A 96,822-nucleotide genomic window follows, 5' to 3' on the forward strand; every position below is an offset into this window, starting at 1 on the left:
ATCGCCGCCGTCAGCGTCGTCTTGCCGTGGTCAACGTGACCAATGGTGCCGATGTTGCAGTGCGGCTTCGAACGGTTGAATTTTTCCTTGGCCATTTTTCACTTCCGCCGTCTTCGAGCGGACCTTCATTCGGTTAGGGGTTGAAACTAAAGAATATCTTTTGGGTTGGCGGCGCGTACCACAGTCTGTGTTACGCGCCAAGGTCCTTTTTTGAGGCGCGCACCTTATCCGAAAGCCTGGGACAGAAATCCCAATGTTTTCAGGGGTGCGCTGCCCTCTTAGGCGTACTTCTTGATCACTTCGTCGGCGACGTGCTGCGGCACGGGCTCATAGTGGTCGTACACCATGGTGAACTGCGCGCGGCCCTGCGACATACCGCGCAGGGTGTTGACGTAGCCGAACATGTTGGCCAGCGGCACGAAGGCGTCCACGACGATGGCGTTACCGCGCATGTCTTGGCCCTGGATCATGCCACGACGGCCGTTGAGGTCGCCGATGACCGAGCCCAGGTATTCTTCCGGCGTGACGACTTCGACCTTCATGATCGGTTCGAGCAGCTTCGGCCCGCCCTTTTCACGCAGTTCCTTGAAGGCGGCGCGAGAGGCGATTTCGAAGGCCAGGACCGACGAGTCGACGTCGTGGAAGGCGCCGTCGATCAGGGTTGCCTTGAAGTCGATCAGCGGGAAGCCGGCCAGCAGACCGTTTTCCTTGGCCGATTCCAGGCCCTTGGTGACGCCCGGGATGTATTCCTTCGGGACGGCGCCGCCGACGATGGCCGACTCGAACACGAAGCCCGTGCCGGGCTCGCCCGGTTCGAACACCAGCTTGACGCGGGCGAACTGGCCGGTACCGCCGGTCTGCTTCTTGTGGGTGTAGTCGATTTCCGCCTTGCGGGTGATCGATTCACGATAGGCAACCTGCGGCGCGCCGATGTTGGCTTCGACCTTGTAGGTGCGCTTCAGGATGTCGATCTTGATGTCGAGGTGCAGTTCGCCCATGCCCTTCAGGATCGTCTGGCCCGACTCGTGGTCGGTCGAAACGGTGAAGGACGGATCTTCGGACGCCAGCTTGGCCAGGGCGACGCCCAGCTTTTCCTGGTCGGCCTTCGACTTGGGCTCGACGGCGATTTCGATAACCGGGGCCGGGAACTCCATGCGCTCCAGGATGACCGGCGACTTGATCGGGTCGCACAGGGTGTCGCCGGTGCGGGTGTCCTTCAGGCCGGCCAGGGCGACGATGTCACCGGCGTAGGCTTCCTTGATGTCTTCGCGGTTGTTGGAGTGCATCAGCAGCATGCGGCCGACGCGCTCTTTCTTGTCGCGGGTCGAGTTCAGCAGGCCCATGCCGGCTTCCATCTTGCCCGAGTACAGGCGGCAGAAGGTCAGCGAACCAACGAAGGGGTCGTCCATGATCTTGAACGCCAGAACCGACAGGGGCTCTTCGTCCGAAGCCTTGCGGGTGACTTCTTCTTCGGTCTTGTAGTCGATGCCCTTGGTCGCCGGGATGTCGGTCGGGGCCGGCAGGTAGTCAACGACGGCGTCGAGCAGCGTCTGGACGCCCTTGTTCTTGAACGCCGAACCGCAGAGGATCGGGTAGAAGGCGCCGGTCAGAACGGCCTTGCGGATGCACTTCTTGATGGTCGCTTCGTCGGGCTCGTTGCCTTCCAGGTAAGCTTCCATGGCTTCGTCGTCGAGTTCGACGGCGTTGTCGATCAGGTACTGACGGGCTTCGTTGGCCTTTTCGACCAGGTCGGCCGGGATCGGCACGTCCTTGTACGACGCGCCCAGGCCGTCATTGTCCCAGACCACGCCGGTCATGCGGACGATGTCGACCAGGCCGGTCAGCAGGTTTTCCGAACCGATCGGGAACTGGATCGGCACAGCCTTGGCGCCCAGGCGGTCGCGGATCGACTGGACCGACTTGTCGAAATCGGCGCCGATCTTGTCCATCTTGTTGACGAACACGATGCGCGGCACCTTGTACTTGTCGGCCTGACGCCAGACGGTTTCGGTCTGCGGCTCAACGCCGGCGTTGCCGTCGAGAACGGTGACGGCGCCGTCGAGAACGCGCAAGCTGCGCTCGACCTCGATGGTGAAGTCAACGTGGCCCGGGGTGTCGATGATGTTCAGGCGCTTGCCCTGCCAGAAGGCGGTCGTGGCGGCCGAGGTGATTGTGATGCCGCGTTCCTGCTCCTGCTCCATCCAGTCCATGGTAGCAGCGCCGTCGTGGACTTCGCCGATCTTGTGGCTCTTGCCCGTATAATACAGGATGCGCTCGGTGGTCGTGGTCTTGCCGGCGTCGATGTGCGCCATGATACCGAAATTCCGGTAATCTTCGATCTTGTGTGTGCGGGGCATAGGGAAGCCTCAAAACGTACGGATAATGGATTTAGTCCTAGAGCCTTGCAGCCTCAGGACGCTTGTCTCAGATGCAAAGTCGCGGGCGGTTTAGCTCAAACCGCCCGCGCCTCAAAGCAAAATTTTTCGCGACTGCAAACCGCAGGCTGTTACCAGCGGTAGTGCGAGAACGCGCGGTTGGCTTCGGCCATCTTGTGCGTGTCTTCACGCTTCTTGACGGCGGTGCCGCGGTTGTTGGCCGCGTCCAGCAGTTCGCCGGCCAGCTTTTCCGTCATGGTGTTCTCACCACGCTTGCGCGCGGCGTTGACCAGCCAGCGGATCGCCAGGGCGCGACGACGGTCCGGACGGACTTCGACGGGGACCTGATAGGTCGCACCACCGACGCGGCGCGAACGGACTTCGATCGACGGCGAGACATTGTCCAGGGCCGAGTGGAAGGTTTCGATCGCGGTCGCATCCTTCTTCTTGGCTTCCAGGATGTCGAAGGCGCCGTAGATGATGTTTTCAGCGACGGCCTTCTTACCTTCGTACATGACGTAGTTCATGAACTTGGTGACGACCAGATCACCAAACTTGGGATCGGGCAGAACTTCGCGCTTCTCTGCGCGGTGACGACGTGACATTCGATCTGCTCCTTACTTCGGACGCTTCGCACCGTAGTGCGAACGGCGCTGCTTGCGGTTCTTGACGCCTTGCGTGTCGAGCACGCCGCGCAGGATGTGGTAACGGACGCCCGGAAGGTCCTTCACGCGGCCGCCGCGGATCAGGACCACCGAGTGTTCCTGAAGGTTGTGACCTTCGCCGGGGATGTAGCACACGGCTTCGATCTGCGAGGTCAGGCGAACCTTGGCGACCTTACGAAGGGCCGAGTTCGGCTTCTTCGGCGTGGTGGTGTAGACGCGGGTGCAGACGCCGCGGCGCTGCGGGCAGCCCTTCAGGGCCGGAACCTTGTTGCGCTTGGCCGGAACCTGGCGCGGCTTGCGGAGAAGCTGGTTGATTGTGGGCATCGAAACGATGACTTTCTATTGTTGTCCTACCGCTCCGCTGTTTGAGGACCGATAGGGAGACCTGTGCCGTTTGGCCGGAGGATCTCGGTTTCGTTTGGCAGTTCAGAGGCTCTGAGTCAGACAAACACAAAAGCCGCAACCTGCGCTATGGAGGTTACGGCGGGGACACAGCCCCTGCGAATATCCGGCTCAGGGCGGGCTTTTGAGGCCCACCTCGAAATTGATCGGCGGGCTATAGAGGACGCGGTGGGCTGCGTCAAGCCGGACATTTACAAATCCGCAGCATAGATAATGCTATGACTGCCATCGTGAGCCATCCTGCGCAACCGATCATCATCCGGAACCTGACGCCCCTGGTGGGGTGGATATTCATGAGCATCTGGATGTCAGGGATCGCGGTGTTCACCTGGCTGTTCTTCCGCAACGGCGGCTTCCATCAGTTCGATCCGTGGCTGGAACGCGGTGTGATGGCGCTGTTCTGGGTGTTCGGCGTGGTCTGCTCAGGGGCCATGTTCGGCCAGCCACTGACGCACGTCGTCTTCACCACCGGCACGGTCCATGTGCGCCAGCGCTGGCCTTTAAAGCGCCAAGTGGAAAGCTTCGCCATCAACCGCCTTCCCGCGCCGGAAATCCGGCAGCGGAAAGACAGCGATGGCGACGCCTATTACACACTTATCCTGACTGCCGGTGGCCACGATATCGTCCTCAAGGAGGGCAGCGACAGGCCGGCGCTCGAGCTTCTGCGTTCCCGGCTTATTTCCGAGGCGCGCTTCCAGCCGTAAGAACCACAGTCGCCTTCGGCGCCACAGTCACCGACAGCTTGCCGGCCGAAGGCGTCACCGCCCCCTGCCCGCCCAGCGCATATTGATAAGCGCCCTTGGCGTCGATCGTGACCGTCTGCGGCTCGGTCGAGACATTGGCGATGACGACCGCCTGGTCCTTCTTGTCGGTGCGGCTGAAGGCGAGGTAAGGATCACCGGCCTTCGACAGCAGCTTGAATGCGCCGGTCGCGATCACCGGATGGGCCTGCCGGACCTTGTACAGTGAGGTATAGTAGGCCAGCAGCGAATCTGGATCGTTTTCCTGGGCCGCCACGTTTACGCCAGCGACATTGATCGCCACGTCGCGATAGGGCTTGCCGGTCGTAAAGCCGGCGGTTTTCGTGTCGCCGGTCCAACTCATCGGCGAGCGCAGGCCTGGATCGTTGTGGATACCGCCATTGCTCATGCCGATTTCTTCGCCGTAGTAGGCAAACGGCGTCGCCGAGACAAGGATCGATATGGCCGCGGCCACGCGGTAATTGGCGCCGCCATTGACGCCGAACTGGTTGATCAGCCGATCGCCGACATAGGAGTCATGGCTTTGCAGGGCCAGGGGCGCGATATCCAGCTTTGGGTCCTGCAGCAGTGTGATGACTTCAGGCGCCACAACGCCATTCTTGATGCCGGCGATCAGGTGCTGCTGCACGCCATAGGCAAAGGCCGAACAGGCGTCGAGATACATCTCGCGGCCTTCCGACGCCTCGCAGATCAGGTAGCGGTTGTCGTACTCGTCCATGGCCTTGCGCAGGTCCATGACCAAGGCGGCATTGCCCGGATTGTTGAAATAGGACGCCTTGCCGTCTTCCAGCAACATGGTCACGGCATCGAGGCGGAAGCCGTCCACGCCCTTGTTCAGCCAGAAGCGCATACTGTCTTTTAAGTACGCCAGCACCTTGGGGTTACGTAGGTTCCAGTCGGGCATTGTCGTATCAAAGACGCCGTAATAAAGCCCCTCACCGTCCTTCACCGGCTTCCACGGATCGGTCCAGTAGGCGCCGGAAACGCCGCGCATCTTTTCGTCGTACCAGCCGGGATTGCTGTCAGCGAAGATATACCAGTCGCGATAGGCGCTCGACTTCGATTTGGCCGCGTCGAGGAAAATCGCGTTACCGCTGCCCGAATGGTTGATGACATAGTCGATGATGACACCGATGCCGCGTTTGTGCGCCTCGGCCAGGAACTCATCAAAGTCGGCCATGGTGCCGTATTGTGGATCGATGGCGCGGTAATCGTTCTGGGCATAGCCATGGTCATGGTCCTGGCTGGGCCCGATCGGCATCAACCAGATGCCGGTGACGCCCATCTTTTGCAGATAATCGAGCCGCGAAGTCAGCCCCTTGAAGTCGCCGATGCCGTCGCCGTTGCTGTCCTGATAGGAGCGTACGAATATCTCGGTGAAGGCGGCGTTTTTGTTCCAGCCTTTCGGCAGGGCGCTGGCTTTATTGGTCACAGGCACCGGCGACACGTCGATCGCCGCGTGCGCTGACGCGACCATTGCCAAACCTGCGACCGAAGCCATCAGGCACGCACGCACACGCCTACTAATCGATGAGAAGTTCATGTCCGCAATCCCTGTATTTATGTGTTGGGACGACCCTGCCACGCTAAAGCCGGCTCCGCCATTGGAATACGTATTCCCGACCCGAGGTGATTTCGTCCGACAAATAGGTAGCGTTACCCGCCAAGCTGGTGTTATTTGTTATTTCAAATATAAAAATTACGGGAAGACCAGCCAATGACGACGCGCCGCAGCTTTCTCCAATATGGTTCCGCCCTGCTGTGCGCCTGTGCCACGCCGGTGTCAGCCGCCGCCCGACAAAGCCGCTTTCCGCGCTTCAAAGCTGAACTTGCACCGCCGAGCTACGCCCAGGTCGCACTAGGCCCCGGCCGGTTACAAACCCAGCTTTCGCATCAGCACAGCCTGTTCATGGGTATCGACAATGACCGCCTGCTGAAACCCTTCCGGGTCCGCGCAGGCCAGCCGGCGCCGGGTGCGGACATGGGTGGATGGTACGATGCATCGGACGACTTCCACATCGATCCGAACGACTGGAGCACCGCTAATTGGCATGGCTACATTCCCGGCCACAGCTTTGGCCAGTACATGTCAGGCCTGGCGCGCGCCTATGCCATCACGGGTGATGCCGCCACCAAGGCCAAGGTGGCGTCCATGGTCGCCGACTACATCCCGACCATTTCGCCGAAGTTTTACGACGGCTATCCCCTACCCGCCTATACCTACGACAAGGTCGTCATCGGCCTGATCGACGCCTGGCATCATTGCGGCGTGACTGAAGCCAAGACCGCGCTCGATCTCACCACCGACGCTGTCCTGCCCTACCTGCCCGAAAAGGCCCTGACGCGCGAGGAGCGCCGCGCCCGCCCCTATACCCAGGAAGCCGAGATCTGGGATGAGCCCTACACCCTGCCCGAGCACCTGTTCCAGGCGTGGAAGCTGGGCATGGGCGAGCGCTATAAGGACCTGGCCGTCCGCTACCTCCAGGACGAGGCCCTGTTCGATCCACTTGCAAAGGGCATCAGCCCGCTGAAGGGCAAACACGCCTACAGCCACGTCAACGCGCTGAATTCGGCGGTCGAGGCCTGGTACGTCACAGGCGACAAGAAGTATCTGAAAGCCGCCATCAACGGCTTCGACTTTGTCCTGCAACAGTCCTACGCCACCGGCGGCTGGGGGCCCAACGAGGAATTGGTCGCCGCGGACGACAGCGACACGCTCTACAATATGCTGACCGAGACGCATCGCACGTTCGAGACGCCGTGCGGCGCCTATGGCCACTTCAAGATCACCCGTTCGCTGCTGGGGATCACCAAGGACAGCCGCTACGGCGACAGCATGGAGCGCATGCTCTACAACACCGTGCTTGGCGCCAAGCCGACGACACAAGACGGCGACACCTTCTACTATTCGGACTATAGCGACACCGCGACCAAGTTCTTCCGCGGCGAAAAGTGGCCGTGCTGCTCAGGCACCTTTATCCAAGTCGCTGCCGACTATGGCATCAGCGCCTACCAGTTCGATGAGGACGACCTTTATATCAACCTCTACCTGGCCTCCGAACTGAAGGGACAGGCCGGTGGCAAGCCCTTCCGCCTCGTCCAGACGACCGAATATCCGCTGACCAATACCAGCCGGATCGTCATCACCGAGGCGGCTGGCACGGGCTTCAACGTCTTCCTGCGCATCCCCGCCTGGAGCGGCCCCGCGACGGCGGTCAGCATGAATGGCCAGCCGGTGTCGGGCAAGATCACGGCTGGCAAGTTCCTGAAGCTGGAGCGCACCTGGCAAACGGGCGATGTCGTCGAAATCAGCTTCGATATGGGCCTGCGCCTGGAGCCGCTCAATGCCGCCCATCCGGACATGGTCGCCCTCATGACCGGGCCGCTGGCCCTCTTCCCGACACGCGCCACCGGCATCCCATCGGAAGCCCCAATGCCGGCGGCGGCCTGGCTGAAGGCGACCCGCAAAAGCCTGGAGGCCTGGAGCGTCTCAAGCCCCGACGGCGAGATCGTGCTGAAGCCCTTCATGGCCATTTCAGACGAGACCTATCGGCTCTACAGCCGGATCACGGTTTAGCCGTCGATAACGCGATAGGTGACGTGGACGCCATCCCACGACGGCTGAAACGCCCACATCTGGCCACCGTGCCTGCGAATAAACGCCTCCTCATCCGACAGCCAGCGCAGGCGCAGCCTGGCTTCGCCGTCAAAGCTGCCGATCATGCGCTCGCTGCCGAAACCACCGCTCACGTCGCGCAGGAGGACCAGTTGCCGGTCGTCGGCCGCCATGCACGAGACGCGCACGATCTGCAGTTCGTGCGCGCCGCCGGGCGACGTCACAGCCGCGCCATTCCGGCTTTCGCACAAAGGTCCGGCGCCGTGGTCGTACTGCCAGTAGACCCACGAGATCAGGCCCAGAACCAGTCCGGCCAGGGCAAAGCCGCCATACCAGTACCAGTGATGGCGCTCCTTGGGGTGGGTATAGCCATGCGGAACATGGTGCGGCTCTGCGCCGGACATAACGGACCTCATTCGCCCGCATATACGGACAGAAATTGACGTTAAGGTCAGCTTATACTTCCAATATTTCCGAAACGTTAAAAGTTAGAGCATGATGCGTTTAGATCAAATCCATCATGCTCTAGATTTTTGTTTGTCGCGATATTTGCCAAAAACCGCTGCACACTTTTTGGCATATCGCTCTAGTGGTGCAGCGCGACCTTGCGCGGGGGCGCGGCTTCGCGGACCTCTTCGCCGGCCGCGACCTCCTTCAGTTCTTCGCGCGCCTCGGCCGCGACCTGGCTGAACTTTTCCTGCACTTCCTTGAGCTCTTCCTCGCTCATCTCGTCCATGTCGATCAGTGCCGTTTCGGCCGTATCAACGGCCCGGATCAGTTCGTCGAGCTTGAGCTGGATCAGCTTGGAATCGCGGTTTTGCGAGCTCTGGATCAGGAAAACCATCAGGAAGGTAACGATGGTCGTGCCGGTATTGATGACCAGTTGCCAGGTATCCGAGAACTTGAAGATCGGTCCCGTCACTATCCAGGCGACAATAACCATGACGGCCAGGAAGAAGGCCACGGGGCTGCCTGTCCAGCACGATGTCGTCTGCGAAAAGCGGGTGAACCAGCCTTTACTGTTGCTGGACGTCTCAGCAACCTCGGCTTCAGGCGCCTTGGTATGCCTGCGCTTGGCGCCGTTGCCGGCCGTTTTCGCCTTCTGGCGGGGAGGTGTCTTGCCGTTGGTCGTCATGACGCGACAATGCCAGTCGCGCCCGTAAGGAAAAAATCACGGCGCGACGGTAGTCATATAAATTTCGCGCCGCTCCGACCCTTATGCAAAACTTACAGCCCACGGCACAGTTGCCATTTCGATCGCATTCCCGCGCGCGCATCATGACCGGATAAATATACTGGGAGCCCGTCATGGACATCTATAACTATATCCGCCAGGACCATCGCAATGTCGCGGCCCTGATGGACGAACTGCTTTCCATCAACCTTTCCGCCGTTCAGGAGCGTATCTTCCGCAAGATTCGCCTGGAGCTGAGCCTCCACGCCGAGGCCGAGGAGCAGACCTTCTACAAGGCGCTGCGCGAGGCGTCGGAACGCGCCGATATTGAAGACCGCATCGTCCAGGCGCGTGAGGACCATGACGAAATCCGCGACCTGATGACCTTCCTGATCAACGAGTCGGTCGGCGGTCCGCGCTGGATGGAAAAGTTCGGCGAGCTTAAACACGCGGTCACCCACCACGTGAAGGAAGAAGAGGTCGAGATGTTCGCCAAGGCGCGCCGCCTCCTCAGTGATGAGCAGGCCAAACAGCTGGCGCGCGACATGGCCAAGGTCAAGCAAACCATCCGGGTGCCGGAACACGAACCGACCGAATAGGTTTCAATTCGTCCACAGATTACGCCGCCCCGGTCATCGCCGGGGCGGTTTTGTTGTGCCTGGCCCCTTGCCTGGACACCGGCTTCGCGGTTAAATTTATCAGTGATAAGTTACTTATCAGCGATAAATTCTGTAAGACCATTTGTAAAACCGCCGCCGGTTCATGAAAATCGATAAAACCGCCATAATCAGCGCCGCGCTCGACCTGCTGAACGAAGCCGGCATCGACGCCCTGTCGACGCGCGGCCTGGCCCAGCGGCTGAACGTCCAGCAACCGGCGCTTTACTGGCATTTCAAGAACAAGCAGGCCCTGCTGACCGCCATGAACGCCGTCATGCTGAGACTGGGGCATACCCATCGCGAGCCCGCCCCGGGTCAGTCGTGGCAAACCTTCATCCGCGACCACGCCACAAGCTTCAGAAAGGCGCTGCTCAGCTTTCGCGACGGCGCGCGGGTCCACGCCGGCGCGCACACCGAACACGAAGACATCGAACAGACGGACCGCACGCTCCGTTTCATGATCGGACATGGCTTTTCCGCCGCTGATGTCATGAACCTGAACATCGCCGTCCAGCGCTATGTCGTGGGCTGCGTCCTGGAGGAACAGGCCGAATCGCCCTCGCCTGAAGCCGCCGCCGCGCTCGATGCAAAGGTCCGCCCCTACCCGGTCGCCGCCTCGGCGCTCGGCCACTATCGCCGCCGCTCTCCTGAGCAGCATTTTCTCGATGGGCTGGACTTGCTGATCTGCGGTTTCGAAGCCAGATATCACAGATGATACAGATTCAGGACATCGACCACGTGGTCTTCCGGGTGCGCGACCTCGACGCAATGGTGGCGTTTTACAAAGACGTGCTGGGCGCCACCTTCGAAAAATACCAGGAAGGTCCCGGCCTCTATCAGCTGCGGGTTGGCAGTTCGCTGATCGACCTGGTGCCGGTCGATGGCAAGCTCGGGCGCATGGGCGGCGCGGCCCCGGGCGCAGAAGGCCACAATGTCGACCACGTCTGTTTCCGCGTCCGACCATGGGACGAATCAGCCATTCTCGACCACCTCAAACGCCACGACATCGCTGGCGAAGTCGTCTCGCGCTACGGCGCCGATGGCGACGGCCCCTCCATCTATCTCAGCGATCCCGAAGGCAATATGCTCGAACTGAAGGGGCCACCAGCCCTTTAGTTGTTGCCGCCGATCAGGTCGCCGAACTGACCCAGGATCGAGCCCTCACCACGCGACGGCCCCGCGCCACCGGCGGCCGCCATCATCCGGCCCGCCAGGCGCGCGAACGGCAGCGACTGGATCCACACCTTGCCCGGGCCACGCAGGCGCGCAAAGAACACGCCTTCGCCGGCGAACAGCATCGACTTGATGCCGCCCGCCTGGATCAGGTCGAAATCAACCGTATCGGTAAAGGCCGCGACACAGCCCGTATCGACATGCAGTTCTTCGCCGGGCTGGAGCGTCCGCTCGACGACCATGCCGCCGAACTGGACGAAGACCCAGCCATCACCCTCCAGCTTCTGCATGATAAAGCCCTCGCCGCCGAACAGGCCGGTCATGATCTTCTGCTGGAAGGCGATGCCGAGCGACACGCCTTTGGCGGCGGCCAGGAACGAGTCCTTCTGGCAAATCAGACGTCCGCCGACATCCGATAGTTTAAGCGGCAGAATGGCGCCCGGCACCGGCGCGGAAAAAGCGACACGCGCCTTGCCGTGACCGTTATGCGTAAAGACCGTGGTGAACAGGCTTTCGCCAGTGACCAGACGCTTGCCGGCGCCCAAAAGCGCGCCCATGAAACCCTGCTTCTGGCCCGAACCGTCGCCAAAGACGGTGGTCATGCCGACAGACGCATCCTTCCACACCATGGCGCCGGCTTCGGCGATGGCGCTCTCACCTGGATCGAGCTCGATCTCGACGAATTGAAGCTCCTGGCCCTTGATCTCGAAATCGATGTCGTCGGCAACGCCAGACTGGCGGTGATGGGTGCTGGGAACGGCGGTGAGCATGGGAATCCTCCTGATAAGGTCGCCACAGATGTAGCGCCTCAAGGCAAGATAGGAAGGGACTTTGTGCAAGAAAGTGGATGAACAAATTCCGTATTGAACCGTCTTCCCTATGTCTCTATGATTCTGCCCAGTTCACCGGGGTGTCCGCGCGTTCGAGGCGGGCTGAGACGGAGCGAAAGTGCTCTAAACCCGCCGAACCTGATCCGGGTCATGCCGGCGAAGGGAGTTGGATACGCTTTATCTCAAAAGCGCCCGCAATCTACGCGCATGATCCCTCACATTTTACTGCCCTTTGTGGCATGAGGGATTACACAATGAACAAGCCCATCAAGGACTTACAGCCGATCAAGGTCGAAGCCTCGCCGTTTCCCGGCTCGAAGAAGGTCTATGAACCCGGCGTCCTTTTCCCCGACCTGCGCGTGCCATTCCGCGAAGTCGCGCTGCAAAAGGAAGCCAACGAGCCGCCCGTAAGCCTCTACGATTCGACCGGCCCCTACACTGAAGAAAACTTCGCGCCGCAGATCGACAAGGGCCTGCCGCGAGTCCGCGAAAAGTTCGTACTCGACCGCGGTGACGTCGAATTCATCGAAGGCCGCAAGGTCAAGCCGGAAGACAACGGCAATGTCTCGCCCGAGCGCCTGGCGCCGGAATTCCCGAACCTGCCGCGCGTCATGCGCGGCAAGCCCGGCAAGATGGTGACACAACTCGAATACGCCCGCGCCGGCATCATTACGTCCGAGATGGAATATATCGCTATCCGCGAAGACATCCGCCGCAAGCAAGACGCTGAAGTCATCCGCGATGGCGAGGACTTCGGCGCCTCGATCCCCGACTTCATCACCCCGGAATTCGTCCGCGACGAAGTGGCCCGCGGCCGCGCCGTCATCCCGGCCAATATCAACCACGCTGAAGTCGAACCGATGATCATCGGCCGCAACTTCCTGGTCAAGATCAACGCCAATATCGGCAATTCGGCCGTCACCTCGTCGATGGAAGAAGAGGTCGACAAGATGGTGTGGGCCATCCGCTGGGGCGCCGACAACGTCATGGACCTGTCGACGGGCCGCAACATCCACAATATCCGCGAATGGATCCTGCGCAATTCGCCGAACCCGATCGGGACCGTGCCGATCTATCAGGCGCTGGAAAAGGTCAATGGCGTCGCTGAAGACCTGACCTGGGAAGTCTATCGCGATACCCTGATCGAACAGGCCCAGCAGGGCGTCGACTATTTCACCATCCATGCCGGCGTCCGCCTGGCCTATGTCCACCTGACCGCCAAGCGCGTCACCGGCATCGTCTCGCGCGGCGGCTCGATCATGGCCAAGTGGTGCTTGGCCCACCACAAGGAAAACTTCCTCTACACGCACTTCGAGGAAATCTGCGACATCATGCGTGAGTATGATGTGACCTTTAGCTTGGGCGATGGCCTGCGCCCCGGCTCGATCGCCGACGCCAATGACCGCGCCCAGTTCGCCGAACTGGAGACGCTGGGCGAACTGACCCAGATCGCCTGGAAGAAGGGCTGCCAGGTCATGATTGAAGGCCCGGGTCACGTGCCGATGCACAAGATCAAGGCCAATATGGACAAGCAACTGGCGACGTGCGGCGAAGCCCCCTTCTATACGCTTGGGCCACTGACGACCGATATCGCGCCGGGCTATGACCACATTACCTCGGGCATCGGCGCGGCGATGATCGGCTGGTTCGGCACAGCCATGCTGTGCTACGTCACGCCCAAGGAACACCTGGGCCTGCCCGACCGCAACGACGTCAAGACGGGCGTGATCACCTATAAGATCGCCGCTCATGCCGCCGACCTGGCCAAGGGCCATCCGGCCGCACGGGCCTGGGACGATGCCCTGTCGCGCGCGCGTTTCGACTTCCGCTGGGAGGACCAATTCAATCTCGGCCTCGATCCGGACACGGCGCGCGCCTTCCACGACGAAACCTTGCCGAAGGAGGCGCACAAGACGGCGCACTTCTGTTCGATGTGCGGGCCGAAGTTCTGCTCGATGAAGATCACGCAGGAGGTGCGCGACTACGCCGCCAACATGACCGACAACGAAAAGGCCGACCTGGAAGCCGCCACCGGCATGGCGCAGATGTCGCAGAAGTTCAAGGATATGGGCAGCGAAGTCTATATCCCGGCCGAGCCTGCAGAGTAACGCTGTCACTCCTCCCGCTCCTCCCTGTGCCGAAGGCATGGGGAGGGGGACCGCACAACTGAGCGATAGCGAAGGCGATGCGGTGGTGGGGCCTACCTCGGTGGGCCTCTTGCCTTTCCGCCACCCTAGGCTGTAGCCTTCCAAATATGGACGCCAAACCGAAAGTCAAACTGGCGCGCAATCTGCGACGCCAGATGTCTCCGCCTGAGGTTCGTCTCTGGCTCCGGCTACGCACGCGATCTGAAACCGGCTTCTCAATTAGGCGCCAGCATCCGATTGGGTCATTCGTGCTCGACTTCTATTGTCCGGAGGCTCTCCTCGCCATCGAAGTGGATGGCGCTCAACATACTGAGGACGAAGCAATAGCTTATGATGAAAAACGCGATGCCTGGCTGCTTACGAAAGGCATAGCGACGCTACGCATTCCTGCCGTCTACATCATGCAGGATGCCGACAGCGAAGCAGAAGGTGTGGTGGAGTTTATCAAAGAACGCATCGCGGCGTTGTCTCTACCGAGATAGGCCCCACCACCGCATCTCATTCGCTTCGCTCAATCGTGCGGTCCCCCTCCCCATCGCTGCGCGACAGGGAGGAGCGGGAGGAGCTTTAACCCGGCATCTTCGCGAACTTCGGCACGTTTGGATCGAGATGATCCCACGCCCAGCCCCGCGAGGCATAGGTCACCATCTGCGGTCGGTAGCGCTCCGGTTCGTCGAGGCTGGCGGCGCGGACCGTCAGGATATCCGGCGTCGCGGCAAAGGTCATGAAAACCGGCGAGCCGCAGGTCCGGCAGAAATGGCGCGTCTTCTTTTTGCCGCTATCGGCGGTCATCTCCCAGCCTGTTGCCACTTCGGGGATCGTGACGTCCTTGCTTGGAAAGACCAGGTGCGAGGCATGGCCCGTGCCGCTTTCGCTTTGGCAATCGAGGCACTGGCAGTCGGTCATGACGATAGGTTCGCCGGTAATTTCATAACGTAATGCACCGCAAGCGCAGCCGCCGCTCCACACCCGACTCATGCGGCACCTCCGACCACGACTTCGCCAAGACGCGGAACGATCTTGCGCCAGCCTTCGCCCATATTCTGCAGCGCCAGTTCGTTGCGCGGCACGACAAAGCCGGCGTGGATCATCTTGACGCGCGTGCCTGCGCCTGCGGGTTCCAGTGTCCAGCTCACGACCGTATCCAGGGTCGCGCCGTAGCCGACATTGTCGGGGTGGCCCGAGGTCCAGCTATAGACCAGACGCGACTGAGGTTCGATCTCCAGGATTTCGCACTGGATCGTCCCGTCCCAGGCCCCCGCTGGCCGGGTCGTGAAAGTGAAGCGGTTGCCCTTGACCGCTTCGAACCCAGACGCCGGCATCAGCCAGCGCCCCATCAACTCGCCCGTCGTCAGCGCCGTCCAGATGACGCCAGGTGCGTGCGGCAGGACCTCCTCGACGACGATATTCTGCGTGTCAGTCATGGTCGATTTCCTTCAAAAGTTCGCGGAGATTGCTGAAGCGGTCTTTCCAGAAGACGCTGTAGTGGTTCATCCAGTCGGCCAGGGGCGCCAGGCCTTCGGGTTCGGCGCGGTAGTAAACCTTGCGCCCCTCCGGCCGCTCGGCGACCAGCCCGGCCAGTTTCAGCGTTTTCAGATGCTGCGAGATGGCGCCCTGCGTGACGCCGCTGCCGTGCGTCAGGTCGGCGACGGTGATTTCATCGGTCGAGACGACACGCTGGAACACCGCCCGGCGAGTGGGGTCGGCCAGGGCGCGCATAACGGCATCAATGGGAGCGGCTTGGATCATGACATCAAATTAGCATATACTAATGCATTAGCCAATACTAATTGAACACGCCATAATTCCGGCGCGGTCGCATGTATCCATCACGATATGCCACCCCGCTTCGCCCCGTTGCTTCTGCTCTGGCTTTTCCTCGCCGGGCCAGTCCTGGCCGAAGTCCCTGCCCGTTTCTCCGAAGGTGCGTTTGCCGCGTGGCGCGATGCCCGGCCGGACCGGCAAACCCAGTTCACGGCCTTTCAATCCTTCCTGACACACAACGGCGTGGCGGATGTCCTCCCGGCCTATCAGCTATGGCGAACCTCTTCGTCGTCGGAAAAATGCCAGAGCGACGCCTTCATCATACCCGAACGCGCGGACTGGCCGCACATCGTCACGACGCTGCGCTTTGTCCGCGACCAGGTGCGTCCCGCGATCGGCCCCGTCGAAGCCGTTTCGGGCTATCGCGATGACGTGCTCAACACCTGTTCCGGCGGCGCGAAACGGAGCGCCCACCGCAACTATTACGCCCTCGATCTTGTGCCGCTAACGGCCGGCCTCGACCGCGCCACGCTGATCAAGCGGATGTGCGCCGTCCATGCCGCCCATGGCGCGCAGTATAGTGTCGGCCTCGGTTTTTATTCAGCCCGGCGCTTCCACGTCGATTCCAAAAGCTTTCGGCGCTGGGGACCCGATGGTACCGGCAAGACATCACCGTGCAACGCGTCCGTCGATGGCCTGTAAAATCTTGCCCTGACGCAAATGACACCGGTTTCCCTTTTTCGGGAACATGCTATTGACGGGCAGCGCCTTATCGCCTTCCCTGCCGGAAACAGACCGCACAGACGGCAATGAAACGGGGACCACTTGGCAGGTCGAGCCGGCGGAAAGTAGGATTCCGTTGCTCCCGCCCTTCCCTAGATCGGAATGATGTCAGGGGGTGTCATTCCGATCTAGGGTTTACTTCAGGCCGGTCTTTTACGTCTGCCTCGCCCGCAATCGCATCGCTTCCTGATCCGCCGGGCCCTAGCCTGCCCTGGCAGGAGAAGATCAATGACCAAAACATTTGCAAAGGGTGACAAGGTCGCCTGGAACACGTCGCAAGGCGAAACCGACGGCGTGGTCGAACGCAAGCTGACAAAGCCCACCGACATCAAGGGCCATCACGTCGCGGCGTCGAAGGACAATCCGGAATATCTGGTCAAAAGCAGCAAGAGCGGCGACACGGCCGCCCACAAGCCCGGGGCGCTCAAGAAGCAATAGCGATCGCCTGGCCCTGACCGTGGCTCAAGCTAACATCCGGCGCGGCGAAATGGTCGTATTATAGATCACCAGCACACGCGGTGCGTCTGGGTGGGTTGGCATGGCGCGGCCCCGTTCGTCGTAAAGCCCGGGACCGATGGCGAAGACCGGCGGCTTCATGCGCATCTGCACCACCAGCTGCGGTCGCTGGAAGCCGTCCAGCTCCACCCAGCAGCAATCAAATAATTTGTCGGCAAAAAGCTTATCGGCAAATACCTTGCCGGTGCGCCCACGCGTCACGTCAGAACTCCGGGGAAACAGGTTTGCGGCGTTCTGCGCGAGTATTGTTTTGCATTTGTTCCGGAGCGCCCGTCCCGGTCAATTCACAAATTTGTTTCAGCGGCATGCTTCTTGTAGGCTGTGATCGGTTTCAACCCATGACCGGTGGCGCCGATGGCTTTTGACACAGATTCGCACAGCCTGATCCAGAAATGGCAAAAGGACGCCCGCCGCGTGCGCAACGAAGTCACGCGTTTCAATCACCGCCTGGCCGAGACCGGTCTGTTCGAGGACGAGGCCCTGGCCAAGCTGCTCGACAGCCACCCGTACGAAGAACTGACCATCTGCACCATGCGGCCCAATCCGCCGGCCTATGAACGCTGGATCGCCGGCGAAGCGCGCGGCCTGGACGGCGGACAGTTGCTCGATGCCGTCAAGAAGGGCCGTTTCTGGATCAGTCCGCGCCACGTCATGACCGTCAACCCGGTCTATGCGGAACTGTTCCGCCGGCTGATGAGCGAATATCGCGAAGCCACCGGCCTGACCATTGCCTCGTCCGACGGCGCGCTGATTCTGTCGAGCCCGCACATGGGCGTCTTTTACCACGTCGACCTGGCCGAAACCATGCTGTGGCACATCCGCGGCCACAAGACGATCCACCTCTATCCGCCGCATGAGCCCTTTGTCTCGGAAGCCTCGCTTGAGGCTATCCTGCTCAAAGAAAACCTGACCGACCTGCCCTATTCGCCCGAACTGGAAGCTGGCGTCATGCAGGTCGATCTCGGTCCGGGCGACGCCGTATCGTGGCCGGTCCACTCGCCGCACCGGGTCTGCAACGGCGAAGACCTGAATGTGTCGATTTCGATCGAATATACGACGCCGAAGACGGTGATGCTGAACGGCGTCTACTATTTCAATGGCCGCGTCCGCCGCATGACCGGTGTCAACATGTCGGCCCAGCGTACACCCGCCCTGCTTAAGCCCGCCTGGGCCATTGGCGCCAAGGCGCTTAAGATCCTGGCGCCGCGCAAAGTCACCGCGGAAACGACGCATGAGCGCCGCTTCGACATCGACTTTTCAGCGAAACACTGCATCGCCTGGCGCGGTCAGGCGCCGGACTGGGCTGCCTGACCAAGCTAAGCCTCAAACATTCTGGCGTACAATGGCCTTCAATGCCGCCATCTGCTGCGGGCTCGGATTGTCCTCGAAAAAGCCGTGATGCGGCTTCGGCAAATGCTGCATCGGATCGCCCGCCGCTTCAAAGATGTAGTAGTCCATCAGGTGTTTCCAGGACGTGCGCAGGGGCTCAGGCAACTGACGAATGCTGAGGGCGGATACGAGCAATCCGGCCAAGGGCGGATAGGCCTGCACGGGCACAAGGTCACGCCAATAGTTGATCAGCAGGTTGAGGGGGCCATCGGTTCGCACATGGTGCCACCACATCGCCGGAATATAGATGGCGTCGCCGGGGTCCAGTCTTGCTTCCACGGCGTGGTCGAGCGCCTCGGCGAAACGCGGATAGGCGTCGAAGTCCGGATTGTCGAGGTCGACCATGCTAACTGGAACGCCGCCCGGCCCGCCTAGCAGTGGCCCGGGATAGAGATTGGCGATCTGGTCCGGGGGAAACAGCGTGAACATCTTCTCACCCGCAATATGACACGCTATATTTTCCGAGCCGTCATAGTGGGTGGGCGTCGTCAGCGAATTGCCGATCCAGAACCGGGGCCTGACCGCGGCGGGAAACAGCGGCATATTGAGTTCGGCAGCTAGGCCGGGCAGGAAATCATCCAAGGGCTGGCCCTGCATATACAGGGATTGCCTGCTTCCCTCTTCCGCCATCCGCAGCAGTTGGCGCATGAGGTGCGTTACCGAGCGCTCGACGTTTTGGAAATTATGGCCTTTCAGGTCCGGCTGATAGAAGTACCGTGTTTCCGTTTCCGGCAGGACAGACACGCGGCCACGCCGGTCGCCGTCAAACTGAGCAAGATAGCGATACAGGGCTTCCGGCCCTTGACGTGCGATGGCCACACATGGCCAATCGGCCGCAAGCCCCTTCAGGATGACTGGACGGTTGCCGGGCCGGATTTCATTTTCAAACAGCGCCGGAGTGACTGCCTCAATAACGGGTACGGATGGAAAACGCGACATATGCCTTACTGCAGCAAGCGCCTATGACGTCCCGGCAGCAACCCATGCTGCTTCGTCAAGCGCATGGCTTGAACGCGTGAACCCTCTCCATCCGTCTCTATATTACCGCATAACACGGTAATATTTTCCATCATGCGCCGAGATTGAACCGCCGCACGGTCGCGGCGTCATCCTTCGACACGGTCGCCGGAAGCATCCATTCAGTGCTCTCCCCCCGTCAGAGACTTCTTGCGATGATGAATGAACAGCCAGGCCAGCGCAAGGATCAGCGCGACCAGCCCGCCATAAAGCTTGTGCGCCAGCTCCGAATGGCCGGTCCACGGATCGATGACGTATTTGAGCAGGCTGAAGATGTAGTAGCTGACGGCAAAGACCGACAGGCCCTCGACCAGGTGGGACAGCTTCATTTGCAGCTTGGCTCGCACATCCATGCTGCGCAAAAGGTCCTGGTTCTGCATTTCCAGCGTGATCGAGATACGCGCCCGCAAGAGGTCGCTGACCCGGCCGATGCGCACGGAAATGTCGTCGAGCCGCTTTGATGCCGCCTCGCACGTCCGCATCGCTGGCTGCAGCCGGCGCTCGATGAATTCGGCCATGGTCGAGAAACCCTCGACCCGGCTTTCGCGCAAAGAGTCGAGCCGGTCCTCGGCCAGGCGGGCATAGGCTTCGGTTGCGCCCTGGCGGAAGCGCACGGCGTTGACGCGCTGCTCGACCTCGGCCGACAAGCTCATCAGCCGTTCGAGAATATCAGCCTGCGCGGCCGGCCGATCGGCCATGTCGCGCGTGATCCCGGCCAACCGGGCCTCGGCGTCCTTCAGCCAGGCCATCAGTTCACGCGCCACCGGAAAGCCCAGCAGGGCCAGCTTGCGGTAATGACCGATCTCGATCAGGCTTTGCAACAGGCGCGACAACTCGTCGTTGCGCAAGCCCTTGTCGTGGATATAGATGCGCCCTGCCCCGCCTTCGTGGCCGCGGAAATCGCTCCAGATCCGCGCCTTGCCATCGAAGACTTCACAGCAGACGGCGCCGGTCAGGTCGATGGCTTCGGCCAGGGCGTCGGGCGCCGGCGCATGTGGCAGGACCGAGATTTCGACGCTGCGGAAGACGGTGCCTGGCGCACGCTTAAGCCAGTCGAAATCGGCGCTGCGGATGGTGCAGAAGCCCAGGCCCTTATGTGCTTCGGTTTCGGCGTCGAGCGCGGTCGTAAAGCTTAGCCAGGTTGAAAATTCGCCATGGCGCTCCCAGATCCGCCCGCCTTTGGGGGTAAGCACCGCCAGCCGGCCATGCGCTGAGGCACCGCCTTCGGCATCGAGACTGTCGATCCAGGCGGTTTCGGCGTCGCGATCATTATCGTCGACCAGATAGACCCAGGAACGCACCACCACCGGGCCTGAGAAGATCGGCAAGGCGCGTTCGTGCATCAGTTCCGTCAGCGCCAGGCGCAGCGGATGGTCGGGCGGGCGTGTCATGGTCTCTGGAACCCAATGTGGCTTTTTTTGCCACCGTAACAGAGGTCGCTTCCCTTAGGGCATCACGTTGCGCATCAAAGCGTTACCAATTCCCCAGGCCTTACCAGTTCCACAGCGTGCCATCCTCCAGACGCGCCACCGGCAACTGCTTCGGGCTATAGGGATATTTCGCCGCCAGGGCCTCGTCGATATCGACGCCATGGCCCGGTGTTTCGCCGCACAGCAGGAAGCCGTCGTCGAAGCGGTAATCGTGCGGGAAGACGGCGTCGGTTTCCGGTGTATGGCGCATATATTCCTGGATGCCGAAATTGGGCACCCAGGTGTCGAAATGCAGGGCCGTGCCCATGGTCACGGGCGACAGGTCGGTGGCACCGTGGCTGCCGGTGCGGACCTGCCAGACCGAGGCGAAGTCGGCGATGCGGCGCAGGTGCGTCAGGCCGCCGGCCGAAACGATGGTCGTGCGGATATAGTCGATCAACTGGTTCTGGATCAGGTCCTTGCAGTCCCACAGCGTATTGAATATCTCGCCGACAGCCAAAGGCGTCGTCGTGTGCTGGCGAATCAGGCGGAAAGCCTCCTGGTTTTCGGCCGGCGTCGAATCCTCCATCCAGAACAAGCTGTAGGGCTCAAGGCGCTTGCCGAGCTGCGCGGCTTCCAGCGGCGTCAGGCGATGGTGGACGTCGTGCAGCAGGTGATGGTCAAAGCCATAGGTGTCGCGCAGTTTATCGAACAGCTGAGGGACATAGTTGAGGTACTTGCGCGTATCCCAGACGGTTTCCAGCGGCAGTTCGCCTTCGGCCGGCTCGTAGAACTTCTTGTCCTTGGAAATGCCGTAGGCCTTGTCGAGACCGGGAATACCGGTCTGGGCGCGGATGGCCTTATAGCCTTCCGAGATATAGCGCCCGACCTCATCGACCGTATGGGCGATGTCGGAGCCGTTGGCGTGGCCGTAGACCATGACACGATCGCGCGACCGGCCGCCCAGAAGGTCGTAGAGCGGCATGCCGGCCATCTTGGCCTTGATATCCCACAGCGCCACGTCGACCGCCGCGATGGCGCGCATGGTCACCGGACCACGGCGCCAATAGGCTCCGCGGTAGAGGTACTGCCAGATATCTTCGATGCGGCGCGGATCACGGCCGATCAAAAGCGGGATGATGTGCTCTTCGAGGTAGGCGACCACGGCCTTTTCCCGGCCGTTCATCGTGCCGTCGCCAATGCCGTAGACGCCCTGGTCGGTTTCGATCTTCAGCGTAACGAAGTTGCGCCCCGGGCAGGTGACGATGACGCGCGCGCCGGTGATTTTCATCGAACCCGTGCCGCGGTCAAGATCAGGTTGCGAAGGGGGATTTACGGGGTAGTTCATTTGGCAACAGCGCTTTCCGGCGGACCTAGGTATGTGGGCTTGAGGCCGCCGGTATCCAGGACGAGGCGCTGGAGCACGACATTGCCGTCAATGCGGTAGAATTTGAGGATGTGTGGGCCAGCCTTCAGGCCTTTGAATGGCACCTTGATGACATGGATGTTGTCAGAGACCGCCGCGTTCCAGTCGGGCTTGTCCGGGATCAGGTTGAAGCTGAGGGTCTGCGGCGCCTGGTCGTCGATGGCCACGGCGAACTGGAGTCCGCCCTTGCCGGCCGTATCGAGCGTCGGCGTCAGATAGACGTGCAGGGTCGCATCGGCGTCCTTCGACGTCTGGATGTCGTATTCCAGCCGAACCTTGTCCTTGACCGGGTCGCTGGGCGGCGCGGCCTGCGGCAGGGTCAGGACTGCGCCCAGGGTGCGGCCGAGATTGGGGATGGTCGTCCACTTGGCCTTGCCGTCGAACTTGCGGGCATAATGCAGGGCCTCGATGGCAACAAAGCCATTCTGTTCGACATAGTGCCCGGTCTTGCCAACCACGGGCAGGTGTGCGGGCAATGACACATTGATGCTGGCCGGCGGCTTTGCATCCGCCGCAACCTCTTTCAGCTCAGGCATCACGTCGGTGTCCGGCTGCTGCCAGTAGGTATAGCCGATGTGCGTCTGCGACATCATGTGGTTCCACTTGCCGCCGTTCAGCGTGTGGTACTGTTCGGCGATCTGGCCGTCACGGGCAAAGGCCCAGCGCGCCGCCGTGGCCTCATCATTGGCCGCCGAATCGTTCCTGCCGGCCAGCCTGCGGTTGCGTGCCACGCGGTCATAAAGCTCATAGAGATTGGCATTGGCCTCGATCGGATGCTGGACCAGTTGGAACCAGGCGTCCTGGGCATCGTCCGGCAGTTTGGCGCCGATCTCATTGGCGCCCTGTTTCAGGTTGGCGTAGCTACGTGTCATCCGGCTGAAGTCCGGATCGTTCAGGAACAGATCGGGATTGAGCAATTCCGGCTTGCGGCGCGCGGCATACTGGCTGGAACGCGTCAGCAACTGGCCGATTCCCCATGCCTGCTCAGCACCAAACTGCTGCTTCGCCCAATTTTGCGGATAGGCCTTGAGCGCGTCAGGTGTCATGGCGTCCGGGTTCCAGGCCATGTCCATGAAGAAGCTCAATGGAAATTCCATCGGCTTGATATCGCCGACATTGACGATCCACAGGCGGTCGGCGCCGGCTTCGCGCGCCAGGGCCATCTGCTGCCAGGTCTTTTCGATCTGGTTGGTGTTCAGCCACTTGTAGTTCCGCGGCCCGCCGACATAGTCGAAGTGGTAGTAGACGCCGTAGCCACCTTTGCGCGGCGGGGCCTTCGGGTCGGGCAGACGGCGGATCTGGCCCCAGTTGTCATCGGCAAACAGCAACGTCACATCGTCCGGCACGCGCATGCCGTGGTCGTAGTAGTCCTGGACTTCCTTGTAGAGCGCCCAGACCTGCGGCGTCTGGTCGGCCGGCCTGCCGGTGACATCCTCGATGATCTTACGCTGGTCGGCGACGATCTGCTCCAGAAGCGCGGTCGCCGTGCCCTCGCTCATCGGCTCGTCGCCATCGCCGCGCATGCCAAGCGTTATAATGTTCTCGTGCGCCTTGCCGCGCTCAATACCGCCACGCCAGAAGGTACGCAGGTTCTCAGAGTTGGTGCGATAGTCCCACTTGCCGCCGGTGACGCCGCCTTCCTTGTGACGGTGCCATTCATCGTGCGCCCGCGTCATCGGCTCGTGGTGCGAGGTGCCGAGGATCACGCCATATTCGCTTGCGACATTCAGGCTTTCCGGATCGTCATCGGCGATCGCCTTGCCCCACATGGCCGGCCACAGGTAATTGCCCTTCAGGCGCAGGTTCAGCTCGAAGACCTTGGCATAGAGTTTCGAATTGATGCCGCCGAACTTTTCACGCGCCCAGTTGCCGAAGGCCGGCTCCTCGTCATTGATGAAGAAGCCGCGATATTTGACCACAGGCTTGTCCGACCGCGCACCCGCCGTTATCGAGACTTCCGCCTGGCGCTTCACCGGCACATCGGCCCACCAATACCAGGGCGACACGCCCATCTTGGCCGACACGTCGTAGACGCCAAAGACCACGCCGCGCGGGTCTGAGCCGGCGATGACCAGCGCGCGGTCGATGCCCTCGGCAGGGCTTTTGACGACGCTCTGGCTGTAAGCCTCCCACTGGCTGGTCAGGCTACCAGCTTTGACGAGTCGATCGATCAGGGCGGATTTGCCCGCCTCACCGACGATCACCACGTCGCCGCTTAAGCCCTCAAGCGTGTTTACAACCTTGGCCGGCTGGCCCGATACGCGCTCGAGGTCGGCGGCAAAATCGGCGGCGACGCGCAGGACTGGCGCTGCCGCATCGGCATCGACATAGACGGTGGCGGGCTTGCCGGCCGTCACCAGCCGGAATGCCCCCGGCACGGCTTCGGGGCAGACGGTGACGATCCCTGTGCAAGCCGCAAACGCTGTTCCCGCCGCGCCCGCAAAGGTCACAACAGCGGCAACAGCCAGGCCACGCAGCATCAGAAACAGGGATCGCGACATCATCTCGTCTTTCAGGTTTTGAGCGCCGCTTCGATCGCAGCCAAAGCAATCGGCGACATCACGGCATAACCGGCAGCGTTCGGATGGACGTTGTCATTGCCAAGTTGCGGTTTCAGGGCGCCGTCCGGCATGGCCAGCACCGGCCAATAGTCGGCATAGACAAAGCCGTGGGCCTGGCAGTGCTTGTGAATCCAGGTATTCAGCGCCTTGATTTCCGCGACGCGGTTGCCGCGCTGCGGCTTCCAGGCAAAGCTGGTCGCCGGCGGCACAGAGCCCATGACGACGCGGATGCCGTTCGCTTTGGCAATGCTCCCCATGGCCGCCAGATTGCGCGTCGTCTGATCGAAGTCATACGGATCGCGATTTTCGGCGATGTCGTTGGTGCCGGCCAGGATATGGACCACGCGCGGTTTCAGATCGACGACCTCAGGCCCGAACCGCACCACCATCTGCGCCGAGACTTGGCCGCTGATCCCACGCCCGACAAAGCCATTGCCGTCGAAGAAGGCCTTCGCCTGCCCTGGCCAGTTGTCGGTGATGGAATCGCCCATGAACACGGCCCGACGTGCGGATGGAGGCAAGGCCTTTACCCGCGCGTTGTCCTGGCGGTAGCGGAGCAGGTTGGGCCAGTCCTCGCCGATCGGTTCGAAGCCCAGCGATTTGTCGCTGGCGCGACGCAAGGCCGCCTTGATGGTCTCGATGCCGACGTCTTCGCCCTTGATGGCCGGAAGCGGCGGCACCGGCGGCAGGTTTTGCGCTACCGCTCCTTTTGCCGCCATCAGTCCTGCCGCGCCTGCCACAACGCCTGCAAGCAGGCCCCGCCGTTTCGTATCCATAATACCCCTCCGGTCAGGCGACCGTCAGGGTCGCCGTCTTCAGGTCCACGCTATTCGGTCCGACCGAGATGGTAAAGGTGCCCGGCTCGACGACGCGCTGCATGTCCGTATTGTAGAACTGCAGCTCGGCCGGCGTGATGGTGAAGGACACGGTCTGCTTTTGACCGGGGTCCAGCGTGATGCGCTTGAACCCCTTCAGTTCCTTGACCGGGCGAGTGACCGAAGACACGTCGTCGCGGATATAGAGCTGCACGACTTCGTCGCCCTTGACCTTACCCGTATTGGTGACTTCGACCGAGACATTGACGGTGCCGTTCGGGGCGATGGTCGCCGCCGAAAGAACGGGCGCGGAGATATCAAAGGTCGTGTAGCTGAGGCCGTAGCCGAACGGATAGAGCGGCTTGGTTTCACCGGCCAGGTAACCGCGGCGCGCCGTCGGCTTGTGGTTATAATAGACCGGCAACTGGCCGACGCTGCGCGCGACGGTGACCGGCAGCTTGCCGCCGGGATTGGCGCGTCCGAACAGAATATCGGCAACGGCCCAGCCGGTTTCCTGGCCGAGATACCAGCCTTCGACCAGGGCGTCGGCGCGCTGATCCAGCAGGTTGACCGACAGCGGCCGGCCATTCAGCAGGAAGACGACGGTCGGCTTCTTGAGGTCAAAGATCGCCTTGGCCAGGTCGTTCTGCTGACCCATCAGGTCCAGAGAGTCCCGGTCGCCCAGGTGGTTGTCGGCCCAAGCTTCGCGCGAGGTCATTTCGTTGTCGCCCAGCACCATGATGATGGTATCGGCCGACTTCGCCGCTTCGACGGCTTCGCTGATGAGTTTGCGATTGACCTCTTCCGGCGTGAAATTGACCTGGTCCTGCCCCCAGATGCGCTGTTCGGTGATGCGCACGGCTTCGGAATAGGCAACGGAGAAGCCCTGCTTCTTGCCCTCGGCCTCGACGCCTTCGAGGATGGAAACCACCTTGCGCGGAATATCCGAATACCCGCCGATCGGCGTGTCCTTGGCATGCGTCCCAAGCACCAGGACCTTGCCGACCTTCTTGCCGTCGAGCGGCAAGAGACCGTTGTTCTTGAGCAGGACGACCGACTTCTGCGCGGCTTCACGGGCGAGCGCAACGGCGTCCGGTGTGGCGGTCAGGCCCGCCGCCTTCTTGGCGTCGACATAAGGCGCTTCGAACAGGCCGCCCTGCACCTTGAGGGTCAGGATGCGGTGGACGACGGCGTCGATCTCGGCCTCGCTGACGCGGCCGGCCTTCACAAGGTCGACCAGCTTCGGGTAGCCGGCGCCATCCGGGGTCTCGATGTCGACACCGGCCTTGATAGCGCGGTAGCCGGCTTCGGTGACGTCCGCGACCAGCTTGTGGCGCGTGATCATTTCGTTGATGGCGAAATAGTCGGACACCGTCACGCCCTTGAAGCCCCACTCACCACGCAGGATGGTGGTCAAAAGCCACTTGTTGGCGTGCGACGGAACGCCGTCGATTTCGTTATAGGACGGCATGACCGCCCCGATCTTGGTTTCCTTGACGATCTTTTCGAACGGCGGGAAGAAGTCTTCGCGCAGCACGCGCTCGGAGACCTGCGCCGGGCCGATATTGGTGCCGTTCTGCGGCTCGCCGTGACCGGTCATGTGCTTGAGCGTCGCGAACACCTTGTCCTTGGCCAGTGGCAGGCTGTCGCCCTGGAAGCCCAGCACGGCCGCCTTGCCCATCACGCCGCAGACGTGCGGATCTTCGCCATAGGTTTCTTCGATACGGCCCCAGCGCGGATCGCGGGCGACGTCGACAACCGGCGCCAGGGCCAGGTTAGTGCCGCGTGCGCGCATTTCCTTGGCGCAGACGCTGAAGATGCGCTGGGCCATGTCGGGGTCGAACGACGATGCCAGGGCAATCGCCTGCGGGAACGAGGTCGATTCGCGCGCGACATAGCCGTGCAGGCTCTCTTCGTGCATGAACATCGGGATGCCGAGGCGGGTCTTTTCGACCGCCCACTTCTGCGCGGCATTGACGTAGACGGCGGTTTCTTCCGGGCCACGGTTGGCCACGGCGCCGTTGTCGCCGGCACCGGTCGCCACGTTGACGCCGACGCGGTCGGACGGCCGCGCGATCATGCCCAGGCCGTTCGGGAAGGCCGTCGAGGCCTTGGCCGGATCGAAGTCACCCTTGGCGTTCTGGATATCGCCCTTCTTCTGCCAGATGCACAGCATCTGCGCGACCTTCTCCTCCAGCGTCATGCGCTTCAGCAGGTCATCAACGCGGGCCTCGACCGAAGCTGAGGCATCCTTGTAAAGCGGCGCGTCGCCCTTGGCCGCCTTCTTCTTCGATGCGGCGCCCGCGGCCGTAGCGGCGCTGACGGCCAGTGCGAAGGCGCTGACGCCTGCAGCAAAGGCGCGGCGCGACGGGTTGAAGGAATCGGTCATGATATCTCCCCTGATTGGTTATTTTCGGTGATCCTCGCACGGGATCTTGCCGGGATGTAAAACAGATTTGCGTGATATTGGTCTGACGTCTGTGCCCGGTGTGTTGACGTCAAGCCGCGATGATGCAAGTGTTAGCGGTAACAGAAAAAAACGCAACAGGGAAATGACAATGCGCCACACCTCTCCCACCTTCAATCGCCGCACTGCCTTGGGTCTTCTTGGCGCAGCCGCCGTCGCCGCGCCTGCGATTGGTCAGGCACGGGCCACCGAGGGCTCACTGGGCGCCTTGGCCCGCGCCAAGGGTATTCGATTCGGCACCGCTGTCGGTTTCGGCGCGCTGAACGATCCGAAAATTCAGGAACTGATCGCACGGGAATGCGATATCATGGTCCCTGAAAACGAACTGAAGATGTACGTCACCCACAATAACAATGCGACCGACTACAACTTCGCGCCGGCGGATCGCATCCACGACTTCGCCAAGGCCAACAACATCGCCATGCGTGGCCACACCATCTTCTGGGCGCGCGACGAATATACGCCGCAGTGGCTGAAGGCGTACGATTTCGGCGCCAAGCCCAAGGTCGCCGCCGAAAAGATGCTGCGCGAATACGTGGCCAAGATCGCCGACCACTATGGCGACCAACTGGTGTCCTGGGACGTCGTCAACGAGACCATCGATCCGGCGACGGGCGAAGTCCGGAGCAATGTCTTCTCGCGCATCTTAGGCATGGATGCCCTGCGCATTTCCTTTGAAGTCGCGCGCGAACGCCTGCCCAAGACACAACTGGTCTACAATGACTACATGGGCTGGGAAAAGGGCGGCGAAAAGCACCGCCAGGGCGTGCTGACCCTGATGCGCTGGTTCCGCGAAAACAAGATCGAGGTCGATGCGCTGGGCGTTCAGGGCCATATCGGCACCGACCACGACCTGACCCTGGGCCAGGCGGCGGAATGGCGCGCCTTCCTGGATGGCGTCACCAGCCTCGGGTATGACCTGCTGGTCACCGAATTTGACGTCAATGACCGCTACCTGCCGGCCGATATCGCCACACGCGACTCCATGGCGGCCAAGGTCGCACGCGAATATCTCGATACGACTTTGAGCTACAAGCAGGTCAAGGATTTCCTGATCTGGACCATCACGGACAAATATTCCTGGCTGCAGGGCTTCTCACCGCGCACCGACAAGCTGCCGCTGCGGCCTACGCCGTTCGATGCCGACGGCAATCCCAAGCCCATCTATGACGCCATCGCGGCAGCCTTCAAAGCCGCGCCCGCGAGGTAATCATGAAGTACGCCCTTGCCTTCGCCGCCTTGGTCGCTGCCGCCCCTGCCCTCGCCGCGCCTCCGGGACAGGCGGTATTCAGCGATATCCGCTATGAGAGCCAGAGCCGGATCGACGGCAAGGCGTTCGAGCCATCGAAGTCGTATGAGAACCCGATCCTGGCCGGCTATTATCCCGACCCGTCGATCGAGCGCGTCGGTAACGACTATTACATGGTCAATTCGACCTTCGCCTATTATCCGGGCATTCCGGTGTGGCATTCGACCGACCTCGTCAACTGGACGCAAATCGGCAATGCCATCGACCGGCCAGGCCAGCTCGATTTTTCGGGCCTGGCGACGTCGCGGGGTGTCTTTGCACCCGCGATCAGCCATCACGACGGCACCTTCTACATCGTCAACACCTGCGTCGACTGCAAAGGCCAGTTTGTTATCACTGCCAAGGACCCGAAGGGCCCGTGGTCCGATCCGGTCTGGCTGCCGTTCGGCGGCATCGATCCATCGATCTTCTGGGATGACGACGGCAAGGCCTATGTTGTCTGGAACGACGCGCCCGAAGGCGAAACGCTGTACGAAGGCCACCGCGCCATCTGGATGCAGGAGTTCGATGCCAAGGCCCTGACCACCAAAGGCCCGAAAAAGCAGGTCATCAACGGCGGCGTCGACATCTCGAAAAAGCCGGTGTGGATCGAAGGCCCGCACGTCTACAAGGTCGACGGCCGCTACTACCTGATGGCGGCCGAGGGCGGCACGTCGGTCAACCACTCGCAGGTCATCCTCAGTTCCAAGTCGGTCTGGGGCCCCTATGAGCCCTGGCGCGGCAATCCGATCCTGACCCAGCGCGATCTCGATCCGAACCGTCCGGCGCCAATCACCTCCGCCGGTCACGCCGACCTGGTACAAACGCCGGCCGGCGACTGGTACTCGGTGTTTCTCGCCACCCAGCCTTATGAGGGCGATCTCTACAACACCGGCCGCGAAACCTTCCTTTTGCCGGTCAAGTGGGTTCAGGATGGCGGCACCAAATGGCCGGTCATCCTTGACCATGGCAAGGCGATCCCGACAGTCGTCGACCTGCCGAAAGGCGCCGCCAAGGGCCACCGCAACTCTGTGGCGACCACAGGTTACAATCCACTGACCTGGCTGCAGGTGCGGTCTCCGAAGACACCGTTCCTAAGTCAAGGCAATGGCGGAAAGACGGTTACGCTCAAGGCGCTTCCCGAGGCGTTTGGCGATGTGAAATCGGCGCCGGCCTTCACGGGCCAGCGCCAGCAGCACATGAACGCCGAGTTTTCGGCCAAGGTCGATTTCAAACCGGTCAAGGATGGCGACCGTGCCGGAATTCTGGCCCTGCAGAACGACGACTATTACCTCTTCTTCGGCGTCACGAAACGCGGCGGCAAAGAGGTTCTGGAAGTCACACGCCGGGCGGGATCAGCCGATCCGCGCGACGGCGTTGTGGTCGCATCGGTCCCTTCGCCGGGCAATGCGATCAATCTGACGGTGAAGTTTACGGGCGGCAAGGCCAGCTTCGGCTACGGCAAGGACAGAACCCTTGTCGTGGTAGCCGATACCACGCATTTGTCGACGAACAGGGCAGGTGGTTTTGTCGGGACGGTCATAGGCCTTTATGCCTATAGTCAAAATCCATAACCGGGTGTAGCCTTCCCTCCTTAACGAAAAAAGTTTGCGTAAAAACCTGGAGGGAATAATGAAGATTTTCAGTGTCATGGCGGCTGCCGCCATGCTCATACTGGCGCCTGTCGCGGCCCATGCCGACGACGATATCACCAAGCATCTGGTCAGCAATCCGAACGTCGGATCGTATCAGATCTATGGTTCGGGCCAGACCAACAAGAAGGTCAGGGACGCGGCCGTTCAAGGCGGCCAGGCCATCGAGATCAAGGCGAGCGGCAACGGCAATCCGTGGGATGGCGCCGCCCAGGTCGAGGTCAACCAGAAGGTTACCAAGGGCGACAAGCTGGTCTGCGCGATCTGGCTCAAGGCCAGGTCGGACAGCGGCACGGTCCGTATTCCGGGCCGGTTGCAGGTCAATGAGGCCCCGTACCGCGCCATCGGCGAAACCAGCTTCGATGCGGAGACCGAATGGAAGATGTACACGCTGGAGACGACGGCGGATGCCGATTACGAAAAAGGCAAGCTGGTGTTTGTGGTCCACCTCAACACCGGCAAGCAGGTGATCCACCTGGGCCCAGCGTTTGTGTTGAATATGACGCGCACCTATTAACAGGGGTCTGGGGTCTGGGGCCCGAGGCCCCAGGTCTTTAACTCAAGAAAATAGCCTGCCCTTTTTGAGGGCAGGCTATTTTCTTGATCGCAGAAGGCTCGTGAGGTCGCGGCCCCACTCCTCATCACTTGGCAGGCCGTCCAACCATGGTCCCGCGGCCATCCGGCGAGATATAGAGTACGCCAAAGGTCCTCGGGTCACCCGCAATCGCGCGCATCTGACCAAAACGTGTGGCGTCGGTATTGATCCGCGTCCACGCCAGACCGCCGTCGATGGAGCGCCACAGCCCTTCCTCGCCCTTCACCTTGCCCCACAGGAAGACGGTCGGATATTTCACGCCCGGCGCCGCCTTGCCGAAGGTCACCTGCCAAGCAGAGGTGACGTCTTCAAGCTTAATCTTGATGCGCCCGTCCATGATGCTGAACAGCCCGGCATCGCCGGCCGCCAGGAACAAGTCATTCTTCTTCCCCGGCACGGCGCGCAGTTGCGCATTGCCGTCCACCTTTGGCAGGTCCGTCGCGTAGGGCGCAAAGGTCGCGCCGTGGTCCCTGCTGATCAAGATCGTCCCTGTCTTCTTGTCATAGGCATAGTAGACGCCATCCAGCACCTTGTCGGCGATCGCTTCCTGGCCACGCTCCGCCGCCATCCAGCCAGTCGACTGCGCCCAGGTCTTGCCCAGGTCCTTCGAATACCAGGCCGGTTCATTCTCCGGCACCCAGACCAGCGACGTCGCCTCGGCCGAGATGACGATCTTGCCGGCGCGATGTGCGTGCCAGTCGGTCGTATCGAGCGGCTTTGGAACTGAGGCCAGGGGCTGCCAGGTTTCGGAGCCGTCGAACGAGATATAGCCGCGCGCGGTTTCATTATCGACGCTGCGCACGATCGTCTTAGGCTTCAATGCCGCAAAGGCCACCGACTGGTTGGTCTTGTTCATCGGCGTGAACAGGCCATGCGCCGGTGTTTTTGAGAAATCGTCGAAGGCTGTCCCGCCGACATCGCCGGCCGCCATCAGGACGCGCGGGCCTTCCGGCGGGCTTTCGAGGCCCAGCACGACGGTTTCTTCGAGATTGTCATTGGTGAAGTCGAAGCGGACTTCGCCCGCCTTCCCGGCTTTGGCGAGGTCCTTCGTCATCCAGACGCCGTAGCCCGTGCCATAGACCAGTTCACCGGGATTGTGCGGATTGATCTTCACTGCATCCAGCCAGTGGCCCATATGGTTGCGGGCGCCGGCGTCCTCATCGTCACCGCTCATATAGTTGATCAGCCACGGGAACTGGCTGTACTCATGCTTGGCCTGCGCCCCCACGCCCGACCAACTCTTGCCGCCGTCACGGCTAACATAAAGGTCGTCCGACGTTGCGTAGCGGTTGGACGTCGAAACCACCAGCGTACCGCCTTGCAGGTCCAGCCCCGAATAGCCAAAGGCCACATCCTTGGTCGGCGTCGCCGGCGAAATGTCGGTCCACGCGCCCGACGGCGACAGCTTATAAACCGCGCCGTCCTTGACGCCGTGCGGCCCCAATCCATCGGCGAAGGTGACATAGAGTGTACCATCCTTATCGACCGCCGCTTGATGCGGGATTAGTTTTGGCGATCCGGGGATCAGGCTGAAGGTCTTGCCGCCGTCCTTAGACCACAAGACGCCACCACCGCCCGAGCCCTGGCCATCCGGCGTATTAGTGCCCGATCCGGCATAGATGACGCCGTCGCCGAACAGCACGAAAGTCACCCCGGCCTCAGTGTAACCCTCAACCTTCTGGAACGACTTGGCGCGGTCCTCACTCACCCACAAACCGTCGCGATTGGTGCCGAGGAAGATGCGGTCGCCGTTCCTGGGGTCAACCATCAGCCGCTCGCCCGTGCCGCGCCCCAGCGCATTGCCGCCAAGCTTGAAGGGCAGAGCCGTCTTCTGCCAGGTCGCGCCGCGATCCTCCGAGCGAATGACGCCGGCATTTGGCACGCGCGGGCTCAGGTAAAGTCCGCAGGTCGCATAGAACCGGTCGGCGTTTTGCGGATCAACGGCCAGGGTCAGGGTGCCGAAGCAGTCCCAGTCGTCCTTGCCGAAGCCGTCCATGAGCGGCACCCAGCGTTTGTTGGTGTAATCGAAGCGATAAGATCCGCCGACATCGGTGCGGACATAGAGGATGTCTTTGGCGGCAGGATGGTAGAGGAAGCCATCGACAAAGCCCCCGCCGCCCAGGGGAATGGTTTTCCAGTCATAGGTTTCAGCCATGGCAGATCCCGCCATGACAAGCAGGGACGCAGCGGCCACAAGGGCTTTCAGTTTCAGCATGTTTTCCTCACGAGGCGCGTCGGGTCGCGCATCTTCAACGTAAGTGTTAGCGCTATCCGGCTGCGAAAACAGCAGGAAAGTTCGGTTGACATCCGTCTTCGCGCGCCGGAAAACGCAAGACCGCAACTTGCCCACAGGAGGCCCATATGGCCGGTGTTGTCGATCTGAGCCCTGAAACCGTCCACGCCGCACTCGAAGCCGGTGAGATCCTGCTGGTCGATGTGCGCGAACCGCATGAGTTCGATCAAGTCCGCATTCCAGGCGCGGTCAACCTGCCGCTGTCGACCTTCGATCCTGCCGCCCTCCCATCGGAACCGGGTAAGCGCGTGGTCCTTCAGTGTGCCGGCGGCGTGCGTTCGGTCACCGCCGCCCATCAGGCCCAGGCGGCCGGCGTCGACATCCACGAACACCTGGCCGGCGGCATCAAGGCATGGATGACGGCGGGACTGCCGGTACAATCCTAATCCCTTGGCAGGCACACCCGCTTGCGCCATGATGGCAAAAAACATCATGGGAGAGACGGCGTGCGTTCATTGCTCAAGATCATGTGCGCCGCAGCTTTGCTGCTCGCCACCCCGGTCGCGGCCGCCGACATCGCGTTCTGGGACACGCCGCGGCACGGCAGCAACTGCTTCAACGAATCCCCGCCCGACGAAGCCTATTTCCGCGCGCTGAAAGCCACAGGCGCGACCTGGGTCCGGCTGACCTTTTCAAAGTGGAAGGGCGAAGGCCGCGACTTCCTGATCGGCAATGCCGACGAATATAAGGGCATTCCGGCCTCGGACCTGGCGACGCTCAAAAAGACCATGGACGCGGCCCATGCCGCCGGCCTCAAGGTCGTCGTCGTGCCTTTGTCCCTGCCCGGCGATCGCTGGGTCCAGCAGAACGACAACAAACAGGATGACCGCCTGTGGAAGGAGCGCAAGTACTGGGACCAGTCGGCAGCCTTCTGGCGCGACCTCGCCACGGCGCTCAAGGACCATCCGGCGCTGGCCGGCTATAACCTGCTCAACGAGCCGACGCCGGAAAAGGGCTTCGGGCTGGACGAACACGCTGCCCCCGAGGTCCGCCAGGCCTGGTACGCCACGCACAAGGGCACGACCCAGGACCTGCCCGCCTTCTATGAGCAGGTAATCAAGGCCGTGCGCGAGGTCGATGGCGCGACGCCGATCATGCTCGACGGCGGCTGGTACGCCAATGCCTGGAGCTTCAGCTACTGGACGCCGCTCAAGGACGACAAGATCCTCTACGCCTTCCACATGTACGAGCCGTGGAACATCACCAGCTCGCCGCAGATCAAGCGCAAGCCGCAACTGCCCTATCCGGGCTCGACCGTCGAATGGGGCGGAAAGACCCTGACCTTCGACAAGGCGGCGATGCAGGACTTCATGGCCAAGCCGTTCGACTGGGCGAAGGCGAACGGCGTGCCGGTGACGCGGATGGTGGCGGCCGAGTTCGGCTGCGTGCGGGTCTGGACCGATTGCGGCGCCTATCTGGGCGATGTGATGGACACGCTGAATGGCCACGGCGCGCATTGGGCCTTCTACAGCTTCCGCGAACAGTGGGACGCCATGGACTATGAAATCCCGCCAGCATTCCCGGCCGGCCAGGTCTACCACCTGCGCGAACAGGGCAAGGAAGACAAAATCCCGCGCAATGGGCCTTTGATGGACATCATCAAGAGCAAGATGGCGAAATAGCCTAATCCAACGTCGACCGGTACCGAATCATCGCGATCGTCGTCGCCCCGGCGATAAAGATCAGGATCGGCCAGATGCTCGGCCACATGGCCGCCCAGTCGGCGCCCTTCAGCATGACACCACGCACGATCCTCAGGAAATGCGTCAGGGGAAAGACCTGGCCGATCGCCTGCGCCCATTCCGGCATGCCACGGAAGGGAAACATGAAGCCCGACAACATGATCGACGGCAGAAAGAAGAAGAAGGTCATCTGCATGGCCTGCATCTGGGTGCGCGCCACGGTCGAAAACGTAAAGCCGACCGCCAGGTTGGCGATGATGAACAGGCCGACGCCCAGGCTCAACAGCCACAACGAACCGATAAACGGCACGTGGAAGACGTAGTGCGCCGCCAGAAGCACGATCAGGGTCTGAACGACGCCGACGACGACATAGGGCGAGATCTTTCCGGCCATGACCTCCCACGGCCGCGCCGGCATGGCCAAAAGATTCTCCATATTCCCGCGCTCGGTCTCGCGCGTCATGGCGATAGAGGTGATCATTACCATGGTCATGGTGAGGATCACGCCTAGAAGCCCGGGGACGATATTGTACTGCGAAATGCCTTCGGGATTGTACTTGCGGTGAACGACGATCTCGACCGGCATCGGCCCTTGCGCCAGAGACGCCCATTGCCCGGTCAGGTCGCGCTTCAAAGACGACTGGACGATCATCTGGATCATGCCTACCGCATTCGACGCCGCCGACGGATCCGAGGCATCGGCCTCGATCAGCAGTTGCGGCCGGTTGCCGCGCAGCACGTCGCGCGTAAAGCCGGCCGGCACGGTGATGACGAAGGCCGCCTCACCGCTTTGCAGCTTCTTCGTGGCGGCATCGGCGCTGGTCACGCGCTCGCGAATATCGAAATAACTCGAATTCTGCAGGCCAGAAGCCAGTGAACGGACGATCGCGGAATCGTCTTCCAGATAGAGCACGGTCGGCAGGTGGCGCGGATCGGAATTGATGGCGAAGCCGAACAGCACCAGTTGCAGGATCGGCAGGACCAGCATGATGGCGAAGGTCAGCCGGTCGCGGAGAATCTGGATGAACTCCTTGTTGAGGATGGCGCCGATGCGCCGTAACGGTGCGAACATCAGCGGCCTCCCGCATTGTCGGTGGATTGCCCCATCAGGTGAATGAAAACATCTTCCAGGCTGGGCCGCATCTGGTGCCACTGGACGCCAGGCATGCCGGAATGGCCCGCAACCAGCTTGCGCAAGGCGCCGAGGTCGCCGCCGGAAACGTGCAGGGCGTTACCGAAGTAGGCAACGTGGTCCGCGCCCGGCTGACCGCGCAGCCTTTCCATCAGGTCGCGCACGCTGCTGCCTTCGGCCACGAATGTATAAAGACCGCTGCCGGCGATTATGTCCTCGACACGTCCCTGGGTCATCAGTTTGCCGTAAGCGATATAGACGATCTGGTCGCAGCGCTCGGCTTCGTCCATGTAGTGGGTCGACACCAGCACGGTCAGGCCCTGCGCCGACAGGCGGTGAATCTGGTCCCAGAAGTCGCGCCGCGCCTGCGGATCGACGCCGGCGGTCGGCTCATCCAGCATCAGCATCTTCGGATCGTGGAGCGTGCAGGCGGCCAGGGCCAGCCTTTGCTTCCAGCCGCCCGACAGCGTGCCGGCCAGCTGCTTCTGCCGCGTGGTCAGGCCCAGGTCCTCCAGCGCCCGGTCGATGACCTGGCGGCGGTTCTTGATGCCGTAGAGATTGGCGACGAATTCCAGGTTCTCGCGGATCGACAGGTCTTCCCAGTAGGAAAACTTCTGCGTCATGTAGCCGATCTCGCGCTTGATCTCTCGTGACTGTTTCAGGATGTCGTAGCCCAGGCATGTCCCCTGCCCTGCGTCGGGTTTGAGCAGGCCGCACAACATGCGGATGGTCGTCGTCTTGCCCGAGCCGTTGGGGCCCAGAAAGCCCCAGACCTGCCCGCGCGGCATGGTGATGTCGACATGATCGACCGCCGTGCGCTTGCCAAAGGTCTTGGTCAGCCCGCGCACATCGATGGCGAGGTCAGATTGAGAGAGCGACGCATCAAGCATCTTCGCCCTCCCCATTCATGGGCAGGGGGGACCATGAGCAGAGCGAATGGTGGGCGGGGCTTTTCCTATTCTCAACCTGTCCAAACAGAAGATTTTTTCTCCCGGGTATGTTCAACGCAAGAAATCGGACGCTTACGGCGGTTGTGTCATCCGACTGCTGGCCCCGCCCACCGCCTTCGGCGGTCCCCCCTCCCCATGAATGGGGAGGGCGAAAATCGCTTGGAATTTCCAGCCTCTTCTTTTCCATCTCACAGCGCCACATCGACCGGTTGCCCCGGATGCAGCGCCTCAGGTTTGGCCGGCGTTGCCTCAACCAGGAACATCAGCTTCTGGCGCTCGCGGACACTGTAGATGACCGGCGGCGTGAACTCGGCCTCGCGCGACACATAGCGCACCTTGGCCGACAGCCCGGCGGCGCAACCATCGCAGGTCACCCTCACCACCTTGCCCACGCTAAACTTCGGCAGGTCGGCCTGCGGCACATAGAACCGCACGAACTGACGCCCTTTCGGCAACACGGTCAGAACCGGCGCGCCCTGGGCTACGAACTCCCCCGGCTCACGCAGGCGCTCCTCGACGCGCCCTTCCAGCCGCGCCTTGACATCGCGATCGCCGACCATCCACTGGGCTTGCGCGACATCGGCCTCACTCGCCCGCGCCTGGGCCTCCGCCGCCCGTTGCTGGTCGTCGCGCGCGGCCAGCCGCAGGTCGGCGATCTGCTTGTCGAGCGAACCCACGACGGCTTGGGCCGAGCGCGTCGTGGCGCGCAAGGTGTCCATCTGCGCCGCCGACACGAAGCCCTTGGGCTCCAGTTGCGCGTAACGCGCCTGGTTCGACCGCGCCAACTCCAGTTGCGCCATCGCCTGCTTGCGCTGCTCGACCAAGGGCGCGATCTCCGCCTCGCGCGCACCCTTGGTCAGGTCCTGCGCCGTCGCGGCGGCGGCCTCGGCGCGAAGCTCGGCGCCTTCCAGCACATGCCCGGCCTGGGCGGCATCAAGCCGGAACAGGGGCTGATCCAGCCGCACGGTGTCGCCGCGATCAACCTCTACGGCGGCCAGCCATCCGGACTGCGGCGCCGCCACGGTCACGCCTTGCGCCTCGACATAGCCGCTATAGGTGTCGGCGGGTGTCTCCGTACAGGCCGCCAGGGCCAGCAGGCTGATCAGGGCCAGCTTACGCATTGCCAGTCTACGCATTGCCAGTCTACGCATTGGATGACTCCTTGTAATTCAGGCCGCGCAGGAAGACCTGAATGTGCGCTTTCAGATAAGGTTCGGGCGGGAACGGCTCATCGTCTATCTTGCCGAAGACCAGCTCCCACAGCATGGCTTTCAGCACCGGCGCGATCGCCAGGTGCGCCGCCATTTCGGCCGTGACGCCGGAGATTTCTCCGCGCAGCAACGCCCGTTCGAATAGGCCCGTCAGCGCGCCCAGCATCTGGCCCACGACTTCGCGCCGGTAAAAGACGGCAAGATCCGGAAAACGCCCCGCTTCGGCGATCAAAAGCTTGGGATATATCGGCAATCGCCCATCGCGGATCGCCGCCGACGCCATCTGCGCCACACCCATCAGCACCGGCTCGATCGGCCCGTTATAGTCCTTTAATATGCCCACGGCGGCGGCGACGCGCGGCGCGATATCCCGCCGGACAAGCGCTTCGAACAGGGCCTGCTTGGTCGGATAATAGAGATAGACCGTCCCCTTCGACACCTGGGCATGACGGGCGATGTCCTCCACACGCGCGCCTTCGAACCCGTGGCTGGCGAATTCGGCAAGGGCAGCATCGAGAATATCGGCCTGGCGAATCTCAGGCGCGGCCCTGCGGGCACGTGACGTTTTCGGCGGTTGCGACATTTTCCATTCCGTACTGACCAGTCAGTACTATATATCAATATCGGTGTTCGCGCAACGCATTCCCTCGGCAATTGTTTCCATCTTGTTAGAAACCGGCCGGTGAGTTAGATTGTCATGGCATGGGGCGGTAAAAACGTAGCGTCCGTAATCAGTTACGGGCGAATGGGGGTTCATTACACATCATTGTTGCAGGCGCATTTCGCGCTTGGACCACGCTTGTAGCCGTCGCGCTTTCAGGGTCCAAGGCCCGCGCGCGACCGGCGGTAAGCCTTTCCACGCACACTGACAGGTCCGGACGGCAACCGTCTGGCCATCCAAAAACTAGGGGAAACACACATGAAAAAGATTCTGGCATCGGTCGCACTTATGGCCCTGGTGAGCGCGTGCGCCTCGCCTTACCGTCCCACGCCGTTCGACCACGCCACTTCGGGCATCTCATCCATCCAGGTCGTCGAAGACGCCTTCCCTGAGCAGCCCGCCGTCCGAAAGCTGGCCACCAATGGTCAGAACATCGCCAGCAGCACCGGCGGTCTCGGCCTGGCCGGCCTTGTCGTCGGCGTCGCCGCCGCCAGCATCGAAGCGGGTATCGCCGCCAACCAGAACAAGAAGATCAATACGGCGCTGGCCACCCAGAAGTTCGACGGCGAAGCGATTTTCGACGAGGCTTTCGAAGCCGAGCTGAAGAACCAGAGCTATGACGTTTCGGCCGCCAAGATCAAACGCGAGCAGAACCGCGCCATGATCGTCGCCACCAAGCAGGGCGACGCAAAGGAAGGCACCGCCGTGCTCGACGTCAACGGCCACGGCTACGGCTATCAGCAGGTCGGCGGCACCAAAATGTGGCGCCCTTACGTCGTCATCACGGTCAAGATGTATGACGCCAAGGACCCCACCAAGGTCCTGCTCGACAACCACGTCGAATATAACGCCGTCGTCCCCGGTGAACTGACCGTCAACATCCCCGCCGACGAAGCCTACGGCTTCGAAAGCGTCGAAGCCATCGAAGCCGATCCGGTCAAGGCCGCCGAGGGCCTGCGCAAGGCGCTGGTCGCTTCGGCCTATGCGACGGCGCAACTGCTGAAATAAGGGTCAGGCCATGAAACTGTCCAGACTTGCCCTGATGGTCGCGCCCGTCCTGCTTTTGCAGGCGTGCGCGACCACGCCCCCGCCTCCGCCGCCCGAAGCCGTCACGGATCTGTCGGACAAGACCTGCCAGAGCGACGTGTCGACCAAGGACGCGATCTCGCTGATGCCGGTCAAGAAGGCCGCCTATCACACCCTGGCGACAAAGGTGGACGCGGCCAAACCCTGCGTCGGCACCGGGACGACCAAGGCGAACTACATCGTTTTCGCCATTCCGGCCCACGGTGAAAACCACACCGTCACCGTCGGCGGCGTCCAGGAACCCATCCGCACCTTCGCGCCCACCATCAGTCTGCTCGACGCCAACGGCAAGGTCACCCGCACTTTTGGCGACGACCGTCTGGTCATTCTGGGCAATACCCTGGGCGTGCAGTTCAAGCCGATGATTGAGGAACGCTACATCCTGGTGCAGTCGAACCCGCGCCTGGTTGGCAAGGCCGTCTCCACGCTCGAGACGCGCATCAATGTCACTCAGGGCTATTCGCCCGCGACCGCCTATTCGTACGGCTACAGCTATCAGACGCAGCGCGGCGTCGAAGGCACGCATAATCGCGTCTTTTCACACGAAGGCACGGTAACCGTGACTATCCAGGCCGCGAGCGGCAAGGTCGGCCTGCCCTACGAGAAATAATCCTCGATAGGCATCGCAAATAGAAAGCGCCCGGAAATCTCCGGGCGCTTTTTGTTTTATAGCTTCAGGAACCAGCGCTTGCGATATAGCGGCCAGAGGATCAGGCCGATCACCGCCACCAGTATGACCGAGTAGGTCAATGACGCCACGCGCGGTTCGGGAACGACCGCGCCTAGTTGCGCCGCGGCCGCATCGTGAAGGCTGACGCCCGCCAGCAACGGCAGTTGCAAAACAACGTCGAACAGGCAGATCAGCACGAAGGCCAGGGTCGCATTGGCGCCAAAGACCTTGGCGAAGGTCGCAAAGCGGCCGAGCTTCAGAAGGTCCGCGATGACGGCGAGCAGAACGAAGACAATGATGCTAAAACCCGCAGACACCAACGCGAAGCTCGGCGTCCAGATCTTCTTGATAACCGGGATTTCGCCGTTCATGCCCAGACCCGTCAGGATAAGCAAAAGCCCCAGCAGGAACAGGCCGATCAGGCTGCCCTGGACGCCATGCCCGCGGACATAACCGGCGACCACAACCCCCAGCAGGACATTGACCAGCGCTCCGAGGGTCGAAACGATCCCTTCCGGATCGAAGGTCACCACGCCGTCCGTCAGGCCCCAGTTCCACATATAGGCCGAGGTAAAGACGGCGCGGTCGACCACCGCCGGCAGCGAATGCACCGAATCAAAGCAGGCCCCGGCGCAGTCCGGGCCGGTCCAGAGGCTGAGCAGGGCCGCGTAACCGGCGACCAAGACGGCGATCGCACCCGCCACAGGCCAGCCCGGCACGGTAAAGTCATGGTCGCTTTTACGTCCTAATGCCAAACACAGTCCGCCGGCCAGGGCGTAGCACACGCCGATGCGCTGCAGGATGCCGGGCAACCGGAAACCCTCCGGATGCGGATCGGCGATAAAGTTCAGCACCACCCCCAGGACGATCAGCGCCGCCGCCCGCCATAGCACGTGGCCGAACAGCTGCGTCTTGGTCTGTCGGGCCGAGCGCGCCGCGAACGACATCGGCAGGGCGACGCCGACGCAGAACAGGAAGCCCGGGAAGATCATATCGGCCAGGACCAGCCCCTGCCAGTCAGCGTGATTAAGCACCGCGAAACGATTGGACCAGTCACCGGCATAGGCGACCAGGATCATGCCGATGACGCACAGGCCGCGCAGGATATCCAGCGCCTCCAGCCGCTTTACGCCATCGCCGCCGGCCGGCTTAGCCGGTTTCGGCTTTTCCCGCTTTTTGAATGCTATGACGTTCGCCGACATGCCGCCCCCTGATCTTTTCGCCAGCCTAGCCGCAATCCGACGGAAAACCAAGTCTGGCAACGATGTAAGGCTAGCCTTACATTTTTCTCCAATGTAAGGTTGACATTACATCACCCACATGTAAGGTTAGCCTTACATCGATGGAACCTCATAAGCCAATTTCAAAAAGAAGCCAACTCAATGAACCCGCAATCCGTCACCACCCGATACACCTTCGGCATAATGGGTTTCATGGCGCTCTATGTCGCCGCCCTCTTCCTGTCGATCCTGACCATCGAAGCACAGAAACCCACCGGTCCCCTGCTCTACCTCCTGGCCGTCCTGCCGGCCCTGCCGGTCGGCGGCACCATCTGGGTCTTCCTGCGCTATATCGACAAGGTCGACGAATATGTCCGCGCGGTCGTCACCAAACGCTTCATCCTGGCCACAGGCCTGACCCTCTTCGCCTGCACGGCCTGGGGCTTCCTGGAAAACAATGCCGGCGCCCACGAATTCTCGCTCTACCTCGTCTATCCCGTCTGGTGGGGGCTGTTCGGCCTGTCGAGCGTCTTTTACCGGAACGCGCAATGAAACAGTACCTCCGCGAATTCCGCACTGAGAAAGGCCTGACCCAGGCCGATCTCGCCGGCCAGCTGGGGGTGTCGCGCCAGGCCGTCATCGCGCTTGAAAGCGACAAGCATATCCCGTCGCTCGACCTGGCATACAAGATTTCAGCCGTCTTCGACCGTCCCGTCGAGGAGATTTTCGAGAACCCCTACCGGCCCAGACCGGCCCCTTAAGTTCAGCCCAAACGCATACCGCATCACAACGCAGCCCGGCGGCGCGTGACCACTCCCGCCTTATCGAAACACAGGAAAAACAATATGTCCGAGCCCAGCAAAAAGTCCCGCAAAGGCATGCCGATTGGCGTCATGATCGTCCTTGCCATAGCCATCGCCGTAGCGGTCGGTGTCGGCACGGCCAGGTCCGAAACCCTCCGCTTCCCGTCCGCGCCCGAAGCCCGCTTCAGCGTCGAGGTTATCGGCTCCGGCCCTGACGTCATCCTCATCCCCGGCTTGGGGAGTTCGCGCGACGTCTGGGACGCGACGGTCGAACGCTACAAGGGTCAGTATCGCCTGCACATCCTGAACATCGCGGGTTTTGCCGGTGAGCCCGCCGGCGCCAACGCCACGGGAGAGGTCATCGCGCCGTCGGTCGAAGCGCTCGACGCCTACATCAAGGCGAAGAAACTGAAGGCCCCGACCGTCGTCGGCCACTCCATGGGCGGCCTGATGGCCCTGATGCTGGCCAAAGCGCACCCGGACGCGGCCGGCAAGCTGGTCATCGTCGACGCCCTGCCCTTTGCCGGCGTCATCTTCAACCCCCAGGCCACTGTCGAGAACATGCAGCCGATGGCCGCCATGGTGCGCGACAACATGATCAATGGGTCCGCCGACGCCTTTGCCATGCAGCAGAATGCCGGCGTGGTCCGCATGACGATCTCTTTCGAAAACCAGCAATTGGTCGCCGGCTGGAGCATCGCCTCGGACCGCGGCGTCTTTGCCCGCGCCTTCTACGAAGACATGACCATCGACCTGCGTCCGGACCTCAAGGCCATCCAGACTTCGACGGTCATGATCTATCCCTACGATGAATCGGTTGGCCAGACCGCCGCCTCAACCGAAGCCTTCTACAAGGCGCAATATACCGGCATGACCAGGGTGAGCTTCACCGGCATTACCGCCAGCCGCCATTTCGTCATGCTGGACCAGCCGGACGCCTTCCTGGCCAAGCTGGGCGAAGCCCTGAAGTAATCAGAGCTTGGCGAAATAGGTCACAAATCCCGGATCGCTCGCCAGCTTGTCATAGAGCTTGCGGGCGGTCTCATTGTGCGCGTGGGTGACCCAGTAGACGCGCTCACAGTCGCGGCCCTTGGCGTGGGCGATCACCGCCTCGATCAGCCGGCGGCCAACGCCTTTGCCGCGCGCGCTTTCCGCGACGAACAGGTCTTCGAGATAGACGTAGTAGGTCCGCGCCCAGGTCGAGCGGTGCATGACCAGGGTGACGAAGCCCAGGACCTCCTTGCCCTCGCGCGCCAGCAGCAGGACCATCGGCTCACGCGCATCCATGAACCGGCCAAAGGTCGTGTCCGTCACTTCCTGGGGCAGCGGGTTGTTGTAGAAGTCGAGATAGGCGCGCCACAGCGGCAGCCATTCAGACTTATCCTGCGCCCGGGCATAGGTAACATCGATGGCCACGGCCTTTTCCATAAACTCAACTTTCAAAACATCGTCCGCACCGGTCTCGTTTCAACGGACCGATTCTGCTGCAAGATTATCAGTTTATTGGAAAACTGGCGCACCAAAACAGCAGATGCGCCTGCCTCGCCTCAGGCCTTTTTCAGGAACTCGGTGCGCAGGACCAGGCCCTTGACCTTTTCGGCATTGCACTCGATTTCGGCTTCGTCGTGGGTCAGGCGGATATTCTTGATCAGGGTGCCGCGCTTCAGCGTCACGCCACCCGAGCCCTTGACCTTGAGATCCTTGATCAGGGTAACGCTGTCGCCGTCTTTAAGGCGGGTGCCATTCGAATCCTTTACGACGATTTCGTCTTCATCTTCAGCCATGTCCGATCCTTTCGCACATCTGTTCGACGGCCGGGGTACAGGTGCAGGCCCACGCTATCAAGCCTTTTTCAGCGCGCCGCGCGTCACCCAGGCGATGGTCAGGCCGACCAGGACCATATGCGCGAAAAGGGCATTGTAAAGCTGCGGCCCCATTTCCGGCGGAAAGTGCGGATTGTGGCCACCCTTGAAGCGCGACATCGGCAGGACGAGATAGGTCATGACGCCCCAGCAACCGAGGCCATAGACAAGGCCCGAGACCGTCAACGCCTTGCGCACCAAGGGCACCGCGCTGGCGATCAGGTAGAAGACGAAGGCCATGACCACGGCGATGGCGAAGTGCAGGCCCAGCCCGGCGGCAAAGGTCGTCCAGCCGCCGCTATAGGCCGCATCGCCCATGAGGCCGCTGGCGATCGACTGCGGAATGCGGATGAGCTTCACGCCACGCGCACCGAAGAAGACGAAGGCGTCGATAATGTCGAGCAGCCCAGCCAGCAGGCCGGCGGAAATGACGGTACTGATTTGGCGCATGAACGGCCCTCCCCTGTTAGGGATGAGCCTATCACGCAGGCTTTCAAGCGTCTAACCTCCGTCAGTTACCGCACAGGTCAGTCGCGGCAGAAGCCTTCGCCCGGCGCCACGATCAGGCAGTTGTGCTTGTCCGCCAGCCATTTCATGCCGGTTTCTTCGCCGCTGCCGGGACGAATAACGAAGGTCTGGCCATCACGGATGAACTGAATGCCGCCATCGGCAGCCGTGCCGGTAAAGTCGCGCGGCCCGTCGAGGTTCTGGACGGTCACCTTGTAATCATCGCCCTGGGGCGTGATGGTCAATGCCGTGCCTTCCGGCCCCGTCCACTTGCCGGTAAACGCGGCGGGATCGATGACCGCGGTCGAGGCCGCCTGTTCCGACGCCATGGAGACCGCAGCCGATTCCGCAGCCGAACTGACCGAATGATCGGCCGCTGTTTGCGGTGAACAGGCTATCAGGCCGGCCGCAAGCGACAGGGAGAGGACGGTGATGGCGGTGACTTTCATGGATGCGCTCCTTCTCTGCACTGACATAGCCCGCGCCAGCATAAAGACGCCATATGCGTCACAGTGGATAGTTCGAATAGACTTGGCGGAGGCTCCGGTCGCGGGCAATGGCCACCGGTGTGACCAGCTCGCGTTTAAGGATGACATTGCGGCAACCGTCTACGCTCAAACCGCTGCATTCGGCGTCACGGCCGCCGCGCGTCCGGATCAGCCGGTCGGCGAAGCCGTTGCCGACATAGAGCGAACCGACCGTCTGGACGTGGCCGACAGGCGCCCCGGCCTTGCCATAGGCCAGCCAGGCCAGTTCGCTGCAATAGATCGCCCGGTTTCGAAACGAGAAGAAAAGATCGTAGGGCCGCCCCTTTAATACACGCGCGGCTGTAAGAACGGTGCGCGTCTGCTGGGCCGTCAGGCCGGGATGGCGAAAGACGGCGTAGCGGGCAAACCGTCCACGCGCGATCCATGCCTTTAGCGACGTCTCCCTGACCGGTCCGGCCGCTTCGATCACCACCCAACCGTCACCACGCCTGGCCAATATGCCCATATGCGTATAGGCGCTGAGCGTCGCGGCGGCGATGGCGGTCGACTGGCCGCTGCGCGACGTCTGGAAGATCAGGTCGCCCTCACGCCATTTCGGCGCGTGCGAAAACCAGCGCCAGACGGCCAGCAACAGCATGAGGATCAGGGCGATCCATATCCACGGCCCCCGGCGCATTCATGCCTCCGTGTAGAGATCGAGCAACCGGTATTGCCCCGGCGCCAGGCCGCACGACGGCGCGGCGTAGACGGTCACGCCGTGCGCCACCGCCTCGACCAGCCGGCGCGGCTCATGCGTCACAACGGCCGGATGCAGGATGGCGGCGATATCGTCGAGCCAGCCAGGCCCGAAGCTGCGCCGTTCGACCGGCACCGCGCCCCAGAAGTCCGCGCCTTCCAGTTCGGCGCCGAAGACGATCAGCGGCTGGGCCAGGTACTTCGCCATTTCGCGCACGGTATGGGCGCCCTGGCGCGTGATCACCGGCCCCAGAAAGGCCGTGCGCATACCTTTGCGGCGCGTGCGCGGCGCCGGTTGGTCCCAGTCGAGCCAGACGGCGCGTTCACCAAAGCCTTCGGCGATATCGTGGTGCGGAGTGACGATGCGGCGGGCTGCCGACAGCGCCTCGGCCTCCTGTTCAACCAAGGCATCGGGCGCGCGGAAGTCGGCAATGGTCGTGCTGTCGGCGTGGCCGATCGCGACCTCGTCGAGCCGTGCATGCAGCTCCGCCAGTGGATAACGTGTCATCAGCACATCAAAACTGCGGCCGCCGAGTGCGCCATCGCGCCACAGGTATGGCAGGAAGACCTGGCTGATGACCAGGTGCTGGGCGCGATAGTCGATATGGCGAGCCAGTGCCGCCGCCAGCGCTTCGTCGGCCTTGAGATAGGCCGCCTGGCGGACCGAACCGCGCGCAGTGGCTACCTGGCGCAGCATCAGGTGACGCTGGAGCGTCGCCATGCCCGCCCGCACCTCTCCGGCCGGCCAGTTGTAAGCGTCGAGCCGCCGGCCGAACAGGCCGGGTGACAGCAGTTGATCCTCGGGCTTCATCTGCGCCGCGGCGAAGCGGCGGTATTCCGGCCAAGCGCGATCAACCACCCAGGCCACGCGTTCCGCCACCGGTGCGATGTCGCGGCTGACAAAGCTTAAGCGGCAATCCTTGCGGGCGCAGGTGGCGCAGCTCTGCGGCGAATGCGTGGTCATGCCCCCACCAATCGGACAACCAGGCTGTCGCGATCGAGCTTCACACTCAAAGCCATAGCGCGGCTGTTGCGAAAACGCAGGTCGACATAGTTCCAGAAGACGGTGGCGTCATCGCCCGGCGGAAACGGCGAGCCCGGAATGGCGGCCGTGTGGCCGTGGCGCTCGACGATCTCGCAGCCGGCCTCCCTCGCCGCGCGATAAAGGCTGTTCGACATCTGGCACAGGCCGCCGGCCAGGGTCGGGATGATACACCCCTGGCGCAATTCGCGGCCCTCGACAAAGCCCTTGGCGCGCGTCGGTCGGCCGATATGCGCCCAGAAACTGAAGACCTTGCCTTCGGGGACAACGACGCCATTCAGCCTTTGCGCCGCGACGCGCAGGTTCTGCACCTTGCCCAGTTGCAACGCGCGTTCGTTGATATCGTCGTCGGTATAGAGCGCGGTGACGACCTCGGAAAGGAGCTCGCCGCTCGGATTATCCACGCGCTTGAGCCGGTGCGCGCCGCTCCCCAGGTCGGCGACGCTGCGCCGTATCCTGAGGAGGCTCGCCTTCACGGCAAAAACCGCCATGTCCAGTTGCGCCGGATGCCTGTGTTCGGCCCCTGTCTCCATCTTCCCCCCTCCTTGCGCGCAATCGTCGCTGCGCCTGGAGCATTGATTTTAGTTTGAACTAAAATAATGCTCCAGTTCTTGTTTTACCGCGATATTTAGCCGAAAACCGCTGCACACTTTTGACTGCGCCGAACTTCGTTTCGGCATATCGCTTTGAAAGTTCCACAAGCGGAGGATGAGCATGAGCCAGAACTTCGTCAACACGTTTTGTGCCACCCTGCCCGGCGCCGAGGTGTCCGATCCCTGGGGCGGCGGCCACGACTGCTGGAAGGTCGGGGGCAAGATGTTCGCCGTCACCGGCGCCATCGACAAGGGCGTGTCGGTCAAGACACCGGACGCCGAGACCGCCGAAATGCTGATCGAAAGCGGCACAGCGGAACGCGCGCCCTATATGCACAAGTCGTGGGTGCGTCTGCCGGTCGACGCCCCGGAAGCTGAAGTCCGCCACCGTATCGCGGAATCCTACCGCATTATCCGCAAGAGCCTGACCAAGCGCATCCAGGCGGAACTGGCGCCTTTCGAATGAGCCTCGACATCCGCGCCGTCGCATACGGCACGCCGGACTATGAGGCCGCCGTCGCCTTACGCCGCGCCATTTTACGCACGCCTCTGGGGCTCGATTTTTCGGCCGAAGACCTGGCGCGCGAAGCCGCCGACACACACCTGGCCGCCTTCAATGATGGCCGCCTTGTCGGCACGGTGGTGATGACGCCTTATGCACCCGGCAAGGTCAAGCTGCGCCAGATGGCGGTCTCCGAAGACATGCGCGGCCGCAATGTCGGCGCGCAACTGGTGGCGTTTTTCGAAGACTATGCCCGCCACAACGGCATCAACGAGATCGTCCTTGCCGCCCGCCAGACGGCGCAGGCCTTCTACGCGCGCCTCGGCTACGCAACCGACGACGTCGTTTTCACGGAAGTGACCATTCCGCACGTCCGAATGTGGAAGACACTGTAAACCGCTTGCGCGCGGCGGCGAAGTTCATTATCAAACCACGCTCTGACGCCTCAGGCCCCTGTGGTGGAATTGGTAGACGCGCTCGACTCAAAATCGAGTACCGCAAGGTGTGTCGGTTCGAGTCCGACCGGGGGCACCATTTCTCTTAAAATCGAGCGCGGACTCTCCAGCGAAAAACAATGGGGCTTCGGAAAGTTCACCAAGTCTACTCGGATCTGGCCGGTATGCGCCGAACCTGAAAGCCGGTCTTTGATGGCTCAAATCCCGCAGCCTCATAGAAGGCAAGCGTCGAAGGTTTTCTGGACCCAGTCATGAGCATCGCTTTATAACATCCGCTCACCCATGCACGGTCGACAGCCGCAGCTAAAATTGCCTTCCCAAATCCCCGGTTGCGATAGTCGGTATGAGTGACCACGTTTTCAATGAGTGCATAGGGCTTCCCACCACGGGTGAGGTTCGGAATGACTACGACGGCGCAACTCGCAACCAGGATATCGTCAACCAACCCGAGCAATATCGCGCTGCCGGGGTAGCGAAGAAACTGTTCAAAAACGCTGTCGACGTCGTCGTCCGGACAACGAACGTCGTCTGCATCTAAATGACGATACAGGTCCAGCAGCATAGGCAGATCAGCTTGCTCCGCAGGACGAATAACAAGCGCCGTCATCTCCGCGATCTCTTTGACGGATTTGTAGGAAGGATTGTCCCAAATCGGATGGGACGGCTCTAAGCCAACATACTCCGCTTATGCGCCGGCAGGGTCTTGGTCTTTTTCGGCGGAGGCGGTGGCGGAGGTGTCGGCTCTGGCGGCGGCGTTTCATCCGTCGCGGGCTTCGGCGCGGGTTCAGGCGGCGGTGCGGGAGCGGGAGCGGGTGTTGCCGCCGCTGCGGCAACCGCCTTGGCCTTTTTGACCGGCCAGATGATCGGACGCGACGCCGCGGCCGCCTTGGGTTCGGCCGGTTTTGGCGGCACGGTCGACAGTTCGCGCTGCGCCGCTTCGATCATGCTGACGACGACGAAGTGCCCCTTCTCGTCCTTGGCCTTCCAGAAATCGTCGAGCGCCTGGAGCGCCTTCCAGACGCGGTACTGGTGCTGGTCGGTCGCCAGGGCCACCGGCACCTTGGGCGTGGTGTCGGCGGGAACAGAATCCTTCATGCCTTCCAGCGCGCCCTTCAGGTCGACGAACAGCTTGTACTGCTTCGCCGACAGGTCGGTCACATAGCCCAGGCGGGCATTGAGCACCTCGGCGACTTCGCGGCCGCGCTCGATGATTACCGAACCCGAGGACTTCAGGGCGCGGTCGAGGTACCAGCGCACGCTTTCATAAATCGCCTTGGCCGAGGCCTTGCGCTGGGCGATCAGCTTCTGGCGGCCATAGCGGCGGCCGAAATAGTCGGCCAGGAAGAACAGCCCGACCACGACCAGGAACAAGATGATAAAGCCGATCAGCAGGCGCGCGTCGAACGACGCCCCGTAATCGCCGCCATAGGCGGCATCGGGCGGTGTATCGCTGAATGGTTCGTCGAAGCCTTCGCCGTGCCGCATGATCAGTGCGCCTTCTTGCCGGGCGCCACCGGTGGCTCCGGCGGCACCCACGGCGGCGAATCCGTCAGCTGGCGCAGGGCCGCGCGGTAGGATTCGGTGACGACCATCAGGTTCTTCCAGTAGTCGAACAGCTTTTGCACGGCGAACCAGATGGCCGTGCTCTGCTCTTCCGGCGTCATCATCACCTTTTCGGCCTTGGCGGCGGCGGCCGGCGGCGGCGCCACGGGCTGGACCTGGCCGTCGGCGCCGATCGAGATATTGATATAGGTGCCGCCATTGATCTGGGCGGGACCACCCGCGCCTTTCGCGACATAGGGCTTCTTGTCGGTGCCTTCGACAGCGCCGTTCAACTGGCCGGTAATCTTCGACAGGGCGTTGCTGAGCTTGAGCGTTTCGCCGAACTGCGCCTCGATGGCGGCGCGGCTCTTGATCGCCATGTCGATCTGGCTGTTCATGGGGGCCTTGGCGCCGGGCGACAGGAAGTGCATGACGGCCTTGGCGCGTTCATCGATGGCGGCGCCGCTACCGGCGCGGCGCTCGGCGCGTTTGAACACAACGACCAGCGCGGCCGTAAGAGCGACCAGGAACAGAACGGTCAGCAGCCACAACACCCAATCATGGCTAGGCGGGGCGTCAGCGGGGAAATCGCTCAAGGCCGGCGAATCGAACCTTTCGTCCATATCGGGAGCCCCTCCTTTCCCTCAGCCGCGCCACGGCGCTTCAATTGACGATCGACAGGTTCCACTAAGGCAAAACCCCTGTCAATCAGGAAGGTTAACAGATTGCTTTGGCCTGTGCTACTCCGGTTCGCGCAAATGCCGAGCCTTTCGCCACCTTTTCCCCGATAAGTGTGGCTTTCAGGCTGGCTATTTACCGGTTTATTTGCCGTTCTGGGCCTTGATGGCAGCCTCTTCGACGCGGCGCAGAAGTGTCTTGAACTGCGACACCTCGTCCGGCGAAAATTCGGCCAGCATGACCTTTTCATATTCGATCGCCGCCGGTGCGACGTCGGCGAACAGGCGCTCGCCCTCGGCCGTCAGGATCAGGTGGTGCGAGCGGCCGTCGTGCTCGTGCGGGGCGCGCGTGATCAGGCGGCGCTTGGCAAGGGCCTGGGCGGCGCGCGAAATCGTCACCTTGTCCATGCCGGCGCGCTTGACCAGGGCCTGCTGCGTCGAAGGACCGTCTTCGCGCAGGATGGTGATCAGGCGCCACTCAGGTATCTTGAGGCCATAGAGGCTCTCATAGGCTGTCGAAATCAGCGTGCTCACGGCATTGGACGCCACCGCCAGGCGGTAAGGCATGTATTCGTCGAGCGTAAGCGTACCTTGTGTCATGATCTGCAAATGTCCCAGCGTAGGGTATGAATTTCCCCGAGCCTGTAGAATGGCCCTTATGGTGGGCAATGACAAATGAGTTATTGTTAAGGTATTGTCTATTCACGCTATATCTTCACCGATCGTATACCTATGCCGCAGTGCGAAAAAATTTTGCCTGACAGCGTTCGCAATCGCGACAAGCGCGGTAAGTGCTGCTAAGGATTGAATACCCCAATAGACGAAGACCTGACCGTGGCCCATACACCGCCCCCCTACAAAGCCGATCAATTCGCCGGTCTCCCCGGCCCACTGCGCTGGCTGCTGGAGTCTCCGCGCAAACTCTACAACTGGGTGATGGAACTGGCCGGCGGCAGGCATGCTGAAAAGGCTTTGGCGGTCGTATCCTTTGCCGAAAGCTCCTTCTTCCCCATCCCGCCCGACGTCATGCTGATGCCGATGATTCTGAAGCAGCGCGACAAGGCCTACCGTTTCGCCCTGACCTGCACCATCGCTTCGGTGCTGGGCGCGCTGTTCGGTTACGCCATCGGCTATTTCCTGCAGCCGGTCGGCATGGCGATTCTCGGCTTCTTCGGCTATGCCAAGAAGCTCGACAGCTTCCACACCTTCATGGAGCAGTGGGGCATGTGGGTGATCCTGGCCAAGGGCCTGACGCCCATACCGTTCAAGCTGGTCACCATTGCCTCGGGCCTGGCGCAACTGAACCTGGCGGTCTTCTTCTTCAGTTGCGTGGTGACCCGCGGCGCCCGTTTCTTCCTGGTCGCCTGGGCGTGCAAGCGCTATGGCCCTGAAATCACGGAACTGATCGAAAAACGTTTCTATCTTGTCGGTACTATTGCCGTGGCACTGATCGTGCTAGGAATCATCGCACTGAAGTTCATCCCCCACTAGGGGCACTCCAAAGCGATACATGACGACCCTGAGATCCCGGATCGCCGGCACCAAGCTTGCCCTCGCCTTCAGCCGCTGGTGGAGCATCACCGCGCTGGTCGTCTCCCTGGCCATGCTGGCGACCGCCTGGTCGTTCCAGCTGTTCGGCGGGCTGCACCCTTGCCACCTCTGTCTGAAGCAGCGCGACATCTACTGGATGGCGGTCGGTGTCTCGCTGGTGGCCAGCGTCTGGGCGCTGTTCACAGGCGCCAAGGGCCCGCCGCGTGTTTTCTCCTTCGTCCTGTTCGCCATCTTCGCCACCGGCGCGGTCATGGCCGGCTATCATGCCGGCGTCGAATGGGACTGGTGGCGCGGCCCCCAGACCTGCACGTCCGACGGCACCGAGGTCAGCCCGGACCAGATGCTTGCCTTCCTGACAGGCGCGACAACAAAACCACCCCAGTGCGACATCGCGGCATGGCGTATGTTCGGCCTGAGTATGGCAGGATATAATGCCATCCTCTCGGCTGTGCTGGCGATCCTAAGCCTCGTCGCTTCGGTGCGTTTCCGCAAGGCACGGCCCTCCTATTACAGGAACTAAGCCCATGGACCGTCCGCCAGTGCCTCCCCGCCCCGGTTCCGGCGAAACGAAAGACCGCCTGGCGGAAATCCTCAGGGTCGATCACGCCGGCGAACTGGCGGCCGTGCATATCTATCGCGGCCAGGCCGCCGTCTTCGGCGGCACGAAGAACGACGCCCTGGCCCAGCAGTTCAAACATATGGAAGGCGAGGAGCAGGTGCACCTCGACGCCTTCGAGACGCTGATGCGCGAAAAGCAGGTGCGTCCGACCTTGATGACGCCGGTGTGGCGCATGGCGGCCCTGGGCCTTGGCGTCGGCACCGCCCTGCTGGGCGAAAAGGCCGCCCATGCCTGCACCGAAGCCGTCGAAAGCGTCATCGGCGAGCACTATGCCGAACAGATCCGCGACGTTGAGGCGTCCGATCCGGAACTCGCGGCCAAGCTCAGCCAGTTTCGCGACGACGAACTGGGCCACCACGACCGCGCGGTCGACCAAGGCGCACGCGACGCGACGGGATACCCATTGCTGTCGGCCGTGATCAAGACCGGCTGCCGCCTGGCCATCCGGATCAGCGAGAAAATCTGATGCACGACCACAGTGCGTTCAGCCTGCGCCGCCACAAGACGCCGCAAACCTCTTTCGGGGACCGTGTGTCGGACAGGATCGCCGCCGTGGTCGGATCCTGGAACTTCATCATCATCCAGTCGCTCATCCTGTTCGGCTGGATCGTCCTGAACATCACGGCTTGGATCAATCACTGGGATCCCTATCCCTTCATCCTGCTCAACCTGGTCCTGTCGTTCCAGGCGGCCTTTACAGCCCCCATCATCATGATGGCCCAAAACCGCCAGGCGGCCATCGACCGGCAGAGGGCGGAACTGGACTATCAGGTGAACTGCAAGGCAGAGGTGGATATCGAGGCGCTGCACGCCAAGGTCGACGCTATGCGTCAGGAAGACATCACGCGTCTGATCGGCCTTCTGGAAAAGGTCATCGACGAACGCGCCGACAAAAAGCCCGATTAGCGCCCTTCGAAATCCAGGCTCTGGCGCATGTGCTCGAGCAGGGTTTCGCGCACCTCATCATCGACCATGCCGAGATCCAGCCGCGCATCGCCGCTGTCGGTCGGACGGAGTTTCACCGTCTCGCCCATGAATGTGAAGCTATAGATTTTCGGGCCAAACAGCTTTTCGCGCTTCGCGGTGACACGAACGCCCAATGTCGCCTCGATCGCCTTTTGCACAGGCTCCATGGCGATCCTGGCCTGCCCCTTTTGCCGGGCAAAATTGACGACGCCAAAGGCGCGCCTGTCCAATTCAAACCGTACAGGTGACATCTTCTATGCCATGCTCGTTTCTTGGAGCCAGCGGATATGGGAGCGCCGGCACCTTCCCCCGAAGTCTGTAACGCATTCTGGAACGCGTGTGAATTACGCCTCCAGAGGCGTATCCCAGTACAGGTAGTCTATCCAACTTTCGTGAAGATAGTTAGGGGGAAAACGGCGTCCAAGATCCTGCAGGTGAAACATTGTCGGCCGGTGTGGATTTTTTGTCGGCATCATGCGCGCCTGAACGGGTGTTTTTCCCCCTTTGCGCAAGTTGCACGGCGCGCACGCCGTCAGGATGTTGGTCCAGCTCGACTTGCCGCCCTGGCTGACCGGCACGACGTGGTCGAAAGTCAGCTCATGCGGCGAGCCGCAGTACTGGCAGCGAAAGCCGTCGCGCAGGAAGACATTGTAGCGGGTAAAGGCCGGCGGTCGGTTCTGGTCGATATAGGTCTTCAGCGACACGACGCTGGGCAGCCGCATCTTCAGCGACGGCGAGCGGATTTCGATGTCGTAGGTCGAGACCACGTCGACCCGGTCTTCGAAGACAGCCTTGACCACGTCCTGCCATGGCTTGGTCGACAGAGGATAGTAGGACAGAGGCCGGAAATCGGCGTTCAGCACGAGAGCGCGCCAGTCATGCGGCGGACTTTTCAGAACATGCATGGAAACCTCCAGGCATGTCGAGCGCTTTCCGAAAAGTGTGAAGCGGTTTTCGGATTAGAAAGCGCGACACTCAAAAGGCCAAGAGACTTTTTCCGGCGCGAAGCGATCGAAAAAACCTCTGGCATCGGGACGTTTGATAGGCAGTATTTGAAGACAAGGCTCCTTCTGCACGCATATTATCCACAGGATGACTGTGAACCCGATTCCCGCCTTTGCAAATCGAATTTTTTATGACATCGCGGCACTTACGCCGATATCCTGACTTCCATGACCTGCCGCACGCGCTTCGCACCCTCCCCCACCGGTTACCTGCACCTCGGCCACGCCTACAGCGCGCTGACGGCGTATGAGATCTCACAAGATCAGGGCGGCCAGTTCATCCTGCGCGTGGAGGACATCGACCACACCCGCTGCCGGCCGCACTTCGAGGCCGGCATATATACGGACCTGGCCTGGCTGGGCCTGAGTTGGCCAGAGCCGGTCTTGCGTCAAAGCGAGCATATTTCCGACTATAGGGACGCGCTGGAGCGGCTGATCGGCCTGGGCGTCGTCTATGCCGATCACCGCACGCGCAAGGAGCAGGTCGAGGCGGCATTGAGTGCGCCGCAGGACGGAGACCACGCCGAAACCTTTACAGGCGCGGCCAATGCGGCCTGGCGGCTATCGCTCGATGCCGCCCGCGAACACTTGGGCGGCCGCTATGACGATCTGCATTTTGTGGAAATGTCGCATGCCCCCGGCACGCACCCTGCTCGTCCCGAAGTCAATGGCGACGTCGTTCTCGGCCGCAAGGATATCGGCGTTGCCTACCACCTGGCGGTCGTCGTCGATGATGCGCGCCAGGGCATTACCCATGTGGTGCGCGGCCACGACCTGTTCGAAGCCACCCACACCCAGGTCCTGCTTCAGGCGCTGCTGGGCCTGCCCCTGCCCGTCTATCACCACCATGCCCTGCTGCTTGACGAAGACGGCCGGCGCCTGGCCAAGCGCAAGGGCTCCAAGGCGTTGGGCGACTATCGCGACGACGGTCTCACGCCTCAGGACATCAGGGCGATGCTGGCGGAAACACCCAAAGCATAAAAGCCGCCCGTACAGAACGGACGGCTTTTAAAATCATTATCTCAGGCTGGCTCAGAGCGCCTTGATGTCGACGGCGGCCGTCTTGCCGCGCTCGGTCTGCAACTCGTAAGAGACCCGCTGACCGTCGCTCAATCCCTGCAGTCCGGCGCGCTGGACGGCCGAGATATGAACGAAGACATCATTGCCACCGGCGGCGGGCTGGATAAAGCCGAAGCCCTTGGTGGTGTTGAACCATTTGACCGTACCTTCGGCCATGTGCTGCTCTCCTATAATCGAGCTGTTATCGAGTTGCAGGGTCGCCCCCACATACAATCGTGGTCTCGGTAGCAGCAGTCGGAGCCTCTGAGGGGCGTTTCCGCCCTCCCCTTGGTCCCTGGATCTCAGGCAGCCGGAGTAACGAATTGTGGCATCATTAAGCCAGCGCTTTTGAAAACGGTCAACGCATTCCCTAACGGAACACCGCTGGTGCCCGCAAATTTTCAGCGGAAATGGCGAAAATGTCCCACTTCATCCCCGCCTGTCGGAAATAATTGCGCGTGACCTGTGTTCGTCAGGCAGCGGAAAGGTGTTATCCTGCCGTCGATACAAGAATTTACGGGCCCCATATGCGTTCTTCCCTGCTTCGCCAGCGGCTGCTGAAAACAGTTCTGACCCTGCCGCCGGCCATGCTGCGTTTCCTGTCGGGCGGAGGCGTCGTCTACCAGGACGGTCGGACGCTGGATCCGCAAATCCAGTTCCTGTGGCACGGCTATTTCGCCAAGGGCGATGCGACGCCCCTGACGCTTCACGGCAAGACGCTGGAGCAGGCGCGGCAGGAATGGGCCGAAACCGCTGCCCTTTTGGGCCTGCCGTCGCAGGTCCGCGTGAAGGTCGAGGACATCAGCAGCGAAACCGTCCGCGGCCTGCTTGTCCGTCCTTCGACCATCTCCGCCGACGCGCCTCTGCTCGTCTTCTTCCCTCAGGGCGCCGGCGTGCTGGGCGGCCCCGGTCTGTCGCGCGCGGTCTGCGCCGCCCTGGCGCACGAAGCACGCTGTCCGATCTTCATTCCGGAACTGCGCCTGGCGCCGGTGCATCGCTTCCCGGCGGCCCTTGATGATGCCCGAGACGCGCTTAACTGGGCCCAGGCCAATGCCGGGCGGCTGGGGACGCGCAACGGCGGGACGGCCATCGGCGGCATTCTGACCGGGGCCAATCTGGCGGCGCGGCTGTGCATCGACCTGAAGCGCGAGTTCAAGCCGCTGCCGATGGCGCAGTTGCTGATTACCCCGCTGGTGGATCTCAGCGATCCACGCCTGAAGGATCACGTGGCAGACGGTTGGCCTTTCGCCGGCGACGATATTCATACCCTGGCCAGCCACTATGCCGGCGCCGGCACCGACCTGACCGATCCACGCATTTCACCGGCGCTGGAAAAGCTGCTGATCGGCCAGCCGCGCACCCTGGCGGTTTCGGCGGGGCTCGATCCGCTGGCGGCGCAAACCGAAGCCTTCGTCAGGCGCCTGATCGCCGCCCGCGTGAATGTTGTCTATCGCCGCTACGATACCCTGCCGCTCGGTTTTGACCTGCTGACAGGGGTCGTCGATACCTCTTACGCCGCCGTCCAGGACATTGCACGCCTTTGGGTGGAGCTTCTGCGCGCGGGGCATCCGGAAGGCGTTGAGGCGCCTGAAGCCATGCAGGATATCGCGTGAAAGGCCTGCTCGACTTTTACGGCGCCCATGGCGATGCGCCCACCCGCGACTTGCCCGTCGATCAGTGGCATCCGGCCTTCTGCGGCGATATCGACATGCGCATCGCCACGAACGGCGTCTGGTTCTACAATGGCACGCCGATCGAACGTCCCGCCATGGTGCGGCTGTTTTCCCGCATCCTGCGGCGCGAAGACGACAGCTATTACCTGGTGACCCCGGTCGAAAAGGTCCGGATCGCGGTCGATGACGCGCCTTTCGTGGCTGTCGGCATGAATCGGGACGGTGAAGCCCTCACCTTTCACACCCATGTCGGCGATGTGGTCACGGCGGACGCGGACCACCCTTTACGCTTCGAGATCGATGCCGACGGTGCCGTCCGGCCCTATATCGAGGTGCGTAACGCCCTCGAAGCCCGTCTGACGCCGGCCGTGGCGCGTGAGCTTCTGGCGCTCGCCATTCCTCGTGACGGGTGGTTCGGAATCTCTTCGAAGGGCGCGTTTTTTGCTATTTCCGCCAATACCTTAACAGATGACTAACCCGTTCAGGCTGGGTTCAGGTTCAATTGTGTAAGATCTGAAACATGGGCCTGTTCAGTAATCTCGTTTTTAAGGTGTCGCCATGAAGAAGATTTTTAGCGCCGCTGCCCTTGGCCTGGTTGTCGCCATCAGTTCGCTGAGCGCCCCGGCCTCGGCCCTGGCTTTTGACCGCTACGACCGTCACGATCGCTATGACCGTCACGACCGTGGAGACCGTTGGGACCGGCACGACCGCCGCGATCGTGGAGATCGTTGGGACCGGCATGACCGCCGCGACCGATACGATCGCTACGAGCGTCGCAGCTATGACCGTGGATATCACAGGGGCTGGCGGGACCGGTCCGACTGGCGCCGCGGTGGCTATGTGTCCTACAATGACTGGAACCGTGGCTACTACGTCGACTATCGCCGTCATCGCCACCTCTACGCCCCGCCCCGGGGTTACGAATGGCGCCGCGTCGATAACAACTACGTCCTCGCCGCGGTCGCGACCGGCCTGATCGCCGGCCTGATCATCGGTAACTATTAAAATCAGTGGGCGCCTTCCTTCGGGAAGGCGCTTTTTTTAGCGCTTGATGGCTTTGATGGCTTCGGCTTCCAGCCCCAGCGCCTGCAGCGCCGTAAGCGTTATACCCGCCGCGTCGAGACCGGCCTGGGCATACATGGCCGGCATGCTGTCCTGGTCCTGGAAGATATCCGGCAGGGTCAGGGTGCGGATCTTGAGACCGGCATCAAGCGCGCCTTCGCGGGCCAGCAGGTGCAGGACAAAGGCGCCAAAACCGCCTTCGGCCCCCTCTTCGACCGTGATCAGGCATTCGTGTTCGCGCGCCAGGCGCAGCACCAGATCGCGATCCACCGGCTTGGCGAAGCGGGCATCGGCGACCGTCGTCGACAGGCCGCGCGCCGCCAGCATGTCAGCCGCTTTCAAAGCATCGGTCAGGCGCGTCCCCAGCGACAGGATGGCGACCTTGGAACCTTCGCGGACGATGCGGCCCTTGCCGATCTGAAGCGCTTCGGCCACCGCCGGGATTTCGACACCGACGCCTTCGCCGCGCGGATAACGGAAGGCGCTGGGGCCCGCCTCATAGTCACGCGCCGTGGCGATCATCGCCGCCAGTTCGGCCTCGTCGGCCGCCGCCATGATCATCATGTTGGGCAAGGCGCCGAGATAGCCGATATCGAAGGTCCCGGCGTGGGTCGCGCCATCGGCTCCGACCAGTCCCGCCCGGTCGATGGCGAACCGCACCGGCAGGTTCTGCAGGGCTACGTCGTGCGCCACCTGGTCGTAGCCGCGTTGCAGGAAGGTCGAATAGAGGGCGCAGAACGGCTTCATGCCGTCGGCGGCAAGGCCCGCGGCAAAGGTCACGGCGTGCTGTTCGGCGATGCCGACATCATAGGTGCGGTCGGGAAAGACCTCGGCGAAGCGGTCAAGGCCGGTGCCCGACGGCATGGCGGCGGTGATCGCGACGACCTTGGGGTCGATGCGCGCCTGCTTGATCAGTTCGGTGGCGAAGACCTCGGTATAGCTTGGGGCATTCGACTTCGGCTTGGACTGTTCGCCGGTGATGACGTCGAACTTCGCGACGCCGTGATACTTGTCCGACGCGCTTTCGGCGTGGACATAGCCCTTGCCCTTTTGGGTGACGACGTGGACAAGGACCGGCCGGTCATTGATGCCGCGCACGCGCTTCAGGACGGCCAGGACGTGTTCCATATTGTGGCCGTCGATCGGTCCGACATAGTAGAAGCCCAGTTCCTCAAAAAACGTACCGCCGGTGACGTAGGTGCGCGAAAACTCCTCGCCCTTGCGCACCATCTCATAAAGCGGGCGCGGCAGATGCTCGGCGACCTGTCGGCCGAAGCGGCGAATCGACTGATAGGTGCCGCCGGAGACCAGATTGGCCAGGTAGGCGCTCATGCCGCCGACCGGTGGGGCGATCGACATGTCGTTGTCGTTGAGGATGACCGTCAGGTTCTTGGTCGTTTCGGCGGCGTTGTTCATCGCCTCATAGGCCATGCCGGCCGACATCGAGCCGTCGCCGATAACCGCCACCACCTTGTTTGTCTCACCCTTCAGGTCGCGGGCGGCACAGAAGCCGAGCGCCGCCGAGATCGAGGTGGCAGCGTGCGCGGCGCCGAACGGATCATAGGCGCTTTCCGCGCGCTTGGTGAAACCCGACAGCCCGCCGCCCTGTCGCAGGGTGCGGATACGGTCGCGGCGGCCGGTCAGAATTTTGTGTGGATAGGTCTGGTGGCCGACATCCCAGATGAGGATATCGCTAGGCGTATCAAAGACATGGTGCAGCGCGACCGTCAGTTCGACCACCCCAAGCGCCGAACCCAGGTGGCCACCGATCTTGGAGACAACATCGATGGTTTCCGCGCGCACTTCCTCGGCCAGCGCCTTCAGTTCGGCACCGTTCAGCTCGTGGATTTTGGCTGGATTGAACCCTTCGCTGCCGTGCAGCGTATCGAGGATCGGGGTTTCAGGCATACTGTGCGCAAACCGGTTTCTGGCGGAACCAAAATAAGAAGAGAAAAAGTGGTTCAGTTGCGCCGATTGAGTACGAAGTCAACACTGTCGCGCAAGTATCGCGCCTTTCCGCCGAAAATATCAAGCCTGGATTTGGCCTGCTCACTGAGCATTTTGACGCGGGCCTTGGCCTCATCCAGCCCCAGAAGCGTCACGAAGTTGGTCTTGCCCTTTTCAGCGTCCTTGCCGCCTGACGCCTTGCCCATCTCCTCGGGATCGCCTTCGACATCCAGCACGTCGTCGGCGATCTGGTAGGCCAGCCCCAGGTCCTGGGCGAAGTGCATCAGGGCCATGCCGTCGCGTTCGGGCGCATCGGCAATCACCAGCGGGATTTCAAAGGCATAGACGATCAAGGCGCCGGTCTTCAGGCGCTGCATGCGCGCCACACCGCCCAGGTCGTCATGCACGCCGATCAGGTCGATCATCTGGCCGCCGGCCATGCCGAGCGCACCCGAAGCCTGGGCCAGCAGCCGCACCAGTTCGCAGCGCACCGCCGCGTCCTCGTGCGTGTCCTCGCTGGCCAGGATTTCGAAGGCGATGCTTTGCAGGGCGTCGCCGGCCAGGACGGCGGTGGCTTCGTCATAGGCGCGATGGACGGTCAGCTGCCCGCGGCGGATGTCGTCGTCGTCCATGCACGGCAGGTCATCGTGAACCAGGCTATAGGCGTGGATGCATTCGAGCGCGCAGGCGGCGCGCAGTACCGAATTCTCGTCAGCATCGAACAGGCGCGCGGTTTCCAGCGCGAAGAACGGCCGGATGCGCTTGCCGGGCCCGAGCGCCGCGTAACGCATGGCCTCGGTCAGTCGGCTCTCCGCCCCCTCGCCGCGCGGCAGGAGCTGGTCGAGCGCCAGGGTCACCAGGTCGGCCGTCTCGGCCAGCCGCTGCTGTAAGGGCGGAAGATCGGAATTTGCAGCGACCGGTGCGGGCATTACTCGAAGCTCGCCGGTGCGGTACCTTCGACGACACCGGACTTCGACAGCGAAATCTTCTCGACCTGCAGGCGCGCGGCTTCGAGACGCATTTCGCACAAGGCCTTGAGCTCCGCACCGCGCTTATAGAGGTCCAGCGACTTTTCCAGCGGCGCCTGCCCCGATTCGAGCTCGGACACGATCTTCTCGAGTTCCTTCAGCGCCTCTTCAAAGGACAGTCCATTGGCTTCGGCCATCTATCGCTCCTTCAGTTCGTAGCGGCGGCACCCCCAGTATTGAAACCCCTGCTCGACCGTCTTTATATAGCCCATTTTCTTCAGTTCAAGGCTGATCATCAGATTGAAATAGCCGTGCGCCAGGACGAGTACGTCTCCGCCTTCGCGCGCTTTTTCGACCAGAAAATCGGCGGCCTTTTTCGCCCGTTGCACGGCCTGATGACGCGTTTCCGGCGCATTGTGGTTGTCCGTATACCACCACCACAGGCGCGACACCGTCCCCCACCCCCACGACTTGGGTGACAGCTTGATCCAGGTCGGCAGATGCGGCGGCGGCAAGGGCGCCTCGACCAGCATGTCCAGCTGTTCAAACGGACGCTTGCCGCAAACGGCCTGAGCGGTTTCGATCGAGCGCCGGATGGTCGAGGAATAGATGTAACGGGCTTCGCGCGCGTACTGGTCCAGACAATGCGGCGGAGTCTGGCCAGCCAGAAGCCCGGCCTGCTCGTACTTCGCCCACCAGTCTTCGTAGCCGCGCCAGTCGAGCAGCAGGCGCCGCGACAGGTCCGGCTCGCCGTGACGGACAAGAGTGATGGCGCCCGGCGACGCCGTGACGACAGGCCTTGCGTTCGTCGTTACGCCCTCGCCCTCATCCACTCGTGTTATGTCCTGCACCGCGCCCCCAAATCGCCGAGCCCGGTCTCACCAGATTCGGAATTGGTTGTTAATCGAGCGACCGTCGTAACGTCAGTGCCTTATCGAGACAAGTGTTTTATGGCGAGCCGACCTAGTCCGCCCGCTGCAACTGAAGGTGGACGACGTTGGTCCGCGCGGTCCGGAAACCGGCTTCGCAATAGGCCAGGTAGAAGAGCCACAGCTTGCGGAACGGGTCGTCGAAACCGTGGATGCGGCCCTCGTGCCAGGCCTTCTCAAACCGTAACGCCCACTGTTTCAGGGTTTCGGCATAGTCCTTGCCGAAGCTGAAGTCGGACATGAGCTTAAGGCCGGCAGCGCGCGAATGTTCGGCCAGCTTGGTGAGCGAAGGTAGCATGCCACCCGGGAAAATATACTTCTGGATGAAGTCAGCGCGCTGGCGGTATTCCTCGAACGTCTCGTCGGCAATGGTGATGATCTGCAGGCCAGCCTTGCCGCCGGATTTCAGCACGTTGCGCACCTTGTCAAAATAGGCGCTCCAATAGGCCTCGCCGACCGCTTCAAACATTTCGATCGACACCACGGCGTCGTATTCGCCCTCTATGTCGCGATAGTCCATGAGCTTGATCTCGACCTTGTCGCTCAAGCCCAGGCGTTCCATGCGTTCGACGGCGTAGTCGAGCTGGGCCTGGCTGATGGTCACGCCCGTAACGCGCGCGCCGATGGTTTCGGCGGCGTACTGGGCGAAACCGCCCCAGCCGCAACCGATCTCCAGCACGTGCTGGCCGGGCTTGAGGTCGACCAGTTTTGCCAGCCGCTCATATTTGGCGGTCTGGGCGGCGGTCAGGTCGTCCTTGGACCGGCCGTCGAACAGGGCCGACGAATAGGTCATGCTCTTGTCGAGCCACTTGTCGTAGAAGCTGTTGCCCAGGTCATAATGGGCGAAGATATTCCGCCGCGATCCCGACTTGGTGTTTTTACGTAAAGCATGGACGATCTTGTTGATCGTCCGCGTGATGATATTGCCGGTGAAAAGCTGGCCCAGCTTTTTCGAGTTCAGCGTCAGGACTTCCAGCAGGGTCGCAAGATCGGGCGTATCCCACTCATTGTCCTTGTAGCCGTCGCAGAAGCCGATATCGCCCGACGCCAGGACCCGCTTGATGAAGTTGAAATCCTTGACCTGCAGGACCGCCGCCGGCCCTGGCTTCTGGCCCTGCAGCAGCAGGTGCTTGCCATTGGGAAAGACAACATCGAGGCTGCCCGCGTCCCACGCCTTTTGCAGCATGGCCACGCCCTTGCGCGCCATCAGCGGAACATCGTTAAGGGCGGCCTTGGGAAAATTGTCGGAAAGGGTGGCTACGGAAGCAGACGACATGCGGGAACAGCCTTTCGTTTAAGTGATTCAACACCTTGTACGACACGCTGCTGGAGCCGGATTGGTCACCAACTTCGTTAAATATGAGGGACAAAAATCAGAAAACAATATGGCTCAACCGGCCCATGTTTTCCATCGCCGGGCCAGGCCTTTGGTAAAATTCCCGCACGACGCGCGCGACACCTTTCTTCCCTGCCGGACCGCCTTGTTGCCTTCGGCTTCGAGGCGATGATGGATCAGCTTGCGGATCGACTGCAGGCGTTGCGGCGGCAACGGCATGTGGCTGGCCAGAAGCTGCTCTTCCAGCACGGCCAGATCGTGATGGTGACCAAGCGTTTTAGCCAGGGTTTTCAGTCGCGCGCCCAGCCGCCGGATCCGTTTCGGCCAGACGTCGCGGACAAGCTGGATTTGATAGTACAGGGCCTTCACCTGCTTGCGCCATTCGTGCAGATTGTCCGCCGTCAGATCGCGCGCCGCACGCCGCGCCTTCTTTTCACGCCGGCAGGATTTGCGATAGGCCTGTTTCAGGGCTGCCTTGCGGTCGCGGCGTTCCAGCGGCAACTCAGCTATGCGCTGACGCGCATCGGCGGCAATCACCGCCACGTCCGCGAGCACGCTGGCGATATTTCCGTTTTCCGGCGTGACGTCCGGCAAGGCGCTGCGCGCCGCGGAAATGTCGCCGGCGTGCGCCTCTCCGGGAAACGCATCGCGCAGCGACTCCACACTTTCGTGCAGAACATCGGCATCGCGCTGCACGCTCAGGCGTCGCGAGAGATCGCGGAATATCCGGTTTTCCGATTTGAAAGCCTCATCCCCCAGGGCGTCGCGCAAAAGACGCAGCCAGGCGCGGATTTTCTTGCACGACAACCGCAGTGCATGGACCAGGCCGGCGTCATCCACCGACGCCCGATCCATGTCATCAAGCTGTTCGAGGATGACGCGCCGGACGCCATCCTCGAAATCGTCCCATTTTTCCAAAACCGTCATGGTACGGACATTACCGCGCCATGACGTAAGGAAGAAATGACTACTTGGTCACCGTCACGGCGCTGCCGTTATAGGCGACTTCCTTGCTGAACTCGTCGAACTTCGTCGTCGCCGTGCCCGGCGTGATAAAGCGGACGCGGAAGGTACGGTTGGCCACCATGCCATTGAAGCTGCCCGAACGCTCGCCGATGGTCAGTGCGCCGGTCTTGTCGTCATAGCGCATAGGGATGCGGCTGGCCTCGCCCTTCACATAGCCGTTGGAGACGCCGTCGTCCTCATAGAGGCTGTAGTCGCCGTTGGCGCCGGTATAGACGGTGAGCGTAAGCGGCGCGTCGGGCTTTTCGCTGACGTACTGAAGGACCGGGCCCATCGGCACGATGGCGCCGGCCTTGACGAACAGCGGCATTTGCGACAGCGGCGCGTCGGCCGTGATGGTGGCCCCGCCCTTGTGCGCCTTGCCCGTATAGAAGTCGTACCAGTCGGCGCCCTTCGGAAGATATACAGCGCGTGAACGGGCGTTGAACTGGGTCACCGGCGCGACCAGGATCGACTTGCCGAACATGTACTGGTCGTTGATGTTCTTGACCTTGGGATCATTGCCGAAGTCCATCACCAGGCCGCGCATGATCGTGCCCGACTTGTAATAGATGTCGGAGGCGGCCGTATAGGTATACGGCATCAGGCGGTAGCGCAGTTCCAGGAACCACACCATGTTGGCGCGCATGTCGGAGTTCGGCGGCGAGATTTCGTGGATCTCGCGCTTGACGCCTTCGCCGTGGCTGCGCATCAGCGGCGAGAAGGCGCCGAACTGGAACCAACGCTGGTTCAGCTCACGCCATTCGCGCAGATCCTCGGCGGTGCCTGTGCCGCCGCCACCGCGGTTTTCCTGCAAGCCACCGACGTCAGAACCCTGGAAGCGGGTTTCCTGGGCATAGCCGCCGATGTCGTGCGTCCAGTTCGGCACGCCCGACAGACCGGCCTGCACGCCGGCCGAAATCTGGTCGTGGAAGTTCGCCCAGGTGCCGACGATGTCGCCCGACCAGATGGCCGCCGCATTGCGCTGGACGCCGCCGAAGCCCGAACGCGTCAGGATGAACTGGCGCTTGTTCGGCTGGTCCTTCTGCAAGCCTTCGTACATGGCGCGCGTGTTCATGGTCGCATAGGCGTTGTGAACGACCGCCCCCGGCCCCATCTGGGTCGGCGTGATCAGGGTGGCGAATTCTTCCGGGCTGGTGTTCGAACGGACGTCCGGCTCGGTATTGTCCATCCACCACGCGTCGATGCCGAGGCCGACCAGCTTTTCCTTCAACTGGCGGTAATAGATGTCGCGCGCTTCCTGGTTATAGGGCGAATAGTGCGAGTTCAGGTAGCCCGGACCGACCCAGTCCTTGGCGCCCAGCTCGACATTCTTGGTCCACATATAGCCCTTGCGCTCGAACTCCTTGTAGTTGTCCGTATTGGCGTAGAACTTGCCCCAGATCGAGAACATGATGTTGGCGTTGTTCTTGTGAACCTCGTCGATCATACCCTGGGGGTTCGGGAAGCGTTTGGCATCGAAATCGTGGCTGCCCCACTGGTCTTCCGGCCAGTAGAACCAGTCCTGGACGATATTGTCGATCGGCCACTTGTTCTGGCGATAGGTCTTCAGCACGCCCAGGAGCTGTTCCTGCGTCTCGTAGCGCTGGCGCGACTGCCAGTAACCGTAGGCCCATTTCGGCATCATCGGCGCCTGGCCGGTGATGTGGCGATAGCCGCCAATCACGCCATCCATGCTGTCCGACGAGATGAAGTAGTAGTTCAGGCCCGTGCCGACTTCCGAAGCAAAGCGCAGCGAGTGCTTGTCGGCATCGGCTTCGGGGTTCGAGTGGTGCATGGAGATCATGCCGCCGGCCGGCTCCCATTCGACGTACAGCTTGACCGGCTTGCCTGCCTCGAACTTCTGTTCGAGGTTGTGATACCAGGGGTTCCAGTTCTGGCGCCAGATGCGGTCGTAGACCGTCTTGCCGTCCAGCTTCAGCGTCGCATAGTCCGACGAATACATGCGCATCTTGTGCACGCCGGCGGCATCGGAGGTCAGCGTGCCTTCCCAGACGACTTTGACCTTCTTGTTTTGCGTCGCCGTCTTGCTCAAGACCGGGTCGGTTGGCCAGTACTTGTCGACATCGCTCAGGAACTGGTAGCGGATGTCCGGCTCGACGCGGGTCAGTACCAGTTGGCCATCGACATAGTATTTCGCCGTCAGGCCGGCCGAACCGTCTTCGGCGGCCAGCTTGAGATCCCGCGACAGCAGGCCGAAGCGGACCGGATTGCCCCAGCGCGTCGGCGAATTGTTGTCCCACAGCACGCCATAGTTCTTGTCCGAGACGATGAACGGGATGGCGATGTCCATATTGTGCTGGCGCAGCTCGACGTCTTCGCCGTTCAGGTCCATCTGGGCGTTCTGGTGCTGGCCCAGGCCGTAGAAGCTGTCCTTGGTGCCCTTGTTGAACTGGGCCGATGTGGCGACGTAGGGCTTGCCTTCGACGGTCACCGGCGTGATCTCGGCCTTGGCGCCGGTCAGGACCGCTTGGTCCTTGTCATTATAGAAGGTGACCAGGCCGTCCTTCAGCGAGACACGCGCCGACGCCTTGCCGGCATCGATCAGGACGCTGTCTTTCGCATCCTTGACGGTGAATGTGCCGGCCGGCTTGGCGACGGCCATCAAGGATTCGATCTGCGGACGGCTGGGGTCATCGACCGCCAGAACGTGGATGATTGAGTCATTGATGACCTCCAGCCGCACTTCCTTAGCGCTGCCGGTGTCCGGCTTGACGACGATGCCGGTGGCCGTCTTTTCGTATGTTCCGGCCAGGGCCGCGCCCGCCGACAGGCAGAGCGCAAGCGCCGATACCGAAACCCATTTGATCGCTGAAGTCATAAAAGTCTCCCTGAAAGACTGTTTTGCATTGCTTTATAAGAGCCCCCACCACCACGCCGCTCTGCGCCGCGGTCCCCCTCCCCAGTAAACTGGGGAGGAATAAGAAAACCCGCTCCCTTCCCTTATTCCTCCCCACTTGTGGGGAGGGGGACCATTGGCGGAGCCAATGGTGGTGGGGGCTTCCCTGTAGAAGCTACTTCTCGTACGTTCCCAGGCGCACCTTCAACAGGCGCGGCTGATCCTTGAAATTCAAACCATAGTCGGTCTGGTCACCGTTCCAAACGCGCTGCATGACCCACTTGCCGTCGGCATCGTAATGGCCTTCTTCGACACGGTCGAGCAGCATGCCCTTGTCTTTGTTGGCCGGGCCCGCGCCAAAGCTGATACGGGCATTATGGCCGGCGACCAGGAACTCATTGTCCGACAGCTTCGCGACCGCGATACCGCCAGAAGGCACATCCGAGCCTTCCGGGAAGCCATTCTTGTTGTCCTTGTCCCATTCAGGCAGGCCGAACTGCCACTGGCGATAGGTGACCTTGGCGTTCCACTTCGACCCGAAGTCAAGCGTCTGCGCCGAATGATCGTCGGGTTCTGACACGCCCCAGACCTGGCCCTCGAAGCTGAGTTTGGCCCAGACGCGGTTCATGTCGCCGAACAGCTTATACAACGGCGCGAAGGGCTCGACGATCTTGCGATCGGTCTCGGTCGTGCCCAACGGATAGTTGGAATAGCCGGTGTAGTCGAAGCCGAACGGATCGAAGCCGATGCCCTGCTGGCCCAGGACCGAGAAGATGAAACGCGCATAGGTCGGCTTGTTGCCGCTTTCGGCCACATACAGCGCGTTATCCGGACGCTTGTACCACTTGAGCGTCGCTTCGTAGGACTGCGAACCGGGCGAATAGAGGTCCGGCGCCAGGAAGTCGATCTGGGGTGCCGCCACCTTATAGACGTCGATCACATTATATGTCGGTCCGCCCGACGCGTAGGAACCTGCCGGCTGTTCCGGATTGAGCGGATCCTTGAGCGCGGCGTTCATGTAGGCCGGCAGCGGATATGCCGATTTGCCGGCGGCGGCGACCTCGTTACAGAAAGCCGCCATGTGCCAGGCATGGAAATACTCGTCGGCGTGCTTGCCGAAGACTTCTGACCAGGTGCCGGACTTCTTCAGCGCGCGGTCGCCCATCTGCTTGATCAGAGCAGGCGGCACAGGTTGCGCGAACAGCTTGTTGGCGACGGCGGAATAGTCGCGCTCGGTGCCGTAGACGCCAACCTCGTTTTCGACCTGCATGAGGACGACGGTGCGTTCGGCCGTGTCGATCGCCTTGATGTGGTTCATCAGGGCGACATAGGCCTTTTTATCAGCGTCCAGCGTCGCCTTGTAGTGCGGCGACAGGGCGTAGGACAGCGAACCGTCCTTGTTGGTCAGGCGCGGAAAGCGCTTGTTGTCGAGCTTGACCCACGACGGCGTATAGCTGGGCCCGGTATTCTTCCATGTGCCAAACCACAGGATGCTCAAACGCACATTGTTGGCGCGCGCCTCCTTGACCAGCGTGTCAACGAAGCTGAAGTCGAACTTGCCTTCGGTTGGCTCGATCTGCTCCCACGCCACTGGGATCACCAGGGTATTGGCATTGACGTCCTTGATCGCCGGCCAGACCTTGGCCAGCGTATCGGGGTAGTTGCTCGAATTGTTGGCCTGCCCGCCCAGGATCACAAACGGCGCGCCATCGACCATAAGGGTGTGCTTGCCATTTTTTTGGACGAACTGCGGTATGGGCTTATCGGCTGCCCACACATAGGCTGGAATCATTGACAGCGCTGTCGCCGCCAAGCCGAACGTGATTACCCGGCACGCCTTGCCAATTCCCATGAGTTTCTCCCCATTCCCCGTCACGACATTCATCAGTGACGCATTTCTTTATCAGTGAAATTTGTACTATAATCTGATAGCGCTATCAGGCAAGCCTCAAATCACGTTTGTGTTTTTTAAGCGCTTGTCGTCTATAAGTTCGTTACACAAGGCCCGAGCGACTCGGCCGCTACCTAAAGATAAGGCATTCAAATGCGTTCGGAACTTGGCGTCAGCCTCGCCTATGGCTTGTTGGCGTCACTTGGCCAGTCCATCGTCAGAGGCGAATTCGAAACCACCGGTTTTCCGACAGAAGCCGAACTGTGCGTCCGCTATGGCGCCAGCCGCACCGTCATGCGCGAAGCCGTCAAGATGTTGTCCGCCAAGGGGCTGCTGTCGTCGCGCCAGCGCCAGGGCACGCGCGTCGAGCCGATCGAGAACTGGAACCTGCTCGATCCAGACGTGCTGCGCTGGCTGATGGAGCGGCCGTTCTCGAACAAGATCTTTCTTGAATTCACCCAGATGCGCCTGGCCATTGAACCGACCGCCGCGGCGCTCGCCGCCGAGGTTCAGGACAAGGTGGCGATCGCGGCGATTCGCGAAGGGCTGGAGGCGATGATCGCCACCGCCGGAGACCAGGACGCCGCGCTTCAGGCCGATATCGACTTCCATGTCTCGATCCTCAAGGCGTCGGGCAATCCGTTCTTCATGCGGCTGAAGCCCCTGATCAACAACGCCTTGCGGTTGTCGATCCAGCTGACCAACAAGATTTCCGGCCACACGGCCAGCATCGCGGCGCACGAGGCCATCCTGGTCGCCATCGAAAACGGCGACGCGGCGGAGGCGGAAAAGGCATCCGAAGCGATCCTGCACGAATCGCTCAAATTGATCGAAGCAGCAGAGGCCGCAACAGCGGCGGCTTAAACATACGAAGAGGCCCCGCCCACCATCTGCTCCGCAGATGTTCCCCCCTCCCCATGAATGGGGAGGGGGACCGCGAGAGAAGCGAGTGGTGGGCGGGGCCTCTTTCTTTTCCCTTCCTCTCTTAGACCTTAGGCGTCAACCGGATCATCACCGCGCCGTGGGACGGCACCGTGGCGGTGAACTTGCCCTTTACGCCCTTCTTGACCTCCTTGGTCCACAGGTCCTTGACGTCGGCCTTCAGCCCCGCCGGCAATTGCAGCGCGTCCCAGTCGACTGACATCTCCTTGGCCGTCTCTGAACGGTTGAACAGCACCACCGCCCGGTCACCGCCCTTCAGCGGCCGCGCCCAGACCTCAAAGTCGCCGTCGTCGGCAACCTTGCGCCCCTGGACACCCAGCGGATCCTGATCGACCGCGATGACATCCTTATTGGTCAGGATGTCGTGCGTTTCCTGCGTCATCGTCGCCAGGTCGTTGCCGGCGATCAGCGGCGCCGCCAGAATGGCCCACAGCGAAAAGTGCGCCTTGTACTCCGTCGCCGTCATGCCGCCATTGCCGACTTCCAGCATGTCCGGATCGTTCCACTGGTTCGGGCCCGAGTCCTTCCAGAGGTCTGCCTGCTTATCCAGAATGGCCAGGAAGGACAGGCTGTAGCCCTTGCTCTCGTTCCAGGAATCGCGAATGTCACCGGTCGTGCGCCACATGTGGCCTGCCTTGGCGGCCCATTCGCGTGGCTTGTTGTCGCCCCACTCACAGATGCTCAGCACAATGTCACGGCCCGAAGCCCGCAAAGCCTTGGCCATCAGCGTATAGGCCGCCTCGGCATTGCGCGTGCCAGTGTAGCACCAGTCGTATTTCAGATAGTCGACACCCCACGATGCATAGGTCCGGGCGTCCTGGAATTCATAGCCCGCGCTGCCCGGGCGGCCGCCGCAGGTCTTGACGCCGGCATCCGAGTAAAGACCAAACTTCAATCCCTTGGAGTGAACGTAATCGACCAGCGACTTGATGCCGGACGGGAACTTTTCCGGATCGGCCTGGATGGTGCCGTCGGCCGCGCGGTCCTTCTGCCAGCAGTCGTCGATGACGATATACTGATAGCCGGCGTCCTTCATACCGCTCGACGCCATGGCGTCGGCAACGGCGCGCACCTTGGCCTCGTCGATGTTGCAGGCGAACTTGTTCCACGAATTCCAGCCCATCGGCGGGGTCGGCGCCAGTTTCGGCTTGGGCGCGGTCAGTTCCAGCGATTCGTGCGCAGATGCTGTAACCGGCACCAGACAGGCGCTGGCGAGAAGCGCACCCATCAGTGCGGATCGGATAAAGGCCATTATTTTCTCTCCCTTACGACGCTTGGTAACGCGTCCTGCCGCGAAATAAATATTACAAATTTATTTATTACAAGTCCCAACATGGTAGAAACCGCTCTATGCACCCGGAATTTTCCCTTTGGTAACGCTTCGTCCTTATGAGCTCCTTATTGAATCTTTATTTCACATATTGCTGTTTGCAGTGCAGCATTCTATTCTGCACCGGGCCGCGCATCGGGTCCCGTCACCTCAGTACCCGTCACAAAACTTTCGCTTTTTGAAGAGGTTGTCTTGCCTAATAAGCGCGTGCGAAAAGCCGTTGTTCCCGTCGCTGGACTGGGAACCCGTGTCCTTCCCGGCACCAAGGTGGTGCCCAAGGAACTGCTCAATGTCGTCGACCGGCCTATCCTCTCCTATGTGGTCGCCGAGGCCCGCGCCGCAGGGATCGAGCACTTCGTATTCGTAACGGGCCGCGCCAAGGGCGCTATCGAGGACTATTTCGATCACCAGCTCGAACTCGAATCGCAGCTCAAGGCCAAGGGCAAGACCGCCATTCTCGAAGAGCTGATGGCCGAACTGCCCAAGGCCGGCGAGATGAGCTTTGTCCGCCAGATGCAGCCGAATGGCCTGGGTCACGCCGTGTGGTGCGCCCGCGACATCATCGGCGATGAACCCTTTGCCGTCATCCTGCCCGACATGGTCATGGACGCTGAGGTTTCGGCGCTCAAGCAGGCCATCAACGCCTATGACGAAGTCGGCGGCAACATCATCGTCGTCGAGCCCGTCCCGCACGACCAGACGCACCAGTACGGCGTCGTGGCGCTGGAAAAGCAAGATGGCCGCTTGAACAAGATGACCGGCATGGTCGAAAAGCCCGCCAAGGGCACCGCGCCGTCGAACCTGATCGTTTCGGGCCGCTACATCCTGCAACCGGAAATCTTCGAACTGCTGGCCAACCAGGAACGCGGCGCCGGCAACGAAATCCAGTTGACGGATTCGATGTTCCGTCTCATGGAAACCCAGAGCTTCCACGCCCTCGAATATGACGGCGTCACCTACGACTGCGGCGACAAGATCGGCCTTCTGCGCGCCAATGTCGCCCTGGCGCTGAAACACCCCCAACTGGGCGCGGCTGCCCGCGAAGCCCTGCTGCCCTTCTTCCAAGCTTAAGGAAACCCGATGTCCCTGCTCCCCAAGGTCGGCGTAAAGCCGAACTCCTACGACTACGAAACCAATGCCGTCGTCGCTCCAACTGGTTTCCGCGAATACGACGCGCGCTGGCTGTTCGGCGACGACCTGAACTATCTGGGCGTCCAGGCGCTGGGCCTGGGTCTCGGCACCTATATCCACGAAGTCGGCGTCAAGCCGCGCATCGTCGTTGGCCACGACTTCCGCTCCTACTCGATCAACATCAAGAACGCCCTGATGCTGGGCCTGCAACAGGCCGGCTGTGAAGTGCTCGACATCGGCCTGGCCCTGTCGCCGATCGCCTATTTTGGCCAGTTCGACCTCGATGCCCCGTGTGTCGCCATGGTCACGGCTTCGCACAACGAAAACGGCTGGACCGGCGTCAAAATGGGCACGCATGCTCCGCTGACCTTCGGCCCTGAGGAAATCGGTCGCCTGAAGGAAATCGTCCTGGGTGGCCAGGGCGTCGAGCGCCCCGGCGGCACGATCAAGATGGTCGAAGGCGTCCAGAAGCGTTACGCCGACGAAATCTCGTCCAAGGTCAAGATCAAGCGTCCGCTGAAGGTCATCTGCGCCTGCGGAAACGGCACGGCCGGCGCCTTTGCGCCCCAGGTCCTGCGTGACATGGGTGTCGAAGTCATCGAGATGGATTGCGATCTCGACAACACCTTCCCGAAGTACAATCCGAACCCGGAAGATCACCACATGCTGTCCGAGATGGCCAAGGTGGTCAAGGAAACCGGCGCCGACCTGGCGCTGGGCTTCGATGGCGATGGCGACCGCTGCGGCGTCGTTGATGACACCGGCCAGGAAATCTTCGCCGACAAGATCGGCCTGATGCTGGCCCGCGACCTGTCGGAACAGTACAAGGACGCGACCTTTGTCGTGGACGTGAAGTCGACCGGCCTCTATGCCACCGACGAAATCCTGAAAAAGAACGGCGCCAATACCGTTTACTGGAAGACCGGCCACTCGTATATCAAGCGCAAGACGGCGGAACTGAAGGCCTTGGCCGGCTTTGAAAAGTCAGGCCACTTCTTCTTCAATGAACCACTGGGCCGCGGCTATGACGACGGGCTGGTCGCCGCTTCGTGGATCCTGGCCATGCTGGACCGCAATCCGGGAAAGAAGCTGTCGGAACTGAAGGACGCCCTGCCCGTCGCCTACACCTCGCTGACCATGTCGCCGCACTGCGGTGACCTGGTGAAGTATGATGTGCTTGAGCGCATCGTAAAGGAATATGTCGATCTGGCAGCCGCCGGCGGCGAAATCCTCGGCCGCAAGATCAAGGAAGTCATCACCGTCAACGGCGCCCGTGTGCACCTCGAAGACGGCTCGTGGGTCCTGGTCCGCGCTTCGTCGAACAAGCCGGAACTGGTGGTTGTCGTCGAAAGCCTGAACTCGGAAGACGATATGCGCGACCTGTTCCGCAAGGAAGTGAAGCCACGCCTGGCCAAGTACAGCGAGATCGGTTCGTACAACCAGGAAATCTAAGCATTTCGCGAAGATGGATATGCGAAAGGCCGGAGAAAACTCCGGCCTTTTTTGTAACTAGAGCGATATGGCGAAAAGTGCCAAGATGCGTTTTTTGGGGTTTTCGCCTTAAATATCGCGACAAAACAAAAACTTAGATCGGTATGATGTTTCCACCTAAAATCATACCGATCTAGTGTTTTGCGTTCTCAAGCGTGGTGTGACGGCCCTTGCCGCCCTTGAGATCGGCGTCGTGGGTGTGGTGCGAGTCCGCCTCGCCGCCACCGCCCGACACCTTGGAATGCATGCGCCGGCCAGTGTCCGGCGATGGCTTCTTGATTTCCAGCGGCGCTTTGGCGTTCTCATGCGACGCACCCGGACCGCCCTGCCGGACCGACGCCGGCGTCTTGGTTGAGGTCGACATGATTAACGGTCCTGCTGATGGCCCTGATGGGTCGTGTTGATCCTGGTATTGGCCTGCTGGCCGCGCTGATCGGGATTCACCTCGCCCTGGGCGTGGTTGCGGTCGGCCGTGTGATCCCTGACCGTCTCGCCGGGGCCGGCGTGGCTGAGGTTATCGTGCGGAACCGGAGGAAGCTTGCTCACGGTGTGTCTCCTCTTTTCAGATTTGAACCCCTCCGTGCACAGAATGCCTGAGAGGCCGGTAAGAGGACAATTCGGAAGGGTCAGTGGCACATATGATAAAGGACAATACCGCTGGTCGTCGCGACATTGAGGCTGTCAAAGCCGCCGTGCATGTCGATGCGCACTGTCGTACACGCTTCCATGAGTTCGCGTGTCAGGCCGGGACCTTCAGCGCCGAACAGGAAGGCTGAGCGCGCTTGCGGCACCACCTCGTCCAACCGCATGGCGCCGGAGGGACTGAGGCCATAGGGCGCCAGATTGTAAGTCTTCAACGCCACCGTCAGATCATCAACACGATAATGCGGCACCTGGAAGACACCGCCGACGCTGACGCGGATGGCCTTGCGGTAGAGCGGATCGCAGCACTGGGCGTCAATCAGCACGGCATCGACGCCGAACGCCGCCGCGTTGCGCAGCAGGCCGCCCATATTGTCCGTATTGGCGATCGCCGACAGGACCAAAGCGCGCACACGCGGCCTGGCCAGCGCCGCGCCCAACGCGGGCGGCACATACCGCCCGAGCGCCAGATAGCCGCGATGGATGGGAAAACCTGCGATCTCATCCATCAGGCCTTGCGCCACCACATAGACCGGGACCTCTTCGGCAAGCGCCGACAGATCGAGATTTCGCAACCGCTCCAATGTCGTCAGCACACTGACGGTCTCGCACAAACGCGAGCCGAACAGGCGCTCCAGCACGACCTGTCCCTCCGCCATGAACAGGCCCGCGCGCCCGGTCAGGTCGCGGTCCTTCACATCGCGGAACAATTCCAGGCGCGAATCGTCCGCCTCCGTAACCTCAATGCACCGTGTCACCCGAAATGGCTCCGGCCAGTTCGGCGCGCTGCCGCGGCAGGCACTGCGGATAATTTTCCTGGATGAAGGCGATCATCTGTTCGCGCACCAGGCAACGCAGGTCCCAGGCATTGGCGGAGTCGCCGGCGCTGACCAGTATGCGGATCTTCATCGCTTCTTTTTCGCATTCGGTTACCTGAACGACCTGGGTATTGCCGTCCCACAGCGGCGTCGCCGCCAGTATGGCCTTGAGCTTGTCACGCAGCGGCTCCAGCGGCAGAGTGTAGTCGGCATAGAGATTGACCTCTCCGATAAGGTCTGCCGAGGTCCGCGTCCAGTTCTGAAACGGATGTTCCAGCAGATAGCTGATCGGCAGGACCAGCCGGCGCAGGTCCCAGAGCTTGACTGTGACGAAGACCAGGTTGATCTCCTCGATGCGTCCCCATTCGCCTTCGACCACGACGACGTCATCGATCCGGACCGGCTGCGACAGGGCTATGGTGATCCCCGCCAACAGATTGCCAAGAGTCTTTTGCGCCGCGAAACCGAGGATAATGCCGGCGATCCCGGCGGATGCCAATAGGCTGACGCCCAGGGTCCGCAACGCCTCGAACTGCAGGAACATGGCAACCGTCGCGGCCAGGAAGACCAGGAAGGTCACGATACCGCGAATAACGATAATGCGCGTCCGCACCTCGCGCGCCCTGAGATTGTCACGCACCGTGATGTCGTAGCGTTTCGTGATCGCGCTGGCGACGACCTCGATAATGCGCATGGCCAGCCAGTACAGCAGAAGGACGCTGGTGATCTTGACCACCCCCGCGAAGAACGGATGCCTGAGCGCTTCGGGGAAGGTCAGGCGCAGGGCGATGAACACGGTCAGGATCGGCACGGCCGTATAGACCGGCGCCCTCAGCCTTTCGCACTTGACGAACAGCGACAGGGCCTTGCTGCGCTTGATGATCCGGCTCAGCAGCGACAGGACAAGACCGGCGGCGACGAACCCGACCGCCAGCGCGCACAGGATCACCAGGCCGATCAGGACCTCATCGGGGACGGTCTTCTGAAGCTTCTCGATATAGTCCATGACGGCTCCGACATTGCATCCCGGCCGGGCGACCAAACGCCGGCGGGCAATAAAATTGCAATGGGCCGCTATTGCCCCGGCTTGCCTCGGGTCCTGGAAACTGGCATATTGTGATCACAATCTGTCAAGATGCCCTGCCGGTGCCTGTTTCCCCAGGCTGGCCGTCGACTTCAAGGAGCGTTGCAAATGCTCCGGCCGGTGTCATGATCCGTCACATCACAGCGAAAAGACGATTCTCATGCCGCTCGATCACTCCGCCAAAAACCAGATGAAGTCCAAGAAGCGCAAGAAGGCGTTTTCCCGTCGTGGCGTCGATACGGTCGAAGACGCCAGGGAATGGCTGCAAAGCCAGGGGATCGAGGAGATCGAATGCCTGATCCCCGACCTGGCGGGTGTGGCGCGCGGCAAGATCATGCCGGCCAAGAAGTTTCTGACCTCGCCCTACATGAACCTGCCGCTGGCGGTCTTCTATCAGACCATCGCTGGCGATTACCCGGACCTCGAAGGCGTCGTCGGCACGGTGCAATCCGACACCGACGTCTTCCTGAAGCCCGACTTCCGGACGCTTGCCGCCGTGCCGTGGGCGCACGACCCAACCGCCCAGGTCATTCACGACGCCTTCCATCCAGACGGCCGCCCGGTTGAGGAAAGCCCCCGCCAGGTGCTGCGCCGCGTGCTTGGCTTCTATGAGGCCAAGGGCTGGAAGCCGATCATTGCGCCGGAGCTGGAATTCTACCTCGTCGAAAAGAATGTCGATCCGGACTATCCACTCAAGCCGCCGATCGGCCGGTCGGGCCGTCCGGAAACAGGCCGCCAGGGCTATTCGATCTCGGCGGTCAACGAGTTCGACGCCCTGTTCGAGGACATGTACGAATATTCGGAAAGTCAGGGTCTTGAAATTGACACCCTGATCCACGAATCCGGCGTCGCGCAGATGGAAATCAACCTGCGTCACGGCGACCCGCTCGAACTGGCCGACCAGGTTCTGATGTTCAAGCGCACCATCAAGGAAACGGCGCTGGAGCACGACATCTACGCCACCTTCATGGCCAAGCCGATGGCGCAGGAGCCGGGCTCGGCCATGCACATCCACCAATCGATCATAGACGCCAAAACGGGCAAGAACCTGTTCTCCGATCCTCAAACCGGCAACCCGACCGAGCTGTTCTTCGCCTTCATCGCCGGTCAGCAGAAATACATGCCGGCCATCACCTCGCTGCTGGCGCCCTACGTCAATTCCTACCGCCGCCTGGCCAAGGGCTCAGGCGCACCGGTCAACACGCAATGGGGCTATGACAACCGCACGGCGGGCCTTAGAGTTCCGCCGTCGGATGCCGAAAACCGCCGCCTGGAAAACCGCATCCCCTCGTCGGACGCCAATCCGTACCTGGCCATAGCCGCCGTGCTGGCCTCGGGTTATCTCGGCATGATCGATAAGCTGAAGCCCGCCGACCCGGTCGATATCGACGCCGCCACCCTGCCGCAGGGCGACTTGCCCTACTCGCTGGTCCAGGCCATCATCAAGCTGGAGCGCGCGCAACCGATCATCGACATGCTGGGGCCGCAGTTCGTCACGGCCTACAGCCGCGTGAAGCTCTATGAGTATGAGACCTTTATGCAGACGATCAGCCCGTGGGAACGCGAATTCCTGCTTTTAAACGTCTAACCATCATGGGGGAAACCAGTTTCCCCCATGTGCCCCCTTCCAGAGTCATCCCATGCTGAATGCCGGACACCCGGAAGGCTCGTGGTACCGTGCCTCCATTGATGAGCCGCCGCGATACCCGGCGCTTGATGGCGATCTGCGCGTCGATGTTGCTATCGTCGGTGGCGGATATACCGGCCTGGGGGCCGCACTTGAGTTGACGCAAAAAGGCGTTAACGTTGCTGTTCTGGAAGCCGCCGAGATCGGCTCCGGCGCCTCAGGACGCAATGGCGGCCAGATGCATATGGGCCAGCGCCTCGATCCCGAAACGCTGGAGCAGATGTTCGGCGAAGACGTCGCGCGTCAGTTCTGGGACATGGCCATGGACGCGCGCCACAGCCTGGATGCGCTTATGGCCGACCATGGCATAGAGTGCGATGTCCGCAACGGCCTGATCCATGCCTGGCACAAGCCGCGCTTCGAAGCCGATGACCGCGCCTATGCCAACTTCGTGCAAAGCCGCTACGGTTACAACAAGCTCTCCCTGCTTTCGCGTGACGCGGTCAATGCGGAACTCGGCACCGACGTCTATCATGGCGGCCTGTTCGATGCCGGCGGCGGGCATCTGCATCCGCTGAAGCTGGCCATAGGCATGGCGAAAGCGGCCGCCGGCAAAGGCGCTCAGCTTTTCGAGCGCAGCCAGGTCGTACGCGTTGAAGACGGTGCGACGCCCGTCCTGCACACGGCGAACGGCCGCGTTACCTGCGACACGGTTCTCCTGTGCGGCAACGGCTATATGGAAGGTCTGAGCGAAGCGATTGACAGCCATGTCATGCCAATTAACAACTTCATCCTGACGACCGCGCCGTTGAAAGACAACGCCATCCTGCGCAGCAACTATGCCGCAGCCGACTCGCGCTTTGTCGTCAACTATTGGCGCAAGACGCGGGACAACCGGTTGCTATTCGGCGGCGGCGAAAACTATACGCCGTGGTTCCCGAAGGACATCGCCGGCTTCGTTCGCCGCAACATGCTGAAAATCTACCCGCAACTGGCCGATGTCGAAATCACCCACGCATGGGGCGGAACCCTGGCCATCACCATGAGCCGCGCGCCGTTTGTCCGCCAACTGTCGCCGAACATCTTTGTCAGCGCCGGCTATAGCGGCCAGGGCGTCGTGCTGGCGCCCTATTTTGGCCGGCTGCTGGCGCGCGCCGTCATCGGCAACGCGCGCGATGTCGAACTTCTGGGCCGCTTGCCGACCCCGGCGTTCTTTGGCGGACGCGCCTTGCGCTGGCCCGCCCTGGTCGCGGGCCTGAGCTATTACGCTTTGCGCGACAGGCTTTAAAACGCATTTGCGCTAAAACGTTAGTACCAAACCGCAATCTCACATGCCTGAAACAAAGCGAAACATCCCATCATCGCTACGCGGCCATTCAGGAATCGTTAAGCCTATCAGCGCATCTCTATCGGCGTATCGTATACATGAGGGGCGACATGCAAACGGTCAGCGTCAAGGATATTGCTGAGCATACCGCGAAGGCGAAGGCGGTTACCACAGGCCGCCTGCGTGATATCACGGGCGTCACCAACACCCTGCGCATCCTGGCACTCAACGCGCTGATCGAGGCCAAGCGCGCCGGTGACATGGGCGCGGGCTTCGCCGTCGTCGCCGATGAGGTTCGCCAGATTTCGGGTCGCGTCGAAGAGATATCCAAGCGCATGGCCGATGAACTGGCCACCGAAATCGGTGCGCTGGAAACCCTGACCGAAAGCATGGCCGCCCAGAACCAGGGCGCACGCCTGGTCGATCTGGCGCTCAATGCCATCGAACTGATCGACCGCAACCTGTATGAGCGGACGTGTGACGTGCGCTGGTGGGCGACCGATGCCGCCATGGTGTCCGCCGCCGCCGATCCATCGGCCTGCGCGACGGCGTCGCAGCGCCTGGGCGTCATTCTCGACGCCTATACCGTCTATCTCGACCTGTGGCTGTGCGATCTGGATGGCAATGTCATAGCCAATGGCCGCCCCGGTCGCTATGCCGTTGAGGGCGCCAATGTCTCGGACCAAGCCTGGTTCCAACGCGCCCGCGCCCTCTCAAGCGGCGATGACTTCGCTGTCGCCGACATCACCACCGAGCGCCACCTGAGCGGCGCCCAGGTCGCGACCTATGCCACCGCCGTCCGCGAAAACGGCATGGCCGACGGCAAGGCGATCGGTGTGCTTGGCGTCCATTTCGACTGGCAGCCGCAGGCCGCAGCGATCACACAAGGTATCCGCCTTACCGAAGCCGAGCGCCATACGACGCGCGCCCTGCTGGTCGACTCATCGGGCCGGGTGATCGCGTCGTCGGACGGCAAGGGCATCCTGCACGATCGCATCACCTTGCGCACCGGCGGCCAGGCTTTCGGGACCTACCAGGACGGCGGCAACCTGATCGCATTTCATCGCACGCCGGGCTATGAGACCTATGCCGGGCTCGGCTGGTACGGCGTGATCATCCAGAAGCTGTGATTGGGTCGCAATGTTTTAGAGCGATATGGCGAAAAGTGCCAAGAAGCGTCTTTGGGGTTTTCGCCTTAAATATCGCGACAAAACAAAAACTTAGACCTGTATGATGTTTCCACTTAAAATCATACCGATCTAGCCCAAAACCGCTGCACACTTTTTGGGCAGATCATTTATCTCAAGAATAGGCTTATCGCCAGAACTGGAAGCGATCCATGGCCTGGCCGACTTGGTCCAGGTCGATCTCCATACCGAAAAGCGCGGCCCCGCCCATGACCAATGGCAAGATAAACCGGTAGCCGAAAAAGAAAACGACCAGCAAGGCCAGAATGATGACGATGCCACCGACCTGGGGCGGCACTGCTCTCGTCAGCGCATCCGGCATGAATGGGCGCAGCGCCGCAAAGCCATCCAGCCCAGGAATCGGCAGAATATTCAGCACAAAGGCCATCATCAGGAAGAAGGCCAGCAGCATCAGGCCGTCATAGAGCAAGGGCGTCCCACTGACCGCCTGCGCGACCCAATAACAGACGAGCGCGCTGACCAGGCTCATGGCCGGTCCCGCGAGCGCGATCAAAGACTGCTGCCATTTCTGTTGGATCAGGTCGGTGCGGATCATGACCGCTCCCCCCGGCAAGGCAATCCCGCCCAGAACCAGGGCTATGACCGGCAGGACCAGGCTGCCGACACCGTGGAAATAGTGGACGGGATTAAGCGTCAGGTAACCGCGCTCGACAATCGTCGTATCCCCGAATGCCGAAGCGGTCGCGGCATGGCCATATTCGTGGAAGCACAGGCTGATCACCCAGCCGAGCAGGACGAAGGCGAAGGTGGCGAAGGCTGCGTATTCCGGCGCCGTCACAAGCGCCGCGCCGGCCAGTCCAAAAGCGGCGAAAAGCCCGATGAAGGCCCAACTGATCTCTGTTTTCATACCGTCAGATATGGCCGCAGATCGCAAAAATTACAACGCCCTCAGCACGGGTTCGGCTTCGTTCAGCGAGGTTTCAATCGTGTCAACGATCCGGTCGATTTCGGCCTCGGTGATGATCAGCGGCGGGCACATGACCAGGCTGTCGCGGATGCCGCGGACCATCAACCCGTTCTTGATGCAGATATCGCGGACGATCGGTCCGGCCGTGCCTTCCTTGCCGGTAAAGCGCGTGTTCGTCCCCTTCTCGGCGACGATTTCGACCGCGCCGATCAGGCCCAGCGAGCGCGCTTCGCCGACCAGCGGATGGGCATCGAGCCGCTTCAAAGCCTTGGCGAGATAGGGCCCGGTGACGGTGCGCGTCCGTTCGATCAGGCCTTCGTTTTCCAGGATGTCGATATTGGCCAGCGCCACGGCCGCACACGCAGGGTGGCCGGAATAGGTGTAACCGTGGACAAAGTCGCCGCCCTTGTCGATCAGAACATCGACGATCTTGCTGGAGACACCGACCGCCGAAATCGGCAGGTAACCCGACGACAGCCCCTTGGCCATGGCGATCAGGTCGGGCTTGACGCCCCAGTGCTGGTGTCCGAACCAGTGGCCCAGGCGGCCGAAGCCGCAGATGACTTCGTCGCAGATCAGCAGGATGCCGTACTTGCGGCAGATGGCTTCGACCTTGGGCCAATAGCTGTCGGGCGGGATGATGACGCCGCCGGCGCCCTGCACGGGTTCGCCGATAAAGGCCGCAACGTTTTCCGGACCGACCTTCAGGATACGGTCTTCGATCGACTGGACGACGCGTGCGGCGAAGGCATCTGCGTCTTCGCCAAAGCCTTCGCCGAACAGGTAGGGCTGATCGACGTGCTCGACACCGGCAATCGGCAGATCGCCCTGCTCGTGCATAAAGCTCATGCCGCCCAGGCTGGCGCCCGCCACGGTCGAGCCATGATAGGCGTTGCGGCGGCTGATGAAGATTTTGCGCTTCGGTTCGCCCTTCAGGTCCCAGTAGTAGCGCACCAGGCGGAAGATAGTGTCGTTGGCCTCGCTGCCGGACGAGTTGAAGAAGACATGCTTAAGGTCCGGATTGGATTGCTGCATCAATCCCGCGATGCGGGCGGCCAGGCGCACCGGCGGCGGCGTCGCCGTCTTGAAGAAGGTATTGTAATACGGCAGTTCCAGCATCTGCTCATAGGCGACGCGCGCCAGTTCTTCGCGGCCATAGCCGACATTGACGCACCACAGTCCGGCCATGCCGTCGAGCAGCGACTTGCCCTCGGCGTCGGTAATGACGCAACCCTCGGCGCGGGTGATGATGCGCGACCCGCCCAGCTCGTGCTGAAGCCTGTAATCCGACTGCGCCGGCAGATGGTGCGCCATATCGAGCTGGCGCAGTTCGTTCATATCGTAGTTGCGGATGGGCATGGCGGCGGTCATCGAGCGGGTCCATAAAATGCAGAGGAGGAGGTTCCGCGCTCCCGCCTCCCCTATTTATGGGGGAGGTGGCATCGAGGCCTTCAGGCCGAAGATGACGGAAGGGGCTGACCATAGAAGTCGGAGGCTGCGGCGCTGAAATATGCGCCTATAGGCCCCGCCCACCGCCGTACGGCGGTCCCCCCTCCCCAGCCTCGGCGGCAGCCGAATGGGAAGGGCGAAACTTTAAGCACGTTGAGTTATCGCGCAGCCAAAGTCAAATATTGTGATCACAATTTTGCGTGTTTCCCGGCCAGGCTGGTGACCGGAGCGCCGCGCAACGCCTGCCCCATCAACCGGAAGAAGACCTGGCTATCGGAATACTTGTCCACTTGCCATTCCGGATGCCATTGCACGCCCAGGACCTGGGACCCACTGATATTGGCGCTGAAAGCCTCGACCTGGCCATCGGGCGCCACGGCCTCGACTGTCAGGCCATCGCCGAGCTTGTCGACGCCCTGGAAATGCACAGAATTGACCATCAGTTCGTCGCGACCATACACTTCAGACAGCACGCCACCCGGCGTCAGGACCACGGGGTGGGTGTGATCGAACATCGCCTCGAAGCCGATCGTATCCGGCGCATGATGGGCCAGCCGGTTGCCGACGGCTGAACCAATGTCCCGGCGCAGCGAACCACCCAGGACGACATTGATTTCCTGAAAGCCGCGACAAATGCCGAATACCGGCTTGCCCATTGTGATCATGCATTCGATCATGGCCAGCGACACATCATCGCGGCCTTCATCATACGGCCCGTCACCGCCGTCCTGGCCATAGCGACGCGCGCCGATATTCGACGGCGACCCCGTCAGCATAAGCCCGTCGAGATGGCGCGTCACCGTCGCCGACGAAAAGCCTTCCATCACCGGCGGGATCAGCAGGGCGTGGCAATCGCCATAGCGGATGGCGGCGCGAACATACCGTTCCATCACCGCATGGGCGTTTTCCACACCGACCGTACGGTTGCAGGCCATGATGCCGACGACAGGCTTATCCGCCATTTTGTTCGTCCGTTTTTAGATTTTCCCTACCCGCAAGGTAGCCAATTTCGGGAATATGGGAAGTGTAATTCGTCCGCAGGCTGAATATCAGCTGAGCAGTACCGCCGGCGAACAGGCGTGGAAGCTGATCCACACCTTCTCGTCCCAGGTGAAGTCTTCCTGGTCCCAGCGCGTCAGATTCGGGCGCACGACCTTGATCAGCCGGCCGCTGGCAATCTCGACCTCGTAAATGGTCTCCGACCCCAGATAGACCAGATGCTTGATGACGCCGGCGACGACATTATAGCCTTCGGGCGCATCGTCGACCTTGGGCGGCGTGTCCGTGCGCTTGTGCAGCTCGATCTTTTCTGGACGGACGGCCGCCCAGACCGTACCTTTCTGCGGACCGGTGACGCCGTGGTCGAGATAAACCGGGCCTATGTCGGTCGTATTGATGATCGCGTGATCCTTCTCATCGACGTCCAGCGTCCCTTCGAACATGTTCACGCTGCCGATAAAGTCGGCGACGAAACGCGAATTGGGAAATTCATACAGGTCCGACGGCGTCGCTACCTGCTGCAGCACGCCCTTGTTCATGACGGCGCAACGCGTCGCCATGGCCAGGGCCTCGTCCTGGTCGTGGGTGACCATGATGAAGGTGATGCCGACCTTTTCCTGCAGGATGGCCAGTTCGGTGCGCATCTGGTCGCGCAGCTTGGCGTCCAGCGCCGACAAAGGTTCATCCAGCAGCAGGACGCGCGGCTTCTTGACGAGCGCACGGGCCAAAGCGACGCGCTGACGCTGACCGCCCGACATCTGGTCGGGCTTGCGCGCCCCGAAGCCTCCGAGCTTGACCAGTTCCAGCGCCTCCTCGGCGCGGCGGCGGCGCTCATCGCCCGGTACACCATCCATCTTCAGGCCATAGGCGACGTTGTCGAGCACGCTCATATGCGGGAACACGGCATAGGATTGAAAGACCATGTTGACCGGGCGCTTGTTGGGCGCGGTCGTCGACATGTCCTGGCCATCGATCAGCACACGGCCTTCGGTCGGCATTTCGAAGCCGGCCAGCATGCGCAAAAGCGTGGTCTTGCCACAGCCCGACGGCCCCAGCAGCGAGAAGAACTCGCCCTCATTGATGGTCAGCGAGACATTGTCCACGGCCGCGACCTTGCCGAAGCGCTTGGAGACGTTTTCGAACTGGATAATCGGTTTCATTTCTTGTCTCCGGCGCCGCCATCGTGGCCGGCGGTCAGGGCGTCGGAGCCCTGGAATCTGAGGGCGAGGAAGGTCAGGAGCACGGTGACGACGATCAGTATGGTCGAGGCGGCATTGACCTCGGGCGTCACCGAGAAGCGCACCATCGAATAGACCTTGACCGGGAAGGTCACTGTGTCCGGCCCCGCCGTGAAGAAGGTGATGACGAAGTCGTCGAGGCTGAGCGTAAAAGCCAACAGCGCGCCGGCGACCAGGGACGGCGCGATATGCGGGACGATGATGTCCATCAGCGTGCGGAATTCGGAGGCGCCAAGATCGCGTGCCGCCTCCTCCAGTTCGCGGTTGAAGCTGGCCAGCCGCGCCCGGACAACCACCGCCACGAAGGGAAAGGAGAAGGACACGTGGGCGATGATGATGGCGCCGAGATTGAGCGGCCAGATCAGGTCCTGCGGCCACGGCAGCACCTTGGCGAAAAAGACCAGCATGCCGACGCCCATGCAGATTTCGGGCACGACGATGGGAATGGCCAGGCCGGCATTGAAGGCCGTCTTGCCCGGGAAGCGGAAGCGCCACAGCACAATGGCCGCCATGGCGCCGACGACAACCGAGATGAGGGTTGAGAAGAGCGCAATGGTCAGCGAATTGCCGAAGGCCTCGATCAGGCTGGCGTTCTTGAAAGCCTTTTCGTACCAGCGGAAGGTAAAGCCGCGCCACACGGTGGTAAACCGCGAGTCGTTGAAGCTGAAGACCATCAGCGAGATCAGCGGCGCGTAGAGGAAGACGGCGACCAGGGCCAGCCATACCTGCAGCGGCCAGCGGCGCAGATATTCGAGCGGTCCGGGCGGTATCTTGCGGGTGGCCTCGCTCATGCCGCCCTCCCCGCGTTCTTGCGCTCGACCAGGCCCTGAATGGCGATGCCAATAAACGTCATGTAGACCAGCAGGAAACTGAGCGCCGCGCCGAACGGCCAGTTATTGGCGCGCTTGAACTGGCTTTCGATCACGTTGGCGATCATTTGTGAATCCGGCCCGCCCAGCATGTCGGGCGTAAGGTAAGACCCCAGTGCCGGGATGAAGGTGATCAGGATGCCCGAAGCGATGCCAGCGCCAGCCATCGGCACGACGACATTGAACAGGGTCGAGATATGCCCTGCGCCGAGGTCCAGCGACGCTTCGAGCAGCGAGCGATCCATACGATCCAGCGTCGAATAGAGCGGCAGGATCATGAAGGGCAGATTGACGAAGACCAGCCCAAGGACAACGGCAAAATTGGTGTTCATCAACTCCATGGCGCGGAAGTCACCCAGCATGCCGCCGCTGACCGCATTGATGCCGTCGAATATCCAGTGCCAGGTGGTGTTGATGTAGCCCTCCGTTCTCAGAAACGCCATCAGCGCATAGGTCCGGATCAGGAGGTTGGTCCAGAAGGGCAGCATGATCAAAAGCAGCAACCACGCCTTGGCCTTCGGCGGCGCAAAGGTGATGGCCAGCGCCACGGGAAAGCCCAGCACCAGGCAGATGAAGGTGGTGATGGCCGCGATCCAGATCGATTTGACGAAGATCGCCAGATACAGCGGCTCGAACGCGCGCTTGTAATTGTCGAAGGTCGTAAAGACCGAGATGTCGATCAGGCCGACATTCTGGCCGAAGCTGTAGGCAAAGACGATCGCCAGCGGGACGAAGAAGAAGACAACCAGCCAGAACAGGGGCGCACTGAGCATGGCCCCAAACATGCCTTTGGCCTGACGCCAACTCTGTTCCATGGATGTCCCCGGCCCCACCTAAGTTTAAAACGAAAGAACGCGCCGGAATAGCCCGGCGCGTCCTGAACTTTTAGGAAGCCTTGATGCGCGTCATCGCCGCATCGTAGACCTGCGCGCGCTCAGGGCCTTCGAAGGCCGCGTATTCGCACTTGGCCATGACATCGGGCGCCGGGAAGATGACCGGATTGTTCTTGTAGTCGTCCGGCATCAGCGCCTTGGCGGCGGCGTTCGGCGTCGGATAGAGGATCTGTTCGTAGATCTTGGCGCCGGCCTGGGCGTCGAGCATGTAGTTGATGAAGGCGTGCGCCTCGACCGGATTCTTCGAATCCTTTGGAATGGCCAGACAGTCGGAATTGAGCTGCGAACCTTCCTTGGGGACAACGAAGGCCAAGTCTGGATCTTCCTTGATGACCTGGGCGATGTCGCCGTTGTATTCCATGACGATATCGACTTCCTTGGACATCAGCATGTCCTGGCCATCGTCGCTGTGGAAGGCCTTCACATTGGGCTTCTGCTTGATCAGCATGGCCTCGACCTGCTTCAGCACATCGGCGGAAATACCGTTGACGCTATGACCGAGATACTTGGCGCCGAGACGCATCAGGTCGCCCGATTCCGACAGCAGCGCGATGCGGCCCTTGTACTGGTCCGAATCGTACAGCCACTTCCACGAATCCGGCACCATGCCGTCCTTCATGGCCGACTTGCGGTAACCGATGCCCAGCACCAGCCAGGTATAGGGCACCGAGAACTTGCGGCCCGGATCGTAGATCGGGTCCATGAAGGCCGGATCGACATTCTTCAGGTTCGGGATCTTGGCGTGGTCGAGCGGCAGCAGCAGGTCGGCCTGCGACATGTAGGTGACGAAGTCGTTCGACGGCACGATGACGTCGAAGCCCGAATTACCGGTCTTGATCTTGGCGAACAGTTCGTCGTTGGTGGCGAAGATCGACATGTTGACCTTGATGCCCGACGCCGTCTGGAAATCAGCCAGCGTCGTATCGCCGATATAGGTGTCCCAGTTGTAGAAGTTGATCGTCTTCCCGGCCCCGCCGGGCTTGGTGCAGCCGGACAGGCCGGCAAAGCTGATGCCCACGGCCGCGGCGCCAAGGCCAGCCAGAAGCGAACGACGTCCAATCTTGCTCATGAGGTGTCTCCTTGAAGCTGGGCCCTGGCCGGGTGTCTTGTCCGGCGCGACAAATCGTTAACGAAGAGGAATACGGCTTTGCCGGCTTGTCAATCGCTAAACGTGATCACAACCCGCCTTATCCGGTGTTATTCGCAACCGCGTAACAAAAACAGCCCGGAATGGACCGTCACTGTCCCGCGATCATCCGTACGCGTGCAAATATTTCCTCGAAGGCCTGCTGCTGCGCCGCAGGCGCGCGGCGGCCGAACGGGCACTTTTCCAGTTGCGCTTCGGAGGGAAAGATCACCGGGTTGTCGCGGTATTCCGCCGGCATCAGGGCGCGCGCCGCCGCATTCGGCGTCGGGTACATGATGGTACTGGAAATATCGACGCCGGCCTCGGCGCTCAGCATGTAGTTGAGGAACTGATGGGCGCCGTCCGGGTTGGGCGCGTTCTTCGGGATAGCCCAGCAATCAACCCAGCGCGTGCTGCCTTCCTTGGGCACCACAAAGCCGATGTCCGGGTCTTCGGTCATGACCTGGGCGATATCACCATTGTACTCGATGACGATATCGACATCCCCGGCGCGCAGCATGTCCTGGCCGTTGTCATTGTGGAAGATGACACCGTCCTTCGCCTGCCTGCTCAGGATTTTCTCGATCTTCTTCAGCCCCTTGGGCGAGATGGCATTCGAGTCCTCGCCGATATAGCTGGCGCACAGGCGGATCATGTCGGACGGCTCGGTCAGCCACCCCACGCGATAGCGGCCGGAATCGAAGACCGCCTCCCATGACTTCGGCGGCTTCTTCTTTTTCATCGCTGAGCGGCGATAGCCGAGGCCCAGCACCAGCCAGGAGAACGGCACACTATGGGTGCAGCCCGGATCATAGGGCGGATCGCGGAAGGCTTCAGCGATATTCTTCAGGTTCGGCAGTCGGCTGTGGTCGAGCGGCGCCAGAAGCCCCTGCTCGGCCATCCGCGTGACAAAATCACACGACGGCACGATGACGTCGTAGGCTTCCGAACCGCCCGCTGTGCGGGCATAGAGTTCGTCATTGGTGGCGAACAGACTCATCTCGACGTCGATGCCCGTCGCCGCCTTGAAGCCGGACAGGGTGTGTTCGCCGATATAGGTGTCCCAGTTGTAGAAGCGCAAAGGGGCTGTTGCCGCCTTCGCCTCGTGCCCCAGCACGATGCCCGCCGCGACCGCTCCCGTACCCGCCAAGAAAGATCGCCGTGATACCATTTTATCCTCAGGCGTTGCGCAAGTACCAGTCGTAATCGAGCGACGTCACTTCCTCGTAGAAGCGGGCTTGCTCGGTCCGCTTCACCTTGACATACATGTCGACGAAGCGCTGCCCCAGATAGTCGCGCAGAACCGCGGACTTGTCGAGGTAATCTATGGCCGCGAACCAGTTGGTCGGCAGGATGGCACCGCTTTCGGCCGCGACCGCATAGCCGTTGCCGACGACCGCCGGGCCGGGATCGGTCTTGTGCGTAATGCCATGGTGGGCACAGGCCAGAATCGCCGCCAGCACAAGGTACGGATTTCCGTCGGCCCCGGCCACTCGGTGTTCGACATGGCGCGTATGGGCCGGTCCCGCCGTGACGCGCAAGGAGACCGTGCGGTTGTTGACGCCCCAGGTCAGGCCGACCGGCGCATAGGAGTTGGCCTTGAAGCGCTTATAGGAGTTGGCGCCAGGCGCCAGGATGCCCATGCAGTCGGCCAGGTAATCCTTCATCCCGCCGATCATATTGTGCAGCAAGGGCGAGCCCGAAGGATCGGCGGCGGCGCACAAGTTCTTGCCATCCTTGTCAGCCACCGAGATGTGGACATGGAAGCCCGAGCCGGCACGATCAGGCCACGGCTTGGCCATGAAGGTCGCTTCGATGCCGAGGCTCAAGGCCACGCCCTTGGCCAGGCGCTTGTACATCACCGCATCGTCGGCTGCGCGCAGGGCATCGGCCTTGTGCTTCAGCGTCAGTTCGACCTGGCCCGGCGCGAATTCGGAAATCGCGCCTTCCAGCGGGATGTTCTGTTCGTCTGCCGTCTCCCACAGCTGACGGAAGAAGGCGCCGTGGGCTTCGATTTCCGGCAGGCCATAGACCTGGATGCCTCTTGGCGTCTCATCGGTCGAAAAGGCGCGCGCCGGCTTCAGTTCGCCGCCCTCGCCGCGTTCGATATCGACCAGGTAATATTCCAGTTCGCACGCCACGACCGGCGTCAGGCCATCGGCCTTGTAACGATCGAGCACGCGTTGCAGGACATGGCGCGGATCGAGGTCGTTCGGCGTGCCGTCCAGTTCATAGAGCGACAGCATGACCTGGCCGACATCGTCACCCAGCCAAGGTGCGGGCACCAGGGTCCCCGGCACCGGCCGCGCCACGCGATCGGCGTCGCCGTCTTCCCAGACCAGTCCCGTCTCTTCGCAGTCGGCGCCCAGCGTGTCGACAACCAGGATCGAGCCCGGCAGGAAGCGGCCATATTCGTAGATCGGCAAAAGTTCATGCCGGCGCAGGCGCTTGCCGCGCGGCACGCCGGTCATCGAGGTGAACAGGATCTCAAAATAGTTGATGTGCGGATGGGCGTCGAGAAAGGCCTTGGCCTCATCGGCGGTCGCGACCATTGGGTGGGCAGGAAGGCTCATGAGAAGTCCTTGTAGTAAGGCACGAAGGCCTCGACCGCCGAGATCAGGCGCTGAATCGCGCCTGCCCCGGTCTGTGGCGAAATAAGCATCATATTGTGGAAAGGCGCAATCAATACGCCCTGGTTGATCAGGAAGATATGGAAGGCTTCCAGAAGGTCATGATCAAGGTAGGGCCGCATGCCGGCGGCGTCACGCGGCGGCTGGGGCGCGAAGATCAGCTCGGCGCGGGCGCCGACATGGACAACGCTCCACGGCAAGGCATGGCGGTCGATCAGGTCACGCAGGCCCCGCACCAAGGCGTCTGTTCCAGCCAGCATATGGTCATAAGCGGCTTCGGTCATCACCTCAGTCAGCATGCATTTGATCGCCGCCATGACCAAGGCGTTGCCTGACAGCGTCGTGCCTATGCCCGACTGGCCCGGGCCGATCTCCTTTTGCGTCGCGTCCATGCGCGCGGCGACCTCAGCAGTGACGCCCCAGACGGCGGCGGGAATGCCGCCGGCGATCGCCTTGCCGCAAGTGAAGATATCGGGCTGCAAACCGTGCGCGCCCATATAGCCCGCCGGGCCGGAGGACAAGGTATGGGTCTCATCCAGGATCAGCAGCGTGCCGTACTGCGCGGTCAGTTCGCGCAAGGCCTTGTGGAAGCCCGGCTCCGGCAGGATCATGCCGAAATTGGTCATCACCGGCTCGGCCAGCACGGCGGCGATGTCGCCTTTGGACAGTGCAACTTCGAGCGCTGCTATGTCATTGAACGGGATGACGACCGTGGTTTCGGTCTGGTCGCGCACCTGGCCGATCAAGCCCTTTTTGTTGCCGGGCTGGCCGTCATAGAGGGCGACAAAACAGTCATCGACCATGCCGTGATAGCAGCCGTCGAAGACGAGGATCTTGTCGCGTTTGGCGATGCCCCGCGCCCAGCGGATGGCGGCGCGATTGGCATCCGAAGCGGTCGTGGCCACCTGCCATTGCGTAAGGCCGAAGCGTTGACGGAGGAGATCACCGACTTCATTGGCCAGGCGCGTTGGCAGCATGAAGCCGACGCCCTCACCTGCCTGTTTGGCGATCGCGGCCTGAAGTTCAGCGCGCGCGTGGCCGAACATCGATGGCGTGTCCCCGAGGCAAAAGTCATCGTAGGCATGGCCGTCGACATCGGTCAGAGTCGCGGCGTGCGCATTATTCACATATATCGGAAATGGCGTTGCCCAGTCGCGCATCCAGTGCATAGGCACGCCACCGCGCCACGCCGAAGCCTTTTGCGACATGGCTTCGGAGGTGGGGTTGGCGACCGCAAATATTTCGCGTTGTTCGGAAATAAAAATTTCAAGTCTAGCCATAAGAAGGCCCCACCACCGCATCGCCTTCGCTTCGCTCAGTTGTGCGGTCCCCCTCCCCATGCTTCGCACAGGGAGGAGTGTTCGCGCTCTGTCTCTCCTCCCTGTCGCGAAGCGATGGGGAGGGGGACCATTTGCGGAGCAAATGGTGGTGGGGGCTCTTGCTGTCGATGATCAAATCGCCCCCAGGCCGCCATAGGAGATGTATTTGATGTTCAGATACTCATCCAAACCTTCAGCGGCGCCTTCGCGGCCAAGGCCGGACTCCTTGACGCCACCGAACGGCGTCACTTCTGTCGAGATCAGGCCGTCATTCATGCCGACCATGCCATATTCGAGCTTGGCCGCCACGCGCATGGCGCGGCCGATGTCGCGCGTATAGGCATAGGCCGCCAGCCCAAACGGCGTGTCATTGGCCAGCGCAATCCCCTCTTCTTCCGTCTCGAAACGGAAAAGCGGCGCCACCGGCCCAAAGATTTCCGTGTCGAAAATCTCCATGTCGTGGGTCACGCCGGTCAGCACGGTGCCTTCATAGAACAGGCCTGAAACATGGCCACCAACCTCAACCTGGGCGCCCTTGCTGACCGCGTCATCGACCAGCCCCTTGACCTTGTCGATGGCCTTCTGGTTGATCAGCGGCCCCAGCTGCGAACTCTCGTTCCAGCCGGCTTCCAGCTTCATCGCCTTGACTCTTTCGGTCAAACGGGCGGCAAAGCTGTCGTAGATACCCGACTGCACCAGCAGGCGATTGGCGCAGACGCAGGTCTGGCCGGTATTGCGGTATTTCGACGCCAGGGCGCCTTCGACGGCCTCATCGATATCGGCGTCGTCGAACACCAGGAAGGGCGCATTGCCACCCAGCTCCATCGATATCTTTTTCATGGTCGGCGCGCACTGGGCGTAGAGCAGCTTGCCGACCGGCGTTGACCCGGTGAAGCTCAGCTTCTTGACCCTCGGATCCGACGTCATCGCCTCGCCCACCGCCCTTGCCGTCGTCGAATTGACGATGTTGATAACGCCGTCCGGCAGGCCGGCCTTGCGCGCCAGCACGTAGAGCGCCAGCGCCGACAGCGGCGTTTCTTCCGACGGCTTGATGACGACGGTGCAGCCCGCCGCCAGGGCCGGCGACACCTTGCGGGTAATCATCGAGATCGGGAAGTTCCACGGCGTGATCGCCGCGCAGACGCCAACCGCCTGCTTGATGGTCTGCAGGTGTTTGCCGGGCGTGGTCGCAGGAATGGTGCGGCCATAGGCCCGCTTGGCTTCTTCAGCGAACCATTCGATGAAGGACGCACCATAGGTGACCTCGCCGCGCGTCTCCTTGATCGGCCGCCCCTGCTCAAGCGTCACCAGTAGGGCCAGGTCTTCGAGGTGACTCAAAACCAGATCATTCCATTTTTTCAGAAGGGTCGAGCGCGCCTTAGCGGTCATGCCGGACCAACCCGCAAACGCCAGATCGGCGGCAGTGATGGCCGCCGTGGTGTCGGCCGCCGAACCGTCCTTGACATAGGCCAGGACACTGCCGTCGGCCGGATTGGTAACTTTAAACCAGCCCGTCTTCGGTTCGAGCGAAATGGTGTCGCCGAGCAGCGAAACCTGTGCGGAGGTGAGTTTCATTTTCATGCCTTGAAGCTGATGCTAACGGCCTTGAGGTCGGCATATTTATATAGGGCATGCAGCGAGCGGTCGCGACCGAAGCCCGACTGTTTTACGCCGCCGAACGGCGAGGTGATGTCGCAGGCGTCCCAGCCGTTGACCCAGACCAGGCCCGCCTTCAACGCCTTGGCGGCGCGCATGGCCTTGTTGATGTTCGACGTCCACACACCCGACGCCAGGCCGTAGATGGTGTCGTTGGCAATGCGGTAGGCTTCGGCCTCGTCCTTGAAGGTCATGACCGACAGGACAGGTCCGAAGACCTCTTCCTGGGCCAGGATGTTGTCGGGGTCGATATTGTCGAGCAGCGACGGCTCGACATAGTAGCCGCCGGTTTCCGAACGCACCTGCTTGCCGCCCAGCACAAGCCGGCCGCCCTCGGCCTGGCCGCGCTCGATATATTCCAACGCCGTATGCATCTGGCGCGACGAGATCATGGCGCCGAATTGCGTCGCCGGATCGAACGGGTCACCCACCTTGATCGTCTTGGCGACCGCCACAACCCTTTTGACGAAGTCGTCCTTGATCGACTCTTCGACCAACAGCCGTGAGGCCGCCGTGCACACCTGCCCCTGGTTATAGAAAACGCCCCAGGCGGCATTGGCGGCGGCGCTATCGAGATCGTCGCTGTCGGCAAAGACGATTTGCGGGCTCTTGCCACCCAGTTCCAGCGACACGCGCTTGAGGTTCGAATCCGCCGAGGCGCGCATCAGCATCCGCCCGACCGGCCCGGAACCGGTAAAGGCGATCATGTCGACGTCCATGTGTCGTGCCAGGGCATCCCCGGCTTCGGTGCCAAGGCCGGTAACGACATTCCACACGCCCGGCGGCACGCCGGCTTCCAGGGCCAGTTGCGCGGTGTAAAGCGCGGTCATGCTCGAGTTTTCGGCGGGCTTCAGCACCACCGAATTGCCCATGGCCAGCGCCGGTGCCACCTTCCACATCGCCATGTGCAGCGGGAAATTCCACGGCACGATGGCGCCGATCACACCCAGCGGCTCATGGATCACATAGGACAGACGGTCCTCTGGTGAAGGCGCGACCTCGCCATAGATCTTGTCGAGCGCTTCGGCGTAGTAGCGCGTCGTATTGATCGCCAGTGGGATATCGACATTGCGCGCATCGCTGATCGGCTTGCCGGTGTCGAAGCTTTCCAGCAGAGCCAGGTTTTCGGCGTGCTCACTCATCAAGTCAGCCAGCCGGTGCAGGACTTTCTTCTTGGCCTTGGGCGCCAGGTTGCGCCAGCGGCCATCCTCAAACGCCCCCCGCGCCGAAGCCACAGCCAGATCGACATCGGTCATGTCGAGCGCGGCGATGGCGTTGATCTTTTTGCCGTCGCGCGACGACATGTTGTCGAAGGTCCGTCCCGAGCGTGCGCCAACCTCCGCGCCTTCGATAATGGCCTTGGACGGCAGGCTTAAGCCCTTGACGGCCTTCAGCACGCCTTCCAGCGTATCGGCGGGACTTTGGGGCGCGGATACGGGCATGGCGTTCTCTCAATTTGCAGGATTGTGATCACAATTAGACACTGCGTATCTGCGGGGTGTCAAGGCTAGTCCGTTCGCCTCTTGGAAGAAACCCCACCACCACATCTCTCTCGACATCGTGACGATGGCTCACTCGTGCGGTCCCCCTTGTATCTGGACAAGGTCGCTGAGTTGTACTGAAGCGATGGTGTCCGGGAAGGTATGCAGCCTTCCCGGACATCGGCGGCACGCC

General features: G+C 61.6%; 99 protein-coding genes, 1 tRNA gene and 1 riboswitch. Of the genes, 37 read left to right on the forward strand and 63 right to left on the reverse strand.

The genetic code is table 11. The features are described from left to right. The 4 genes from J2X24_RS19550 to rpsL form a co-directional block, all read right to left on the reverse strand. The coding region (locus J2X24_RS19550) for a GTP-binding protein (RefSeq protein ID WP_192621559.1) at window positions 1-95 on the reverse strand (95 nt) is incomplete at its 3' end. Between the two features lie 183 nt (window positions 96-278). Continuing rightward, the gene (gene fusA, locus J2X24_RS19555) at window positions 279-2,357 is read right to left on the reverse strand and encodes an elongation factor G (RefSeq protein ID WP_209725239.1); all 2,079 of its coding nucleotides are present in this window, start codon (window positions 2,355-2,357) and stop codon (window positions 279-281) included. Between the two features lie 149 nt (window positions 2,358-2,506). Then, window positions 2,507-2,980 carry a 30S ribosomal protein S7 gene (gene rpsG / locus J2X24_RS19560; RefSeq protein ID WP_209725241.1) on the reverse strand — a complete coding sequence of 158 codons (474 nt, stop codon included), beginning with the start codon at window positions 2,978-2,980 and terminating at the stop codon, window positions 2,507-2,509. A gap of 12 nt (window positions 2,981-2,992) precedes the next feature. Continuing rightward, complete coding sequence (gene rpsL, locus J2X24_RS19565; RefSeq protein ID WP_192622442.1) at window positions 2,993-3,364, reverse strand: 30S ribosomal protein S12; 372 nt, start codon at window positions 3,362-3,364, stop codon at window positions 2,993-2,995. A gap of 296 nt (window positions 3,365-3,660) precedes the next feature. On the opposite strand from rpsL, the gene J2X24_RS19570 reads away from it, so the two are divergent. Further along, a complete protein-coding gene (locus tag J2X24_RS19570; protein WP_209725243.1) occupies window positions 3,661-4,146 on the forward strand; it encodes a hypothetical protein in 486 nt (161 codons plus the stop codon). Here the strand turns inward: J2X24_RS19570 and J2X24_RS19575 are convergent. Continuing rightward, the gene (locus J2X24_RS19575) at window positions 4,118-5,704 is read right to left on the reverse strand and encodes an alpha-amylase family glycosyl hydrolase (RefSeq protein ID WP_245344972.1); all 1,587 of its coding nucleotides are present in this window, start codon (window positions 5,702-5,704) and stop codon (window positions 4,118-4,120) included. The two genes, J2X24_RS19570 and J2X24_RS19575, sit on opposite strands and share 29 nt — an antisense overlap. 216 nt (window positions 5,705-5,920) lie before the next feature. On the opposite strand from J2X24_RS19575, the gene J2X24_RS19580 reads away from it, so the two are divergent. After that, the gene (locus tag J2X24_RS19580) at window positions 5,921-7,780 is read left to right on the forward strand and encodes a beta-L-arabinofuranosidase domain-containing protein (protein ID WP_209725247.1); all 1,860 of its coding nucleotides are present in this window, start codon (window positions 5,921-5,923) and stop codon (window positions 7,778-7,780) included. On the opposite strand, the gene J2X24_RS19585 is transcribed toward J2X24_RS19580, so the two are convergent. Together J2X24_RS19585 and J2X24_RS19590 are read right to left on the reverse strand one after the other, a co-directional pair. Further along, window positions 7,777-8,223: a hypothetical protein gene (locus J2X24_RS19585; RefSeq protein WP_209725249.1), complete on the reverse strand. Its 447-nt coding sequence runs from the start codon at window positions 8,221-8,223 to the stop codon at window positions 7,777-7,779. The two genes, J2X24_RS19580 and J2X24_RS19585, sit on opposite strands and share 4 nt — an antisense overlap. 182 nt (window positions 8,224-8,405) lie before the next feature. After that, window positions 8,406-8,954, reverse strand: a complete 549-nt coding sequence (locus tag J2X24_RS19590; protein ID WP_209725251.1) for a low affinity iron permease family protein — start codon at window positions 8,952-8,954, stop codon at window positions 8,406-8,408. A 173-nt stretch (window positions 8,955-9,127) separates the two neighbouring features. Between J2X24_RS19590 and J2X24_RS19595 the strand changes: the two genes are divergently transcribed. The 3 genes from J2X24_RS19595 to J2X24_RS19605 all read left to right on the forward strand — a co-directional run bounded on the left by J2X24_RS19595 (window position 9,128) and on the right by J2X24_RS19605 (window position 10,768). Then, the gene (locus J2X24_RS19595) at window positions 9,128-9,592 is read left to right on the forward strand and encodes a hemerythrin domain-containing protein (protein WP_209725253.1); all 465 of its coding nucleotides are present in this window, start codon (window positions 9,128-9,130) and stop codon (window positions 9,590-9,592) included. 163 nt (window positions 9,593-9,755) lie between these two features. Then, a complete protein-coding gene (locus J2X24_RS19600; protein WP_209725255.1) occupies window positions 9,756-10,367 on the forward strand; it encodes a TetR/AcrR family transcriptional regulator C-terminal domain-containing protein in 612 nt (203 codons plus the stop codon). Next, window positions 10,364-10,768: a VOC family protein gene (locus J2X24_RS19605; RefSeq protein WP_209725257.1), complete on the forward strand. Its 405-nt coding sequence runs from the start codon at window positions 10,364-10,366 to the stop codon at window positions 10,766-10,768. The genes J2X24_RS19600 and J2X24_RS19605 overlap by 4 nt, the downstream gene beginning before the upstream one ends. Here J2X24_RS19605 and J2X24_RS19610 read toward each other — a convergent pair. Next, window positions 10,765-11,595: a TIGR00266 family protein gene (locus tag J2X24_RS19610; protein WP_209725259.1), complete on the reverse strand. Its 831-nt coding sequence runs from the start codon at window positions 11,593-11,595 to the stop codon at window positions 10,765-10,767. The two genes, J2X24_RS19605 and J2X24_RS19610, sit on opposite strands and share 4 nt — an antisense overlap. A gap of 126 nt (window positions 11,596-11,721) precedes the next feature. Continuing rightward, a riboswitch (TPP riboswitch) is annotated at window positions 11,722-11,837 on the forward strand. A 72-nt stretch (window positions 11,838-11,909) separates the two neighbouring features. On the opposite strand from J2X24_RS19610, the gene thiC reads away from it, so the two are divergent. Both thiC and J2X24_RS19620 read left to right on the forward strand, forming a co-directional pair. Next, a complete protein-coding gene (gene thiC / locus J2X24_RS19615) occupies window positions 11,910-13,763 on the forward strand; it encodes a phosphomethylpyrimidine synthase ThiC (RefSeq protein WP_209725261.1) in 1,854 nt (617 codons plus the stop codon). Between the two features lie 146 nt (window positions 13,764-13,909). Beyond that, complete coding sequence (locus tag J2X24_RS19620; RefSeq protein WP_209725263.1) at window positions 13,910-14,284, forward strand: endonuclease domain-containing protein; 375 nt, start codon at window positions 13,910-13,912, stop codon at window positions 14,282-14,284. A gap of 85 nt (window positions 14,285-14,369) precedes the next feature. Here the strand turns inward: J2X24_RS19620 and J2X24_RS19625 are convergent, their stop codons facing one another. From J2X24_RS19625 to J2X24_RS19635, 3 genes are read right to left on the reverse strand one after another with little or no spacing between them, the layout of a single operon-like run. Beyond that, window positions 14,370-14,780 carry a GFA family protein gene (locus J2X24_RS19625; RefSeq protein ID WP_209725265.1) on the reverse strand — a complete coding sequence of 137 codons (411 nt, stop codon included), beginning with the start codon at window positions 14,778-14,780 and terminating at the stop codon, window positions 14,370-14,372. Then, window positions 14,777-15,226 carry an SRPBCC family protein gene (locus tag J2X24_RS19630; RefSeq protein ID WP_209725267.1) on the reverse strand — a complete coding sequence of 150 codons (450 nt, stop codon included), beginning with the start codon at window positions 15,224-15,226 and terminating at the stop codon, window positions 14,777-14,779. The genes J2X24_RS19625 and J2X24_RS19630 overlap by 4 nt, the downstream gene beginning before the upstream one ends. Next, window positions 15,219-15,551: an ArsR/SmtB family transcription factor gene (locus J2X24_RS19635; RefSeq protein ID WP_209725269.1), complete on the reverse strand. Its 333-nt coding sequence runs from the start codon at window positions 15,549-15,551 to the stop codon at window positions 15,219-15,221. Before J2X24_RS19635 ends, J2X24_RS19630 begins: the two co-directional genes overlap by 8 nt. An 87-nt stretch (window positions 15,552-15,638) precedes the next feature. On the opposite strand from J2X24_RS19635, the gene J2X24_RS19640 reads away from it, so the two are divergent. After that, window positions 15,639-16,268 (forward strand): D-Ala-D-Ala carboxypeptidase family metallohydrolase, encoded by a 630-nt coding sequence (locus J2X24_RS19640; protein WP_209725271.1) that lies wholly within the window; start codon window positions 15,639-15,641, stop codon window positions 16,266-16,268. A gap of 309 nt (window positions 16,269-16,577) precedes the next feature. Continuing rightward, window positions 16,578-16,787, forward strand: a complete 210-nt coding sequence (locus J2X24_RS19645; protein WP_209725273.1) for a hypervirulence associated TUDOR domain-containing protein — start codon at window positions 16,578-16,580, stop codon at window positions 16,785-16,787. 24 nt (window positions 16,788-16,811) lie between these two features. Here J2X24_RS19645 and J2X24_RS19650 read toward each other — a convergent pair whose 3' ends face one another. Further along, window positions 16,812-17,066, reverse strand: coding sequence for a hypothetical protein (locus J2X24_RS19650; protein WP_209725275.1), 255 nt, complete (start codon window positions 17,064-17,066; stop codon window positions 16,812-16,814). A gap of 153 nt (window positions 17,067-17,219) precedes the next feature. On the opposite strand from J2X24_RS19650, the gene J2X24_RS19655 reads away from it, so the two are divergent. After that, window positions 17,220-18,176 carry a hypothetical protein gene (locus J2X24_RS19655; protein WP_209725277.1) on the forward strand — a complete coding sequence of 319 codons (957 nt, stop codon included), beginning with the start codon at window positions 17,220-17,222 and terminating at the stop codon, window positions 18,174-18,176. A 12-nt stretch (window positions 18,177-18,188) separates the two neighbouring features. On the opposite strand, the gene J2X24_RS19660 is transcribed toward J2X24_RS19655, so the two are convergent. The 6 genes from J2X24_RS19660 to J2X24_RS19685 all read right to left on the reverse strand — a co-directional run bounded on the left by J2X24_RS19660 (window position 18,189) and on the right by J2X24_RS19685 (window position 27,871). Beyond that, window positions 18,189-19,193, reverse strand: coding sequence for a cupin-like domain-containing protein (locus J2X24_RS19660; RefSeq protein ID WP_209725279.1), 1,005 nt, complete (start codon window positions 19,191-19,193; stop codon window positions 18,189-18,191). A 200-nt stretch (window positions 19,194-19,393) separates the two neighbouring features. Continuing rightward, window positions 19,394-20,662, reverse strand: coding sequence for a DUF3422 domain-containing protein (locus J2X24_RS19665; RefSeq protein WP_209725280.1), 1,269 nt, complete (start codon window positions 20,660-20,662; stop codon window positions 19,394-19,396). 100 nt (window positions 20,663-20,762) lie between these two features. Further along, window positions 20,763-21,971, reverse strand: a complete 1,209-nt coding sequence (manD, locus tag J2X24_RS19670; RefSeq protein ID WP_209725415.1) for a D-mannonate dehydratase ManD — start codon at window positions 21,969-21,971, stop codon at window positions 20,763-20,765. 53 nt (window positions 21,972-22,024) lie between these two features. Then, window positions 22,025-24,610: a glycosyl hydrolase 115 family protein gene (locus J2X24_RS19675; RefSeq protein ID WP_245344973.1), complete on the reverse strand. Its 2,586-nt coding sequence runs from the start codon at window positions 24,608-24,610 to the stop codon at window positions 22,025-22,027. Between the two features lie 8 nt (window positions 24,611-24,618). Continuing rightward, window positions 24,619-25,443, reverse strand: a complete 825-nt coding sequence (locus J2X24_RS19680) for a GDSL-type esterase/lipase family protein (RefSeq protein WP_209725282.1) — start codon at window positions 25,441-25,443, stop codon at window positions 24,619-24,621. Between the two features lie 13 nt (window positions 25,444-25,456). After that, the gene (locus J2X24_RS19685; protein ID WP_209725284.1) at window positions 25,457-27,871 is read right to left on the reverse strand and encodes a glycoside hydrolase family 3 N-terminal domain-containing protein; all 2,415 of its coding nucleotides are present in this window, start codon (window positions 27,869-27,871) and stop codon (window positions 25,457-25,459) included. Between the two features lie 169 nt (window positions 27,872-28,040). On the opposite strand from J2X24_RS19685, the gene J2X24_RS19690 reads away from it, so the two are divergent. From J2X24_RS19690 to J2X24_RS19700, 3 genes are read left to right on the forward strand one after another with little or no spacing between them, the layout of a single operon-like run. Further along, window positions 28,041-29,159, forward strand: coding sequence for an endo-1,4-beta-xylanase (locus J2X24_RS19690; RefSeq protein WP_209725286.1), 1,119 nt, complete (start codon window positions 28,041-28,043; stop codon window positions 29,157-29,159). A gap of 2 nt (window positions 29,160-29,161) precedes the next feature. Next, window positions 29,162-30,811 carry a glycoside hydrolase family 43 protein gene (locus J2X24_RS19695; RefSeq protein ID WP_209725288.1) on the forward strand — a complete coding sequence of 550 codons (1,650 nt, stop codon included), beginning with the start codon at window positions 29,162-29,164 and terminating at the stop codon, window positions 30,809-30,811. A 58-nt stretch (window positions 30,812-30,869) separates the two neighbouring features. Continuing rightward, window positions 30,870-31,406, forward strand: a complete 537-nt coding sequence (locus tag J2X24_RS19700; RefSeq protein WP_209725290.1) for a carbohydrate binding domain-containing protein — start codon at window positions 30,870-30,872, stop codon at window positions 31,404-31,406. 124 nt (window positions 31,407-31,530) lie between these two features. On the opposite strand, the gene J2X24_RS19705 is transcribed toward J2X24_RS19700, so the two are convergent. Then, window positions 31,531-33,699 carry a glycoside hydrolase gene (locus J2X24_RS19705; protein ID WP_209725292.1) on the reverse strand — a complete coding sequence of 723 codons (2,169 nt, stop codon included), beginning with the start codon at window positions 33,697-33,699 and terminating at the stop codon, window positions 31,531-31,533. Window positions 33,700-33,845: 146 nt separating this feature from the next. On the opposite strand from J2X24_RS19705, the gene J2X24_RS19710 reads away from it, so the two are divergent. After that, entirely contained in the window at window positions 33,846-34,163 is a 318-nt protein-coding gene (locus J2X24_RS19710; protein ID WP_209725295.1) for a rhodanese-like domain-containing protein, read from the forward strand. A gap of 60 nt (window positions 34,164-34,223) precedes the next feature. Continuing rightward, window positions 34,224-35,399 (forward strand): glycoside hydrolase family 5 protein, encoded by a 1,176-nt coding sequence (locus tag J2X24_RS19715; protein ID WP_209725297.1) that lies wholly within the window; start codon window positions 34,224-34,226, stop codon window positions 35,397-35,399. 1 nt (window position 35,400) lies between these two features. On the opposite strand, the gene J2X24_RS19720 is transcribed toward J2X24_RS19715, so the two are convergent. The 4 genes from J2X24_RS19720 to J2X24_RS19735 form a co-directional block, all read right to left on the reverse strand. Next, window positions 35,401-36,531 (reverse strand): ABC transporter permease, encoded by a 1,131-nt coding sequence (locus tag J2X24_RS19720; RefSeq protein WP_209725299.1) that lies wholly within the window; start codon window positions 36,529-36,531, stop codon window positions 35,401-35,403. Further along, entirely contained in the window at window positions 36,531-37,481 is a 951-nt protein-coding gene (locus tag J2X24_RS19725) for an ABC transporter ATP-binding protein (protein WP_209725301.1), read from the reverse strand. The genes J2X24_RS19720 and J2X24_RS19725 overlap by 1 nt, the downstream gene beginning before the upstream one ends. 248 nt (window positions 37,482-37,729) lie before the next feature. Continuing rightward, window positions 37,730-38,692 carry an HlyD family secretion protein gene (locus J2X24_RS19730; protein ID WP_245344974.1) on the reverse strand — a complete coding sequence of 321 codons (963 nt, stop codon included), beginning with the start codon at window positions 38,690-38,692 and terminating at the stop codon, window positions 37,730-37,732. Beyond that, window positions 38,685-39,335: a TetR/AcrR family transcriptional regulator gene (locus tag J2X24_RS19735; protein WP_209725303.1), complete on the reverse strand. Its 651-nt coding sequence runs from the start codon at window positions 39,333-39,335 to the stop codon at window positions 38,685-38,687. The genes J2X24_RS19730 and J2X24_RS19735 overlap by 8 nt, the downstream gene beginning before the upstream one ends. A gap of 336 nt (window positions 39,336-39,671) precedes the next feature. Between J2X24_RS19735 and J2X24_RS19740 the strand changes: the two genes are divergently transcribed. Together J2X24_RS19740 and J2X24_RS19745 are read left to right on the forward strand one after the other, a co-directional pair. Then, the gene (locus J2X24_RS19740) at window positions 39,672-40,421 is read left to right on the forward strand and encodes a hypothetical protein (RefSeq protein ID WP_209725305.1); all 750 of its coding nucleotides are present in this window, start codon (window positions 39,672-39,674) and stop codon (window positions 40,419-40,421) included. Window positions 40,422-40,431: 10 nt separating this feature from the next. Next, window positions 40,432-41,109 carry a hypothetical protein gene (locus tag J2X24_RS19745; RefSeq protein ID WP_209725307.1) on the forward strand — a complete coding sequence of 226 codons (678 nt, stop codon included), beginning with the start codon at window positions 40,432-40,434 and terminating at the stop codon, window positions 41,107-41,109. A gap of 56 nt (window positions 41,110-41,165) precedes the next feature. Here the strand turns inward: J2X24_RS19745 and J2X24_RS19750 are convergent, their stop codons facing one another. Then, a complete protein-coding gene (locus tag J2X24_RS19750) occupies window positions 41,166-42,371 on the reverse strand; it encodes an acyltransferase family protein (protein WP_209725309.1) in 1,206 nt (401 codons plus the stop codon). A gap of 180 nt (window positions 42,372-42,551) precedes the next feature. Here J2X24_RS19750 and J2X24_RS19755 point away from each other — a divergent pair, with 180 nt between their 5' ends. From J2X24_RS19755 to J2X24_RS19765, 3 genes are all read left to right on the forward strand, one after another. Beyond that, window positions 42,552-42,941: a hypothetical protein gene (locus J2X24_RS19755; RefSeq protein ID WP_209725311.1), complete on the forward strand. Its 390-nt coding sequence runs from the start codon at window positions 42,552-42,554 to the stop codon at window positions 42,939-42,941. After that, the gene (locus J2X24_RS19760; RefSeq protein ID WP_209725313.1) at window positions 42,938-43,150 is read left to right on the forward strand and encodes a helix-turn-helix transcriptional regulator; all 213 of its coding nucleotides are present in this window, start codon (window positions 42,938-42,940) and stop codon (window positions 43,148-43,150) included. Before J2X24_RS19755 ends, J2X24_RS19760 begins: the two co-directional genes overlap by 4 nt. A gap of 84 nt (window positions 43,151-43,234) precedes the next feature. Then, window positions 43,235-44,164: an alpha/beta fold hydrolase gene (locus J2X24_RS19765; protein ID WP_209725315.1), complete on the forward strand. Its 930-nt coding sequence runs from the start codon at window positions 43,235-43,237 to the stop codon at window positions 44,162-44,164. Here J2X24_RS19765 and J2X24_RS19770 read toward each other — a convergent pair whose 3' ends face one another. The 7 genes from J2X24_RS19770 to J2X24_RS19800 all read right to left on the reverse strand — a co-directional run bounded on the left by J2X24_RS19770 (window position 44,165) and on the right by J2X24_RS19800 (window position 48,359). Continuing rightward, window positions 44,165-44,608: a GNAT family N-acetyltransferase gene (locus J2X24_RS19770; protein WP_310004943.1), complete on the reverse strand. Its 444-nt coding sequence runs from the start codon at window positions 44,606-44,608 to the stop codon at window positions 44,165-44,167. A gap of 131 nt (window positions 44,609-44,739) precedes the next feature. Then, on the reverse strand, window positions 44,740-44,976 hold the full coding sequence (locus J2X24_RS19775) for an alkylphosphonate utilization protein (RefSeq protein ID WP_209725317.1): 237 nt from the start codon (window positions 44,974-44,976) through the stop codon (window positions 44,740-44,742). Between the two features lie 57 nt (window positions 44,977-45,033). Then, a complete protein-coding gene (locus J2X24_RS19780; RefSeq protein ID WP_209725319.1) occupies window positions 45,034-45,504 on the reverse strand; it encodes a hypothetical protein in 471 nt (156 codons plus the stop codon). 77 nt (window positions 45,505-45,581) lie between these two features. Continuing rightward, window positions 45,582-46,010 carry a hypothetical protein gene (locus tag J2X24_RS19785; RefSeq protein WP_209725321.1) on the reverse strand — a complete coding sequence of 143 codons (429 nt, stop codon included), beginning with the start codon at window positions 46,008-46,010 and terminating at the stop codon, window positions 45,582-45,584. Between the two features lie 58 nt (window positions 46,011-46,068). Then, complete coding sequence (locus J2X24_RS19790) at window positions 46,069-46,725, reverse strand: YiiX/YebB-like N1pC/P60 family cysteine hydrolase (protein ID WP_209725323.1); 657 nt, start codon at window positions 46,723-46,725, stop codon at window positions 46,069-46,071. Next, entirely contained in the window at window positions 46,726-47,748 is a 1,023-nt protein-coding gene (locus tag J2X24_RS19795) for a hypothetical protein (RefSeq protein WP_209725325.1), read from the reverse strand. Then, entirely contained in the window at window positions 47,745-48,359 is a 615-nt protein-coding gene (locus J2X24_RS19800; RefSeq protein WP_209725327.1) for a VanW family protein, read from the reverse strand. The genes J2X24_RS19795 and J2X24_RS19800 overlap by 4 nt, the downstream gene beginning before the upstream one ends. Before the next feature lie 181 nt (window positions 48,360-48,540). On the opposite strand from J2X24_RS19800, the gene J2X24_RS19805 reads away from it, so the two are divergent. The 3 genes from J2X24_RS19805 to J2X24_RS19815 all read left to right on the forward strand — a co-directional run bounded on the left by J2X24_RS19805 (window position 48,541) and on the right by J2X24_RS19815 (window position 49,455). Next, window positions 48,541-48,885 (forward strand): MmcQ/YjbR family DNA-binding protein, encoded by a 345-nt coding sequence (locus tag J2X24_RS19805; RefSeq protein ID WP_209725329.1) that lies wholly within the window; start codon window positions 48,541-48,543, stop codon window positions 48,883-48,885. After that, on the forward strand, window positions 48,882-49,316 hold the full coding sequence (locus tag J2X24_RS19810; RefSeq protein ID WP_209725331.1) for a GNAT family N-acetyltransferase: 435 nt from the start codon (window positions 48,882-48,884) through the stop codon (window positions 49,314-49,316). The genes J2X24_RS19805 and J2X24_RS19810 overlap by 4 nt, the downstream gene beginning before the upstream one ends. Window positions 49,317-49,370: 54 nt before the next feature. Next, window positions 49,371-49,455 (forward strand) — tRNA-Leu (locus J2X24_RS19815). A gap of 66 nt (window positions 49,456-49,521) precedes the next feature. Here the strand turns inward: J2X24_RS19815 and J2X24_RS19820 are convergent. The 4 genes from J2X24_RS19820 to J2X24_RS19835 all read right to left on the reverse strand — a co-directional run bounded on the left by J2X24_RS19820 (window position 49,522) and on the right by J2X24_RS19835 (window position 52,195). Beyond that, on the reverse strand, window positions 49,522-49,983 hold the full coding sequence (locus J2X24_RS19820) for a GNAT family N-acetyltransferase (RefSeq protein ID WP_209725333.1): 462 nt from the start codon (window positions 49,981-49,983) through the stop codon (window positions 49,522-49,524). Between the two features lie 59 nt (window positions 49,984-50,042). Then, window positions 50,043-50,912: a hypothetical protein gene (locus tag J2X24_RS19825; protein ID WP_209725334.1), complete on the reverse strand. Its 870-nt coding sequence runs from the start codon at window positions 50,910-50,912 to the stop codon at window positions 50,043-50,045. Next, window positions 50,864-51,541 carry a hypothetical protein gene (locus J2X24_RS19830; RefSeq protein ID WP_209725337.1) on the reverse strand — a complete coding sequence of 226 codons (678 nt, stop codon included), beginning with the start codon at window positions 51,539-51,541 and terminating at the stop codon, window positions 50,864-50,866. Before J2X24_RS19830 ends, J2X24_RS19825 begins: the two co-directional genes overlap by 49 nt. Window positions 51,542-51,739: 198 nt before the next feature. After that, on the reverse strand, window positions 51,740-52,195 hold the full coding sequence (locus J2X24_RS19835) for a MarR family winged helix-turn-helix transcriptional regulator (protein WP_209725339.1): 456 nt from the start codon (window positions 52,193-52,195) through the stop codon (window positions 51,740-51,742). Between the two features lie 336 nt (window positions 52,196-52,531). On the opposite strand from J2X24_RS19835, the gene J2X24_RS19840 reads away from it, so the two are divergent. From J2X24_RS19840 to J2X24_RS19855, 4 genes are read left to right on the forward strand one after another with little or no spacing between them, the layout of a single operon-like run. After that, entirely contained in the window at window positions 52,532-53,086 is a 555-nt protein-coding gene (locus J2X24_RS19840) for a YqaA family protein (RefSeq protein WP_209725423.1), read from the forward strand. A gap of 19 nt (window positions 53,087-53,105) precedes the next feature. Further along, the gene (locus J2X24_RS19845) at window positions 53,106-53,666 is read left to right on the forward strand and encodes a disulfide bond formation protein B (RefSeq protein WP_209725341.1); all 561 of its coding nucleotides are present in this window, start codon (window positions 53,106-53,108) and stop codon (window positions 53,664-53,666) included. 4 nt (window positions 53,667-53,670) lie between these two features. Next, window positions 53,671-54,231, forward strand: coding sequence for a demethoxyubiquinone hydroxylase family protein (locus tag J2X24_RS19850; protein WP_209725343.1), 561 nt, complete (start codon window positions 53,671-53,673; stop codon window positions 54,229-54,231). After that, window positions 54,231-54,671, forward strand: a complete 441-nt coding sequence (locus J2X24_RS19855) for a DUF1003 domain-containing protein (protein WP_209725345.1) — start codon at window positions 54,231-54,233, stop codon at window positions 54,669-54,671. Before J2X24_RS19850 ends, J2X24_RS19855 begins: the two co-directional genes overlap by 1 nt. Here J2X24_RS19855 and J2X24_RS19860 read toward each other — a convergent pair. Continuing rightward, on the reverse strand, window positions 54,668-54,982 hold the full coding sequence (locus J2X24_RS19860; RefSeq protein WP_209725347.1) for a hypothetical protein: 315 nt from the start codon (window positions 54,980-54,982) through the stop codon (window positions 54,668-54,670). The genes J2X24_RS19855 and J2X24_RS19860 overlap by 4 nt on opposite strands. Before the next feature lie 93 nt (window positions 54,983-55,075). Then, entirely contained in the window at window positions 55,076-55,636 is a 561-nt protein-coding gene (locus tag J2X24_RS19865; protein ID WP_192621229.1) for an HNH endonuclease, read from the reverse strand. A gap of 267 nt (window positions 55,637-55,903) precedes the next feature. On the opposite strand from J2X24_RS19865, the gene gluQRS reads away from it, so the two are divergent. Next, the gene (gene gluQRS, locus J2X24_RS19870; protein ID WP_209725350.1) at window positions 55,904-56,716 is read left to right on the forward strand and encodes a tRNA glutamyl-Q(34) synthetase GluQRS; all 813 of its coding nucleotides are present in this window, start codon (window positions 55,904-55,906) and stop codon (window positions 56,714-56,716) included. Window positions 56,717-56,767: 51 nt separating this feature from the next. Here the strand turns inward: gluQRS and J2X24_RS19875 are convergent, their stop codons facing one another. After that, window positions 56,768-56,971 carry a cold-shock protein gene (locus tag J2X24_RS19875; RefSeq protein WP_209725352.1) on the reverse strand — a complete coding sequence of 68 codons (204 nt, stop codon included), beginning with the start codon at window positions 56,969-56,971 and terminating at the stop codon, window positions 56,768-56,770. Between the two features lie 350 nt (window positions 56,972-57,321). Between J2X24_RS19875 and J2X24_RS19880 the strand changes: the two genes are divergently transcribed. The 3 genes from J2X24_RS19880 (at window position 57,322) to J2X24_RS19890 (ending at window position 59,472) form a co-directional block, all read left to right on the forward strand. After that, window positions 57,322-58,407 carry an alpha/beta hydrolase gene (locus J2X24_RS19880; protein ID WP_209725354.1) on the forward strand — a complete coding sequence of 362 codons (1,086 nt, stop codon included), beginning with the start codon at window positions 57,322-57,324 and terminating at the stop codon, window positions 58,405-58,407. Then, window positions 58,404-58,943 (forward strand): DUF1285 domain-containing protein, encoded by a 540-nt coding sequence (locus tag J2X24_RS19885; protein ID WP_310004960.1) that lies wholly within the window; start codon window positions 58,404-58,406, stop codon window positions 58,941-58,943. Before J2X24_RS19880 ends, J2X24_RS19885 begins: the two co-directional genes overlap by 4 nt. An 82-nt stretch (window positions 58,944-59,025) precedes the next feature. Next, a complete protein-coding gene (locus J2X24_RS19890) occupies window positions 59,026-59,472 on the forward strand; it encodes an RcnB family protein (RefSeq protein WP_209725356.1) in 447 nt (148 codons plus the stop codon). A 36-nt stretch (window positions 59,473-59,508) separates the two neighbouring features. Here the strand turns inward: J2X24_RS19890 and dxs are convergent, their stop codons facing one another. The 8 genes from dxs to J2X24_RS19930 form a co-directional block, all read right to left on the reverse strand. Next, entirely contained in the window at window positions 59,509-61,437 is a 1,929-nt protein-coding gene (dxs, locus tag J2X24_RS19895; RefSeq protein WP_209725358.1) for a 1-deoxy-D-xylulose-5-phosphate synthase, read from the reverse strand. Window positions 61,438-61,490: 53 nt separating this feature from the next. Next, window positions 61,491-62,405 carry a polyprenyl synthetase family protein gene (locus tag J2X24_RS19900; protein ID WP_209725362.1) on the reverse strand — a complete coding sequence of 305 codons (915 nt, stop codon included), beginning with the start codon at window positions 62,403-62,405 and terminating at the stop codon, window positions 61,491-61,493. Next, the gene (locus J2X24_RS19905; protein WP_209725365.1) at window positions 62,405-62,641 is read right to left on the reverse strand and encodes an exodeoxyribonuclease VII small subunit; all 237 of its coding nucleotides are present in this window, start codon (window positions 62,639-62,641) and stop codon (window positions 62,405-62,407) included. Before J2X24_RS19905 ends, J2X24_RS19900 begins: the two co-directional genes overlap by 1 nt. Then, window positions 62,642-63,277: a histidine phosphatase family protein gene (locus tag J2X24_RS19910; RefSeq protein WP_209725367.1), complete on the reverse strand. Its 636-nt coding sequence runs from the start codon at window positions 63,275-63,277 to the stop codon at window positions 62,642-62,644. Window positions 63,278-63,407: 130 nt separating this feature from the next. Then, window positions 63,408-64,649 carry an SAM-dependent methyltransferase gene (locus J2X24_RS19915; RefSeq protein WP_209725369.1) on the reverse strand — a complete coding sequence of 414 codons (1,242 nt, stop codon included), beginning with the start codon at window positions 64,647-64,649 and terminating at the stop codon, window positions 63,408-63,410. A gap of 114 nt (window positions 64,650-64,763) precedes the next feature. Further along, window positions 64,764-65,636 (reverse strand): CHAD domain-containing protein, encoded by an 873-nt coding sequence (locus J2X24_RS19920; RefSeq protein ID WP_209725371.1) that lies wholly within the window; start codon window positions 65,634-65,636, stop codon window positions 64,764-64,766. Window positions 65,637-65,676: 40 nt separating this feature from the next. Further along, window positions 65,677-68,553, reverse strand: a complete 2,877-nt coding sequence (locus tag J2X24_RS19925; protein ID WP_209725373.1) for a glycoside hydrolase family 31 protein — start codon at window positions 68,551-68,553, stop codon at window positions 65,677-65,679. Window positions 68,554-68,746: 193 nt separating this feature from the next. After that, the gene (locus J2X24_RS19930) at window positions 68,747-70,423 is read right to left on the reverse strand and encodes a DUF5597 domain-containing protein (RefSeq protein ID WP_209725375.1); all 1,677 of its coding nucleotides are present in this window, start codon (window positions 70,421-70,423) and stop codon (window positions 68,747-68,749) included. 192 nt (window positions 70,424-70,615) lie between these two features. On the opposite strand from J2X24_RS19930, the gene J2X24_RS19935 reads away from it, so the two are divergent. Beyond that, a complete protein-coding gene (locus J2X24_RS19935; protein WP_209725377.1) occupies window positions 70,616-71,326 on the forward strand; it encodes a FadR/GntR family transcriptional regulator in 711 nt (236 codons plus the stop codon). Between the two features lie 121 nt (window positions 71,327-71,447). Here the strand turns inward: J2X24_RS19935 and J2X24_RS19940 are convergent, their stop codons facing one another. Beyond that, window positions 71,448-72,656, reverse strand: a complete 1,209-nt coding sequence (locus J2X24_RS19940; RefSeq protein ID WP_209725379.1) for a glycoside hydrolase family 27 protein — start codon at window positions 72,654-72,656, stop codon at window positions 71,448-71,450. 270 nt (window positions 72,657-72,926) lie between these two features. On the opposite strand from J2X24_RS19940, the gene J2X24_RS19945 reads away from it, so the two are divergent. Both J2X24_RS19945 and J2X24_RS19950 read left to right on the forward strand, forming a co-directional pair. Beyond that, a complete protein-coding gene (locus tag J2X24_RS19945) occupies window positions 72,927-73,805 on the forward strand; it encodes a UTP--glucose-1-phosphate uridylyltransferase (protein WP_209725381.1) in 879 nt (292 codons plus the stop codon). Window positions 73,806-73,814: 9 nt separating this feature from the next. Further along, window positions 73,815-75,317, forward strand: a complete 1,503-nt coding sequence (locus J2X24_RS19950) for a phosphomannomutase/phosphoglucomutase (protein WP_209725384.1) — start codon at window positions 73,815-73,817, stop codon at window positions 75,315-75,317. Window positions 75,318-75,489: 172 nt separating this feature from the next. Here J2X24_RS19950 and J2X24_RS19955 read toward each other — a convergent pair whose 3' ends face one another. From J2X24_RS19955 to J2X24_RS19970, 4 genes are all read right to left on the reverse strand, one after another. After that, the gene (locus J2X24_RS19955) at window positions 75,490-75,720 is read right to left on the reverse strand and encodes a hypothetical protein (RefSeq protein ID WP_209725386.1); all 231 of its coding nucleotides are present in this window, start codon (window positions 75,718-75,720) and stop codon (window positions 75,490-75,492) included. A gap of 2 nt (window positions 75,721-75,722) precedes the next feature. Further along, complete coding sequence (locus tag J2X24_RS19960) at window positions 75,723-75,902, reverse strand: hypothetical protein (protein WP_209725388.1); 180 nt, start codon at window positions 75,900-75,902, stop codon at window positions 75,723-75,725. A gap of 80 nt (window positions 75,903-75,982) precedes the next feature. Further along, window positions 75,983-76,756: a TrmH family RNA methyltransferase gene (locus tag J2X24_RS19965; protein ID WP_310004974.1), complete on the reverse strand. Its 774-nt coding sequence runs from the start codon at window positions 76,754-76,756 to the stop codon at window positions 75,983-75,985. Next, window positions 76,740-77,822 (reverse strand): mechanosensitive ion channel family protein, encoded by a 1,083-nt coding sequence (locus J2X24_RS19970; protein ID WP_209725390.1) that lies wholly within the window; start codon window positions 77,820-77,822, stop codon window positions 76,740-76,742. The genes J2X24_RS19965 and J2X24_RS19970 overlap by 17 nt, the downstream gene beginning before the upstream one ends. A 268-nt stretch (window positions 77,823-78,090) precedes the next feature. Between J2X24_RS19970 and J2X24_RS19975 the strand changes: the two genes are divergently transcribed. The 3 genes from J2X24_RS19975 to J2X24_RS19985 all read left to right on the forward strand — a co-directional run bounded on the left by J2X24_RS19975 (window position 78,091) and on the right by J2X24_RS19985 (window position 81,984). Next, complete coding sequence (locus J2X24_RS19975) at window positions 78,091-79,488, forward strand: glutamine synthetase family protein (protein ID WP_209725428.1); 1,398 nt, start codon at window positions 78,091-78,093, stop codon at window positions 79,486-79,488. A 52-nt stretch (window positions 79,489-79,540) separates the two neighbouring features. Next, a complete protein-coding gene (locus tag J2X24_RS19980; RefSeq protein ID WP_209725391.1) occupies window positions 79,541-80,815 on the forward strand; it encodes an NAD(P)/FAD-dependent oxidoreductase in 1,275 nt (424 codons plus the stop codon). Between the two features lie 149 nt (window positions 80,816-80,964). Beyond that, the gene (locus J2X24_RS19985; RefSeq protein WP_209725392.1) at window positions 80,965-81,984 is read left to right on the forward strand and encodes a methyl-accepting chemotaxis protein; all 1,020 of its coding nucleotides are present in this window, start codon (window positions 80,965-80,967) and stop codon (window positions 81,982-81,984) included. 184 nt (window positions 81,985-82,168) lie between these two features. On the opposite strand, the gene J2X24_RS19990 is transcribed toward J2X24_RS19985, so the two are convergent. The 12 genes from J2X24_RS19990 to J2X24_RS20045 all read right to left on the reverse strand — a co-directional run bounded on the left by J2X24_RS19990 (window position 82,169) and on the right by J2X24_RS20045 (window position 96,590). Continuing rightward, on the reverse strand, window positions 82,169-82,909 hold the full coding sequence (locus tag J2X24_RS19990) for a site-2 protease family protein (protein WP_209725395.1): 741 nt from the start codon (window positions 82,907-82,909) through the stop codon (window positions 82,169-82,171). A 30-nt stretch (window positions 82,910-82,939) separates the two neighbouring features. Next, the gene (locus tag J2X24_RS19995; RefSeq protein WP_209725430.1) at window positions 82,940-84,328 is read right to left on the reverse strand and encodes an aspartate aminotransferase family protein; all 1,389 of its coding nucleotides are present in this window, start codon (window positions 84,326-84,328) and stop codon (window positions 82,940-82,942) included. A 278-nt stretch (window positions 84,329-84,606) separates the two neighbouring features. Beyond that, window positions 84,607-85,380 (reverse strand): gamma-glutamyl-gamma-aminobutyrate hydrolase family protein, encoded by a 774-nt coding sequence (locus J2X24_RS20000; protein WP_209725397.1) that lies wholly within the window; start codon window positions 85,378-85,380, stop codon window positions 84,607-84,609. 87 nt (window positions 85,381-85,467) lie between these two features. Continuing rightward, entirely contained in the window at window positions 85,468-86,577 is a 1,110-nt protein-coding gene (locus J2X24_RS20005) for an ABC transporter ATP-binding protein (RefSeq protein WP_209725399.1), read from the reverse strand. Beyond that, on the reverse strand, window positions 86,574-87,446 hold the full coding sequence (locus tag J2X24_RS20010) for an ABC transporter permease (protein ID WP_209725401.1): 873 nt from the start codon (window positions 87,444-87,446) through the stop codon (window positions 86,574-86,576). Before J2X24_RS20010 ends, J2X24_RS20005 begins: the two co-directional genes overlap by 4 nt. Then, window positions 87,443-88,339 (reverse strand): ABC transporter permease, encoded by an 897-nt coding sequence (locus J2X24_RS20015; protein ID WP_209725403.1) that lies wholly within the window; start codon window positions 88,337-88,339, stop codon window positions 87,443-87,445. The genes J2X24_RS20010 and J2X24_RS20015 overlap by 4 nt, the downstream gene beginning before the upstream one ends. Before the next feature lie 70 nt (window positions 88,340-88,409). Further along, entirely contained in the window at window positions 88,410-89,486 is a 1,077-nt protein-coding gene (locus J2X24_RS20020; protein WP_209725405.1) for an ABC transporter substrate-binding protein, read from the reverse strand. A gap of 169 nt (window positions 89,487-89,655) precedes the next feature. Beyond that, window positions 89,656-90,714: an ABC transporter substrate-binding protein gene (locus tag J2X24_RS20025; RefSeq protein WP_209725407.1), complete on the reverse strand. Its 1,059-nt coding sequence runs from the start codon at window positions 90,712-90,714 to the stop codon at window positions 89,656-89,658. Window positions 90,715-90,721: 7 nt separating this feature from the next. Beyond that, window positions 90,722-92,116 (reverse strand): glutamine synthetase family protein, encoded by a 1,395-nt coding sequence (locus J2X24_RS20030; protein ID WP_404977837.1) that lies wholly within the window; start codon window positions 92,114-92,116, stop codon window positions 90,722-90,724. Further along, window positions 92,113-93,453, reverse strand: coding sequence for an aspartate aminotransferase family protein (locus J2X24_RS20035; RefSeq protein WP_209725409.1), 1,341 nt, complete (start codon window positions 93,451-93,453; stop codon window positions 92,113-92,115). The genes J2X24_RS20030 and J2X24_RS20035 overlap by 4 nt, the downstream gene beginning before the upstream one ends. 171 nt (window positions 93,454-93,624) lie before the next feature. Then, window positions 93,625-95,067, reverse strand: coding sequence for an NAD-dependent succinate-semialdehyde dehydrogenase (locus tag J2X24_RS20040; protein WP_209725411.1), 1,443 nt, complete (start codon window positions 95,065-95,067; stop codon window positions 93,625-93,627). 2 nt (window positions 95,068-95,069) lie between these two features. Then, entirely contained in the window at window positions 95,070-96,590 is a 1,521-nt protein-coding gene (locus tag J2X24_RS20045) for an aldehyde dehydrogenase (protein WP_209725413.1), read from the reverse strand. Window positions 96,591-96,822: the final 232 nt, after the last annotated feature.

Origin of the sequence: Asticcacaulis solisilvae, from assembly GCF_017875235.1 — a bacterium.
In the GTDB taxonomy this organism is placed as follows: Bacteria; Pseudomonadota; Alphaproteobacteria; order Caulobacterales; family Caulobacteraceae; genus Asticcacaulis; species Asticcacaulis solisilvae_A.

Excerpts from the sequence above, each read along its gene's own strand:
- gluQRS (WP_209725350.1), top strand. The coding sequence starts at position 55,904 with ATGACCTGCCGCACGCGCTTCGCACCCTCCCCCACCGGTTACCTGCAC.
- manD (WP_209725415.1), bottom strand. The coding sequence starts at position 21,971 with ATGAAAATCACCGGCGCGCGCGTCATCGTCACCTGCCCGGGGCGCAAC.
- J2X24_RS19730 (WP_245344974.1), bottom strand. The coding sequence starts at position 38,692 with ATGCGTAGACTGGCAATGCGTAGACTGGCAATGCGTAAGCTGGCCCTG.
- J2X24_RS19930 (WP_209725375.1), bottom strand. The coding sequence starts at position 70,423 with ATGGGAATTGGCAAGGCGTGCCGGGTAATCACGTTCGGCTTGGCGGCG.
- J2X24_RS19905 (WP_209725365.1), bottom strand. The coding sequence starts at position 62,641 with ATGGCCGAAGCCAATGGACTGTCCTTTGAAGAGGCGCTGAAGGAACTC.
- J2X24_RS19585 (WP_209725249.1), bottom strand. The coding sequence starts at position 8,223 with ATGTCCGGCGCAGAGCCGCACCATGTTCCGCATGGCTATACCCACCCC.
- J2X24_RS20025 (WP_209725407.1), bottom strand. The coding sequence starts at position 90,714 with ATGGTATCACGGCGATCTTTCTTGGCGGGTACGGGAGCGGTCGCGGCG.
- J2X24_RS19810 (WP_209725331.1), top strand. The coding sequence starts at position 48,882 with ATGAGCCTCGACATCCGCGCCGTCGCATACGGCACGCCGGACTATGAG.
- J2X24_RS19985 (WP_209725392.1), top strand. The coding sequence starts at position 80,965 with ATGCAAACGGTCAGCGTCAAGGATATTGCTGAGCATACCGCGAAGGCG.
- fusA (WP_209725239.1), bottom strand. The coding sequence starts at position 2,357 with ATGCCCCGCACACACAAGATCGAAGATTACCGGAATTTCGGTATCATG.
- J2X24_RS19755 (WP_209725311.1), top strand. The coding sequence starts at position 42,552 with ATGAACCCGCAATCCGTCACCACCCGATACACCTTCGGCATAATGGGT.
- J2X24_RS19900 (WP_209725362.1), bottom strand. The coding sequence starts at position 62,405 with ATGCCCGCACCGGTCGCTGCAAATTCCGATCTTCCGCCCTTACAGCAG.
- J2X24_RS19880 (WP_209725354.1), top strand. The coding sequence starts at position 57,322 with ATGCGTTCTTCCCTGCTTCGCCAGCGGCTGCTGAAAACAGTTCTGACC.
- J2X24_RS19665 (WP_209725280.1), bottom strand. The coding sequence starts at position 20,662 with ATGACACGCCCGCCCGACCATCCGCTGCGCCTGGCGCTGACGGAACTG.
- J2X24_RS19575 (WP_245344972.1), bottom strand. The coding sequence starts at position 5,704 with ATGGCTTCGGTCGCAGGTTTGGCAATGGTCGCGTCAGCGCACGCGGCG.
- J2X24_RS20005 (WP_209725399.1), bottom strand. The coding sequence starts at position 86,577 with ATGAAACCGATTATCCAGTTCGAAAACGTCTCCAAGCGCTTCGGCAAG.
- J2X24_RS19830 (WP_209725337.1), bottom strand. The coding sequence starts at position 51,541 with ATGGACGAAAGGTTCGATTCGCCGGCCTTGAGCGATTTCCCCGCTGAC.
- dxs (WP_209725358.1), bottom strand. The coding sequence starts at position 61,437 with ATGCCTGAAACCCCGATCCTCGATACGCTGCACGGCAGCGAAGGGTTC.
- J2X24_RS19570 (WP_209725243.1), top strand. The coding sequence starts at position 3,661 with ATGACTGCCATCGTGAGCCATCCTGCGCAACCGATCATCATCCGGAAC.
- J2X24_RS19935 (WP_209725377.1), top strand. The coding sequence starts at position 70,616 with ATGCGTTCGGAACTTGGCGTCAGCCTCGCCTATGGCTTGTTGGCGTCA.
- J2X24_RS19975 (WP_209725428.1), top strand. The coding sequence starts at position 78,091 with ATGAAGTCCAAGAAGCGCAAGAAGGCGTTTTCCCGTCGTGGCGTCGAT.
- J2X24_RS19820 (WP_209725333.1), bottom strand. The coding sequence starts at position 49,983 with ATGACGGCGCTTGTTATTCGTCCTGCGGAGCAAGCTGATCTGCCTATG.
- J2X24_RS20015 (WP_209725403.1), bottom strand. The coding sequence starts at position 88,339 with ATGGAACAGAGTTGGCGTCAGGCCAAAGGCATGTTTGGGGCCATGCTC.
- J2X24_RS19775 (WP_209725317.1), bottom strand. The coding sequence starts at position 44,976 with ATGGCTGAAGATGAAGACGAAATCGTCGTAAAGGATTCGAATGGCACC.
- J2X24_RS19890 (WP_209725356.1), top strand. The coding sequence starts at position 59,026 with ATGAAGAAGATTTTTAGCGCCGCTGCCCTTGGCCTGGTTGTCGCCATC.
- J2X24_RS19700 (WP_209725290.1), top strand. The coding sequence starts at position 30,870 with ATGAAGATTTTCAGTGTCATGGCGGCTGCCGCCATGCTCATACTGGCG.
- thiC (WP_209725261.1), top strand. The coding sequence starts at position 11,910 with ATGAACAAGCCCATCAAGGACTTACAGCCGATCAAGGTCGAAGCCTCG.
- J2X24_RS19795 (WP_209725325.1), bottom strand. The coding sequence starts at position 47,748 with ATGACCACGCATTCGCCGCAGAGCTGCGCCACCTGCGCCCGCAAGGAT.
- J2X24_RS20020 (WP_209725405.1), bottom strand. The coding sequence starts at position 89,486 with ATGAGCAAGATTGGACGTCGTTCGCTTCTGGCTGGCCTTGGCGCCGCG.
- J2X24_RS19690 (WP_209725286.1), top strand. The coding sequence starts at position 28,041 with ATGCGCCACACCTCTCCCACCTTCAATCGCCGCACTGCCTTGGGTCTT.
- J2X24_RS19625 (WP_209725265.1), bottom strand. The coding sequence starts at position 14,780 with ATGAGTCGGGTGTGGAGCGGCGGCTGCGCTTGCGGTGCATTACGTTAT.
- J2X24_RS19610 (WP_209725259.1), bottom strand. The coding sequence starts at position 11,595 with ATGCTCACCGCCGTTCCCAGCACCCATCACCGCCAGTCTGGCGTTGCC.
- J2X24_RS19630 (WP_209725267.1), bottom strand. The coding sequence starts at position 15,226 with ATGACTGACACGCAGAATATCGTCGTCGAGGAGGTCCTGCCGCACGCA.
- J2X24_RS19995 (WP_209725430.1), bottom strand. The coding sequence starts at position 84,328 with ATGCCCATCCGCAACTACGATATGAACGAACTGCGCCAGCTCGATATG.
- J2X24_RS19875 (WP_209725352.1), bottom strand. The coding sequence starts at position 56,971 with ATGGCCGAAGGTACGGTCAAATGGTTCAACACCACCAAGGGCTTCGGC.
- J2X24_RS19860 (WP_209725347.1), bottom strand. The coding sequence starts at position 54,982 with ATGTCACCTGTACGGTTTGAATTGGACAGGCGCGCCTTTGGCGTCGTC.
- J2X24_RS19850 (WP_209725343.1), top strand. The coding sequence starts at position 53,671 with ATGGACCGTCCGCCAGTGCCTCCCCGCCCCGGTTCCGGCGAAACGAAA.
- J2X24_RS19740 (WP_209725305.1), top strand. The coding sequence starts at position 39,672 with ATGAAAAAGATTCTGGCATCGGTCGCACTTATGGCCCTGGTGAGCGCG.
- J2X24_RS19600 (WP_209725255.1), top strand. The coding sequence starts at position 9,756 with ATGAAAATCGATAAAACCGCCATAATCAGCGCCGCGCTCGACCTGCTG.
- J2X24_RS19580 (WP_209725247.1), top strand. The coding sequence starts at position 5,921 with ATGACGACGCGCCGCAGCTTTCTCCAATATGGTTCCGCCCTGCTGTGC.
- J2X24_RS19590 (WP_209725251.1), bottom strand. The coding sequence starts at position 8,954 with ATGACGACCAACGGCAAGACACCTCCCCGCCAGAAGGCGAAAACGGCC.
- rpsL (WP_192622442.1), bottom strand. The coding sequence starts at position 3,364 with ATGCCCACAATCAACCAGCTTCTCCGCAAGCCGCGCCAGGTTCCGGCC.
- J2X24_RS19765 (WP_209725315.1), top strand. The coding sequence starts at position 43,235 with ATGTCCGAGCCCAGCAAAAAGTCCCGCAAAGGCATGCCGATTGGCGTC.
- J2X24_RS20000 (WP_209725397.1), bottom strand. The coding sequence starts at position 85,380 with ATGGCGGATAAGCCTGTCGTCGGCATCATGGCCTGCAACCGTACGGTC.
- J2X24_RS19735 (WP_209725303.1), bottom strand. The coding sequence starts at position 39,335 with ATGTCGCAACCGCCGAAAACGTCACGTGCCCGCAGGGCCGCGCCTGAG.
- J2X24_RS19745 (WP_209725307.1), top strand. The coding sequence starts at position 40,432 with ATGAAACTGTCCAGACTTGCCCTGATGGTCGCGCCCGTCCTGCTTTTG.
- J2X24_RS19805 (WP_209725329.1), top strand. The coding sequence starts at position 48,541 with ATGAGCCAGAACTTCGTCAACACGTTTTGTGCCACCCTGCCCGGCGCC.
- J2X24_RS19785 (WP_209725321.1), bottom strand. The coding sequence starts at position 46,010 with ATGAAAGTCACCGCCATCACCGTCCTCTCCCTGTCGCTTGCGGCCGGC.
- J2X24_RS19680 (WP_209725282.1), bottom strand. The coding sequence starts at position 25,443 with ATGGATACGAAACGGCGGGGCCTGCTTGCAGGCGTTGTGGCAGGCGCG.
- J2X24_RS20040 (WP_209725411.1), bottom strand. The coding sequence starts at position 95,067 with ATGAAACTCACCTCCGCACAGGTTTCGCTGCTCGGCGACACCATTTCG.
- J2X24_RS19865 (WP_192621229.1), bottom strand. The coding sequence starts at position 55,636 with ATGCATGTTCTGAAAAGTCCGCCGCATGACTGGCGCGCTCTCGTGCTG.
- J2X24_RS20030 (WP_404977837.1), bottom strand. The coding sequence starts at position 92,116 with ATGAGCCTTCCTGCCCACCCAATGGTCGCGACCGCCGATGAGGCCAAG.
- J2X24_RS19760 (WP_209725313.1), top strand. The coding sequence starts at position 42,938 with ATGAAACAGTACCTCCGCGAATTCCGCACTGAGAAAGGCCTGACCCAG.
- J2X24_RS19645 (WP_209725273.1), top strand. The coding sequence starts at position 16,578 with ATGACCAAAACATTTGCAAAGGGTGACAAGGTCGCCTGGAACACGTCG.
- J2X24_RS19800 (WP_209725327.1), bottom strand. The coding sequence starts at position 48,359 with ATGGAGACAGGGGCCGAACACAGGCATCCGGCGCAACTGGACATGGCG.
- J2X24_RS19845 (WP_209725341.1), top strand. The coding sequence starts at position 53,106 with ATGACGACCCTGAGATCCCGGATCGCCGGCACCAAGCTTGCCCTCGCC.
- J2X24_RS19605 (WP_209725257.1), top strand. The coding sequence starts at position 10,364 with ATGATACAGATTCAGGACATCGACCACGTGGTCTTCCGGGTGCGCGAC.
- J2X24_RS20035 (WP_209725409.1), bottom strand. The coding sequence starts at position 93,453 with ATGGCTAGACTTGAAATTTTTATTTCCGAACAACGCGAAATATTTGCG.
- rpsG (WP_209725241.1), bottom strand. The coding sequence starts at position 2,980 with ATGTCACGTCGTCACCGCGCAGAGAAGCGCGAAGTTCTGCCCGATCCC.
- J2X24_RS19940 (WP_209725379.1), bottom strand. The coding sequence starts at position 72,656 with ATGGCCTTTATCCGATCCGCACTGATGGGTGCGCTTCTCGCCAGCGCC.
- J2X24_RS20010 (WP_209725401.1), bottom strand. The coding sequence starts at position 87,446 with ATGAGCGAGGCCACCCGCAAGATACCGCCCGGACCGCTCGAATATCTG.
- J2X24_RS19640 (WP_209725271.1), top strand. The coding sequence starts at position 15,639 with ATGCCACCCCGCTTCGCCCCGTTGCTTCTGCTCTGGCTTTTCCTCGCC.
- J2X24_RS19990 (WP_209725395.1), bottom strand. The coding sequence starts at position 82,909 with ATGAAAACAGAGATCAGTTGGGCCTTCATCGGGCTTTTCGCCGCTTTT.
- J2X24_RS19835 (WP_209725339.1), bottom strand. The coding sequence starts at position 52,195 with ATGACACAAGGTACGCTTACGCTCGACGAATACATGCCTTACCGCCTG.
- J2X24_RS19655 (WP_209725277.1), top strand. The coding sequence starts at position 17,220 with ATGGCTTTTGACACAGATTCGCACAGCCTGATCCAGAAATGGCAAAAG.
- J2X24_RS19750 (WP_209725309.1), bottom strand. The coding sequence starts at position 42,371 with ATGTCGGCGAACGTCATAGCATTCAAAAAGCGGGAAAAGCCGAAACCG.
- J2X24_RS19720 (WP_209725299.1), bottom strand. The coding sequence starts at position 36,531 with ATGTTCGCACCGTTACGGCGCATCGGCGCCATCCTCAACAAGGAGTTC.
- J2X24_RS19950 (WP_209725384.1), top strand. The coding sequence starts at position 73,815 with ATGTCCCTGCTCCCCAAGGTCGGCGTAAAGCCGAACTCCTACGACTAC.
- J2X24_RS19780 (WP_209725319.1), bottom strand. The coding sequence starts at position 45,504 with ATGCGCCAAATCAGTACCGTCATTTCCGCCGGCCTGCTGGCTGGGCTG.
- J2X24_RS19915 (WP_209725369.1), bottom strand. The coding sequence starts at position 64,649 with ATGTCGTCTGCTTCCGTAGCCACCCTTTCCGACAATTTTCCCAAGGCC.
- J2X24_RS19790 (WP_209725323.1), bottom strand. The coding sequence starts at position 46,725 with ATGCGCCGGGGGCCGTGGATATGGATCGCCCTGATCCTCATGCTGTTG.
- J2X24_RS20045 (WP_209725413.1), bottom strand. The coding sequence starts at position 96,590 with ATGCCCGTATCCGCGCCCCAAAGTCCCGCCGATACGCTGGAAGGCGTG.
- J2X24_RS19925 (WP_209725373.1), bottom strand. The coding sequence starts at position 68,553 with ATGACTTCAGCGATCAAATGGGTTTCGGTATCGGCGCTTGCGCTCTGC.
- J2X24_RS19620 (WP_209725263.1), top strand. The coding sequence starts at position 13,910 with ATGGACGCCAAACCGAAAGTCAAACTGGCGCGCAATCTGCGACGCCAG.
- J2X24_RS19710 (WP_209725295.1), top strand. The coding sequence starts at position 33,846 with ATGGCCGGTGTTGTCGATCTGAGCCCTGAAACCGTCCACGCCGCACTC.
- J2X24_RS19675 (WP_245344973.1), bottom strand. The coding sequence starts at position 24,610 with ATGATGTCGCGATCCCTGTTTCTGATGCTGCGTGGCCTGGCTGTTGCC.
- J2X24_RS19840 (WP_209725423.1), top strand. The coding sequence starts at position 52,532 with ATGGAACTGGCCGGCGGCAGGCATGCTGAAAAGGCTTTGGCGGTCGTA.
- J2X24_RS19660 (WP_209725279.1), bottom strand. The coding sequence starts at position 19,193 with ATGTCGCGTTTTCCATCCGTACCCGTTATTGAGGCAGTCACTCCGGCG.
- J2X24_RS19955 (WP_209725386.1), bottom strand. The coding sequence starts at position 75,720 with ATGTCGACCTCAACCAAGACGCCGGCGTCGGTCCGGCAGGGCGGTCCG.
- J2X24_RS19970 (WP_209725390.1), bottom strand. The coding sequence starts at position 77,822 with ATGGACTATATCGAGAAGCTTCAGAAGACCGTCCCCGATGAGGTCCTG.
- J2X24_RS19980 (WP_209725391.1), top strand. The coding sequence starts at position 79,541 with ATGCTGAATGCCGGACACCCGGAAGGCTCGTGGTACCGTGCCTCCATT.
- J2X24_RS19635 (WP_209725269.1), bottom strand. The coding sequence starts at position 15,551 with ATGATCCAAGCCGCTCCCATTGATGCCGTTATGCGCGCCCTGGCCGAC.
- J2X24_RS19920 (WP_209725371.1), bottom strand. The coding sequence starts at position 65,636 with ATGACGGTTTTGGAAAAATGGGACGATTTCGAGGATGGCGTCCGGCGC.
- J2X24_RS19595 (WP_209725253.1), top strand. The coding sequence starts at position 9,128 with ATGGACATCTATAACTATATCCGCCAGGACCATCGCAATGTCGCGGCC.
- J2X24_RS19725 (WP_209725301.1), bottom strand. The coding sequence starts at position 37,481 with ATGCTTGATGCGTCGCTCTCTCAATCTGACCTCGCCATCGATGTGCGC.
- J2X24_RS19705 (WP_209725292.1), bottom strand. The coding sequence starts at position 33,699 with ATGCTGAAACTGAAAGCCCTTGTGGCCGCTGCGTCCCTGCTTGTCATG.
- J2X24_RS19855 (WP_209725345.1), top strand. The coding sequence starts at position 54,231 with ATGCACGACCACAGTGCGTTCAGCCTGCGCCGCCACAAGACGCCGCAA.
- J2X24_RS19695 (WP_209725288.1), top strand. The coding sequence starts at position 29,162 with ATGAAGTACGCCCTTGCCTTCGCCGCCTTGGTCGCTGCCGCCCCTGCC.
- J2X24_RS19685 (WP_209725284.1), bottom strand. The coding sequence starts at position 27,871 with ATGACCGATTCCTTCAACCCGTCGCGCCGCGCCTTTGCTGCAGGCGTC.